The 115,343-nt window shown below is 72.1% G+C and carries 98 protein-coding genes (2 of these 98 cut by a window edge); 58 read left to right on the top strand and 40 right to left on the bottom strand.

What is annotated here, in order from left to right:
* On the top strand, positions 1–267 hold the final stretch of the coding sequence (locus tag LV79_RS17860; RefSeq protein ID WP_253838159.1) for a PP2C family protein-serine/threonine phosphatase. It extends 1,053 nt beyond the left edge of the window; 267 of the gene's 1,320 nt are visible here — the last part of the coding sequence; its start codon lies off the left edge, out of view; it ends in the stop codon at positions 265–267.
* A 76-nt stretch (positions 268–343) separates the two neighbouring features.
* On the opposite strand, the gene LV79_RS17855 is transcribed toward LV79_RS17860, so the two are convergent.
* On the bottom strand, positions 344–952 hold the full coding sequence (locus LV79_RS17855) for a C39 family peptidase (RefSeq protein ID WP_253838560.1): 609 nt from the start codon (positions 950–952) through the stop codon (positions 344–346).
* A 138-nt stretch (positions 953–1,090) separates the two neighbouring features.
* Between LV79_RS17855 and LV79_RS34525 the strand changes: the two genes are divergently transcribed.
* Positions 1,091–2,071, top strand: a complete 981-nt coding sequence (locus LV79_RS34525) for an ArsR/SmtB family transcription factor (RefSeq protein ID WP_253838157.1) — start codon at positions 1,091–1,093, stop codon at positions 2,069–2,071.
* A gap of 430 nt (positions 2,072–2,501) precedes the next feature.
* Here the strand turns inward: LV79_RS34525 and LV79_RS17845 are convergent, their stop codons facing one another.
* Positions 2,502–4,481: a methyl-accepting chemotaxis protein gene (locus LV79_RS17845; RefSeq protein ID WP_253838155.1), complete on the bottom strand. Its 1,980-nt coding sequence runs from the start codon at positions 4,479–4,481 to the stop codon at positions 2,502–2,504.
* 145 nt (positions 4,482–4,626) lie between these two features.
* Positions 4,627–5,472 carry an oxygenase MpaB family protein gene (locus LV79_RS17840; protein WP_253838153.1) on the bottom strand — a complete coding sequence of 282 codons (846 nt, stop codon included), beginning with the start codon at positions 5,470–5,472 and terminating at the stop codon, positions 4,627–4,629.
* A 144-nt stretch (positions 5,473–5,616) separates the two neighbouring features.
* Between LV79_RS17840 and LV79_RS17835 the strand changes: the two genes are divergently transcribed.
* Entirely contained in the window at positions 5,617–5,763 is a 147-nt protein-coding gene (locus tag LV79_RS17835; protein WP_253838151.1) for a hypothetical protein, read from the top strand.
* 12 nt (positions 5,764–5,775) lie between these two features.
* On the opposite strand, the gene LV79_RS17830 is transcribed toward LV79_RS17835, so the two are convergent.
* Positions 5,776–6,285, bottom strand: a complete 510-nt coding sequence (locus LV79_RS17830) for a hypothetical protein (RefSeq protein ID WP_253838149.1) — start codon at positions 6,283–6,285, stop codon at positions 5,776–5,778.
* Positions 6,286–6,352: 67 nt separating this feature from the next.
* Positions 6,353–7,231 carry a glycosyltransferase family protein gene (locus tag LV79_RS17825; protein ID WP_253838147.1) on the bottom strand — a complete coding sequence of 293 codons (879 nt, stop codon included), beginning with the start codon at positions 7,229–7,231 and terminating at the stop codon, positions 6,353–6,355.
* Between the two features lie 335 nt (positions 7,232–7,566).
* Here LV79_RS17825 and LV79_RS17820 point away from each other — a divergent pair, with 335 nt between their 5' ends.
* From LV79_RS17820 to LV79_RS17810, 3 genes are read left to right on the top strand one after another with little or no spacing between them, the layout of a single operon-like run.
* Complete coding sequence (locus LV79_RS17820; RefSeq protein WP_253838145.1) at positions 7,567–8,652, top strand: glycosyltransferase; 1,086 nt, start codon at positions 7,567–7,569, stop codon at positions 8,650–8,652.
* On the top strand, positions 8,649–9,653 hold the full coding sequence (locus tag LV79_RS17815; RefSeq protein ID WP_253838143.1) for a glycosyl transferase: 1,005 nt from the start codon (positions 8,649–8,651) through the stop codon (positions 9,651–9,653). Before LV79_RS17820 ends, LV79_RS17815 begins: the two co-directional genes overlap by 4 nt.
* Positions 9,650–10,483 (top strand): glycosyltransferase family 2 protein, encoded by an 834-nt coding sequence (locus LV79_RS17810; RefSeq protein ID WP_253838141.1) that lies wholly within the window; start codon positions 9,650–9,652, stop codon positions 10,481–10,483. Before LV79_RS17815 ends, LV79_RS17810 begins: the two co-directional genes overlap by 4 nt.
* A 108-nt stretch (positions 10,484–10,591) precedes the next feature.
* Here LV79_RS17810 and LV79_RS17805 read toward each other — a convergent pair whose 3' ends face one another.
* From LV79_RS17805 to LV79_RS17785, 5 genes are all read right to left on the bottom strand, one after another.
* Complete coding sequence (locus LV79_RS17805) at positions 10,592–11,176, bottom strand: hypothetical protein (RefSeq protein ID WP_253838139.1); 585 nt, start codon at positions 11,174–11,176, stop codon at positions 10,592–10,594.
* Positions 11,177–11,283: 107 nt separating this feature from the next.
* Positions 11,284–12,342 (bottom strand): fatty acid desaturase family protein, encoded by a 1,059-nt coding sequence (locus LV79_RS17800; RefSeq protein ID WP_253838137.1) that lies wholly within the window; start codon positions 12,340–12,342, stop codon positions 11,284–11,286.
* A 112-nt stretch (positions 12,343–12,454) separates the two neighbouring features.
* Positions 12,455–13,234 carry a GAF and ANTAR domain-containing protein gene (locus LV79_RS17795; RefSeq protein WP_253838135.1) on the bottom strand — a complete coding sequence of 260 codons (780 nt, stop codon included), beginning with the start codon at positions 13,232–13,234 and terminating at the stop codon, positions 12,455–12,457.
* A 10-nt stretch (positions 13,235–13,244) separates the two neighbouring features.
* Positions 13,245–14,009 (bottom strand): GAF and ANTAR domain-containing protein, encoded by a 765-nt coding sequence (locus LV79_RS17790; RefSeq protein WP_253838134.1) that lies wholly within the window; start codon positions 14,007–14,009, stop codon positions 13,245–13,247.
* Between the two features lie 25 nt (positions 14,010–14,034).
* Positions 14,035–14,760 carry a GAF and ANTAR domain-containing protein gene (locus LV79_RS17785; protein WP_253838133.1) on the bottom strand — a complete coding sequence of 242 codons (726 nt, stop codon included), beginning with the start codon at positions 14,758–14,760 and terminating at the stop codon, positions 14,035–14,037.
* 373 nt (positions 14,761–15,133) lie between these two features.
* Between LV79_RS17785 and LV79_RS17780 the strand changes: the two genes are divergently transcribed.
* Positions 15,134–15,538 carry an STAS domain-containing protein gene (locus tag LV79_RS17780; RefSeq protein WP_253838132.1) on the top strand — a complete coding sequence of 135 codons (405 nt, stop codon included), beginning with the start codon at positions 15,134–15,136 and terminating at the stop codon, positions 15,536–15,538.
* A gap of 500 nt (positions 15,539–16,038) precedes the next feature.
* On the opposite strand, the gene LV79_RS17775 is transcribed toward LV79_RS17780, so the two are convergent.
* From LV79_RS17775 to LV79_RS17740, 8 genes are all read right to left on the bottom strand, one after another.
* The gene (locus LV79_RS17775; protein WP_253838130.1) at positions 16,039–16,629 is read right to left on the bottom strand and encodes a DUF5994 family protein; all 591 of its coding nucleotides are present in this window, start codon (positions 16,627–16,629) and stop codon (positions 16,039–16,041) included.
* 47 nt (positions 16,630–16,676) lie between these two features.
* A complete protein-coding gene (locus LV79_RS17770; RefSeq protein WP_308208944.1) occupies positions 16,677–17,354 on the bottom strand; it encodes an Asp23/Gls24 family envelope stress response protein in 678 nt (225 codons plus the stop codon).
* Positions 17,351–17,884, bottom strand: a complete 534-nt coding sequence (locus tag LV79_RS17765) for a DUF6286 domain-containing protein (RefSeq protein WP_253838122.1) — start codon at positions 17,882–17,884, stop codon at positions 17,351–17,353. The genes LV79_RS17770 and LV79_RS17765 overlap by 4 nt, the downstream gene beginning before the upstream one ends.
* A complete protein-coding gene (locus tag LV79_RS17760; protein WP_253838120.1) occupies positions 17,881–18,279 on the bottom strand; it encodes an Asp23/Gls24 family envelope stress response protein in 399 nt (132 codons plus the stop codon). The genes LV79_RS17765 and LV79_RS17760 overlap by 4 nt, the downstream gene beginning before the upstream one ends.
* A complete protein-coding gene (locus LV79_RS17755) occupies positions 18,276–18,452 on the bottom strand; it encodes a hypothetical protein (protein ID WP_253838116.1) in 177 nt (58 codons plus the stop codon). Before LV79_RS17755 ends, LV79_RS17760 begins: the two co-directional genes overlap by 4 nt.
* Complete coding sequence (locus LV79_RS17750) at positions 18,449–18,844, bottom strand: hypothetical protein (protein WP_253838114.1); 396 nt, start codon at positions 18,842–18,844, stop codon at positions 18,449–18,451. The genes LV79_RS17755 and LV79_RS17750 overlap by 4 nt, the downstream gene beginning before the upstream one ends.
* Entirely contained in the window at positions 18,841–19,329 is a 489-nt protein-coding gene (locus LV79_RS17745; protein WP_253838107.1) for an Asp23/Gls24 family envelope stress response protein, read from the bottom strand. Before LV79_RS17745 ends, LV79_RS17750 begins: the two co-directional genes overlap by 4 nt.
* Before the next feature lie 236 nt (positions 19,330–19,565).
* Positions 19,566–20,018: a DUF4383 domain-containing protein gene (locus LV79_RS17740; RefSeq protein WP_253838105.1), complete on the bottom strand. Its 453-nt coding sequence runs from the start codon at positions 20,016–20,018 to the stop codon at positions 19,566–19,568.
* A gap of 327 nt (positions 20,019–20,345) precedes the next feature.
* On the opposite strand from LV79_RS17740, the gene LV79_RS17735 reads away from it, so the two are divergent.
* The 6 genes from LV79_RS17735 (at position 20,346) to LV79_RS17710 (ending at position 27,148) form a co-directional block, all read left to right on the top strand.
* Entirely contained in the window at positions 20,346–20,840 is a 495-nt protein-coding gene (locus LV79_RS17735) for a metallophosphoesterase family protein (RefSeq protein ID WP_253838103.1), read from the top strand.
* A 111-nt stretch (positions 20,841–20,951) separates the two neighbouring features.
* Entirely contained in the window at positions 20,952–23,189 is a 2,238-nt protein-coding gene (locus LV79_RS17730) for a catalase (RefSeq protein WP_285469963.1), read from the top strand.
* 160 nt (positions 23,190–23,349) lie between these two features.
* Positions 23,350–23,778, top strand: a complete 429-nt coding sequence (locus LV79_RS17725) for a hypothetical protein (protein ID WP_253838101.1) — start codon at positions 23,350–23,352, stop codon at positions 23,776–23,778.
* Between the two features lie 27 nt (positions 23,779–23,805).
* Entirely contained in the window at positions 23,806–24,822 is a 1,017-nt protein-coding gene (locus LV79_RS17720) for an NAD-dependent epimerase/dehydratase family protein (RefSeq protein ID WP_285469964.1), read from the top strand.
* A 12-nt stretch (positions 24,823–24,834) separates the two neighbouring features.
* Positions 24,835–26,019 (top strand): alcohol dehydrogenase catalytic domain-containing protein, encoded by a 1,185-nt coding sequence (locus LV79_RS17715; protein ID WP_253838098.1) that lies wholly within the window; start codon positions 24,835–24,837, stop codon positions 26,017–26,019.
* Between the two features lie 79 nt (positions 26,020–26,098).
* Positions 26,099–27,148, top strand: a complete 1,050-nt coding sequence (locus tag LV79_RS17710; protein WP_253838096.1) for an NAD-dependent epimerase/dehydratase family protein — start codon at positions 26,099–26,101, stop codon at positions 27,146–27,148.
* A 7-nt stretch (positions 27,149–27,155) separates the two neighbouring features.
* On the opposite strand, the gene LV79_RS17705 is transcribed toward LV79_RS17710, so the two are convergent.
* Entirely contained in the window at positions 27,156–28,511 is a 1,356-nt protein-coding gene (locus LV79_RS17705; protein WP_253838095.1) for a hypothetical protein, read from the bottom strand.
* 96 nt (positions 28,512–28,607) lie between these two features.
* Here LV79_RS17705 and LV79_RS17700 point away from each other — a divergent pair, with 96 nt between their 5' ends.
* Genes LV79_RS17700 through LV79_RS17680 form a run of 5 tightly spaced genes read left to right on the top strand, consistent with a single transcriptional unit; the run spans position 28,608 to position 32,322 of the window.
* Positions 28,608–29,264: a glycosyltransferase family 2 protein gene (locus LV79_RS17700; protein ID WP_253838093.1), complete on the top strand. Its 657-nt coding sequence runs from the start codon at positions 28,608–28,610 to the stop codon at positions 29,262–29,264.
* Positions 29,261–29,932, top strand: coding sequence for a TIGR04282 family arsenosugar biosynthesis glycosyltransferase (locus LV79_RS17695; RefSeq protein ID WP_253838091.1), 672 nt, complete (start codon positions 29,261–29,263; stop codon positions 29,930–29,932). The genes LV79_RS17700 and LV79_RS17695 overlap by 4 nt, the downstream gene beginning before the upstream one ends.
* Positions 29,929–30,582, top strand: a complete 654-nt coding sequence (locus LV79_RS17690) for a class I SAM-dependent methyltransferase (protein WP_253838089.1) — start codon at positions 29,929–29,931, stop codon at positions 30,580–30,582. Before LV79_RS17695 ends, LV79_RS17690 begins: the two co-directional genes overlap by 4 nt.
* On the top strand, positions 30,572–31,864 hold the full coding sequence (locus tag LV79_RS17685) for a molybdopterin-dependent oxidoreductase (RefSeq protein WP_253838087.1): 1,293 nt from the start codon (positions 30,572–30,574) through the stop codon (positions 31,862–31,864). Before LV79_RS17690 ends, LV79_RS17685 begins: the two co-directional genes overlap by 11 nt.
* Positions 31,861–32,322 (top strand): hypothetical protein, encoded by a 462-nt coding sequence (locus LV79_RS17680; RefSeq protein ID WP_253838085.1) that lies wholly within the window; start codon positions 31,861–31,863, stop codon positions 32,320–32,322. The genes LV79_RS17685 and LV79_RS17680 overlap by 4 nt, the downstream gene beginning before the upstream one ends.
* 22 nt (positions 32,323–32,344) lie before the next feature.
* Here the strand turns inward: LV79_RS17680 and LV79_RS17675 are convergent, their stop codons facing one another.
* Positions 32,345–32,800 (bottom strand): nitroreductase family deazaflavin-dependent oxidoreductase, encoded by a 456-nt coding sequence (locus tag LV79_RS17675; protein ID WP_253838084.1) that lies wholly within the window; start codon positions 32,798–32,800, stop codon positions 32,345–32,347.
* A 238-nt stretch (positions 32,801–33,038) separates the two neighbouring features.
* On the opposite strand from LV79_RS17675, the gene LV79_RS17670 reads away from it, so the two are divergent.
* The 3 genes from LV79_RS17670 (at position 33,039) to LV79_RS17660 (ending at position 36,663) form a co-directional block, all read left to right on the top strand.
* Positions 33,039–33,992 carry a glutathione S-transferase family protein gene (locus LV79_RS17670; RefSeq protein ID WP_253838556.1) on the top strand — a complete coding sequence of 318 codons (954 nt, stop codon included), beginning with the start codon at positions 33,039–33,041 and terminating at the stop codon, positions 33,990–33,992.
* Between the two features lie 965 nt (positions 33,993–34,957).
* Entirely contained in the window at positions 34,958–35,935 is a 978-nt protein-coding gene (locus tag LV79_RS17665; protein ID WP_253838082.1) for an SGNH/GDSL hydrolase family protein, read from the top strand.
* A gap of 128 nt (positions 35,936–36,063) precedes the next feature.
* Positions 36,064–36,663 (top strand): sigma-70 family RNA polymerase sigma factor, encoded by a 600-nt coding sequence (locus LV79_RS17660; protein ID WP_253838080.1) that lies wholly within the window; start codon positions 36,064–36,066, stop codon positions 36,661–36,663.
* An 83-nt stretch (positions 36,664–36,746) separates the two neighbouring features.
* Here LV79_RS17660 and LV79_RS17655 read toward each other — a convergent pair whose 3' ends face one another.
* Complete coding sequence (locus LV79_RS17655; RefSeq protein ID WP_253838078.1) at positions 36,747–37,337, bottom strand: TetR/AcrR family transcriptional regulator; 591 nt, start codon at positions 37,335–37,337, stop codon at positions 36,747–36,749.
* Between the two features lie 69 nt (positions 37,338–37,406).
* Here LV79_RS17655 and LV79_RS17650 point away from each other — a divergent pair, with 69 nt between their 5' ends.
* The 4 genes from LV79_RS17650 (at position 37,407) to LV79_RS17630 (ending at position 41,469) form a co-directional block, all read left to right on the top strand.
* Complete coding sequence (locus tag LV79_RS17650) at positions 37,407–37,982, top strand: DUF2867 domain-containing protein (RefSeq protein ID WP_253838076.1); 576 nt, start codon at positions 37,407–37,409, stop codon at positions 37,980–37,982.
* A gap of 685 nt (positions 37,983–38,667) precedes the next feature.
* Positions 38,668–39,624, top strand: coding sequence for a TIGR03885 family FMN-dependent LLM class oxidoreductase (locus tag LV79_RS17640; protein WP_253838074.1), 957 nt, complete (start codon positions 38,668–38,670; stop codon positions 39,622–39,624).
* Positions 39,615–41,258 carry an alpha-amylase family protein gene (locus LV79_RS34885; protein ID WP_253838073.1) on the top strand — a complete coding sequence of 548 codons (1,644 nt, stop codon included), beginning with the start codon at positions 39,615–39,617 and terminating at the stop codon, positions 41,256–41,258. The genes LV79_RS17640 and LV79_RS34885 overlap by 10 nt, the downstream gene beginning before the upstream one ends.
* Before the next feature lie 67 nt (positions 41,259–41,325).
* Positions 41,326–41,469 carry a hypothetical protein gene (locus LV79_RS17630; RefSeq protein WP_253838072.1) on the top strand — a complete coding sequence of 48 codons (144 nt, stop codon included), beginning with the start codon at positions 41,326–41,328 and terminating at the stop codon, positions 41,467–41,469.
* A 105-nt stretch (positions 41,470–41,574) separates the two neighbouring features.
* On the opposite strand, the gene LV79_RS17625 is transcribed toward LV79_RS17630, so the two are convergent.
* Together LV79_RS17625 and LV79_RS17620 are read right to left on the bottom strand one after the other, a co-directional pair.
* Positions 41,575–42,861 (bottom strand): GAF domain-containing protein, encoded by a 1,287-nt coding sequence (locus LV79_RS17625; protein ID WP_253838070.1) that lies wholly within the window; start codon positions 42,859–42,861, stop codon positions 41,575–41,577.
* 178 nt (positions 42,862–43,039) lie between these two features.
* Positions 43,040–43,450: an ATP-binding protein gene (locus LV79_RS17620; protein WP_253838068.1), complete on the bottom strand. Its 411-nt coding sequence runs from the start codon at positions 43,448–43,450 to the stop codon at positions 43,040–43,042.
* Between the two features lie 122 nt (positions 43,451–43,572).
* Between LV79_RS17620 and LV79_RS17615 the strand changes: the two genes are divergently transcribed.
* Both LV79_RS17615 and LV79_RS17610 read left to right on the top strand, forming a co-directional pair.
* Entirely contained in the window at positions 43,573–44,787 is a 1,215-nt protein-coding gene (locus LV79_RS17615) for a PP2C family protein-serine/threonine phosphatase (RefSeq protein WP_308208943.1), read from the top strand.
* A gap of 68 nt (positions 44,788–44,855) precedes the next feature.
* Positions 44,856–46,517 (top strand): AMP-binding protein, encoded by a 1,662-nt coding sequence (locus LV79_RS17610; RefSeq protein WP_253838066.1) that lies wholly within the window; start codon positions 44,856–44,858, stop codon positions 46,515–46,517.
* Here the strand turns inward: LV79_RS17610 and LV79_RS17605 are convergent.
* The 9 genes from LV79_RS17605 to LV79_RS17565 all read right to left on the bottom strand — a co-directional run bounded on the left by LV79_RS17605 (position 46,479) and on the right by LV79_RS17565 (position 67,815).
* Entirely contained in the window at positions 46,479–47,024 is a 546-nt protein-coding gene (locus LV79_RS17605) for an NADPH-dependent FMN reductase (RefSeq protein ID WP_253838064.1), read from the bottom strand. The two genes, LV79_RS17610 and LV79_RS17605, sit on opposite strands and share 39 nt — an antisense overlap.
* 3 nt (positions 47,025–47,027) lie before the next feature.
* Positions 47,028–48,572, bottom strand: a complete 1,545-nt coding sequence (locus LV79_RS17600; protein WP_253838063.1) for an MFS transporter — start codon at positions 48,570–48,572, stop codon at positions 47,028–47,030.
* Positions 48,573–48,767: 195 nt separating this feature from the next.
* Positions 48,768–53,828, bottom strand: coding sequence for an SDR family oxidoreductase (locus tag LV79_RS17595; RefSeq protein ID WP_253838061.1), 5,061 nt, complete (start codon positions 53,826–53,828; stop codon positions 48,768–48,770).
* Positions 53,825–55,081 (bottom strand): acyltransferase domain-containing protein, encoded by a 1,257-nt coding sequence (locus LV79_RS17590; RefSeq protein ID WP_253838059.1) that lies wholly within the window; start codon positions 55,079–55,081, stop codon positions 53,825–53,827. Before LV79_RS17590 ends, LV79_RS17595 begins: the two co-directional genes overlap by 4 nt.
* A 1-nt stretch (position 55,082) precedes the next feature.
* Positions 55,083–55,835, bottom strand: coding sequence for a thioesterase II family protein (locus LV79_RS17585; protein WP_253838057.1), 753 nt, complete (start codon positions 55,833–55,835; stop codon positions 55,083–55,085).
* On the bottom strand, positions 55,832–57,019 hold the full coding sequence (locus LV79_RS17580) for a cytochrome P450 (protein WP_253838055.1): 1,188 nt from the start codon (positions 57,017–57,019) through the stop codon (positions 55,832–55,834). The genes LV79_RS17585 and LV79_RS17580 overlap by 4 nt, the downstream gene beginning before the upstream one ends.
* Positions 57,016–58,758 (bottom strand): thioester reductase domain-containing protein, encoded by a 1,743-nt coding sequence (locus LV79_RS17575; RefSeq protein WP_253838053.1) that lies wholly within the window; start codon positions 58,756–58,758, stop codon positions 57,016–57,018. The genes LV79_RS17580 and LV79_RS17575 overlap by 4 nt, the downstream gene beginning before the upstream one ends.
* Positions 58,755–66,860 (bottom strand): non-ribosomal peptide synthetase, encoded by an 8,106-nt coding sequence (locus tag LV79_RS17570; protein ID WP_253838051.1) that lies wholly within the window; start codon positions 66,858–66,860, stop codon positions 58,755–58,757. The genes LV79_RS17575 and LV79_RS17570 overlap by 4 nt, the downstream gene beginning before the upstream one ends.
* Before the next feature lie 247 nt (positions 66,861–67,107).
* Positions 67,108–67,815 (bottom strand): alpha/beta hydrolase, encoded by a 708-nt coding sequence (locus LV79_RS17565; protein ID WP_253838046.1) that lies wholly within the window; start codon positions 67,813–67,815, stop codon positions 67,108–67,110.
* A 290-nt stretch (positions 67,816–68,105) separates the two neighbouring features.
* Here LV79_RS17565 and LV79_RS17560 point away from each other — a divergent pair, with 290 nt between their 5' ends.
* A complete protein-coding gene (locus LV79_RS17560; protein ID WP_253838044.1) occupies positions 68,106–69,431 on the top strand; it encodes a cytochrome P450 in 1,326 nt (441 codons plus the stop codon).
* A 65-nt stretch (positions 69,432–69,496) separates the two neighbouring features.
* Here the strand turns inward: LV79_RS17560 and LV79_RS17555 are convergent, their stop codons facing one another.
* Positions 69,497–69,847 carry an STAS domain-containing protein gene (locus LV79_RS17555; RefSeq protein WP_253838043.1) on the bottom strand — a complete coding sequence of 117 codons (351 nt, stop codon included), beginning with the start codon at positions 69,845–69,847 and terminating at the stop codon, positions 69,497–69,499.
* Positions 69,848–70,178: 331 nt separating this feature from the next.
* On the opposite strand from LV79_RS17555, the gene LV79_RS17550 reads away from it, so the two are divergent.
* Positions 70,179–70,901 (top strand): alpha/beta fold hydrolase, encoded by a 723-nt coding sequence (locus LV79_RS17550; protein ID WP_308208942.1) that lies wholly within the window; start codon positions 70,179–70,181, stop codon positions 70,899–70,901.
* Positions 70,902–71,316: 415 nt separating this feature from the next.
* A complete protein-coding gene (locus tag LV79_RS17545) occupies positions 71,317–72,072 on the top strand; it encodes a class I SAM-dependent methyltransferase (RefSeq protein WP_253838042.1) in 756 nt (251 codons plus the stop codon).
* A 281-nt stretch (positions 72,073–72,353) separates the two neighbouring features.
* Here the strand turns inward: LV79_RS17545 and LV79_RS17540 are convergent, their stop codons facing one another.
* Complete coding sequence (locus LV79_RS17540) at positions 72,354–73,460, bottom strand: YihY/virulence factor BrkB family protein (protein WP_253838041.1); 1,107 nt, start codon at positions 73,458–73,460, stop codon at positions 72,354–72,356.
* Between the two features lie 189 nt (positions 73,461–73,649).
* Between LV79_RS17540 and LV79_RS17535 the strand changes: the two genes are divergently transcribed.
* Positions 73,650–74,621 carry an aldo/keto reductase gene (locus LV79_RS17535; RefSeq protein WP_253838039.1) on the top strand — a complete coding sequence of 324 codons (972 nt, stop codon included), beginning with the start codon at positions 73,650–73,652 and terminating at the stop codon, positions 74,619–74,621.
* On the top strand, positions 74,618–75,484 hold the full coding sequence (locus tag LV79_RS17530; protein ID WP_253838037.1) for an aldo/keto reductase: 867 nt from the start codon (positions 74,618–74,620) through the stop codon (positions 75,482–75,484). Before LV79_RS17535 ends, LV79_RS17530 begins: the two co-directional genes overlap by 4 nt.
* Before the next feature lie 61 nt (positions 75,485–75,545).
* On the opposite strand, the gene LV79_RS17525 is transcribed toward LV79_RS17530, so the two are convergent.
* The gene (locus tag LV79_RS17525; RefSeq protein WP_253838035.1) at positions 75,546–75,986 is read right to left on the bottom strand and encodes an Hsp20/alpha crystallin family protein; all 441 of its coding nucleotides are present in this window, start codon (positions 75,984–75,986) and stop codon (positions 75,546–75,548) included.
* Between the two features lie 154 nt (positions 75,987–76,140).
* Between LV79_RS17525 and LV79_RS17520 the strand changes: the two genes are divergently transcribed.
* The 3 genes from LV79_RS17520 (at position 76,141) to LV79_RS17510 (ending at position 78,412) form a co-directional block, all read left to right on the top strand.
* A complete protein-coding gene (locus LV79_RS17520; protein WP_253838034.1) occupies positions 76,141–76,770 on the top strand; it encodes an HSP18 transcriptional regulator in 630 nt (209 codons plus the stop codon).
* A 90-nt stretch (positions 76,771–76,860) separates the two neighbouring features.
* Positions 76,861–77,460: a hypothetical protein gene (locus tag LV79_RS17515; protein ID WP_253838033.1), complete on the top strand. Its 600-nt coding sequence runs from the start codon at positions 76,861–76,863 to the stop codon at positions 77,458–77,460.
* 34 nt (positions 77,461–77,494) lie between these two features.
* Entirely contained in the window at positions 77,495–78,412 is a 918-nt protein-coding gene (locus LV79_RS17510; RefSeq protein ID WP_253838032.1) for a carbon-nitrogen hydrolase family protein, read from the top strand.
* On the opposite strand, the gene LV79_RS17505 is transcribed toward LV79_RS17510, so the two are convergent.
* Complete coding sequence (locus tag LV79_RS17505) at positions 78,387–79,352, bottom strand: nitrilase family protein (RefSeq protein WP_253838031.1); 966 nt, start codon at positions 79,350–79,352, stop codon at positions 78,387–78,389. The genes LV79_RS17510 and LV79_RS17505 overlap by 26 nt on opposite strands.
* Before the next feature lie 206 nt (positions 79,353–79,558).
* On the opposite strand from LV79_RS17505, the gene LV79_RS17500 reads away from it, so the two are divergent.
* The 5 genes from LV79_RS17500 (at position 79,559) to ppk2 (ending at position 84,828) form a co-directional block, all read left to right on the top strand.
* Positions 79,559–81,655 carry a caspase family protein gene (locus tag LV79_RS17500; protein WP_253838030.1) on the top strand — a complete coding sequence of 699 codons (2,097 nt, stop codon included), beginning with the start codon at positions 79,559–79,561 and terminating at the stop codon, positions 81,653–81,655.
* Positions 81,656–81,752: 97 nt separating this feature from the next.
* Positions 81,753–82,157, top strand: coding sequence for a VOC family protein (locus LV79_RS17495; RefSeq protein ID WP_253838029.1), 405 nt, complete (start codon positions 81,753–81,755; stop codon positions 82,155–82,157).
* 270 nt (positions 82,158–82,427) lie between these two features.
* Positions 82,428–83,534 (top strand): inorganic phosphate transporter, encoded by a 1,107-nt coding sequence (locus tag LV79_RS17490; protein WP_253838027.1) that lies wholly within the window; start codon positions 82,428–82,430, stop codon positions 83,532–83,534.
* A gap of 13 nt (positions 83,535–83,547) precedes the next feature.
* Positions 83,548–83,772: a hypothetical protein gene (locus tag LV79_RS17485; protein ID WP_253838025.1), complete on the top strand. Its 225-nt coding sequence runs from the start codon at positions 83,548–83,550 to the stop codon at positions 83,770–83,772.
* Between the two features lie 60 nt (positions 83,773–83,832).
* Positions 83,833–84,828: a polyphosphate kinase 2 gene (gene ppk2, locus LV79_RS17480; protein ID WP_253838023.1), complete on the top strand. Its 996-nt coding sequence runs from the start codon at positions 83,833–83,835 to the stop codon at positions 84,826–84,828.
* Positions 84,829–85,145: 317 nt separating this feature from the next.
* Here the strand turns inward: ppk2 and LV79_RS17475 are convergent, their stop codons facing one another.
* On the bottom strand, positions 85,146–86,018 hold the full coding sequence (locus LV79_RS17475; RefSeq protein ID WP_253838020.1) for a DUF4082 domain-containing protein: 873 nt from the start codon (positions 86,016–86,018) through the stop codon (positions 85,146–85,148).
* A gap of 366 nt (positions 86,019–86,384) precedes the next feature.
* On the bottom strand, positions 86,385–87,080 hold the full coding sequence (locus LV79_RS17470; RefSeq protein ID WP_253838018.1) for a terpene synthase family protein: 696 nt from the start codon (positions 87,078–87,080) through the stop codon (positions 86,385–86,387).
* Between the two features lie 296 nt (positions 87,081–87,376).
* On the opposite strand from LV79_RS17470, the gene LV79_RS17465 reads away from it, so the two are divergent.
* The 15 genes from LV79_RS17465 to LV79_RS17395 all read left to right on the top strand — a co-directional run bounded on the left by LV79_RS17465 (position 87,377) and on the right by LV79_RS17395 (position 110,887).
* A complete protein-coding gene (locus LV79_RS17465; protein ID WP_253838016.1) occupies positions 87,377–87,682 on the top strand; it encodes a DUF6355 family natural product biosynthesis protein in 306 nt (101 codons plus the stop codon).
* Between the two features lie 465 nt (positions 87,683–88,147).
* Positions 88,148–88,465: a helix-turn-helix domain-containing protein gene (locus tag LV79_RS17460; RefSeq protein WP_253838013.1), complete on the top strand. Its 318-nt coding sequence runs from the start codon at positions 88,148–88,150 to the stop codon at positions 88,463–88,465.
* Between the two features lie 631 nt (positions 88,466–89,096).
* Complete coding sequence (locus LV79_RS17455; RefSeq protein ID WP_253838551.1) at positions 89,097–89,867, top strand: 2,3-dihydro-2,3-dihydroxybenzoate dehydrogenase; 771 nt, start codon at positions 89,097–89,099, stop codon at positions 89,865–89,867.
* A gap of 133 nt (positions 89,868–90,000) precedes the next feature.
* The gene (locus LV79_RS17450) at positions 90,001–91,194 is read left to right on the top strand and encodes an isochorismate synthase (protein ID WP_253838011.1); all 1,194 of its coding nucleotides are present in this window, start codon (positions 90,001–90,003) and stop codon (positions 91,192–91,194) included.
* Positions 91,194–92,828: a (2,3-dihydroxybenzoyl)adenylate synthase gene (locus tag LV79_RS17445; protein ID WP_253838009.1), complete on the top strand. Its 1,635-nt coding sequence runs from the start codon at positions 91,194–91,196 to the stop codon at positions 92,826–92,828. Before LV79_RS17450 ends, LV79_RS17445 begins: the two co-directional genes overlap by 1 nt.
* A complete protein-coding gene (locus LV79_RS17440; RefSeq protein ID WP_253838006.1) occupies positions 92,825–93,499 on the top strand; it encodes an isochorismatase family protein in 675 nt (224 codons plus the stop codon). The genes LV79_RS17445 and LV79_RS17440 overlap by 4 nt, the downstream gene beginning before the upstream one ends.
* On the top strand, positions 93,496–93,750 hold the full coding sequence (locus tag LV79_RS17435) for a phosphopantetheine-binding protein (RefSeq protein WP_253838004.1): 255 nt from the start codon (positions 93,496–93,498) through the stop codon (positions 93,748–93,750). Before LV79_RS17440 ends, LV79_RS17435 begins: the two co-directional genes overlap by 4 nt.
* Positions 93,747–94,604, top strand: coding sequence for a siderophore-interacting protein (locus LV79_RS17430; RefSeq protein WP_253838002.1), 858 nt, complete (start codon positions 93,747–93,749; stop codon positions 94,602–94,604). Before LV79_RS17435 ends, LV79_RS17430 begins: the two co-directional genes overlap by 4 nt.
* A 54-nt stretch (positions 94,605–94,658) precedes the next feature.
* Complete coding sequence (locus LV79_RS17425; RefSeq protein ID WP_253838001.1) at positions 94,659–95,654, top strand: ABC transporter substrate-binding protein; 996 nt, start codon at positions 94,659–94,661, stop codon at positions 95,652–95,654.
* Between the two features lie 65 nt (positions 95,655–95,719).
* On the top strand, positions 95,720–96,664 hold the full coding sequence (locus tag LV79_RS17420) for a FecCD family ABC transporter permease (protein ID WP_253838549.1): 945 nt from the start codon (positions 95,720–95,722) through the stop codon (positions 96,662–96,664).
* Positions 96,661–97,674, top strand: coding sequence for a FecCD family ABC transporter permease (locus LV79_RS17415; protein WP_253838000.1), 1,014 nt, complete (start codon positions 96,661–96,663; stop codon positions 97,672–97,674). The genes LV79_RS17420 and LV79_RS17415 overlap by 4 nt, the downstream gene beginning before the upstream one ends.
* Positions 97,671–97,871, top strand: a complete 201-nt coding sequence (locus LV79_RS17410) for a hypothetical protein (RefSeq protein WP_301321381.1) — start codon at positions 97,671–97,673, stop codon at positions 97,869–97,871. Before LV79_RS17415 ends, LV79_RS17410 begins: the two co-directional genes overlap by 4 nt.
* Entirely contained in the window at positions 97,868–108,094 is a 10,227-nt protein-coding gene (locus LV79_RS17405) for a non-ribosomal peptide synthetase (protein ID WP_253837999.1), read from the top strand. The genes LV79_RS17410 and LV79_RS17405 overlap by 4 nt, the downstream gene beginning before the upstream one ends.
* Positions 108,091–109,506 (top strand): DHA2 family efflux MFS transporter permease subunit, encoded by a 1,416-nt coding sequence (locus tag LV79_RS17400; RefSeq protein ID WP_253837998.1) that lies wholly within the window; start codon positions 108,091–108,093, stop codon positions 109,504–109,506. Before LV79_RS17405 ends, LV79_RS17400 begins: the two co-directional genes overlap by 4 nt.
* 112 nt (positions 109,507–109,618) lie before the next feature.
* Entirely contained in the window at positions 109,619–110,887 is a 1,269-nt protein-coding gene (locus tag LV79_RS17395) for a 3-deoxy-7-phosphoheptulonate synthase (RefSeq protein ID WP_253837997.1), read from the top strand.
* A 589-nt stretch (positions 110,888–111,476) separates the two neighbouring features.
* On the opposite strand, the gene LV79_RS17390 is transcribed toward LV79_RS17395, so the two are convergent.
* Positions 111,477–112,538: a glycosyltransferase family protein gene (locus LV79_RS17390; RefSeq protein ID WP_253837996.1), complete on the bottom strand. Its 1,062-nt coding sequence runs from the start codon at positions 112,536–112,538 to the stop codon at positions 111,477–111,479.
* A 25-nt stretch (positions 112,539–112,563) separates the two neighbouring features.
* Positions 112,564–112,956, bottom strand: a complete 393-nt coding sequence (locus LV79_RS17385; protein ID WP_253837994.1) for an SDR family NAD(P)-dependent oxidoreductase — start codon at positions 112,954–112,956, stop codon at positions 112,564–112,566.
* A 957-nt stretch (positions 112,957–113,913) separates the two neighbouring features.
* Between LV79_RS17385 and LV79_RS17380 the strand changes: the two genes are divergently transcribed.
* The 3 genes in view from LV79_RS17380 to LV79_RS17370 are tightly spaced (at most 27 nt apart) and all read left to right on the top strand, a layout consistent with a single transcriptional unit that may run on beyond the window.
* A complete protein-coding gene (locus tag LV79_RS17380) occupies positions 113,914–114,249 on the top strand; it encodes a hypothetical protein (RefSeq protein WP_253837992.1) in 336 nt (111 codons plus the stop codon).
* Between the two features lie 25 nt (positions 114,250–114,274).
* The gene (locus LV79_RS17375) at positions 114,275–114,769 is read left to right on the top strand and encodes a YncE family protein (RefSeq protein WP_253837990.1); all 495 of its coding nucleotides are present in this window, start codon (positions 114,275–114,277) and stop codon (positions 114,767–114,769) included.
* A 27-nt stretch (positions 114,770–114,796) separates the two neighbouring features.
* A protein-coding gene (locus tag LV79_RS17370; RefSeq protein WP_253837984.1) for a YncE family protein crosses the window boundary here: on the top strand, positions 114,797–115,343 show its 5' portion. It continues 92 nt past the right edge of the window; 547 of the gene's 639 nt are visible here — the first part of the coding sequence; it begins with the start codon at positions 114,797–114,799; the stop codon falls past the right edge of the window.

Raw genomic sequence — 115,343 nt, 5'->3', positions numbered from 1 at the left:
TTCCACCTCGACCCCGGCGACACCCTGCTGCTCTACACCGACGGCGCCACCGAAGCCCGCGCCGACCACCCCGGCGCCCCCATGCTCGGCGACACCGGCCTCACCCAGGCCCTCGCCGACTGCCACGACCTCACCGCCGCGGCCACCGTCGACCACCTCAACCGCCGCCTCTCCCAGCACACCCAGGGCTGGGCCAGCGACGACACCGCGCTGCTCGCCCTTCGCGTCCCGCCCGGGCCCGACGCGAACCCACGCCTTCTCGCATAAAGCGCTCGGCGGCCGCCGCACCACGGCAGAACCCCGTGTGACCGGTGGCGCTTCCGGTCACACGGGGGTCAGTGGGTCAGGCGCTGTAGCCGCGGCCCGCGATCCAGTGGGCCAGGCTCCGGGTCTCCATCCGGTACTGGACGCCCTGGGCCGGGTCGTAGATCACCGAGATGTTCCCGCCCTGCTCGTAGCCCACGACGGTCAGGTAGTGGCCGCCGCTGTAGGAGTGGCTGCCGCCGTTGGTGTCGGTGGCGGTGCCCACCACGTTGGCCACGATCGGGAAGGCGTTGTTGATGTTGAGCCGGACGTCGGCCACCAGCAGGTCGATCTGCCACTGCGCGGCGTAGCTGCCGCCGATCCACTTCGACTCGTACCAGCCGCCCACGTAGTTGCGCAGCACCGTGGTGACCAGGCCGATGTGGTCGGTCCCGTTGACCGTGGTGCCCAGGCTGTAGGCGAGCGAGTCCTGGGTGGGGACGTTGATCAGCCGGACCGAGAGCGCGACCCGGGTGGCGGCCGGGCCGCAGTAGTAGCCGTTGATCTGCTTCTGGCCGCTGTAGTTGAGGTACTTGCTGGAGCACACGCCGTCCGGGCACGCGGCGACGGCCTTGGCCGAGGCGGTCGGCAGGGCGCTGAGCGACACGCCCAGGGCCATGGCCACCACCAAGGCCACCTTCATGATCACCGATCTCAAGGGTTCCTCCTGCTTGCGGGAATCTGCTGGGCCTCAGCCTGGCCGCGCCGCCACCCACGCCGCGACGCGCTGAAGCTGCCGCTTAAACCCCCTGGTGGATCGGTTCAGCACGGGGAAAGATCGCTTGCCGTGCACCGGCTCATCCTCAGCTCCGCCGACGTCGCCAGGGTCCGCCTGCTCCCGTCCCCGACACCGGTCTCGGAGACGCTGTTCAGCCTCAACGCCCTGCGCGGCGGCGCGGACGGGGCGCACCTGGAGCCGTGGCGCGACCGGGTCCGCGCGGGGCTGGGCCCGTGGTCGCGGATGCTCGCGGCGATCTCCCCGCGCGGCCCGCACTTCTTGGACCTGGTGGCGCTCATGGGCGCCGGTGTCGACGACGACGCCCTGCTCGCCGCACCCCGGGCGCGCGTGCGGGTCGAACTCGACTGGCTCGCCCGCTGGTCGGGTCGCATGCCGTCGGTACTGCGCGGCCTGGACAAGGACCTCGCCGTCCGCCGGGACCTGCTGGCCTCCCTGCGCGCCTACCACGACTTGGCCATCCGCCCAGAGTGGGCCGCGGTCGAACACTCCTGCGCCCTCGACCGCGCCACCCGCACCCGCGACCTCGCCGACGACGGCGTCGGGCGACTGCTGACCGGCCTGCACCCGCTGATCCGCTGGGACGGCACGGCCCTCGAGGTCGACAGCCCCTTCGAGGCCGAGACCGCCCTGGACGGCCGGGGCCTCGACATCGTCCCGTCCTACTTCCAGCGCTCTCCCACCCTGCTCAAGCACAACGACCGCATGCTGCTGACCTACCCCGCCGCCCGCACCGAACGCCCCCAACCGCCCGCCGGACTGGCGAAGCTGCTGGGCCGCACCCGGGCCACCGTCCTCGCCGCCATCGCCGAGGGCATCGCCACCACCACAGCCCTCGCCCACCACGTCGGCACCTCCGCCTCGGCCGTCAGCCAGCACACCGCGATCCTGCGCGGAGCGGGCCTGATCACCACCGGCCGCCACCGCGGCACCGCCTGCCACACCCTGACCCCCACGGCCACCACCCTGCTCACCCGGGCGACCGCGCGGCGCCCTGATCGTGCCCCGCGCGAGACCGGGCAGGCGCGGTGAATGGACACCGCCGGTCCGGACCTGGAGAGCCGCTGAACCGCGACACCGCGAACCGACCAGGTGGACCGGCGATTGCTCCCGGCACCAGGGAAGTGACAAGGTCGCCCACCGAACGAGGCGTGCCAGAGGCCCGGGCGTGCCAGAACGTGGACCGGGTTCGAGCGGGGACCCGGTCGCCGCAGGACGTCGCCCGCCACCCGCACTGGCGAAGCGAGCCAGCGCCGCCGCCATCAGCAGGCACACCGCGATCCGGCGCGAGGCTGGTTTGATCACCACCGGCCGCCACCGCGGCGCTGCCTGCCCACACCCTGACCCCGCGGCCACCACACTGCTCAGCCGGACGACCGCGCGGTCGAGCACGGAGTCGTCGTCAGGGCGAGCGTGCGGCGGCAACGGTTCCCGCACAAGCGGAGCGCCCGGCGGCCGCTGGTCAGCCGGGCAGCCGGAAGCTCTTGCTGACCTGTTCCAGCCGCTCGACCGCGCCCGCGAGGTCGTCGGCGAGGCCGAGGCTGGCCTGGACGTTGGTCTCCGTGCGGGCGGCCACGTCCGTGACGTGCCCGATGCTCTCGCGCACCGAGTGCGAGGCCGCCGACTGCTCCTCGACCGCCGCGACGATGGTGGTCTGCAGCTGGGCCATGTCCCGGATGGACGAGCCGATCCGCTCGATCACCTGGACCGTGCCGTCCACATCGGACTGGATGGCGGCGATGCGCTCGGTGACGCTCACCGTCGCGGTCGTCGTCGACTCGGCGAGGCTCTTGACCTCGGTGGCGACGACCGCGAAACCGCGTCCGGCCTCGCCCGCCCTGGACGCCTCGATGGTCGCGTTGAGCGCGAGCAGGTGGGTCTGGGCGGCGATCCTGGTGATCACGTCGACCACCCCCGCGATGGCCGCCGACGACCCGGCGAGGCTGTGCAGCTGCGCGGTCATGGTGGCCGTCGCCTGCTCGGCGTCGGCGGCGAGCGTCGAGCCGCGCGAGATGGACGAGGCGATCTCCGCGACGCTGTCGCTGAACTCGGTCGCGCCGATGCTGGCCGCGGCCGACTCGGTGTGGGTCACCGTCGCGCTGTCGCGCAGTTCGTCGGCCTGGTCCCGCAGCGCCTCGGCCGACCCGGTCAGGGCGTCGGCGGTGTCCACCACGGCCCGGACCGAGGCGGTCAGGCCGCGCTGCATCTCCACGAGCGCGGTGCCCAGTTCGTCGTCGGCACCGGCGGGCTCCACCGGGGCGGTCAGGTCACCGGCGGCGATCCGCCGGAGGTGGTCGGCGGTGCGGCGCAGGGTGGCCACCATCTCGCCGAAGGCCCCCGCCAGCTCGCCCAGCTCGTCGCGCCCGGACGGCGGCAGGGTGACGTCGAGGCGACCGCGGGCGATGTCGAGCGCGGCGGTGCGCAGCACGGGCATCCGGCTGGTCAGGCGGCGGGTGGTGAACCAGACGGCCGCGAGCAGGACCAGGGCGATGACGAGCGCGAAGCCGATCAGCTTGGTCCGCAGCGCGCCGACCGGGGCCAGGACGTCGCTCATCGGGGTGACCGTGACCAGCGTCCAGCCCGTCCCCTCGACCGGCGCCCAGCTCAGCACCGCGTCGTCCGCTGCCTGGGCCAGCGGGTTCTTGCCGTCCAGGGTGCCGCTGCCGCCGTTGGCCGCCAGGCGCGTGAGGGTGGCGGCGGTGTCGCGCGCGGGCTCGGACGCGGCCTGCTGCAGGGTCTTGGACCCGACGACCGAGGCGTCGGGGGCGGCGAGCAGGGTGCCCGCGCGGGAGAGCAGGATCGCGTAGCCGTGCTCGGACACCTTCGCGGCGCTCACCTGCTTGGAGAGCTGGTCGAGGGTGACGTCGACGCCCGCGACCCCGACGGTGCGGCCGTCCCGGACCATCGGCGCGGTCACCGAGGTCATCAGCGCCTTGAGGTTCTCGTCGTAGTAGGGCTCGACGACGCTCTCCGCGCCGGTGGTCTTCGGCTCGGTGTACCAGGCGTAGGTGATGGCCTCGGCGTTCGCGGCGTCGTCTAGGTCCTGCCGCACGGGCGTGCCACTCCCGTCCTTGACCCAGAGGTACTGGTAGACGCTGGACAGCGGGTAGCGCGGGTCGCCGGGGGCGTCGAAGCACAGGTACATGTCGTAGATCTCGGGCGTGGCGGCCAGCGCCCCGCGGACCACCTCGTCGAGCAGCGGGCGGTTTTCCGTCGGCAGGGCGGCGCCCGTGGCGACGATGGCGCGCTCGGCGGTGCGGGCGGCGGCGATCTGGGTCTCGACCTGCTCGGCGAGGCTCGCGGCGACGTCGCTGCCGTGCCGCCGCTGCGCGTCCTCTTCCAGCCCCGTCGCGCTGACCACGACGAAGACCGACAGGACGGCCAAGCCGACGACCAGGACCGGAACGAGCACGGCCAGCAGACGGCCCCGGAAACTCGACATGCGGATGATCCCCCTGGAGACAGGTACTGGCGGCGGCTCCACCGTTGCCCTCGTATCGGCGGGGGCGTACCGGCCCTGAGCTCCTTCACCCTGTCGGGTCGCACGGTCGCTCTGCGTGGACCGAGGCCTGGTCACACGCGAGTCGTCATCGGGCCATGGCCCAGCGGATCGAGCGGACCAGGCAGTGGCCGGAGATCCGCACCAGGGGGCCGCCGAGGTGGGGAAGACGCAGGTGTGAGCGGGCCCAGGGCGGGAGGGTGGCGACCGCGTTCGCGGCCAGGGCGGCGTAGGGGAGGCGAGCGGGCCAGGGGATCGGCGGGGTGAGGAGCAGGAACCGGGCGGCGGCGCCTGCCTGCGGGGTGGGGCGCAGTTCGGGGCGGAAGGCCTCGAGGGTGCCTGCCAGTTCGGCCTGGTCTCGGGGCGGGTCGGTGACGCCGAGGGCGGCGGCGATCCGGGCGGTGTCGGCGACGTAGCCGTCGTAGCCCGCCTCGTCGAGCGGGTGGGCGCCGAACTGCTTGTGGGCCCGCAGGAAGCTGTCCACCTCGGCGACGTGCACCCAGGTCAGCAGGTGTGGATCGGCTGCGTGGTAGGCCTCGCCGCGGTCGGTCGTCCCGCGCACCCGCTCGTGGATGCCGCGGACGTGGTCCACGGCGGACTGGGCGTCGTCGGCCGTGCCGAAGGTGGTCGTGGCCAGGAAGGTGCTGGTGCGCTGGAGCCGCCCCCACGGATCGCCGCGGTACCCGGAGTGCGCCGCGACGGCGGCCATCGCCAGCGGGTGCAACGACTGCAGCAGCAGCGCCCGCAACCCGCCGACGAACATCGACGCGTCGCCGTGCACCACCCTGATCGGCCGATCCGGGCCGAACCACCGCGGGCCGGGGGAGTCGTGGATCCGCGCGCGCACCGCCGGGCCGTCGGGACCGGCGACCCGCGCGAACAACTGCTCGCCCGCGAACCGCCGCAGCCGATGCGGGCTCAATACCGATTCCATGACGCCACCTCCACCACCAGGCTAGGCGTGGTGGACGGTCTTGGCCCTGTGACTTGGGACGACGGGCACCCGCCGCTCCCGAACCGCCGTTACGGTGACCTATGTCAAGTTTGTCAAGGGTGTCAATGTTGGTATAAGTCGCACATGTCTTTCACCGGTGTCGCAAACCCCCGCCGTACCCGTCTCATCGACCTCCACCCCGAACCCGCCGTCGAGCAGGCAGGTGAGACCGTTGAGTCCGTGTCGCCGTCCGCCCCCGCCGAGGAGTTGGACGCCACCATCCAGTCATGACCAAGCGCGGCTTCAGGGCGCGCGGTCGATATCCAGTCCATTGAGGACGGTCGCGCTCTTCGTGGCGTCCAGAAGCCGCAATCCCATGAAGTAATCACCAGCGGTAAAACCCGGTAGCGCCCAGATGCCCTCATAGGGGATCCAGGTCGCCCGGTAGTCAACCAAGCTGTAGACGTTGCTCCACAGGCAGTCGCGCGGGTCGGGATTCCACAACGCCCGCGCGAACGCCGGGTTTCGCACGACCCTGCCCACCCGCCCGATCGCCCGCACGTGCCGCTGGCCGGTCAGCAGGACCACGTCACCCGGTTCGAGCACGTCCACGCGCTTGTCGTGCTTGGCCGTCGTGCCCCAGAACCTGGCCGCACCGCCGGGATGAGCCGACGCCAACTCCTCGCGCTGGTCCGGCATGAGCGTCTCACGGTACGGCGATTCGCCGAACCGCACGAGGACGTCCAGCGTGTCAGCCCAGTGCCTGCGCGTCTCTGGTTTCCCGTACGAGGGTTGGATCATGACCCTTGTCATGGTCGGCCACAGTACTGGCGTGCGGCAGGGCTCCGCGGTCCCGCCGTCGTCAGTGGCGCCAGAGGCCTCACGTCTGGTTCACCGCGGCCTGGTAGAGGCGTGCGTGGTGGTCGGCGATCTCCTGGCGTTGGCGGGCCCGGACATCGGGATCGGCGCGCCAGGACGGGCGTTCCCGGTAGGCCGTGCTCACCGCGTGCGCTAGCGATGCACTGTCCAATCCAGACTCGTCGTGGTCGTAGACCAGGCACGGGCCTTGGTCCGCGTAGTAGCCGCACGAGGGGGCGATCACGGTGGTGCCCAGGTCGTGGCAGGCCTCCAACCAGCCCGAGTGGGTGCCGAACCGGTAGGGCAGGACCGAGGCGTCCAGGTCGGTGAGGTAGTCCCACAGTTCGTCGTCGGAGAACGGTCGGTGCACCCGGACGTCGAGGTCGGCGAGTCGGGCGGCCACCGCTCGTCCGGCCGCGTCGTCGTGCGCGTCGATGCGCAGCCGGGCACCAGGAAGCCGCGCCACCGCATCGGCCACCGCGTGGGCGACCGGGACCGGGTCGCTGTTGGCCCGCTTGCTCTTGGCGTGCAACCCGATCACGAACCCCTCGTGCTCCGGGCGCGCCGCTCGCGCGCGGATCGGGTCGACGACGTGCGGGTGCGGCACGACGACCGCCACCCTGCCCCACCGGCGAGCGATCTCCGCGGCCGCGCCCCCGGTCAACGTCACGACCTCGGCCGCCGCCGGGACCAGGATGTCCAGTGCCGCGGTGTGCTGGGCCGGGTCGGCGTGGTGCGGGTTGCGCAGGTCGTGCACCGTGACGACCAAGGGGCGGCGCACCGCTCGCAGTGCGCGCACCAACGCCCGCAGCTGCTCCTGCGTGCGGTCGTCGAACCCGAAGTGCACGTGGAAGACGTCGAAATCCTCGCGGTTCCGGTGGATCCAACCGGGGTCCAACATGGGCGGAGGCCACCACTGCCCGGCAGGAGCGCCCAGGACCGGTACGTCCGGCAACCGCCGCACGCGTGCGTCTCCGGCCGGAGGTGACAGGTGTCGGACGTAGACGTGTTGCCCGGGAACGGATGCGACGCGCAACGGGCGGGCGTTGGGCACAGTCGCGAGTGCCCGCCGGGGAGCGCGGCAAACCCGCTCCGCCGTAACGATCGCGCACGGGCAGCGGGCATATCTCACGGGTTGACCACTGGTAGGGCGGGTATCCGGGTGGTGGCCTCCGTCTCAAGTGGGCAGAGCCCACCCGCGACCGGGACATCTCGCTCCAGCCCCTGGGGGACCTCATGGCCACACCCACGCTCCCGCGCGCCTGCCGGGCGGCCCCGTTGCGGATCGCGCTCATCGCCTCGGCCAGGTACCCGATCCGCCAGCCCTTCCCCGGCGGGCTCGAGGCGCACACCTGGCAGCTCACCCGCCACCTGCGCTCGCGCGGCCACGCCGTGGAGGTGTTCGGCGGCCCGGGTTCGGATCCCGCCCTCGGGGTCCGAATCCTCGACACCCACCCGGCGCTCTCCGGGCACGCGCGTGCGGACACCAGCATGCCCGCCGGTCACTTCATGGCCGAGCACCACGCCTACCTCGGGTTGATGCTCGAACTGGCCCGCGACCCCGGCTACGACGTCGTCCACAACAACTCCCTGCACTACCTGCCCGTCGCCATGGCGCCGAACCTGCGCGCGCCGGTGGTGACCACCCTCCACACCCCACCGACCCCGTGGTTGGAGTCGGCCATCTCCCTCGGGTCGACGAGCCACTTCGCCGCGGTGAGCGCGCACACCGCGAGCCGGTGGCGTCCGCGCGTCCCCGTGGCCACCGTGATCCACAACGGGGTCGACCTGGACCTGTGGTCAGCGGGCCCGGGCGGGGGAGTGCCGGTCTGGTCCGGTCGGGTCGTGCCGGAGAAGGGCCCCGTGGACGCCATCCGAGCCGCGCGCCGCGCGGGTACCGGGCTCCGATTGGCCGGACCGCTGCCCGACATCCGCTACTTCCGCGAGCGGGTGGAGCCGTTGCTCGGTGGGGGCGTCGAGTACGTCGGTCACCTCGATCACGCCGAGTTGGCCGCGCTGGTCGGGTCCGCGGCGGTCGCGGTCATCTCACCGTGCTGGGACGAGCCCTACGGGCTGGTCGTGGCCGAGGCGCTCGCCTGCGGGACACCGGTCGCGGGTTACGCCCGCGGCGCGCTGCCGGAGTTGCTCGACGAGCACTCGGGGGTGCTGGCCGATGCGGGAGACGTCGACGGACTCGCCGCCGCCATCACCGAGGCGGCCACCCTGGACCGCGGTCGCGTGCGGGCCCACGCCGAACGCACGTGCTCGCTCACCACGATGGTCGACGGCTACGAACGCCTCTACCGGGAGCTCGCGTCGTGATCGCCTACTACGTCCACCACCACGGCTCCGGCCACGTGCACCGCGCTCGCGCCATCGCCGCGCGGCTGCGCACACCCGTGATCGGCCTGTCCAGCGCCCCACGTCCGGCGGACTGGCCGGGCCGCTGGATCCGCCTCGTCGACGACGCGGGTGCCGACGCGGTTGCCGACGACGTCACCGCGCGGGGGACCTTGCACTGGGTTCCCCGCCACCACCCGGGTCTGTCCGAGCGGATGAACGCGATCAGCGAGGTGCTCGCGGCCACGGGCGCGCGGGTGCTCGTCAGTGACGTGTCCGTCGAGGTCGCGTTGCTCGCCCGGCTGCACGGCGTCCCCGTGGTGGTCATGGCGCAGCCGGGAGACCGCACCGACCGGCCGCACCGCCTCGCCTACGACCTCGCGGCCAGGTTGCTCGCGCCGTGGCCCGCGCGCCCCCAACCGGGGTGGCCGCCGGAGTGGCTGGCCAAGACCGTGCACCTGGGCGCCCTGTCGCGCTTCGACGACCGGGTCCCGGTCCCGGCGAGCAGGACCGGACGGGTAGTGGCGATGTGGGGCTCCGGCGGGCTCGACACCACCACCGCCGACCTGCGGGCCGCGGCCGCCGCCACCCCGGACTGGGCGTGGACCGTGATCGGGCCGGAGCCCGCGGGCGCCAAGGGCGGCCTGCGGTGGGCCGGGTGGCTCGCAGACCCGTGGGAGGCGCTGTGCGGCGCGGAGGTGGTGGTCACCCACGGCGGGCAGAACGCCGTGGCCGAGGTCGCGGCGGCCAGGCGGCCTGCCGTGGTGGTCGCCCAAGCACGTCCTTTCGGCGAACAGCGGGCCACGGCGGCCGCACTGCTCCGAGCCCGCTTGGCGGTGGTGTCCGCGCGGTGGCCCGAACCGTCCCGCTGGCCCGGCCTGCTCCGCAGGGCCCGCCTCCGAACCGGCGCGGACTGGGCGCGGTGGTCACCGGGGGACGGCGCCGCTCGGGCCGCCGCCGAGCTCGACGCGTTGGCCCGATGAACCCGCCGCGCACCGCCGTGGTCACCATCACCCATCGCCGCGACGACCACCTGCACGGGCAGCGGCTTGGCCTCGTCGCGTGCCCGCCCGATCTGCACGTCGTCGTCGGCATGGATGACACACCCGAACTGCGGGACGTCACCGGCGCGGCACCCGTGCTGACCGAGGGGCTCTCCGGCCACGGCGGTGGGCTGCCGCTGGCCCGCGCTCGCAACCTGGGTGCCGCCAGAGCCCTGGACGCGGGCGCCGATCTGCTCGTGTTCCTCGACGTGGACTGCGTCCCGGGGCCGCGACTGATTGCCAGTTACGCCGACGCGGCAGCGCGGGTCCGGTCACCCGCACTGCTCTGCGGACCGGTCGCCTACCTCCCACCGCCACCCGCGGGTGGCTACGCGCTCGACCGCCTCGACGCCCCGGTGCACCCCGCGCGCCCAGCGCCCCAGCCGGGCGAACTCCTTGCCGAGAACCGGTTCGAGCTGTTCTGGTCGCTGTCGTTCGCGGTGACGGCGGCGACGTGGACGAGCTTGGACGGGTTCTGCGAGGACTACGCCGGGTACGGCGCGGAGGACACCGACTTCGCCCTGACCAGCCGCGCGGCGGGTGCGGGCCTGTACTGGGTCGGGGGTGCCGAGGCCTACCACCAGTACCACCCGCCGACCCGCCTGGATCCCGCTCGCGCACCCGAGATCGTCCGCAACGCCACCACGTTCCGCCGCAGGCACGGCCACTGGCCCATGCGGGACTGGCTCCGGGACCTCGCCCGTGGGGGAGTGGTGGAGTTCGACCCGGGCCGCGACCTCCTGCGCCTCGTGGCCGCGAAACCGTTCTAACGCAGGGAAGACAAACGCCCGCTCCCCAGGAATCGAGGGGAACGGGCGTTCTCGCGCTATAGCGACAATCCCGGATCGACTGTCCACTATAGCCTCAATGCGGGGCTGTCACCCCAGTCGGCGGGCGAGGCGGAGGGGGTCGTTCTTCGTGGCGCGGGTGATCAGGCGCAGGCCCCGGGGCGGTCGTTGCTGCTCGCCCTGCTGGGCGCCGAGGATGACGAGGACGCCGGTCAGCAGCGGGATCGCCCACTGCAGCACGCGCAGTTGGCGTTGCGCGGTGGCGACCTCGGTGGTGGTGTCCGGGCTCGGCTCGGTGGCGCCCTCGACGGGGACGGGGCCCGCCGCCGCGATCTTCGTGCCCAGCACGCCGCTGTAGGCGGTCGCGGCCAGTGCCGCCCCGGTGATGGCGGTCTTGGCGATCGTGTTCGCCATCGCCCCTGGCTGGTCGCGGACGCGTTTCCGTTGGGCGATCAGCAGACCGGTGCCTCCGATGAGGTGGGCGGCGATCGCGGCCGTGGACACCGGCGACCACTTGCCCCAGCCCGCCGAGGCGACCGAGGAGCGCTCGGTGGGCTTGTCGACGTCCGCCGCGGCGCCGTTCACCCCGACCGCCCCCATGAGGGCGCCGCCGAACCAGGCGCTGAGCCCCACGTCGTGCATCGAGCGGATGACGGTGTTCCTGTTGTTGCCCATGTGTTCCCGACTTCTGAGAGGGTCGATCCCAAGCGGTACCCGGATGCCGGGCCCGGTGACGGGGTACCCGGGGGGCCACCACGCAAACGGTGGCGAAGGTCCCAGGGCTACTTGCCCGCGTCTTGCGCGCGCAGTGGCGCGCCCACCTCGTGCAGGTGGCGGAGGACGTGGCGGTAGGTGCTCACCAGGCCGCACTCGGCGTACTCGATCCCGCGCTGCTCGCAGAACCGGCGCACCAGCGGGCGCGCGCGTCGCAGGTTGGCGCGCGGCATGCTGGGGAACAGGTGGTGTTCGATCTGGTGGTTCAACCCGCCGAGGGCGTGGTCCACCCAGACCCCGCCGCCGGTGTTGCGGCTGCTGAGGACCTGCTTGCGCAGGAAGTCCGGCGCGGTCCCGTCGGTGTAGGTGGGCATCCCCTTGTGCCCTGGCGCGAACGAACATCCCATGTAGACACCGAACAGGCCCTGGTGCACGGCGACGAACGCGATCGCCACCGGCGGGGACAGCACGAGGAACACCGCCACCAGGTACCCCACGATGTGCGCCGCCAGCAGCACCGCCTCCAGCCGCCTGGCCTTCATGTCCCCGCGCCAGACCGCCTGGACGCTGGTCCAGTGCAGGCTCAGCCCCTCCAGCAGCAACAACGGGAAGAACAGGGCCGCCTGGTGCTTGGCCGTCCAGCGCACGAACCCGGCGCGGTCGCGGGCCTGGCCGCGGGTGAAGGCGAGGATCGGGATGTCGAGGTCCGGGTCCTCGTCCTCGTGGTTGGGGTTGGCGTGGTGGCGGGTGTGCTTGCCCATCCACCAGCCGTAGCTGATCCCGACGAGACCGCCGAAGACCCGGCCGACGCGGTCGTTGGCCCTTCCGGAGCGCAGGATCTGCCGGTGCCCGGCGTCGTGGCCGAGGAAGGCGAGTTGGGTGGACATGACCGCGAAGAACACCGCGGTGCCCAGTTGCCACCACGAGTCGCCCAAGAGGACGAAACCCACGCACCCGGCCGCGAAGACCAACAGGGTCACACTGATCGTCACCGCGTAGTAGCCGTGGCGGCGGTCGAGCAAGCCCGCCTCCCGGATCACGCCGGTGAGGGCGGCGAAGTCACTGCGTGGCGCCTGCCGGGTGGCTGTGGTCGCGCGCGGTGGCGCGATGGGCGGCGGTGCTGTCATGTCGAGCCTTCCCGAGTCCGGCGCTGCCGGGGTCTCGGGCAACTGGGGTGTCCGCTCAGTGGTTCCCGCTGGGGCAGTTGCGCAAACGGGCACCACGAACCCGTGGGCGGGCTCACGCCTGAGGCATGGACCTGCGGGGACCGGGGATGAGGATCGCGTCGAGGTCCGCGGTGCCCGCGACCACCGCGCCCGCCACGGCAGCCAGGCGCTGGCTGTGGGAACGGGCGTAGCCGCGCAGCGCGGCGAACGACTCGTCCATGCTCAAGGCGCCGCGCTGGGCGAGGATGCCCTTGGCCTGCTCGATGACGACGCGGCTGTCGAGCGCGGTGCGCAGTTGGGTGGAGAGCCGGTCGCCGAGCTCGATGGCGCGGTGCTGCAGGATCGCGATGGTGGTGACATCGGCCAGTGCCTGCCCCAGTCCGAGGCGCTCGTCGTCGAGCGCGCCCGGCTCGGTGCCCAGCAGGCTCAGCACACCGATCGTCTCCCCGCGCAGCCGCATCGGTATCGCGTGCGCGCAGCGGAACCCGCATTCCTGGGCTCCCGCGGTGTACCGGGGCCAGCGCCACCCGTCGGTGTCCAGGTCGGCACAGGTCACCGCCACGCCGCTGCGGACGCAGTCGATGCACGGGCCGTCGTCGACCTGGACGGCGAACTGCTCGAGCAGGTCCGCCTGCCTGGAGGTGCTGGACAGCACCTCCAGGCCACCGCCCGGCGCGCGGAGGATGACCCCGGCCGCCGCCACCGACAGCAGGTCGACGGCCCCGGTGGTGAGCAGGTCGAGGAACTCGGCGATGTCGAACTCGTCCACCAGCGAGTCGGCGAGCGCGACGAAGGTCCGCGACACCCGCTGCTCCCGCGTGGGTGCGTCTGCCCTGGGGGAATGGTCCGGCATGGGGTGCCTCCTACTTGGCGTCGCGGTTGGTGCCCGACGTGGCCGACGCGGCGTCGCGCAACACCGCGGGCGACAGGGCGCCGGTGGCGATCTCAGCCGCGACCTCGGACAGCCTGCGCCGGTGCGCGTGTGAGTACTCGCGCAGGGCGGTGTAGGACTCGTGCATGCCCAGGCCGGTCACCTCCGCGACCACGCCCTTCGCCTGCTCGACGACCGTGCGGTGGTGCAGTGCCGCCTGCAGCTGCTCGTACACGATCGCGTCGTGCCGGATCGCCCGCTGCTGCAGGATCCCGATCGTCGCGACGTCGGCGAGGGCCTGCCCCAGGGCGACGCTGGCGTCGTCGATGGGCCCCGGCGCGGCGCTGAGCAGCGTGAGCGCCCCGATGACGTCGTCGCGCAGCCGCATCGGCACCGCGCACACCGCCCGGAACCCCGCCGCGACCGCGACCGGACCGAAGGCGGGCCAGCGCGCGGCCTCCTCGGCCAAGTCCCAACTCGCCACCACGACCCCGCCGCGCACGCAGTCCAGGCACGGGCCTTGCCTGGTCTGGGCGGCGAACACCTCGACCAAGTGCGCGTGCTCCGAGGACCCCGCCGCCGGGCGCCACCCGCCGCGCTGGTCGGACAGGATCACCCCGGCGGCGTCCACCGCGAGCAGGTCCACCGCCCGCTCGGTGAGCAGTCCGAGGAAGTCCAGCACGTCGAAGTCCGCGACCAGGGTGTCGGCCAGTGCCACGAAGGTGCTCGCGAGCTGCTGATCCCGGGCTGTGCTCATCCAGTCGACCTTTCGTTGACACCCATTATCGCCTGTCCCCGTCGTCGGTGAACCGCAACGCGCGGGCCACGACCTGGCGCGCCACCTCCGCCAGCGGCAGGCCGCTGGTGAACGCGTGCGCCCGCAACCGCAGCAGGGCCACCTCGGTGCTCGCCCCCAGCTGCGCCTGCACCATCCCCGCGGCCTGGTGGATCTCCACGTGCGGGTCCGCCAGCCAGCTCAGATCCGCCACGTCGTGGCCGTCGAGGTCGGCCACCACCTCCTGGGTCGCGAGGCCGGCCAGCACCAGCGCGTTGGCCATCTCCACCCGGCTCAGCGGGCCGACCGAGTCGCGGTGCAGGTCCAGTGAGCCCAACCGCACCACCCCGACCTGCAGCGGGAAGGAGAACACCGCGGCAACGCCCAGCTCGCACGCCGCCGGGGTGAACCCGGGCCACCGCGCCGCCTCGGCCGCCAGGTCCGCGACCAGCACCGGTCCGCCGGAGGCGAAGGCGTCCAGGCAGGGGCCCTCGTTGACGGTCAGCTGCAGGTCCTCCAAGCCCGCGCTGACCGGGTCCGTCGCGTAGACCAGACCGCGCCCCAGGGCCGTACCGACGTCGTCGGGCAAGTGGCTCAACACGGTCGCCCCCGCCCCTGAGATCGACAGCTCCGCCACGCACAACTCGCACACCAGGCCGACCACGGACGCGTCCCGGTCCACCCGGCCCGCGCTCACCAGGGCCCGCAACCGCCGGACCCGGTCTTCCACCATTGAGTCCTCCGCTCGAGCTCCACGTCACCCTACGGGGTGCGCCCCGCTCGCTGCGCGTCACCCGGCTGGGGTCGCACGCGAGCAGACGCGCCTGCGCGCGCCCGCCCCCCGCCCCCGAGAACCAGCCGTGCGCGATCGCCAAGATCGGGTTAGTCTGGGGTCTCCTTCGTCGGCATGTGCCCAGATCCCGCGCTGACGACGATCTCTTCACACCCCCGCGCGCCCGGAGGCGGCGGGAGGTCAGGAGTTGATCGTGGAGTCGAACCTCATCCCCTTTGCGCCGGGCGACCAACCCGGGATCCGTCGGCCCCGCGCCCCGCGCCGCGGTGGACCGAAACCCGGTCCGCCAGAAGCGTCTTTCCGCGGTAGCCCGTTGCTGCGCCTCGCGATCACCTGGAGCGGCCCGGAGTTGCGGGTCCAGGTCACCGGCGACCTGGACATGGTCACCGCGCCGACCCTGGCCGAGGCGCTGAGCCGCGCCCGCATCGACGTGCGGGCCATGCCGGGTGCGATCGGGATCGTGCTGGACCTGCGCACCGTGTCGTTCCTCGGCGCGGCGGGCATGCGCGTCATGGTCCACGCCCACCACACCTTCACCGCCGCCGGGTTCGGACTGCGGCTGATCGCCGACCAGCCCGCGGTGACCAGACCCCTGGCGCTCACCGGCTTGGACGAGATCCTCGGCTTGAGCCGCGTGCCATCCCCAGAGACCGCGGGCGCCCCGAGCTCGCACGTGGTCGCGTCGCGTCGGGGCGAACCCGGTGGTGCGACCAGGTGAAACCGTCGGCCGAGGAGACCGGCGAGCGCCCCCGTCAAATGTCCACAGTGGATGGAACAGTGGGGGTCCGGGGTGACCGCCGCCGAGGTCCACGTCATCGCGACGGCACTGGCGACCGCGAGTGGCCGCCCGAGTCCATGTGCTGACGCCGTCCTGGTAGGACTGTTCGGCACGGCGGGATGAGGGCTCGCCGCCTCGTGCGACGAGCACCGGGGCGGCCCCGTGCCGCCACGCCGCCAGTCGTGATCCGTCCACCACCGCGAGGTGGGCGATCGCCGGGTTGGGACTCGCCGCGTGCCCACGGCGGGCATGGGCGAGGACATCCTGCTGCCAACCGCCTGGGTTCTGCTCGGGGCTTGGGCTACATCGGATCTGGTCTGGCGAGCACCGGTGGACTCCTTCGCGCTACCTGACCCCAAGCGCGGTGGGACCGTGTTCTGGACTCTGTGACGTCGAAGCGCCCGCGGCCCGGGGCGTGGTACAGGCCATGAGCTGGCCCGTCAGCGCAGGTCGGACCGGCCGCCCTCGGACTCCCACCGCTCGTCGTCACCGGTCTTGTGCGCTCTGGTCGGCGTGCGCGAACGGTGCACCGGAGATGACGCCTCTGTCGGTGCACCGGGCGAGGCGTCCCCGACACCCCTGTCGGGGACGGAGACGTTGTTCCACTCCAGGATGTCCGCGACCGAGGCGGTCGAATCGACGTCGGTGGCCGCGCGCAGCGCCGCCCGCGCGGCACCGCCCGGAGTCGCGGGCGGGATCACCAGCAACCGGGTCCCGGTGCCATCGGGTCCGATCAGGGTGACCGACTGGGGGTGCGTGGCGTGGACGCCCTCCATCCGCACCGCCGCGTCGCCCACGACGATCTCGGGATCGCTCCGGTCCCAGGCGTTGAGGTTGTAGGTGACCCGCAGCACCGCCATCCCCGACGCGGCCATGTCGGCGATCAGCGGGGGGAACTCGGTGGAAGGGTCGGTCGACCGCGGCCACCAACCCCCGTCGACCGGGCCCGGCGCGCCCTCGGAGGGCTTCAGCGCCCACCGGCACCCGGTATCCGTCGTCGGGTCGGTGGGATTGGATCGGTTCGGTGCCACCCCGGCTGTCCTGCCGGTGGGGTGCCACGAGTTCTGAGATCGCACGGTCACCCTTCCCCTGGAGTTGTCCGCGAACGGCGTCCGTCCCGATGCGCCACCTCGTCGTCGCAACGTCCTGGAGGCTCGGCCCGCCCGTGCGGGGGCGCGTCGGGGTCTGGCGTGGCGGTTCGTGTGCCCGCCGTGTCGGTGAAGTGGAACTCGACGGTGGTGGGAAGCGTGTCGAGGTCGAGTGCCTGCCGCAGTCGGGGGACACCCCGCGTGGCCAAGGCGTGTCGGATCGCGTGCGGCTCGGCGTCGTGCTCGGTGCTGATCACCAGTGCCAGAGCCGGGTTGTCGCGCGTTCCGGCCAGGGTCCCGCGCGCCGCCAGCACACCGGGGTAGGTCTCGGTCTCCGCGAGCAGCGGGGTGGTCGCGGCGCTCGCTGCCAGTTCGGTGCGCCCTCCGTCGGTGTCGAACCGCCACGGGTGGGTCTTCGGCTTGCGGATCACCTGGGCGACGAGCCACCGGACGGCGAGCAGGCCGAGGACGATCGCGCAGGCCGCCGTGGCGTACCAGACCCACATCGGCGGTGGGGTGTAACCCACGACCAGGTGGTTGTCCGGTTCGAGCACCTCGAGCACACCGAACCGGGTGGCCAGGGCGAACCCGCCACCGGCGAGCAACACCACACCGGTGGTCGCCAGCAGGACCCGGTTGAGCCTCGACGGTCGCTCGTGGTCGCTCATCGCGTCCTCCCCGATCGGACCCGGACCCGGACACCTGGGCGGGTGGCCGGTCCGACCCGGTCGAGTCGGTGCTCGACGGCCGCGATCACGGCATCGGCCAGCCCGTCGGTGCTCGCGCGGTGGGTGGTCACGGTCGCGGTGACCGCGCGGTCGGTGAGCACCAGCCGAGCGGCGGCCACACCATCCACCGACGCCGCCGCCGTCCGGAGGGTGTCGCGCAGGCTCCGGCGGGTCGCGCCGGAACCCACCGCGCGCTCGGTCTCCGGGTCGTCGTCGCGCAACGGCAGGACCACGGGGGCGCCCGGCAGCAGCGCGCACAGCAGCAGGCACACGCCTGTCAGAACGCACACGGCGGCAGCGAGGACGACGGTGGGATCGGACCACCGCGCGTCGAACACGGCGCGTGGGTCCACCCACGGTGGCTGCCCGAGGACCTGCCGCACGGCCACTGTGGTGACCAGCGCGCAGGCGGCGAGGACGACCAAGGCCACGAGGACGGCGGGGGCGCTGCGGCGGGGGAACCGCTTCACCGGACCCTCCCCACCGCACGCGCCGCCGAGTGCAGGGCGGTGACGGTGACCTCGACCCTCGACACGGTCAGGCCTGTCAGGACGCGGATCCTGCGCGCCAGGTGCCCGCGCACGTCCTCGGCCGCTCGGCGCACCGACATCGGGTAGGTGATCGACAACCGGACGACGAGCGCGACCGACGAGCCGGTGACGGTCGCGTCGACCTGGACGGCGCGCTCCGAACCGACGGTGACGCCGAGCAGGCGGTGCGCCGACCCGCCGACGCCGTGGACCTCGGCGGCCAGGCGCGCGGCGATCCGCGCCACCACGCCATCGGAGATGGTGAGCCGTCCGCGCTCACCGGGCTCCACCGGCGTCGTCCACGGGGCACCCGCGGTGGTGGTCAGGGTGCTCACCGCCGACCGCGGCCCGCCAGCGCGGAGACGTCGAGCGTGCCGTCGAGCACCATGCCGACGACGAGCCCGGCCGCGCCGAGGAGCAGGACGAGGATGAAGGCGCCGAACCCGCCGAAGGCGGCGGCGAACCCGAGTGCGACGCCGACGAGCACGCCGGTGGTGGTGGGGTTCACGCTGTCGTCCTCGCCGCGGTCCCCGGCGCGCCCGCGCCAGGCAGGGGTCGCTCTGGGGGGCGTGGTGCCGCGGCGAGCCAGACGGTGGTGCGGGGGAGTGCCACGTCACCGATCCACACCCACGGCGGGGGCCTGTCCGGTCCGACAACCAGCAGGACGGCCGCGCGAACGGCGCTGTCGACCTCGTCGACGGTGGCCGGGTACCGCGCGACCACCCCGACGGCGATCTCCTCGGGCCGGACCCGGACCCCCTCGATCCTGCGCCCCGGCAGGTAGGTGGCGATCTCGCCGTACCGCCCGCTGTGCGGACCCGCCACCTGCGGCAGGACGCTCACCGCCGCGGCGATGGCAGCCGCGTCCAGGTCGGTGCTCAACGCCCGCTCGGGGGTCACTGGACGCGGCCGACAGTGGTCGTGCCGCCGCCCTCGTCCTCGTCCGGGATGTGCACGTCGGTGACAGAGACGTTGACCTCCACGACCTCCAGGCCGGTCATCTGCTCGACCGCGCCGATGACGTTGCGGCGCACCGACCTGGCCAGGTCCTCGATGGACACCCCGTACTCGACGAGGATGTTCAGGTCGACGGCGGCCTGCCGCTCGCCGACCTCGACCGAGACGCCCTGCCCCGCCGAGGCGGTCGCGCCGGGGATGCGCTCGCGCAGCGCGCTCAGCGCCCGGGCCGCGCCGCCGCCGAGCGCGTACACCCCGGCGACCTCGCGGGTGGCCAGACCGGCGATCTTCTGGACGACGGCGTCGGCGACGGTGGTCGTCCCCCGGTCCGGCGCCTGCCTGCTCTTGCGCTGGGAGACGACCTCGGCGTTCGAGTTCTGGGTGGTGGGCTTCGCCGCGGAGGTCGCGGTGGTGGCGGGGTTCGTCAAGGAGTGCTCCTCGGTCTTGCGTTGGGGTGGTGCCGCTGGAAGGCGCACCGGAAGCCCCGTGGTGACACGGGTGGGCCGCGCCCGATGGGGCGGCGGGGAGGTCTGGGTGCGCTGCGGACGAGAACAGCCGCACTCGTCGGAACCGGCGTCGCCTGGGTCCGGGGCGGCTGCTGTGGTCACCGGGTGCCCAGTCCCCTCGCACCCAAACCCGATCGCGTGACCACGATCGGGTTTGGTCAGCGGGAGGTGGTCGAGCGGCGGTGCGCGGTGAGCGCCACGCCGAGGCCGATCATGCCGATGGCGAGGCCGAGGTGCAGCCAGTTGTCGGCGGTGTTGACCGGGACGAAGTTGGCCGCGCTGTCGTGGTCGATGACGATCCCGTAGAGCCAGAGCACCAGGTAGACGACCCCGCCGCCGATGAGGTAGGTCCGGGCGCTGCCCACGGCGCGGGCCAGCGCGAGCCCCGCGACGCCGAACGCGAGGTGGACCAGGTTGTGCAGCACGGAGACGTTGAAGATCCCGAGCAGGGCCGCCTCGGAGTGGTGGCCCGCGAATGTGAGCTGGTCGTAGTGGGTGGTGACGCCGGGGACGAAGCCCAGGACGCCGACGAGCAGGAACACCGCGCCCACGGCGGCCGCGGCCAGTTGGACCGGCTGCCGGGTGGTCTTGGTGGTGTGCGAGGCGGTCATGGTGTGGCTCCTCGTGTCGTGGTGGACGGTGGTGAGCGCCTGTGGAACGGGGGCGCTTTCGCTGAGGTGCGAGAACGAGCACCGGGGGCCGGGGTGCTCGAGCGGTGTCGTCGTCCACTACCCGGCCCGGATACCACCGTGCGGCGGGAACAAACAGTTGGTCTGGACCTTGATGTCGATCACCGCCGCCCTCGGCCGGGTAGGTTTGCGCCAGGGCGGCCTTGGTTAGCCACCACCTGTGCTCAAGCCTGCTTCCCCGGTGTCGACCCGCCTGCGGGAGACCACACCGATCGTCCACACCGCCGTGGCCGCGGGCGGGGGAGCGCGGTGACCAGGGTCGTCGTCCTGTCCGACACCCACGCGCCGCGCCGGTGGAAGACCTGCCCGGCGGAGGTGGCAGCGCACCTGCGGACCGCCGACGTGATCCTGCACGCCGGTGACGTGTGCACCGCCGCTGTGCTCGACGAACTCGCCGACTACGCCCCCGTCCACGCGGTACTCGGCAACAACGACGAGCCGGACGTCGCCGCGTGGGGCGCCGCGGAGACACTGCGGCTCACCGTGGACGGTGTCGCCATCGCGATGCTCCACGACTCCGGACCCGCCGCGGGCCGCTGTGCCCGGATGTCGCGCCGGTTCCCCGACGCCGACCTCGTGGTGTTCGGCCACTCCCACATCCCGATGGACATGACCGCTGTGGGCACCCGCGTGTTCAACCCCGGTTCGCCGACCGACCGCCGCCGCCAGCCCCACGGCACGCTCGGCCTGCTCGACCTGCGCGACGGCGTGGTGGTCGGCGCCCGGATCGTGCCCGTCACCTGACGGCCGCCGCACAACCAGGAACAACCCGAACGGCGCTCACGTTGCGCCGTCGACGTCTAGTCCTGGCCGAGGTGGGTAGCCCGGCCGGGAAGCCATTCCTAGGAGGACCCAGTGGATTCCACCAAGCCCACCCGTGTTGTGCGAGAAGCCCTGGAGAGGGCGGTGGGCAAGGTCGCCGACAGCGCTCCCGCGATACCCGGCGCGCCCGCCGGTGCTCCGCCCGCGCTGGACGAACCGACCGAGCCCAGGGAGCCGTTGCCGCCCAAACCCGACCAGGGCGCACCCGAGACCCGCACGGCGACGGGTGCCGAGACCGGTGCGCCGGGTCGTGAGCAGCAGGGCGCGTTCCTGACCACCTCCACCGGTACCCGGCTGCGCGACACCGACCACTCGCTGAAGGCGGGCGCGCGCGGACCGACCCTGCTGCAGGACCACCACCTGCGCGAGAAGATCACGCACTTCGACCACGAGCGCATCCCCGAACGGGTGGTGCACGCCCGGGGCGCCGGTGTGCACGGGGTGTTCGTGGGCTACGGCAACGCCGAGCAGGTGTGCAAGTCGGCGTTCCTGCGCGAGGGTGAGTCGACCCCGGTGTTCGTGCGGTTCTCCACCGTCGTCGGGTCGCGGGGGTCGGCGGACACGGTGCGCGACACCCGCGGGTTCGCCACGAAGTTCTACACCAGCGAGGGCAACTTCGACCTGGTGGGCAACAACATCCCGGTGTTCTTCATCCAGGACGGGATCAAGTTCCCCGACATCATCCACGCCGCCAAACCGCACCCCGATCGGGAGATCCCGCAGGCGCAGAGCGCGCACGACACGTTCTGGGACTTCGTGTCCCTGCACACCGAGGCCACCCACCACGTCCTGTGGAGCATGTCCGACCGGGCGGTTCCCCGCTCGTACCGGACCATGGAGGGCTTCGGCGTCCACACCTTCCGGTTGGTCAACGCCGAGGGCGCGACCTCGCTGGTGAAGTTCCACTGGAAGCCCAGGCTCGGGGTGCACTCGCTGGCCTGGGAGGAGGCGCAGCTGCTCAGCGGGTTCGACCCGGACTTCCACCGGCGGGACCTGTTCGACGCGATCGAGTCGGGCGCCTTCCCGCAGTGGGAGCTGGGCATCCAGGTGTTCCCGGACACCCCGGAGCAGACCTTCGAGGGCATCGATCTGCTCGACCCGACCAAGATCGTGCCGGAGGAGCTCGCCCCGGTTCAGCCGGTCGGCGTGCTGACGCTGAACCGCAACACCACCAACTACTTCGCCGAGACCGAGCAGGTCGCCTTCCACGTCGGGCACCTGGTTCCGGGCATCGACGTCACCGACGACCCGCTGCTGCACGCCCGGCTGTTCTCCTACATCGACACGCAGCTCAGCCGCCTGGGCGGGCCGAACTTCAACCAGATCCCGGTCAACCGCCCGCACGCCCCGGTCAACGACATGCTGCGCGACGGCGCGCACCAGCACGCCGTCCACAGCGGCATCGCGCCCTACAAGCCCAACAGTCTCGACGGCGGCTGCCCCTTCCACGCGGGTGCCGACATGGGTGCCTATGTCGAGGTCGCGGCCCCGGTCGCTGCCGCGGTCAAGGAACGCAAGTCCCCCGCGTCGTTCGACGACCACTTCAGCCAGCCGCGTCTGTTCTACCGCAGCCTGGAGCCGGTCGAGCGCGAGCACATCATCCGGGCGTTCACCTTCGAACTGGGCAAGTGCTACGAGCAGGCCATCAAGGAACGCCAGCTCCAGGTACTGGCCAATGTGGACACCGAGCTGTGCGCCGCGGTCGCCGAGGGTCTCGGGCTGCCCGCGCCGGAACCGACGCGGGCGCTGCCCGAGGTGACGCCGAGCGCCGCGCTGTCGCAGCTGGGGAAGCGGTGGCCCACCGACGGCCGGGTGATCGGCATCGTCGTCGACGCCATGGACCCCGCCGGTCTCGACGGTGTGCCCGCGCTCCAGCAGGCGATCACCGAGGCGGGCATGACCCCGCTGGTCATCGCCGCGCGCGGTGGGACGCTGCCGTCCGAGGTGACCGCGCAGCGGACCTTCCTCACCGCCCGCTCCGTCGAGTACGACGCCCTGCTGCTCGCCGCTGCCCCGCCCCCGGCTCCGGACGCGGTCGTCAGGCGCGCGGCCGTCGACCCGCGGGTCGTGGTCATGCTCCAGGAGGCCTACCGGCACGCCAAGGCCATCGGCGCCTGGGGCACCGCCGCCACGGCGCTGACCGAGGCGGGCATCGGCCTCGACGAGCTCGGCGTGGTGGTCGGCACGGACCCGGCGGAGGTGTTCACCCAGGTGCGGGACCTGCTCGCCAACCACCGCGTGTGGGAGAGGTTCCCGGTGCCGACGACCTAGACCGGACCACGTGTCGCCGGGGACGCGCCACGCGGGACTGGATGCCTTACGGGGCGCCAGGTCCGCCGGTCGCGTCCCCGGCGCCTCGATCGCCCTTGACGACGACCAGGCGCCGAGGCCCAACGCGCAAGGCCCAACCGGATCAGGACGGAGCACGCCCATGAGTTCGGGACGCGACCACGGCTTCGCCAGTTGGCGCACCACCGACCAGGTTCACCGCTTCGCCTTCGACGCTCGCTTCCGCTTGCCGCTGCGCGCGGTCGCAGTGGTGCCGGAGACGGCGTGGGTCCGGGTCGCCGACGGCGAGTTCCGGGCCCGGTTCGGGCCTTGGGTCGTGGTGACCCCGGTGTCCAACATCTCCGGGACCCTGGTCACCGGCCCGTTCTCGCCGTGGCGGGCCATCGGTGCCCGGCTGTCCCTTTCGGACAGAGGGCTGACCCTGGGTACCACCCCCGCCGCGGGGCTGTGCGTCCGCTTCCACGAACCCGTGCCCGGACTGGAGCCCACCGGTCTGCTGCGCCACCCCGAAGTGACCGTGACCGTCGCCGAACCGGGCGCGCTGGCAGGCGTTCTCGGCCACCACGCTTAGCGGACGCTCACGGGGGTATGCCCGGGTATGCGCATCGTGATTGTCGGGGCAAGCGGCAATGTGGGGACCGCCGTCTTGCGAGCCGTTCGAGCCGCGGGGCACACGGCGGTCGGTGTCTCCCGGCGGGCTCCCCGGTGGGCGGACCCCTACGACGGTGTGCGCTGGGAGTCGATCGATGTGTCCGCTGCCGGTTCGACCGCGCGGCTGCGCGACGCCTTCCAAGGAGCGGACGCGGTCGTCCACGCGGCGTGGGCGATCCAGCCCAGCCACGACCAAGACCACCTGCGGGCGGTGAACGTCGACGGGAGCCGAGCTGTGTTCCAAGCGGTCGCCCAAGCCGGGGTTCCCCATCTGGTCTACCTCTCGTCAGTCGGCACGTACGCGCCGCGCGAGTCGTTGACTCCGGTCGACGAGTCCTACGCCCGGACCGGCGTCCCGACTTCTTCCTACAGCAGGCACAAGGCAGAGGTGGAGACGTCACTCGACGTCTTCGAGGCCGACCACCCGGATGTCGCGGTCACCAGGTTGCGGCCCGGCCTGATCCTGCAACGCGACGCGGCGAGCGAGGTCCGCCGCTACTTCCTCGGCGCCCTGGTCCCACGTCCACTATGGACGCTCGCGAGCAAGGGGAAGCTGCCCGTGCTGCCGCTACCCCGGGGTCTCGTGCTCCAGTTCGTGCACTCGGCGGACGTGGCGAGCGCGGTGGTGGCCGCGGCGGAACAGGGCTACCGGGGTGCGCTGAACCTGGCCGCTGAGCCGGTGGTGGACGCCCAAGACCTCACGGCCGTCCTCGGTGGCCGAGCCGTCGAGTTGCCCGTACCGGTGGTCCGGGCAGCGGTCGCGGCCGGATGGCACACCCGACTGCTGCCCACCTCGCCCGGCTGGCTCGACCTCGCGCTGTCCGTGCCGGTGTTGCGCACGGACCTGGCGAGGTCCGCGCTCGGTTGGGAGCCGACCACCACCGCCCACGACGCCCTGCGCGACCTCGTGGCCGGTTTCGCCGACCGCGCGGGCGTGCCGTCAAGCCCAGTTCTGCACCCCTGACAAGGAGATCGAGTGAGAGCCCTCACCTGGCACGGCAAACGCGACGTCCGCGTGGACACGCATCCCGATCCGATCATCAAGGACCCGACCGACACCATCATCAAGGTGACCTCGACCGGGCTGTGCGGATCAGACCTGCACCTCTACGAGGTCCTCGGCCCCTTCCTCACCGAGGGCGACATCCTCGGCCACGAACCGATGGGCATCGTCGAGGAGATCGGGAGTGCGGTGACCGACCTCGCGGTCGGCGACCGCGTGGTCATCCCGTTCAACGTCTCCTGCGGCGACTGCTTCATGTGCGGGCAAGGCCTGCACTCCCAGTGCGAGACGACCCAGGTGCGGGAGCAGGGCATGGGCGCCGCGCTGTTCGGCTACACCAAGCTCTACGGCGGTGTGCCCGGCGGCCAAGCCGAGTACCTGCGGGTACCCTTCGCCGACAAGCTGCCGATCAAGGTCCCCAAGGGTCCGGCCGACGACCGCTTCCTGTTCCTCTCCGACGTGCTGCCCACCGCGTGGCAGGGCGTCGAGTACGCCGCGGTCCCGCCCGGCGGCACCCTGGCGGTCATCGGCCTCGGCCCGATCGGGGACATGTGCGCCCGGATCGCCCAGCACCGCGGGGTCGAGCGCGTCATCGGCATCGACCTGGTCGACGAACGGCTGGCCAGAGCCGCGGCTCGGGGCGTGCACACCCTGGACCTGCGTGACCACCACGGCGATCTGGCCGACGCGGTCCGGGAGGTCACCAACGGGCGCGGTGCCGACTCCGTCATCGACGCGGTCGGCATGGAGGCGCACGGCGCTCCCGTCGCGTCCCTGGCCCAGCGCGCCGTCGGCCTGCTCCCGGACAGCGCGGCGGAGAAGATCATGCGCCGGGCCGGGGTCGACCGCCTCGAGGCGCTGCGCCTCGCCATCGACATCGTCCGCCGCGGCGGCACCATCTCGCTGGTCGGCGTGTACGGCGGGATGGCCGACCCGCTGCCCATGCTGACCCTGTTCGACAAGCAGATCCAGGTGCGCATGGGCCAGGCCAACGTCCACCGCTGGGTGCCGGACCTGCTCCCGCTGCTCACCGACGACGACCCGCTGGGTGTCGACACCTTCGCCACGCACAAGATCGCCCTCGCCGACGCCCCCGAGGCCTACGGGATGTTCCAGCGCAAGGAGAACGGCGCCATCAAGGTCGTCTTCACCCCCTGACGGAACGCGACCCATCAATCCACAATGGACCGATACGGCACGCGCGGCGCGGACGCCGGGTGCGCACTAGGGTCGGATGATGCGGGTTCTTATCACCGGCGGTGCCGGGTTCATCGGATCACACGTCGCCGAGGTCGTCCGGGACGCGGGCCACTCCGCCGTCCTGCTCGACTCCTTGTTGCCGCAGGCGCACCCCAGCGGGGAAGCTCCCGCGGGGCGGGATGGTGTCGAGTTCGTGCGCGGTGATGTCCGTGACCCGGACGTCCTCGGTCGCGTTCTGCGCGGCGTCGACGTGGTGTGCCACCAAGCGGCGATGGTGGGGCACGGGGTCGACCCGTCCGACGCCCCGGACTACGCCGGGATCAACGACCTGGGGACGGCGGTCGTCCTGGCCGCCATGTACGAACACGGCATCACGCGGCTGGTGCTGGCCAGTTCGATGGTCGTCTACGGGGAAGGGCGCTACCACTGCGGGGCGCACGGCACCGTCACCCCCGGGCAGCGCCGCGTCGAGGACCTCGACGCCGGGCGGTTCGAGCCCGGGTGCCCGCGGTGCGGCGAGGCGCTGGAGCCAGGGCTGGTGCCGGAGGACGCCCCGCTGGACCCGCGCAGCACCTACGCGGCGACGAAACTGGCCCAAGAGCACCTGAGTTCGGCCTGGGCGCGGCAGACCGGTGCGACGGTGTGGGCGCTGCGCTACCACAACGTCTACGGACCGCGGATGCCGAAGGACACGCCCTACGCCGGGGTGGCCTCGATCTTCCGGTCCGCCCTGGAACGCGGCGAGGCGCCCCGGGTCATGGAGGACGGCGAGCAGCGGCGCGACTTCGTCCACGTCACCGACGTCGCGCGGGCGAACTTGGCCGCCCTCACCACTCCCGGCACCGCCGGGACGTGCCGACCGGTCAACATCTGCTCCGGTACCCCGCACACCGTCGGTGAGATGGCGGCCGCGTTGGCCGGGGCCATGGGCGGACCTACCCCCGAGGTCGTCGGTGGGGCCCGTCCCGGCGACGTGCGGCACGTGGTGGCCGATCCGGCGCGGGCCCGCGCCGAACTCGGGTTCGCGGCGGGAGTGTCGTTCGAGGACGGCATGGTGGAGTTCGCCAAGGCCCCTCTGCGCGGGTAGCGAGCGGCTACCAGACGGTGAGCAGGAGGTGGTTGACCAGCAGGGCGAGCACCGCCTGCGCTGCCAACCACCCCCGCCAGTGCGCTCGCGGCAGCCACGCGCACGCGACCACCAGCCAGGTGCCGAACGGCAGCCAGATCCGTTCCACCTCCGCCTTGCTCAAGCCGGAGATGTCCGCGACGAGCACCGCCGTGAGCGCCGCCGCGACCAGCGCCACCGGTGCGTATCCCCACCGGCGCGGCGAACCCGCGACGCGGCGCAGCCCCGCGATGACAGCGGGGCCCAACGCGAGGACCAGCGCGGCGAGGTTGGCCCAGATGAAGTACGAGTAGGGCCGCGACTGGGCGATGCTGCCCGCGTACAGGACCTTGGTGAGTTCGTAGCCGGTGATCCACCAGAAGCCCGCCGCGGTGAAGACCGCGACCACGGCGGCGACGCCCAACACCGCGAACAGCGCCGCGCGCCACGACCTGGTCACCGCGATCACCGCGAGCACCAGGACGGCGCCCAGCGTGAGGCCGTAAGACAGGTACAGGCAGAATCCCAAAAGGACACCCGAGCTGGTAGCGGCCAAAGCGGACACCCGGCCGCCGCGTGTGCTCGCCACCGCGATCCCCGCGACACCCCACGCCAGCACCGCCGCGAACACCCCGTCCGCCGACACGCCCACCCACACCGCGCCGGGGAACAGCACCGAGAACGGCAGCACGGTGCGCGCCAAGTCCTCGCCCGCGAGCGCGCGCACGGCCACCGCCACGGCCAAGCACGCCGAGGACCCGACCACCACGCAGAACGCCGACGCCGCCGGACCACCTCCCAGACCGATCCGGTCGAGCCAGACGAAAAGCAGGAAGATCCCCGGTGGGTGGGCGCCGACGTGGGTGGTCCAGGCGCCTGGCTGGTCGGTGAGGATGTGGGAGGTGAAATCCCGCAGCATCGCGGGGATGTCGGTCACCAGGGGCACGTCGTGCAGGTACTCATCGCGGCTGGTGAGCCGGGTGGCGAACCCCTTGCCGTAACCGTCGGACAGGGCGAGGGCGAGCGTCCAGGCGAACGAGGCCGCCCACCCGACGAGGAGCAGGCGTCGCCAGCCCATCCGCCCGGCCAATGCCGGTCCCCACGCCACTACGCCGACAGCGAGGAGAACCGCGAAAACCGTTCCCGGACCGAGGTGCGGCAGCCATTCGGCCAAAAGCGGCGGGAATGGCAAGAAAATGTCGACCCCGGCGCGTTTGAGCGCTCGTCCGACCAGTGCTGCGGCGAGGACCACCCCTGCCACCGCCATGACCGCGAGCAGGTCGAAGACCACGTCGCGGGTGGGGGAGGTTCGCTTGTTGGGAGTGGGGGAGCCGGGAGAGGGCACCGACGCGAGTCTAGGGCCGACGCGACTTTTCCGCAGATCGCCGGAAATCCCCTTCGACGGGGCAATCCGAGTTGGATGGCACCACGAATCAGCTCTGTGACCGAAACAGTCGAGGTGGTCCTGCCGTGCCTCAACGAGGCTGAGGCGTTGCCCGCTGTGCTCCACGCACTGCCCGAGGGGTACTCCGCTCTGGTCGTCGACAACGGCTCCACCGACGGCACGGCCGAGATCGCCCGCGGTCTCGGCGCCCGGGTCGTCGTCGAGCCGCGGCGCGGGTACGGCGCCGCTGTCCACTCAGGACTGGCCAACGCTCGCGCCGACCTGGTCGCCGTACTCGACGCCGACGGCTCCATCCACCCGTCGGAACTGCTCGCCCTGGTGCGGCTGGTGCACGACGGCGCCGACCTGGCCGTCGGGCGGCGGGTCGCCACCGCGCGGTCCGTGCAGCCGTGGCACGCCCGGGCGGGCAACGCCGTGCTGTCGGCGATGCTGCGCCGCCGCGGTGTCCCGGTGCACGACATCGCCTCGGTCCGGGTCGGCCGCCGGGAACCCCTGCTGGCACTGGGGGTCGCGGACCGCGCTTTCGGGTACCCGGTGGAACTGCTGGTGCGCGCCGCCGCGGCGGGGTGGCGGATCGAGGAGGTCGACGTGGCCTACCTCCCCCGCGCGGGCGGCAAGTCCAAAGTGTCCGGTTCGGTGCTCGGCACCGCCCGGGCGGTACGCGACCTCGGAACGGCGGTACTACGCGCATGACCACCCCCAAGACGGCCTTGCTCGTGCTGGCCAAGTCCCCCAGGCCGGGCATGGTCAAGACCCGGCTCTGTCCACCCGCGACACCCGAGCAGGCGGCCAGGATCGCCGCCGCCGCCCTGCTGGACACCCTGTCCGCCCTGCGCGCGGTCCCCGATGCCCAGCCAGTCGTCGTGCTCTCCGGTGACCTCGACGACGCCGTCGACCGCGACGAACTGCGCCGCGCCGTGCGCGACTTCCCAGTCATCGCCCAGCGCGGCGACACCCTGGGCGAGCGCATCAGCGCCGCCCACCGCGACGTGGCCGAGCTGCTGCCGGGCGCGGCCAGCATCCAGGTCGGCATGGACACCCCGCAGATCAGCGCCGAGCTGATCGCCGACTGCCGCCGGGCGCTGCGCGAACCGGGCACCGACGCCCTGCTCGGCGCGGCCGCCGACGGGGGCTGGTGGGTGCTGGGCCTGCGCGACCCGACCTCGGCGTCGGCGATCACCGACGTCCCCACCTCGCGCGCCGACACCGGCGACCGGACGGCCGACGCGTTGCGCGCCCGCGGTCTGCGGGTCGTCGGCGCCCCGCTGTTGACCGATGTGGACACCATGGACGACGCGCGGCTCGTCGCCGCCACCGTCCCCGGGAGCCGCTTCCACGCCGCCGTCGAGGACCTGACGTGACCGCCCTCGCCCGGGTGTCCGACGAGTTCGCCACCGCGCTCACCGGGCAGGCGACGGCACTGGAGCTCTCCGACGGGGGCTGCTGCACGCTCGAGCCCGATCGCTGGCGCGACCCGGCCGCGGGCGGCGACCACTGGCTGCTCGACCGGTGCCACGGACCGACCCTGGACCTGGGCTGCGGGCCGGGCAGGCTGGTCCAGGCGCTGCGCCTGCGCGGACTGCCCGCGCTCGGGGTCGACAAGTCCGACCACGCCATCGCCCAGTGCGACGACCGCGGCGTACCCGCGCGCCGGGCCGACATCTTCACCAGCCTGCCCGACGAGGGCGAGTGGGACCACGTGCTGCTCGCCGACGGCAACATCGGCATCGGCGGCGACCCGGTCACGCTGCTGCGCCGGGCCGCCACCCTGGTCCGGACCGGCGGCAGCGTGCTGGTGGAGACCGCGCCGCGGCGGCGGGGGCTCTGGAGAGGCTCGGCTCGACCGCGTGGTGGGGATCGCGGCGGTGTCCTGGGCCAGTGGTTCGCCTGGGCCGAGGTCGGCGTGGACGCCATCGTGACCGTCGCGGTCCAGGCCGGGTTGCGGGTGGCCGAGCAGGGAGCGCTCTCCGGCCGCGGCTTCGCCCGGTTGGGAGTGGTTCGTGGCGGTTGACTCGCGGTTGACCCGGTGGCTGCGCGCGCATCGACCGGGTGGCCCGTTCCGCCCCGAAGCGTGGCGCAGTCCGTTGCGTGGTCCGTGGCTGACCTCGGTCCTCGGCCTCGTCCTGCTGGTCGCGTTGCCGGTCGTGGTCGTGACGGGGCTGTTGTCCTACATCGCCTATGGGCCGCAGTTCGGGCAGGCCATTCCGGGCGATATCGGGTGGCTGAGCCTGCCCTGGTTCGAGTGGCCGAGTCGGCCGTCCTGGCTCTACCAGCTCACCCAGGGGCTGCACGTCGGGTTGGGCCTCGTGCTCGTGCCGGTGGTGCTGGCCAAGCTGTGGTCGGTGCTGCCCAGGTTGTTCGCCTGGCCGCCGGTCCGGTCGGCGACCCACCTGCTGGAGCGGGTCTCGGTGCTGCTGCTGGTCGGGTCGGTGCTGTTCGAGATCGTCACCGGACTGCTCAACATCCAGTACGACTACGCCTTCGGCTTCAGCTTCTACACCGCCCACTACTGGGGCGCGTGGGTGTTCATCGCCGCGTTCGCCACCCACATCGTCATCAAGGCGCCCGCGATGGTGCGCGCGCTGCGGTCCCGGTCGGTGCGCGCCGAACTGCGGACCACGCGGGCCGACACCCGCCCCGAGCCCGTGGAGAGCGGCCTCGTGGCGACCGCGCCCACCCCGGCCACGATCAGCAGGCGCGGCGCCCTCGGCGTGGTCGCGGGCGGCTCACTGCTCGTCGGCGCGCTCACCGTGGGCCAGACCGTCGAGTGGCTGCGGCCCCTGGCCCTGCTCGTGCCGCGCGGGCTCGTCCCCGGCGACGGCCCGAACGGCTTCCCGGTCAACCGGACCGCCACCGCCGCGGGGATCACCGCGGCCGACACCGGTCCGGAGTGGACCCTGGTGCTGCTCGGCGGCCGCGACCCGGTCACCCTCGACCGCGCCCGCCTCGCCGCACTGCCCCAGCACACCGCGACCCTGCCGATCGCCTGCGTCGAGGGCTGGTCCACCACGCAGGACTGGACCGGTGTCCGCCTCGCCGACCTGGCCCGCCTCACCGGCGTCGACATCCCGGCATCGGCGCACGTGCGCTCCCTCGAACGCGGCGGCCCGTTCGGCCAGGCCACCCTGCAGGGCAACCAGGTCACCAACCCCGACGCGCTGCTCGCCCTCCGCGTCAACGGCGCTGACCTGTCCCCGGACCACGGCTACCCGGCGCGCGTGATCGTCCCCGCGCTCCCTGGCGTGCACAACACCAAGTGGGTCCACTCGATCGAGTTCCGGCGGACACCGTGACCCGGCACCCCGACTCGACCCAACACCCCGAGCCGCACGCGCACGGCCCCTGGCACGCCGGCGTGCTCTTGGCGGGCTTCGCCGTGACCACCTACGCGGTCCTGCACGTCCTGGACGACCCCAGCCTGCCCGGCATGCTCACCTGGTTCCTCGCCGCCGCCGTGGCCCACGACCTCGTCCTGTTCCCCGCCTACGCGGCCGCCGACCGCGCGATCACCCGGGTCGACACCCGAATCCCCCTGGTCAACCACATCCGGATACCCCTACTGGCCTCCGGGTTGCTGTTACTGATGTTCCTCCCCGGCATCCTCCGCCGGGGCGCCGACACCTTCCACACCGCCACCGGCCTCACCCAGGACGCGTTCCTCCACCGCTGGCTCCTCCTCACCGCCCTCTTCCTCACCACCAGCGCCGCCCTCTACGCGGCCCGAGTGCTCCTCGCCCGCCGATCCTCGTGACCACGCACGTGACCCACTGCCGTCAGTGGGAGTCGTCCACGGGGGTCAGGATGACGACGGGGATCTTGCGGGTCGTCTTCTTGGCGTAGGTGTTGTAGAGGGGGAAGATGGCGGCCATCTGGGGCCAGAGCGTCTCGCGCTCGGCGGGGGTGGCGACGCGGGCATGGGCGGTGAAGCGCTGGGTGCCCACCTGGACGCCGACGCTGGGGTCGGCGGTGAGGTTGAGCAGCCAGGCCGGGTCCTTGTCGGCGCCGCCCTTGGAGGCCACCACGACGTAGTCGTCACCGGAGGTGCCGTAGATGAGGCAGTTGCGGCGGGCGGTGCCGGTCCGGCGGCCGGTGGTGGCGAGGACGAGGGTGTGGACACCCTGGCTCAGGTGGCCCTTGGTGCCGCCCGAGGTGATGTAGGTGCGGGTGTGCTTGGCGACCCAGTCCCACTGCGAGTCGACGGCGTGGTCCAGGTCCTCGGCGGTGGCCATCCCGGCTGTCCCTTCGGTGGGGTTCGAGCGCTGGAGCACTACGCGCCGATCCGCGAAGATACGCGTTTCCCCGCCGCGCGCCACCGGCGGATCACCATCCGGACCTCGCCTCGCCCGCCGCGGGGACCTGCCTGCCGAACCGGTCCCGCGTAGGCTCTGCGGCGTGACGAACCCCGAGCACAGCCAGGGCGGCAAGTACTCCGTCGAGGGCGAGGCGTTCACCCGCGACTCGAAATACATCACCACCCGGGTCACGCGGGACGGCGCGGACGGCTTCCCGGTCGAGCCGGGCCGCTACCGCCTGGTCGCCGCGCGGGCCTGCCCCTGGGCCAACCGCGCCATCATCGTCCGGCGGCTGTTGGGGCTGGAGGACGTGTTGTCCCTCGGCCTGCCCGGCCCCACGCACGACCCGCGCTCGTGGACCTTCGACCTCGACCCGGGCGGCCGCGACCCGGTGCTGGGCATCGAGCGCCTGCAGGAGGCGTACTTCAAGCGCGACCCCGAGTACCCGCGCGGCATCACCGTCCCCGCGATCGTCGACACGACCACCGGCGCGGTGGCCACCAACGACTTCGCGCAGATCACCCAGGACCTGTCGACCCAGTGGCGTGAGTACCACCGCCAGGGAGCGCCGGACCTGTGGCCCGAGGCGCACCGCGCGGAGATGGACGAGGTCAACCAGCGGGTGTTCACCGACGTGAACAACGGCGTCTACGAGTGCGGCTTCGCGGGCACCCAGGAGGCCTACGACGCCGCGTACGACCGGCTGTGGGCGGCCATCGACTGGCTGGAGGAGCGGCTGACGACCCGCCGCTACCTGGTCGGCGACACGATCACCGAGTCCGACATCCGGCTGTTCACCACCCTGGTCCGCTGGGACCCGGTGTACCACGGCCACTTCAAGTGCAACCGCTCCCGCCTGACCGAGCTGCCCGCGATCTGGGCGTACGCCAGAGACCTGTTCCAGACCCCCGGCTTCGGCGACACCGTCGACTTCGCGCAGATCAAGGAGCACTACTACTTCGTGCACAAGGACATCAACCCGACCGGCATCATCCCCAAGGGCCCGGACCTGTCCACCTGGCTGACCCCCCACGGCCGCGACACCCTCGGCGGTAGGCCCTTCGGTGACGGCACCCCACCCGGCCCGCCCCGCGAGCCCGTGGACCCCGCGCACACCCCACTGTCCTAACAGGACTCTTCCCGCGAATCGACGGCGGCTGCCTCGAATTGTCCACTGTGCATACCGGGTGGTTGCCACGCTGGTCAGGTGCGGTGAGAGGCCGGGCCGTCGTCGCGGGTGAGTCGGGTGGCCCTTCGGGTGAGTCGCCACTCGTCCCGGCGAGTTCGACGGCCTCGTGCAAGGCGAGCTAGATGTCCACAAAGGACCGATCGACACCGTGCGCGAGATCTTCTCATGGCCTGCTCCTGCTGCGTCGCCGGTACGACCACGAGCGCCCTGTCGTCGAGGTCCTTGTCCTGGGATGGCGGAACGCCGAGAAGGTGCTGGGGCCCGTGTGCGGGACGGTTCCCGTGAGCCGCGGTGCGACCGCCGAGCTCTGCGGCTTCCCGGGATCGCGCGCCCACAAGGACGTGTCCGACGAGGACTGCCTGGTGTCAACGCCATCGCTACGCCCCGCAACGTAAACGCAACGCTTCTGACTGTCTTCACCCTCTGGTGCCACCCAAAAGGGTGTCGCGGCTCGCGATCCTCGTCACGACGGACTAGAAAGGTCTATGTCGGAGGAGCTAGGCGGGACGGTGTAGATCCGATATGACGCCGGATCGCCGGTGCGGGTCGCTCTCTCGGCGGGTCACGGGTCTGGATGGCGACCCGTGACCGGTGGGGACTCTGCGGTGCGAGGCCGAGTGCCGCAGAGTCCCCGATACCGGGCCCGCCAGTCGATCACTGGTGGAACACGGGCTGCGGTTCCCATGAGGATCTTCCGCGGCCTGCGTGAGCACGATTCGGCGTGAGGTGGCGGACACGCATACGGGTAACCCGACCCTGGGGTCGGTCGCTCAGCGCGTCGCTACTGCGCGGTATTCGCCGATAAGTGTGGACAACGGCGCTGAACGCCTGGGGTGTATCGGGTCAGGTACCACTCGACGACGCAGATTCAAAGGAAATGACAGTCCACGGCGAATGGAGTGGCGATGAGAGGTCTTCGTTTCGGGGCGGTGCTGGCGGCGGTCGCGGTGATGGGAGCCTGGGCGCCTGCTGCGCAAGCACAGCAAGCGGAACCGTTGCGTTGGGTGGCGTTGGGTGACGCCTACACCGCAGGTGGCATCGACGCGGCGGGTACCGAGCTTCTGATCGGTGGTGCGCGTGATGGGTGTGGTCGGACGTCGGGGTCGTATCCGGAGGTGTTGCGGACACGCCTTTCCGGCCGCTACGAGTTGACCAACGTCAGTTGCGCGGGGGCGTCGGTCGCGAACGTCACCTACCTGCCGCGGTTCCCGCCCGGTCACCTCATCCCGTTCTTCGAGGTGTTTGACCCCGTCTTCCCGTTCCCGCCCGTGCCGCGTCAACTCGACGCCGTCACCGCCGACACGGACCTGGTGACGGTGGGGGTCGGCGGGAACACCCTCGGCTTCGTCGAGTTGGTGTTCGCCTGCCTGCAGTTGGGCGAGTGGGCCGACCCGGCCACCGACCACCCCTGCACGGACTACTTCAGCTTCGGCTGGGACGGCATCCCCACCATCACCGACCGGCTGTCGTTGCCGGCGGCCGAGTACGACGGCATGCTCGCCATGATCCGCGCGGCCGCTCCCCGCGCCACCATCCTGGCCGTGGGCTACCCGACGATCTTCCCCACCGACCCCACCACCTGCGACCACGGCTTCACCCCGGCGGGCCTGCGCCACTTCGGCACCGTGAGCTATCCCGACCTCGCCTGGCTACGCACCCAGGTCGTCGAGCAGATGAACCAGGTCATCGCCGACAGCGCGGCCCGACAAGGCATCCGGTTCATCGACCTCTACCCGACCAGTGCCGACCACGACGTCTGCCAATCCGACAACGGCAACTGGGTCGAGGGCGTCGTGGACCATGCGGGCCGCTGGGCCATGGTCCGCCCCGACACCAACGGCCACAACAACACCGCCAACGCCATCGAAGCGGCTCTGCCGTAGGCCCCGGCGGTCCGTGACGACTGCTGCAAGGAAGACCGGCGCCTGTCAATCGTCACGATCGCTGCTGGTGCGACCCAGCGCACGAGGCATCTGCAGATCCATTGCGCAAATGAGAAGGAGTTGCGGGGATGGGGAGGTTATCGCAGGACACTGCTGAGTCTGCATGTCTCGTCGATTGGCTGCACCAAACGGCCGCTGGTGACGTTACCGCTTTCAATCACCTCTACCGAGCGACCGCACCTCGCGTAGGTGCCGTAGTCGGCGCGGTTCTGAAAGACGCCACGCACGCCGAGGATGTCGTTCAAGAGGTCTTCCTTGAAATTTGGCGGGACGCGGGCCGTTTCGATCCTCGAAGAGGGCGTGCGCTGTCCTGGATCGTCGCGATCGCTCGTCACCGCGCGGTGGATCGGATTCGTCGTGCTCAAGCCGGGTTGCAGAGAGAGTGTCAATATGAGAGCTTGTGTCTCCGCGACCGGAGTTCTGCATCAGACGATCCCGTAATTGACTACGTCACCAGTCGAGCGGACCAGCGTGTATTGCTGCGAGCGTTAGGTGAAATTACCTGGATCCAGCGCGAATCGATTGTCTTGGCCTATTTCACTACCATGTCCTATAGCGAGGTTGCCTCTTTCTTGTCCACTCCGATCGGCACAGTGAAAACTCGCATTCGCGATGGTCTGGCTCGTCTGCAAGTTATCATCCGTAACGACGTGGGTGAACGAGGGTGAGATGAGCCGAGTGCGAACGTCGATGGCAGCGCTGAGGAGGGACAGCGGCTAGCGGCCCGACGCCTCCTGGCCACCCGACTGGGTTACCGGTCCACGGGGGCTGTGATGCCCGCCGAACGCAGCAAGGCTGCGAGCGTCGAGTACGTGCGGTCGAGGTCTACGGCCCCGGGCGCGACGCGCCACTGCTGGTGGATGCCGATCACGGTGCCCAACAGCACGGTGCCCAACTCCTCGGCGCTGACGCCGTCGGGCAGTGGGAGCCGGGCGACCCACGCGCGGGTCTGGGCGCGGAGCGCGTCGTGCAGGCTGGCGTACACCTCGCGCAGAGCTGATCCCGGGTCGTCCGCCTCGACCATGAGCTTGGCGAACAGGCCGGTCGACGGGGCCCGGGTGAACGCGATGAGGGTGTCGAGGACCTGGTCGACCGTGCCGGGGTCGAGGGCGCCCGCCGCGGCGGTGAGCCGGACGACGAGGTCGTCCACCACGGCCGCGAGCAGGCCTTCCTTGCTGCCGAAGTGCCACGGGATGGAGCCCCGGCTGACACCGGAGCGGGTGGCGATGTCCTCGAAGGTGGTCCGCCGGTAGCCGCGCTCGGCGAACAGGGCGGTGGCGGCCTCGACCAGCAGCCTGCGGCTCTCCTGGGTCATCTCGGCGCGGCGCGTGGCTCGTGTCACAAGCGGCCAGTCTACCTGTTGACTGCTAGCTAGCATCTTCTATGTTGGTCAACATAGAAAGTGGGGGCGATGACGCGACTCGACACAGCCGACCACGCGGCGCTGCCGTGGCGGATCCACGAGATGACCGCTGATTTCCGGGTCGAGGACGTCTGGGCGTTCCGCACGCCCGGAGCCGGTCCCGACGACTTCCAGCCGATGCTGGCGGCGTTGCGCTCCCTGGGCGACGACCAGCCGTTCTTGGCGCGGATGCTGTTCAAGGCGCGATGGAGACTCGGTGAGCTGTTCGGCTGGGACCGGGAGGTCCACAGCGTCGGTGGCCGGGTCACCTCGCTGAGGGACCGGTTGCCCGGCGATCTGCGGGAGGCGCCGCGCGGGCCGGACAGCGCGTCGATGCCACTGAAAGCGGTCTACGAACTCGACTGCGAGTGCGCGCGTGAGCTCGCGAACAAGACCGTGCACACGGTGATGCACCTGGGCTGGGCCCGGCGGCCGGATGGCGAGTACGAGTTGCGGATGGCGGTGCTGGTCAAGCCCAACGGGTGGTGGGGTCGCGCCTACATGGCCGCCATCGCCCCGTTCCGATACCTGGTGGTCTACCCGGCGATGACCCGGCAGTGGGAGCGAGCATGGCTGAGCCGGTGACAGCCGATCGGACCTCGCCCGCCCGAGGCCTCTTGGTCGCCAGTGGGATCTTGGTGGTGCTCGGCATCGGGCACGCCGCACTGGTGCCGGTTGTGGCGTGGCCCAGCGTCAGCGGGTGGGTGCGGGACGGACTGTGGTCGGTGGTGCCCTTCTTGGACGGGGCGGAGCCGTCGGCGGAGACGGCGACGTTCTGGTCCGGGCCGGGCGGGTTCTCGGCACCGCTGGTGTTGCTGGGCGGGCTGATCTGGCACTTGGGGCGCCTCGGGGTACGGGTACCCGCAGTGATCGGGTGGGTGTTGATCGGGTGGGGCCTGGTCGCCGGAGTCCTATTGGGACCATCTCCGTTCTTCCTCATCGCGGTGGCCGGGCTCCTGGTGGTGACGACAGGTCGACGACCCGGTGCCAACCAACCACGGAACAAGATGTCGCGCGGCTCAAGCAGGTGGAGGTCGACGCGGTCCAGACGGGTGGCGTGCTCGAGGCTTGAGCCGACACAGGATCGGGACGTCGGAGGCGACGACGTGGTGGTCGCTTCCACGGGCTGTTAGATGGACGGGACGCGTTGATCTGGTTCACGAGCGCGGGCTCTAGGACGGTGCCCTGCACGCGTTCCCGGTGGACGTCGTGGTCGGATGGCGCTGTAGTCCCTGGTGTCGGATTTGCCCGGGGTGGGTAGGTACCGTGCATGGCGGTCTACGGATTACACGCGTCCCACGAGCAGATACACCCGGCGCGGCTGCTGGACGCTGTGCGGCGGGCGGAGGAGGCTGGGTTCGGCGCGGCGATGTCCTCCGACCACTTCGCGCCGTGGACCTCGGCGCAGGGGGAGTCGGGTTTCGCCTGGTCCTGGTTGGGTGCGGCGCTGCAGGCGACGTCGCTCGGGTTCGGGGTGGTGACGGCCCCCGGTCAGCGCTACCACCCGGCGATCACCGCTCAGGCCATGGCCACGCTCAGTGCCATGTACCCGGGCAGGCTGTGGGCGGCGCTGGGCACCGGTGAGGCGTCCAACGAGCACATCACCGGTGACGTGTGGCCGCGCAAGGACGTGCGGACGGCGCGGCTGCGCGAGTGCGTCGACATCATCCGGGCGTTGTTCGCCGGTGAGGAGGTCTCGCACGACGGGCTGGTGAAGGTCGACCGCGCCCGCCTGTGGACCCTGCCGGACACGTCCCCGAAGCTCTTCGGCGCGGCGGTCAGCGTCGAGACGGCGCGGTGGTGCGCGGAGTGGGCGGACGGCCTGATCACCATCAACGCGCCCGTCGAGCACCTGCGGTCCATGGTGGACGCTTACCGCGACGCGGGCGGGCGTGGTCAGCTCGCGCTGCAGGTGCACCTGAGCTGGGCGCCATCGGAGGACGAGGCGTTGGCGGTCGCGCACGAGCAGTGGCGCGGCAACGTGTTCCCGCCGCCGGTCTGCTGGGACCTCCTCCCGGCCCACTTCGACGAGATCTCCCGGTTCGTGACCCCCGAGCAGGTGCGCGCCTCGGTCAACGTCTCCGCGGACCTCGGGCAGCACACCGCCTGGCTGCGCGAGTACGCCGACCTCGGGTTCGACCTGATCCAGCTGCACCACGTCGGCACCGAGCAGGACGCGTTCATCGACGCGTTCGGCGCGAGGGTGCTGGGGGAACTGTGCGACTGACCAAGACATCGGACCTGTGGTGGAAGAACGCGGTCGTCTACTGCCTGGACGTGGAGACCTTCCAGGACGGCGACGGCGACGGGTGCGGCGACTTCCTCGGCCTGACGCAACGGATGGACCACTTCGAGCGCCTCGGCGTGACCTGCCTCTGGCTCATGCCGTTCCTGCCGTCCCCCGACCGTGACGACGGCTACGACATCACCGACTACTACTCGGTCGACCCGCGCCTGGGCACCCTCGGCGACTTCGTGGAGTTCGTGCGCACGGCACGGGACCGGGGCATGCGGGTCATCGCCGACCTGGTCGTCAACCACACCTCCGACCAACACCCGTGGTTCCAATCGGCGCGGGAGAGCCGCGACTCGCCCTACCGCGACTGGTACGTGTGGCGCGACGAGCCACCGGAGGACGGGCCGAAGGGCGTTGTCTTCCCGGACAAGGAAACCAGCCTCTGGGAGTACGACGAGAAGACCGAGCAGTACTACCTGCACCGGTTCTACAAGCACCAGCCCGACCTCGACGTCGCCCACCCGGCGGTCCGCGACGAGATGGCGCGGATCATGGGGTTCTGGCTGGAACTGGGCCTGTCCGGCTTCCGGGTGGACGCGGTGCCGTTCCTCCTCGAGACCGAGGGCAGCCCCGACGCCGCCACCCTGCCCGACCCGCACGACTACCTGGTGGACCTGCGCGCGTTCATCTCCCGACGCGCCAGTGACGCGGTGCTGCTGGGCGAGGTGAACCTGCCGTACGAGGACACCATGGAGTTCTTCGGCGCGGGTGTCGGCGACCAGCTGACGATGTGCTTCGACTTCGTCGGCATGCAGAAGATATACCTGAGCCTGGCGCGCGGCTCGGCGACCCCGCTGGTCCAGGCTCTGGACGAGCGCCCGGAGCCGCCCCGCGACGCGCATTGGGCGACGTTCGTGCGCAACCACGACGAGTTGACCCTGGACAAGCTCACCGACGCCGAACGAGCCGAGGTGTTCGCGGCATTCGGCCCGTCACCGGACATGCAGCTCTACGACCGTGGGCTCCGCCGTCGCCTGCCCCCGATGCTCGACGGCGACCAACGGCGGATCAAGATGGTCTACAGCCTGCTGTTCTCCCTACCCGGCACGCCAGTCCTGTTCTACGGCGAGGAAATCGGGATGGGCGAGAACCTCGCCGTGGAGGGCCGCTCCGCTGTCCGCACCCCGATGCAGTGGGAACCCGGTGTCGGCGCGGGCTTCTCCACCGGCGACCCGTCGACCTTCCCCGCCCCACCGCCCGCGGGCACGTACGGCCCTTCCGAGGTCAATGTCGCCGACCAGCGCCACGATCCTGACTCGCTGCTGTCCTGGATCCGCCTCCTGATCGAGCGCTACCGCGAGTACCCCGAACTGGCCTGGGGCGACCACACCGCGCTGCCGACCGACGACGATGGGCTCTTCGCTCACACCTGCACCGCTGACGGCACCTCGATCACCGCCATCCACAACCTCACCGACCACGAAGCCACTACGACCCTTGCCCTTCCGGATGGCCCGCACCACGACCTCCTCACCCAAGCCCCTATCCCTTTCCGCGACGGCACACTCACCGTCGCTCCCTACGGCTCACTCTGGATTCGGCACCCCGCGGTGGAGCGCGAATGACGCATTTGGTTGGGGTAGGACGCAGCCGGGTATGTCCTGAGGGGAAGCGATACGAGGGAGAATGCCGATGGCAGGCCTGTTGAACCGCATCAAGTCGTTCCTGCGCAGCCCGCGTGGCCGGCAGTTGTCGACGAAGGCGCGTGACCTCGCCAGGGACCCGCGCAACCGCGAGCGGGCGCGTCAAGCCGCGCGGAAGTTCCGCAGGCGCTGATCGCGCGAGACCGAAGCTCGAAGCCCCGGGTGACGACCAACTCACCCGGGGCTTTCGCTTGTCCAGCAGCGGTACAGCAGCGGTACAGCAGCGGGATTCGAGCGGTCAGGCGGGTCGGCGGTTGATGTAGGCGCCCAGGCCGCCGAGTTCCTCGCTGGCGATGAACGCCGACCGGACGTGGACGATCACTTCCTCCACGTGCGCCGGGCACCCCCACGCCGCGTCGCCCCAGGAGTCGGCGACCTTGAGCTCAGCGGGTGCGGTGCACCCGTCCGTGCCGCCGAGTTGGCAGGTCTCGGGGTGGGGGACGGTGGCTTGCTCGGCCGCGGCGGCGTGCATCCGGGCGGCGAGTTCGGCGGCGGCGGTAGCGCGCTGCTCGGCCTCGGCCCGTAGTTCCCGCTCGGTGTGGATCGCCGCGGCCAGTTCTTCGCGAGCCGCCTCGGCGCGGGCCTCGGCGTCCCGGCGGGCGTGCTCGCTGTGGTGCCGCTCGATGGCCAAGGCAGCGGTACCGGCGAAGACCCGGGCGAGGGCGAGGTCGAAGTCCTGCGGGACGCGCGGAACCCGGTGGTACATGGCGAAAGTGCCCAGCAGGCTCCCGTCGCGGGCCAGGATCGGTGTCGACCAGCACGCGGCCAGTCCGGCGCGGTCGGCCAGGTCCCGGAAGTCGGCCCAGAACGGGTCGGTGCCGATGTCGGTGACGATCACCGACTCCCGGCGGTGGGCGGCCGTGCCGCACGACCCGACGCCCTCCCCGGTGGCGATCCCGTCGATGGCCTCGTTGTAGAAGTCGGGGAGGCTGGGCGCGGCCCCGTGCCGCAGGTGCAGGCCGTCGGGGTCGGCGAGCAGGACGGAGACGAGCACCTCCTGCGGCGTCAGGTCCTCGATGCAGCGGGCCATCCCGTCGAGGACCTCGCGCAACGGCGCCTGCCGGGCGATCTGCTCGAGCAGCGCGCGGTGCTCGGTCATCAGCTGCTGGGCGTGCTTGACCTGGGTGATCTCCACGCCGATCACCTGGATCCCGACCACGGTGCCCTCGGCGTCGCGGCGCGGCTCGTAGGTGAAGTCGAAGAACGCCTCGCGCTCGTGCGGCCCGGCGTCGAGCACGACCCGGACATCGCGCCCGGTGTAGGACTCACCCGAGCGGTAGGCCTGGTCGAGCAGCGCGATGAAGCCCTGACCACCCAGCTCGGGCACCAGCTCGACGAGCGGGACACCGGTCCGCGCCCGCTGCTCGCCGATGGCGGCCAGGAACGCCGGGTTCGCGGTCTCCACCACGTGCTCCGGTCCCACCAACGAGGCGAACAGGGCGATCGACTGCCCGAACAGGGCCCGCATGTCCTCCTCGGGCGCCTGTTCGACGGCGCGGGGGTGCTGGCCTGGTGACGCCGTCATGGTGTGGTCCGTTCCTCGTCTGCTGGCTGCCACCGTAGTACCGAGGACCCCATCGGGTGCGTGACGGCGGCGGCGCGTCTGGACAGACCTGCTCATGCCGGGCGCTGTACCCCGTCCACCTGCGGACAAACCACTATCGGCAGCACGTCACGCGCGGAATTCCCGGTGCCGGGTCGATCTACGCGGGGATGGCGAAGTGCGCCTCGACGGTGGTGCCGGGGGAGTCCTGGGTTCCGTGGTCGATGCGCAGGCGGGTGGTCAGCGCGCGCAGGATGGTGAGCCCTCGGCCCCGGATGCCGACGGCCTCGGCCTCGGGTGCGACGGGTTCGCGCCACTGGCCGTGATCGGCGACGACCACGAGGACGTCGGCGCCGACGATCTCGGCGCTGACGATGACCAGCCCGGGAGGGGCGGCGGGGTAGGCGTGTTCGACGCTGTTGGTGACCGCCTCGCTGACCGCGAGGAGGATCTCCTCAGCGGCCTCGCCTGCGATGCGTCGGGAGGCGAGCCAGGTGCGTATCGCGGATCGGATCTCGGCGACGGCCTTGGCACACGCGGTGGACTCGATCCGTAACGACACGGTGCTCATCGTGCCTGGGGTACCCGGCTCGGCGCTCGGCACACCCGAACGGCTCGAATCGTGACCTCAAACCCCGCGTCGACCGTGTTCGTCCGCTGGGACGGGGTGCGGGGGGTCGTAAGCTGCCTGCCGTGCTGGAAAGGTCGGAGCCCGTGGACCGGGTGAGCGTGCTCGAAGCCGTCACCGACGTGGCTCTGCGCCACCTCAAGCTCGACGAGTTCCTGCGCGCGGTCCTGGACCGGATCCAGCGGCTCTTCGAGGTCGACACCGCGTCCGTCCTGCTCCACGACTCCGCCGCGGACGTGCTGACCGTCGCGGCCTCGGTCGGCATGGACGAGGCGGGCCACGGCGTGACCGTGCCGGTGGGTGCCGGGTTCACCGGTCGGGTCGCCGCCACCCGCGCACCGGTGGTCCTGGACCGGGTCGACCACACCACCGTCGTCAGCCCGTTGCTGTGGCGGCGCGGTCTGCACGCTCTGCTCGGTGTCCCCATGCTCGCGGGCGGTGAGCTCGTCGGTGTCCTGCACATCGGATCAGTGACACCCAGGCGCTTCACCGCCGAGGACACCCAGCTGCTCAACCTGGTCGCCGATCGGGTCGCGCTCACCATCCAGGCCGACGTCAACAGCGCCGAACGCGCCGCCGCCACCGCACTGCAGCGCAGTCTGCTGCCCGCCCGCTTCCCGGCCGTCGACGGCTTCAGCTTCGCCGCCCGCTACATCCCCGGCACGTCCATGACCGTCGGCGGCGACTGGTACGACGTGTTCACCCTCCCCGGCGACCGCCTCGGCCTGGTCATCGGCGACGTCGCGGGCCACGGTCTGGCCGCCGCCGTCGTCATGGGCCGCCTGCGCAGCGCCCTGCGCGCCTACGCCCTCATCTACACCAGCCCGGCGAAGGTCCTCACCAACCTCCACGCCAAGGTCTCCCACTTCGAACACCGCAGCATGGCCACCGCCGCCTACGGCGTCATCGACCTGACCACCCGCCAACTCACCCTCTCCGTCGCCGGGCACCTACCGCCCGTCTTGGCCCTCCCCGGCCACCCCGCCACCCTCCTCACCGCCCCCGCCGACATCCCCATCGGCCTCGGCATCACCCCCAAACGCCCCCGCCGCGACACGGTGATCGACCTACCCCCGGGCGCCGTCCTGGCCTTCTACACCGATGGCCTCATCGAACGCCCCGGCCACGCCCTCGACCCGTACCTCGACCAACTCCTGTCCACCATCACCCAAGCCGACCCCAACACCATCTGCACCCACGTCACCGAATCCCTCCTGGGCGACACCCCACCCCGCGACGACGTGGCCCTCCTCGTCCTCCGCCTGACGCCCGACGCCTGACCGACTCGAAGCGATCTCACCCCGGATCGGACCTTTTGGTGGTCGTGGGTGCGGCGTTCACTGGGGTGATGGGTGACGCGGGGGTCTCGCAGTGGCGGGTAGTGGGTGCCGAGTTGGTGCGAGCGGAGACCATCGGGGATCTGCTGCGGGGAGCTGTCGAGGCCGCGCCCGAGGTGTGCGCGTTGGTTGAGGGGGTCGCTGATCCGGCGGCGAGGCGGCGGTGGACCTACGGGGAGCTGTCGGGGGAGGTGCGGCGAGTCGCGTGGGGGTTGTTGGGTCGGTTCGAGGTGGGGGAGCGGGTCGCGGTCTGGGCGAACAACATTCCTGAGTGGACGATCCTGCAGTTGGCCGCGGCGGTCGCCGGGATGCCCTTGGTGACGGTCGATCCGGCGCTCCGGCGCGACGAGGTGCGCCACGTCTTACGGACGTCGGGAGCGGTGGGCGTCTTCCTCGTTCGGCGGTATCGGGACAACCCGATGGCCGAGACCGTGGACCAGTTGCGCGGCGACCTTCCCGCGCTCAGGGAGGTCGTGTACTTCGACCAGTGGCGGGACTTCGCTGGTACACCGACGCCGTTGCCCGAGGTGCGGCCTGGTGACACCGCGCAGATCCAGTTCACCTCGGGGACAACCGGTGTGCCCAAAGGGGTCGTGCTGCACCACAGCGGTCTGGTCAACAGCGCCCGCCTGTCCTACACGCGGACACTTCGGCTGCGGCGGGCGGATCCGGTGCTCAACGCGATGCCCTTGTTCCACACCGCGGGGTCGGTTCTCGCCACGTTGTCGGCCATCGCCGCCGGGAGCACCCATGTCCTGATGCCGTACTTCGACCCGGGCCTGTTCCTGCGCCTGGTCGAGCAGGAGCGCTCGGTGTTGGTAGCCGGTGTGCCCACCATGCTGCGGGCGCTCCTCGACCACCCCGCGCTCCCCGGCACCGACCTGTCCTCGTTGCGGTGCGCGTTGTCCGGGGGCGCGGTGGTGCCCCCGGAGTTGGTCGCCCGGGTCGAGGAGGCGTTCGGCGTGCCGCTGGCGGTGATCTACGCCCAGACCGAGGCCTCGCCCGCGATCACGATGACCGACCCGTTCACCGACTCCGCCGCCGACCGGGCGGGCACGATCGGTCGACCGGTCGCGGGGGTCGAGGTGGCGGTGGTGTCGGGTGGGCGGGTGGTGCCGGTCGGTGAACCGGGCGAGCTGTGCACCCGCGGCCACCACGTGATGACCGGGTACCTCGACCAGCCGGAGCAGACCGCGCTGGCCGTCGACGCGGACGGGTGGCTGCACACCGGGGACCTCGCCGCGATGGACGGGCGCGGGTACTGCCGGATCGCGGGCAGGCTCAAGGAGATGATCATCCGCGGTGGGGAGAACCTGTTCCCCCGCGAGATCGAGGACGTGCTGGCGCGCCACCCCGGGGTGGCCGAGGTGGTCGTCTTCGGGGTGCCCGACGAGCACTGGGGCGAGCAACCCGCCGCTGTCGTGCGTGCGCGCCCCGGGACCACGCTCACCGAGGACGAGCTGGTCGCCTACGGGCGCGCGCACCTGGCGCGGCAGAAGGTCCCGCGGCTGTGGCGGTTCGTCGACCACATCCCCACGACCGGCTCGGGGAAGGTGTCGCGGTCCCGGTTGCGGGACCTGGTGCTCGCCGAGGCACCGGTCCCGCCCGACCAGAACAGCTCAGACCAGAACAGCTCACACAGCGGCGGTGGCCGCGGTGAGCAGGCCCAGTGACGCGGTGAGCCCGGCCCGCACGTCCGGGTCGGTCACCAGGCCGTCCTCGATCATCGACGGCTGCACCGGCAGGTGCGCGCACGCGTCCTCGACGATCGCCGCGCCCGTGTAGCGCAGGACCAGGCGCAGGGACGCGTGCGCGTTCGCCGCCTTGGTGGAGTTGCTCGACACGTTGATCCACGCCGTCGGCTTGTCGCCGATCTCGATGCCGCCGACCGTCCAGTCCAGCAGGTTCTTGAACGAGCCCGGCAGCGCTCCGGCGTACTCCGGGGTGCACAGCAGCAGCGCCGCCGCCTGCTCGATCCGGGTCCGCATCTCGACGACCGACGCGGGCAACGGGTCGTGGTCGTCGTCGGGGTTGAAGTGCGGTAGGTCGGCCATCCCGGTGTACGTGACCGCGCGGAAACCGGCCGGGACCAGGGTCGCCGCGGTGCGCAACAACGCCGAATTGCTCGACCGGTCCCGAAGGCTGCCGGAGATCAGCAGGATGTCGGAAATGTCGCTCATTTCTCACTCCGTCCCGGCGGTGGCCGATTCGTGCAGATCACTGCCCCGGATGAACGTATAGGCGATGGCGGCCCCCACGGCGCAGATGACCGCGCACACCACCATGACAGACCCGAACGAGTCGACGAACAACGCCCGCGCCCCCTCGGCGCCCGCGCCGAGATCACCACCCGCGCCCGCCGCCACCGCGCGCCCGACCTCGCGGTCGGTCGCCGCCGACCCGGTCGCCAAGCCGGACCCGGCGACCGCGCCGATCACCTTCGCCTGGAACAGCGCGCCGAACGCCGCGACCCCGACCGCGACCCCGACCTGCTGGAACGTCTCACCGATCCCGGTGGCCATGCCCGCCTTCTCCGGCGCGACCACACCGACCGACACCACCGACCGCGGCGGGTTGAACATGCCCATCCCGACGCCCATCACCACCATGCTCGGCAGCAGCGACAACCACGAGTCACCCGGGTCGACCAGCGCGATCAGGCCCATGCCGACCGCGATGAGCAGGATCGAGGTGCCGATCAGCACGCCGGGGGCGATTTTGGTGACCACCCCGCCAGTCACCGCGGCGACCACGAACAGCACCAGCGTCAGCGGCAGCAGGCGCAGACCGGCTTCCAGCGCCGTGTAGCCGAGCACGTTCTGCAGGTAGGACACCTCGAGGAAGATCGCGGCCAGGCTGGTCGCGTTCGACAGCAACGTCGCCAGCGACAACCCGAGGAAGGTGCGGTTGCCGAACAGGCCGAGGTCGAGCATCGCCGCGTCCCCGCGGCGGCGCTCCACCACCGCGAACACCACCAGCAGCACCACCCCGGCCGCGAACATGCCCAGCACCGCGGCGCTGGTCCAGCCCAGCGCCTCACCGCGCAGGAACCCGAGCACCAGCAGCACCAGCGCGGCGCTGAACACCACGAGTCCCGGCCAGTCGACCCCGGGCGCGCCACCGGGCCGCTGCTCGCGCAGCTTGAGCAGCGTCAGCACCAGCAGCGCCGCGCCGACCGGCAGGTTCACCAGGAAGATCCACCGCCAGTCGGCCTCGGCGAGCAGGCCGCCCAGCGCGGGCCCGAACGCCAGCGCCAGCCCGGCGACCGCGCCGAACAGGCCGAACGCCTTGCCGCGCTCGGCGCCGGTGAACTCCTGCGCGATCAGCGCGGGCCCGACGGCGAACAGCACGGCCGCGCCGACGCCCTGCACGCCGCGGGCGACGTTGAGCAGCACCATCCCCTGCGACAGGCCCGCGGCGAGCGAGGCGAGGGTGAACACGACCAGGCCGGTGGCGAACACCCGCCTGCGGCCGAGCCGGTCAGCCAGCGAGCCGCTGGTGAGCAGGAACGCGGCGAGCGCCAGGGTGTAGGCGTCGATCACCCACTGCTGGGCGGCGAGGTCCGCGCGCAGGTCGACCCGGATGTCGGGCAGCGCCACGTTGACCACGGTGACGTCGAGCATCAGCATGAACGTCGCCACGCAGGCGACGCCGAGCGTCCACCACCGCGCGGTCGACACCGCCGGGACCTCCGCCGAGTCCGCCGGGGGTGGGGCCTGGGCCGACATGTGGTTCTCCTTCTGCTGGCGGTGGTACCGGGCACCGCGGCCCGGGCACGGTGCTGTCTCGGCTGTCTCGGCTGTCTCGGCTGTCTCGGCTGTCTCGGCGCGCGGTCCCGCACCTGTCGCCGCGCGTGTCCCGCTGCGCGGTGCCGCACCTGTCTCGCTGTGTGGTCCCGCGCGCGTCTTGGTCCGCCCGGGTGCTCACCGCGGCGCCGCCGCGCCGGTCCGGCCATTCACGGCAGGCATTTCGTGTTCCTCCCGGGAAACGGACGAAATTCCCCGCACCTTCGCCAGGACCGCGCCATCGGGTGTTGTGGCGACGCATTCGTCGGAACCCGTGAGCGTGTTCGTACGGTACCGCAGCGTGATTTCCCCGGAGCACCGGATGTCCCAGTCGACGTCGTTTCCCGGGGCGTGGATGTCGATGGCGGCAATGGCGGTCGGCACCATCACCGCGATCGCGCGCGAATCGCCGCCGCGCAGGACCGAGGTGCGCAGCAGGGCGTCGAGTGCCGCGCTGGGCACGGTGAACCGGTCGAGCGGGGTGCCGCGCACCGGCATCGCGAACCGGGCCGAGCCGCCACCGCCGTGCAGGCGGGCGTCGGTGAGGCCACCGAAGATCCCGCGCAGCCGGACCGAACCGCCGAGTTGGTAGACGTCGGGGACCGGCGTCCCCGGCGGCCCGCTGTGCACAACAGGCGGTGCCGCGGTGTGCTCGGCGGCCAAGTGCGCGGTCAGTCGCGCGTGTTCGCGGGCGGGCACCGGGCCCGATGGCGCGCTGGACACGCGCACCAGCACCCGGTCGTCCTCGCGGCTCGCGGTGACCAGCAGGTGACGGGGCCAGTTCGACTCGGGCGCGCGGATGAAGCTCGACAACACGATGTCGGTGAACCGCACCGCGACCAGTCCGCCGCCGAGCGCCGCCGCGGCCTCGGCGGCGATCTGCACGATGACGGTGGCGGGCACGGTTGGCCGCCCGTCCACGGTGTGGTCGAGCAGCCACGGGTGCTCGACCAGTTCGATGGAGCACCGCCAGGTTGTTCCCACTTCGTCCTGTTTTCCCGGTGCGGTGAGGAAAACCGGTGGTCTCACGGCGCCGTGCTCGCGCAGGCCGGGGGCGTTTCGGTGCAGCGTCGCCCATTCGGCGGTGCCCAGCCAGGTGGTGGCGAGCGCGCCTGCCGGGTCACCGCGTCCAGCTAGCTCGGCGCGGAAGAACTCCACGCCTTGGCCGTCGGACAGTTGGGTGAAGTCGGCGAGCCCCGAGGTGAACGGGGTCGTGGTGGCGTAACCGGACGCCATGCCCGACTCGACCCACAGCCCGGACACGATGGCGAGTTCGTCGCGGCCCGCCGCGCGGCCCGTGGCGGCGGCCAGCACGAGGTACTCGTTGCCCGCCTGGTAGTCGGCCTCGCCGCGCATCCCGATGAACGAGCCGACCGAACTCAGCGCGCACCACAGCGCGGGCGGCCGGGTGGCCAGGGCGGCGCGCAGGTTGCGGTCGCCGCGGACCTTCACGTCCCGCACGAGCCGGTAGTCGGCGAGGTCCTTGCGGGCCAGCGCGGTGCTGCGCACCAGGCCCGCGCCGTGCACGACGACGTCGACCCCGCCGTCGGTGCCGGTGATCTCGTCGACGAGCGCGGCGACCTGGGCAGCGTCACGCACGTCGCAGCGGCGGTAGTGCACGCGGTCGGCGCCGAGGCGCTCGCGCAGTCCCCGGATCGTCGCGGCCCGTTCGACGTCGCGCACCGCGTCGGTGTGGCGGCGGTTGAGGGCGGCCAGGTTCTCGCCGGGGAACCGGCTCATCAGGTCGCGCAGCGCGACCGCCTTGTCCGGTGGTCGCTGGGGTGTGCCCGGGTCGGGTTCCGGTGCGGTGCCGACCAACCAGACCGACCGGGGTGTCGTGCCCGCGAGCAGTTCCCCCACCAACCGCGCGGTGATACCCCTGGCGCCTCCGGTGGCCAGCACGACCGGGTCGGCGACCACATCCAGCGGCGCGCCGGTGGGAGGCGCCTGCACCGGGCGGGGGACGAGTTCCCAGCGCTGCCCCGCGCGCAGGTAGGTGACCGGGAGGTGGCGGTGGTTGCCGCTCTCGGCGGCCAGGGCGGCGAGACCGGTCGGCAGGTCCGCGGCGTCGGTGATCACCGCGAACACCAGGCAGCCGGGCAGTTCCGACTCGACGCTGCGCAGCAGGCCCGTGGTCAGGCCGGTGTCGGCGCGGGGGACCTCGCCGTCGAAGCCGTCGAGCAGCAGCGCGCCGACGCTGCCGCCCGCCGCGAGCGGCTCGACCAGTGCCCGGATGACGGCGAAGGTGAGGTCGTTGGCGGTCAGGGCGTCCTCGAACGACCCGCCCGAGGTGAGCACGGTCCGCACGTGCCGTGCCCCGCCCACCAGCGCGGAGACGGTGGTCGGGTCGGTGTCCAGACCGAGCACGACCGTGGCCCGCCGGTGGAAGGCGTCGGGTTTGTCCGTGACCACGACGCAGTCCAGTGGGATGGCGGGCATCGGGGGCCGGTGTGCTCGCGCGGGTGTCGGCCGCAGATCGAGGGCGTGGCGGGTGAGGACGTCGCGGAGCCCGGGTTCCCGCTTCGCCGCTGTTACCGCCACTGGGGGCGTGCGGGTGTCCTCCTGCGCGGCGAGAGCTGTTCGGCCGGTGGCGGAGTGCAGTACCCGCAACAGTTCCACGGCGCCTTCCGCGCCGTGGTGCACGCGGTCGCGGTTGGCGTCCAGCGCTGGTGCCGGTTCCCCGCCGACCTCGACCACGGCCAGCCGGGGCAGTCCGTGCTCGTCGGCGACAGCGCCCCGGGTCAGGACGACACCGACGGCGGCCTCCGCGGGTTCGCGGCCGTCGCGCGGGGTGACCTGCTCCGCGGCGGCCGCGACACCGACGACGAACGCCAGGTCGATCTCGCCGTCGCGCACCGAGCGGGCAGCGGTGACCAGCGCCGAGGTGAAGGAGTCCAGTCCGGCGTCGAGCGCCATGTTCGGGCCGTGCAGGTCGAGCCGCTGCGCGATCCGCGCCGGGATGATGTTGGGCATCAGCCCGGGGTAGGAGTCCTCGGTCGCGGCGGGCACCGCGGCCAGCGCCGGGCCCGCCACCAGGTCGGTGAACCCGTCGATGCCGCCGCGGGCGGCCAGGTCGGCGAGGTAGGCGCGGGTGTCGTGGTGCACGGCGGCCGTCGTCGGCCCGCTGTGCCCGACGAAGACCCCGGTCCGCTCGGCCAGGCCGGTGCCCGCGAACCAGTCCCCGGCGAGGTCGTCGGCGCACCGCACGGCGATCACCTGGCTGCGGTCCATCGCGGCGATGGCCGAGGGCGTCAGCCGCATCTGCACCGGGGTCGGCAGCGGGTAGTCGTCGGGGAACCGGGTCGGCCAGTCGGCGGGTCCACCGCGCAGCCACGCGCCGATCCGGTCGCGGTCCGGGGCCCCTGGCAGGTGCGCGGACCACCCGGCGACCACGACGTCGTCGAGCGCGTCGGGTGCCTGCGCCTCCGGGGCGGCCGGGATGGTGTCGGTGAGCAGCAGGTGCCCGTTGGTGCCGCCGAAGCCCATGGCCGAGATCGCCACGGTCCGCGCGCGGTCACCGGCGGGCCAGGCGCGGTCGCTGGTCGGCACGGTGATCGGCGCGGCCGGGTCGACACCGGCGGGCAGGCCCGTGAAGTGCCGTTGCGCCGGGATCCTGCTGTGGCGCAAGGCGAGCAGGGCGTGCACGGCCGAGACCGCGCCCGCGGCCCACCCGGTGTGCCCGACCACGGACTTGTTCGACGACACCGTCCAGCCCCCGGATCCGCCGAGTTCGCTGAGCACGGCCAGTTCGGCGCGGTCGCCCGCGGGGGTGCCGGTGGCGTGCGCGATGACCCAGTCGATGCCGGTGGGGTCCACGTCCGCCGCGGCCCAGGCGCGGCGCAGCGCGATCCGCTGCCCGGCCGGGTTCGGCGCGTAGATCGCCTTGCCCTTGCCGTCGGAGGACCCGCCGAACCCCGCGACGTGCCCGAGCACGGTGTCGCCGTCGGCGCGGGCCCTGGCGAGGGTCTTGAGGGCGAGCACCGCGGCGCCGTCGGTGAACAGGACACCGTCGGCGCGGGCGTCGAGCGGCCGGACCGCGCCGGAGCGGGAGAGGCCGCGCAGTTTGGCGAACAGCACCAGGTTCTGCACGCCGACGGCGAACGCGCCGCCGCACACCGCGATGTCGGTCTCGCCCGCGCGCAGGGCACGCGCGCCGATGTCGATGCTGTAGAGCGACGACGAGCACGCGGTGTCGACGACGACGATCTCGGAGTCCGCGGGGAGGTCCGCGGCGGCGCGGCGCGCGATGCGGTAGGGCAGCAGGTGTTCGGGGGAGTCGGCGGCGAGCGGGTAGAGCTCGCGCAGGCGCCGGTCGGTGTCCGGGTCGAGCCGCTCGCCGAGCAGGTCGCGCACCCGGCGCACGACCATGCTCTGCTCGAGGTGGTGGCTGCCGTCCGCGGTGAGGCCGACGGCGAACAGGTGCCGGTCGGCGGGCGTCGTGGTCACGGTCGCCACGGCCTGGGCGATGCTCCGGCGCAGCCAGCCCTCGGTGAAGTCGACGCCCGGTGCGGTGCCGGGATCCGGCGCCATGAACCCGGACACGCGGGAGTAGGTCCGGTCGGCCGCGGTGGGGTCACTGGAGTAGACGTGGTCGAGGTCGATTCGGTCGCCCGGTTCGCCGAACACGGTCCGCTCGCTGTGCAGCAGGTCCCAGAACCGCTCCGGTGAGTCGGCGCCCGGCAGGACCAGGCCCATGCCGACCACGACGACCGCCGCCGGGTCGGCCCGCTCCGCCGTGCGCACGACCGCCGGTCTGTCCACTGTGGTCTTCGGTGCCGAGGTGGCGTCGATGCTCAGGCATTGGCCGCGCAGGAGTTCGGCGTCGGCGAGGAACGCGACTGCCGCGGCGACCGCGGCACCGACCTCGCGGTCGCGTGGGCCGACCACGGTCACCGCGTTCACCATGACCTCGGCACCGAGCCGCTCCACCGCCGCGCGAACGGCAGCCGGACCACCGTGCGCGGGCCAGTCCTCTGTGGAGTCGACCCGGGTGTCCGCGACCACCACCGACAAGCCGCCCGCGCGCACGACACGCATCACCTGGCCCATCGGGTAGGTGCTCTCGTCGGCGACGTGCACCGCCGCGGCGCCGTCCGGGACGACACCACCTGGCTCCACAGTGGACACCGACCTGCCTGTCGCGGCGAGTGCGGCCGCGAGCGCGTCGGACCCGATCACGACCACGGCGCGCGCGGTCATCGGGCGGCGCCCTGGGCGGCGAGGGTCACCGCGACCATGTCCGCGAGCTCGGCCAGCGTGGCGTGGGCCAGGAACCGGCCGTCGTTGACCGAGGGGGGCAGCCCGAACTCGCTGCCGACCCGGCCCAGCATCTCGGCCCGCTTGAGCGAGTCGACGCCGAGCTCGGCTTCCAGGTCGGCCTCCGGGTCCACGGCCTCCAACGGGTACTGCAGCGCGGTCGCGTAGAGCACCCGCAGCCGCTCGGTCACCGCACCCACATCCTGGCGGGCGATCGGCGCCGGTTCGGCCACGACCACCGGCACGGCCGCGGCTTCCGGTGCGGTGCCGCCGTCGACCACCGTGCCACCGTCGACTGCGGTCGCGTCGAGGACACTGACCCCGGGAACGGTGGCGGTGACCAGCTTGCCCAGCCCGCCGCGTCCGCACTCGACCACCGCGGCCAGCCCGTCGGCGTGCAGGTGGCGCACCGCGGCGAGGAAGTCGACCGGTGTCGTCAGGTGCCGCACGAGCAGGGCACCGAGGTCGTCGGTGTCCACGACGTACCTGCCCAGCACCGGCGAGTACACCCGCGCCCGCAGCGGCCGCTGCCGCACAGCCGCGGCGTGCCCGGCGAACCGCTCGGCCGCCACCGCCAGCCCGGGGGAGTGGTAGGCGTAGGGCGCGGGAAGCCGCACGGTCGTCGCACCCAGCGCGGCCGCGACGGCCCGCACCGACTCCAGTGCCGTGTCCGGGCCCGCGACGACGGTGCGCGTCGGCGCGTTGCGCACGGCCACCACGGCCCTGTGGTCACCCACGGCTCCCACCACGTGCGCGGCCCGCTCCGCCGACAGCTCCACTGACAGCATCCCGCCCGGTACGGTCACCGACTCGGCCAACGCGGACGACCGGTGGCACACCAGGCGCAGCGCGTCGGCCACGTCGAAGGCCCCCGCCGCGGTCACCGCGGCCAACTCGCCCAGGCTGTGCCCCACGAGCACGTCGGGCACGGCCGCGCGGGCCGCCCGCCGGTACTCGCCGAGCGCGGCGACGAACACGACCAGCTGCGACGTGAACGGGTCAGCACCCGCCAGCTCCGCGCTCGTCGGGCCGGTCGGGTCGAGCAGGTGCCCGCGCACCGGCGCCGCGCCGAACTCGGCCGCGACCGCGTCGGCAGCGTCGAACAGGTCCGCCAGATCGGCCGCGCCGGGCTCGGCGGCGAACATCCCCGGTCGGAAGGCCCCCTGGCCCGCGAGTAAGAACGCCGTCTTGGACACGTCAGGTACCCCTCGTGGTGAGTCGCGGATCGCGGGTCGTCGCACGCAGCGCTTCCCGGATGTCGTCGGTGATCTGCCCGGCCAGCACCCCGGCCCGCTCGGTGAGGTAGAAGTGGCCGCCGGGGTGCACGTGCACCCCGACCAACCGGTGCGCTGCGGCGCCGAGGGCGGCCAGCCTGGCCTGGCTGACGGCGGGGTCGTCGCGGCCGCCGAAGACCGACACCGGCACGTGCAACCAGTCGGTGTCGACGAGCGGGTCGAACCCGGCCATGGCGGCGAGGTCGGCGCGCAGGGCGGGGAGCACCATCCGCCGCCACAGCGGGTCGCCGAGCCCCTCGCTCGGGGTCCCGCCGAGTCCCGCGACCAGGTCGACGACCTCGTCGTCGGTCATCGCCTCGGCCACGGCGCGACCCCGGCCCGGGCGCGCCGTCCACCCGGACAGGCCGAGCCACACCGGCGCGGGCCCGGCACCGGCGCGCAGCAGCCCGGCCATCCTGGCCGCGACGGCGGCGCCCATGCTGTGCCCGAACAGCGCCAGCGGCCGGTCGAGCCCATCGAGCGCCCGGTCGAGCAGCGACAGCGCCATGTCGTCGACGCGCGGCGCCAGGGGCAGCCCGTGCGCCAGGCCGCGACCGGGGGCGTCGAGCGCGCGCACCTCCCACTCGACGGGCAGGTGCCGTTCCCAGCCGCGGTAGGCCAGCCTGGACCCGCCCGCGTGGTGGAGCAGGACGAGCCGGACCGGTGGGTGGGTCACCACTCGACCGGCAGTTCGCGCACGCCGTAGAGCACCATGTCGTGGCGGAACGGCAGCTCGTCGATGGCGGTGGGCACCCGCAGGCCGGGGATCCGGTCGAACAGGCCGGTGAACACCGTGGTCAGCTCGACGCGGGCCAGGGTGAGCCCGATGCACTTGTGGAACCCGTGGCCGAAGCCGATGTGCCGGTTCACCGCGGCGCGGTGGATGTCGAACACGTCGGGGTCGGCGAAGACCGCCGCGTCGCGGTTGGCGGCGTTGAGCATCACCAGCACCCCGTCGCCCGCCTTGATCAGCTGTCCGCCGACGACCACGTCCGCGGTGGCGGCCCTGGGCAGCCCGGCGTGGTTGATCGACAGGTAGCGCATCATCTCCTCGACCGCGGCGGGCATCAGCGACGGGTCGGCGCGCAGTTCGGCGAGCTGGTCGGGGTGCTCGAGCAGGGTCAGCACACCCAGGCCGATCATCTGCGCCATGGTGTCGTAGCCGGAGAGCAGCAGCAGCGCCGCCAGCCCCACCAGCTCCTCGTGGGTCAGCTGCTCGTCGCGCTCCTGGCGGATCAACCTGCCGAACAGGTCGTCCTTGGGGGCCTGCTTCTTCGCCGTGACCAGACCGTCGAAGTAGGCCATCAGCTCCGCGGCCGCCCGGGTGGTCTGCTCAGGGGTCGAGGCCCGGTCCAAGATGGTGTCGGTGAGGCCGACGAAGATCTCCTGGTCCGCGGTGGGCACGTCGAGCAGCTCGCAGATCATCGTGGCCGCCATCGGGTAGGCCAGGTCGGCGACCAGCTCGGCGCGGGTGCCGCGGGCGAGCAACCCGTCGACGAGCTCGTCGAGCACCTCGCGCATCCTGGGCCGCAGCGCCTCCATCCGGCCCACCAGGAACTCCCGGGTCACCAGGCGGCGCAGCCGGGGCTGGTCCGGCGGGTCGAGCTGCAGGAAGAACCCCGGCGGCGGGGGCACGTCCCCGGCCATGTAGCTGGGGAAGCCGGGGGTGCGCGGGTCGGAGCTGAACGTGGGGTCGGTCAGCACCGCGGTGCAGTCCTCGTGCCGGGTCACCAGCCACGCGGGCCCGCGCGGCGTGGCGACCCGGACGACGGGCTGGTCGCGGCTCAGCGACCGGTACTGCGGCGGCGGGTCGAGCGGGTGGCTGCGGGCCATCGGGAACTCGGGCACCACGGCGGTCATCGGTCACTCCCGTTCTGGGGCAGGGGGCGCGGCGGGGCGGGCAGGTAGCCGATCGCCTCGAAGTAGCGCAGGTACAGGTCCATCAGGTCGCGGTCGACCCGGCGGGGGGCGATCCCGGTCCCGGCCAGCGCGGCGGTGAGCCGGGTGGTGTCGAACTCCGGGCGGCTGCCCGCCAGGCCGATCTCCTCGGCGGGCCGGTCGGCGTCGAGCAGCGGGAGGTAGGGGGCGAGTTCGTTGTCCGCGCCGCCCTCCACCGCCGCCACGAGTTCCTCGCGCCACCGCCGGTACGGCAGCGTCCGCAGCGGGTGGCCCAGCGCGATGAGGTGGTCGACTATCTCGTCCATGTCGACGGTGCGCGCCCCCGGCAGGTGGTAGGTCGCCGGTGCCGCTCCGGAGAGCGCGATGTGGGCGATCGCCTTGGCGCAGTAGTCGACCGGGACCAGTTCCAGCCGGAAGTCGTAGCGCATCGCGGCGCCGAGCTGCACCCAGCCGCGGATCAGGTGGTTGATGAAGGTGTCGGTCGCGCACGCCCCGGTGTCCTGCGCGCCGGTCAACGCGCCCGGCCGGTACACCGACGCGGGCACGCCCCGGTCGCGGGCGGCGTGCACGAGGGTGTCGGCCACCCACTTGGTCTGGCGGTAGCCGCCGACCACGCCCTCGGGGTCGGGCAGCGGGTCCTCGGTCCAGGTGACCGCGCCGTCGACACCGGGGAACGCGCCGGTCGAGCACACGTAGTGCACCGGCTTGATCCGGCTCCGGCACGCCAGCCGCAGCACCTCGACCGTGCCGAGCACGTTGACCGGTTTCGCCTGCTGGTAGGGGATCGTCCACCGCGAGTCGGCGGCGTTGTGCACGATCAGCTCCGCGTCGGTGGCCACCGCGTGGTAGGTCGCGCGGTCCAGCCCCAGGTACGGCCTGCCGATGTCACCGGCCACCCCGCGCAGCCGGGAGTCGTCACCGGGGTGCCAGATGCCGTAGTGCTCCAGGTTCGCCCGCACCCGCACCACGACGTCCTCGGCGTCGCTGCCGCGGGCCAGCACCAGCAGGTCGGCGTCGCCGCGGTCGAGCAGTTCCCGCACCAGGTACGCGCCGGTGTAGCCGGTGGCGCCGGTGACCAGGACCGTCCGAAAAGGACCGGATGTGGCGGGGACGGCGTCCGGGTCGGGCCGCACGTCCTCGGGCAGCACCGCCTCCCGGCGCAACTCGTCCGGCTGGACGCCGCGGGGACCGCCGCTGGTCAGCGCGGGGTCACCGGTGGCCCCGACCATCCCGGCGAGCCGTTCGACCGTGGGGTCCTCCAGGAAGCGGCGCAGGTCCACCCGCACGTCGAACGCCTCCCGCACCGCCGCGGCCATGCGCATGACCGACAGCGAGTTGCCGCCCAGGGCGAAGAACTCGGTGCGCACCCCCACCCGGCTCACCCCGAGCACGTCCGCCCAGACCCGGGCGACCCGGGACTCGACGGTGGTCCTCGGCGCCAGGTAGTCGTCAGCCGCTGGTTCCTCCGGTCGCAGCGGGGGCAGGCTCGCGCGGTCGACCTTGCCGTTGGGCAGTGTGGGCAACCGCGGCAGCACCACGAAGTGGGTGGGCACCATCGCGTCCGGCAGCGAGGCCCGGGCGAACCCGCGCAGGTCACCGCGCAGCGTCGTCTCCCACGACGTGGCCAGTGGATCGTTGCCTAGGGCCGCGTCGGTGCTACCGGCTCTTTCGATGTCAAGGGGGGTGTCGGTGCCGCTCACGCGTGCGCCTCCTCGTGTCGAGCGGCGGTGGACTCGGCGTCGGTGAAGTGGGCGTTGACCGTGTGCAGCGACCCGTCCGGTGGCACGACCAGGCGCACCGTGCGACCGGTCAGGGCCGCGGCGTCCACCAGGTCCTCCGGGTGCGGGGCGGCCGAGTCGTCGACCGCCCAGAGCTCCCGTTCCAGGTCCCACACCGTCGCCTCGTCCGGTAGCTCCGCCAGCAGTCGCACCGCGGCCGCGTGGCGCACCAGTCGCCGGTTCGGGACACCGGTGACCACCAGCGCGCCCGGATCGGCGGCCAGGGTCGCGGCGAGGTCCTCGACATCGGCCCACGCCACCACCCCCGTGGGCGCCGCGGTCCGCGCTGGTCCGATGTGGAGGGTCGCGTCGAAGCGGAACGCGGTCAGCTCGTTGTCCGCCCGGCCGCGCTTGAGTTCCGCGCTGACCGCGCCGACCTCCGCGCTGCCCTCGGCGAACCGGTGGAAGAACCCGGGTGAGAGGCACAGCTCTGGTTCGTCGCGCACTTGCCGCGCCGTGGCCGCCCGCACCTCCCGCACCGGTTGCAGCACCGGTGCCCGGTGCAGCGCCACCGCGGTGTGGAACTCCGGCAGAGTCCGCACGCTGCGCACGTCACCGATGTGGATGACCCCGCCGGGCCGCACCACGCGGGCGGCCTCGGTGAGGACCCGCGTCAGGTAGGCGGGCCCGGGGAAGTACTGCGCCACCGAGTTGACCACGACCGCGTCCAGGCTGTCGGTGGGCAACCCCTCGAGGTACTCGGGCCCGCCGCGCACCAGCCGCACGTGCTCGGGCAGCGGCCGGTCACCCAGGCAGGCCGCCGCTGCGGCGAGCGCGGCGGGGGAGATGTCGACCCCGTGGTACTCGCTGGTGCGCTCGGCGAGACCGCGCAGCACCAGGCCGACCCCGACGCCGATGTCGGCGACCGCGGCCGGGGCGTGCGCGGCGATCCGCTCGACGGTGTGCCCGAGCCACTCGCGCATCTGCGCCGCCGGGATCGGCTCGCCGGTGAGGCTGCTGGTCCACCCGGCGAACTCGTCGCCGTCGGGCCGGTAGGTCTCCTGCCACACCTCGGCCCAGCGGCGCACGTGGGCCTGCTCGGCACCCGGGTCGCCGCTGACCACGGTCGGGGTGAGGTAGGCGACCAGCTCCGTGCCCGCCGCGCCCGCGACCGCCACCACCGCGACCGACTCGACGTCCGGGTGCCGCGACAGCACGCTCTCCACCTCGTCGGGCTCCACCCGGTGACCGTGGATCTTGACCTGCCGGTCGACGCGGCCGAGGAACTCCAGCACCCCGGTCGGGCCGCGGCGCACCCGGTCGCCGGTGCGGTAGAACCGGCCGCCCGCGAGCGGCACGAACCGCGCCCCGGTCAGCTCCGGGCGGTCCAGGTACCCCGCCGCCACCCCGTCGCCGCCGATCAGCAGCTCACCGGCGACCCCGACCGGCACGTCCCGGTCGTGCGCGTCGACCACCCGCACCGCGGTGTTGGCGATGGGCGTGCCGATCGGCACGGCGCCGTCGTGGGCCGGGTCGAGCTCGTGCACCGTGGACCAGATCGTCGTCTCGGTCGGTCCGTACATGTTGAGCACCCGGACCCCGGGCAGCTCGTCGAGCAGCTTGCGCGCCAGCCCGGCCGGGAACGCCTCGCCGCCGACCAGCAGCGCCCGCGCCGATCTCAGCGCCGCCAGCGCCGACGGCTCGGCGGCCACCGCCGAGAGCAGCGACGGCGTCCCCTGCAGCAGGGTCACCCCGTGGCGCAGGCACAGCTCCCGCACCGAGTGCGGGGCGCGGGCCACCTCGTCCTCGTGGTCGCGGCGCAGGTGGTCAACCCAGGTGAGGCTGTGCAGTGCCGCGTCGGTCGGCACGCCGAAGTCGATCAGGCAGGCGATCTCGTCGACCCCGGCCGCGGCCAGCTCGCGCAGCAGCGGCGCGCACGTGCGCGGTGAGCCGAAGAGCCCGGAGGTCTCGAAGTAGCGGTCGATCGCCTGCTCGATCACCGCGTCCACATAGGACTCGGCGTCCTGGTCGGGGAAGTCCTGTCCGGTGCTGGCGAACATGGTGCGCCACAGCTCGGTGGAGCTGCGCAGGTACGCGCGGAACGGCTCACGGGCCAGGGCGCGGGCCCGCGCCGGGTCGTCGGACATGAAGGTGTGCACCATCAGCGTCACCTCGCCGGGGCCATCGTGCCCGGCCTCGGCGCGCGCGGCCCGGTACGCGGCGATCTTGTCCGCCAGCGCCTCCGGCCGTTGCCCGAGCAGGTGCGTCAACAGGTTCGCGCCGCTGGCACCGGCTTTCTCGAAGGTGCTCACCGTGCCGACCGAGGTCAGCCAGATCGGCGGTTCCGCCTGTACCGGGCGCGGGAACACCCGCACCGGCACCTGTTCGCCGCTGCCGCCCGTGCGGGTCACCGGGTCACCGCGCCACAGCGCGCGGAACTGCTCGATGTGCTCGGTCATCACCCGCTTGCGGTCGGCGAAGTTGTCGGGGGCGAGCACGAAGTCGTTGGAGTTCCAGCCGGACGCGAATGCCAGCCCCACCCGGCCGCCGGACAGGTTGTCCACCAGCGACCACTCCTCGGCCAGCCGCACCGGGTCGTGCAGCGGCGCCACGGCGCTGCCGCTGCGCAACCCGATCCGCTCGGTCACCGCGGCCAGCGCGGCGGCCATCACCGAGGGGTTCGGGTACAGCCCGCCGAACTCGTGCCCGTGCCGCTCCGGGGTCCAGATCGCCCGGAACCCGTGCGCGTCGGCGAACCGCGCCGCGTCCAGCACCAGCCGGTAGCCCTCGCGGGCACCGTCGGCCCCCGCCGCGGCGGCGAAGAAGAACAGGCTGAACCCCAGCGCCCGCTCGGACCCGCCGACCCGGTCGGCCCGCACGAGGTTGTGCGCGGCGCCGTCATCGGCGACGACGACGTGCGCGCCCGTGGTCAAGGGCCACAGCAGTTCCAGCACCGAGATGTCGAACGAGGCGCTGGTGACCGCCAGCACCACGTCCTCGGTGCTGCACCCGACCCGCTCGTCCATCCCGGCGAAGAAGTTGACCACGTTGCGGTGGGCCACCCTGGCGCCCTTGGGCGCGCCGGTCGAGCCAGAGGTGTACATGACGTACACCAGGTCGTCGCCACCCGTGGGCACCCCGGGCGCGGTGCCGGGCAGTCCGGCGACCGCGGCCGCCTCGGCGTCGAGGTCGACGACCGGGCAGCTCAGCGGCTCGGCCAGCTCCGCCGGGGTGCCCGCCGCGGTGAGCAGGCAGGTGATGCCCGCGTCCGCGGCGATCCCCCGCAGCCGGGGCAGCGGGAAGGTCGGGTCCAGCGGCACGTACGCCGCGCCCGCTTTGAGCACGCCCAGCAGCGCGGCGAGCAGCCGGGTACCGCGGTGCACGCTGACCCCGACCAAGTCGCCCGGCCGCACCCCGGCGCCCAGCAGCCGGTGCGCGACCCGGTTGGCGTCGGCGTCGAGTTCGGCGTAGGTCACCCCGTCCCAGCGGTGCGTCGCCGCGCGGGCGTGCGGTGTGCGCGCCACCTGGGCCTCGAACAGGGCGTGCAGCGTGGTGTTCGCGTCGTAGGCGGTCACCGGGCCGTCCCAGCTCGCCAGCAGCCGGTGCTCGTCGGTGTCGAGCAGGTCGGTCGCCGACACCGGCGCGTCGGGGTCGGCGGCGATGGCTTCCAGCGCCCGCCGGTGGTAGCCCGCCAGCCGCTCGCACAGCTGCTCCGGCAGGGCGTTGACGTCGCAGTCGAGCCAACCCCGCAGGGCGCCCCCACCCGGCTCGATGAGGAAGTCGACCGCCACCGGGTAGTTCGTGTCCGCGACACCGGTGCTCATGCCGATGGCCGAGCTCCCGTCGCGGTAGCGGCCGCGGTGGAAGTCCATGAAGTTCACGTAGCTGGCCAGGCCCGCCAGCGGTGCGGCGTCGCCGAGGTCGCGTTGGATCTGCCCGAACGGGTACCGGCGGTGCGGCGCGCACGCGCTCTCCCACGACAACACCCGGCGGGCCAGGTCGACCGGGCTCGCCCCGGCGAGGTCCAACGGCAGCGGCAGGGTGTTGAGGAAGACACCGATCACCCCGTCGCCGCCCGCTTCCTCCAGCCGGGAGTTGCCGACCAACCCGGTCAGCACCTCGTCCTGCCCGGACGCGGTGGCCAGTGCCATCGCGTGCGCGGCGACCAGCACCGACTTCAGCGGCAGTCCGCGCGCCTGGGCCACCGCGCGCACCCGCCGCACCAGCTCGGCGGGCAGGTCCATGTCGAACCGGCGGATCCGCGACGCGGTGAACCCGCGGTCGGTGTCCACACCGAACAGCACCGTCGGGGTCGCCTCGCGCAGCGCCGCCGACCAGAACGCCCGGGCCGCCGGGTCGGCGAGCGCCACCTGCTCGGCCGCCACGAAGTCCCGGTAGGTCGAGCGGGGCGCCTCAGCGGGCCGGACGCCGTGGTAGCGGTCGAGGACCTCTTCGAGCATCACCACGTCCGACCAGCCGTCGAGCACCACGTGGTGCTCGACCACGGTCAGTTGGAACCCCGCCGCGCCGCACGGGTGCGCCACGAACCTCAGCAGCGGCGCCGCGGCCAGGTCGAACACGGTGTGCTTGGCCAGATCCACGAACTCGTCGACCGCCCGGGCCCGGGCCTCGTCGTCGAGGTCCCCGAGGTCCGCGCCGAGCTCGACCGGGACCGCGACCTCGGAGTGCACCAGTTGCAGCGGTTCGGAGAACCGCGCCAGGTCGACGGAGATCCGCAGTTGCGGGTGCCGTGCCACGGTCTGCTCGCACGCGGCGCGCAACGCGTCCATGTCGAGCGCGGCGGACACGGCCAGGCTGGTGACCACCCGGTAGACTGAGGAGTTCTCCTGGTAGGAGGTGTGGTAGAGCATGGCTGCCTGCATCGACGTCAACGGGTAGGCGTCGTCGAGCCCATCGGGCAGGAGATCGAGATCCGCGGGGTCGAGCAGGCTGAACGGCTCGCTGGCGGTGCTCTCGTGGGCGACCGTCCGCAACAGCGGCGCCAGCTCGCGGATCGTCGGGGAGGCGAACAACTGCGCCACGGTGAAGGTGCGGCCGTGGTCGCGTTCGAGGGCCACGCGGACCCGGATGGCCAGCATCGAGTCGCCGCCGAGGCCGAAGAACGAGTCCGTGACGCCGAAACCGTCGGAGCCCAGCACTCCCGCCCACACCTCGAGCAGCAGACTCTCGTCTGAAGTAGACGGTTCAACGGCCGAGGTCGACGCGGGTGCGTCCACTTCGGGCAGGGCAGCACGGTCGAGTTTCCCGTTGGACAGCAACGGGAGCGCGTCGAGCGGGACCAAGGCGGCGGGCACCATGTATACGGGCAAGCGCTCGCCCAGGTGCCCGCGCAGGACGTCGTGGTCGAGGATGCCGTCGACAACCACGTACCCGACGAGCCTGTGCGCCCCCTCCGCGCCCGCGGCCACGACGACGGCTTGGCGCACCGAAGGGTGCTCGAGCAGCGCGGCCTCCACCTCGCCCGGTTCGATCCGGTGGCCGCGCACCTTGACCTGGTGGTCGTTGCGGCCCAGGAACTCCACGACACCATCGGCGCGCCACCGGGCGAGGTCACCGGTGCGGTACAGCGTTCCGCGGGTCGGATCCGGGACGAACCGCTGCGCGGTCAACTCCGGTCGGTTCAGGTACCCGGCGGCCACTTGGACACCGCCGAGGTAGAGCTCACCCACGACACCGATGGGTACCTGGGCGCCGTCGCCGTCGAGGATGTGGACGGTCGTGTTGGCCACCGGCCTGCCGATCGGCACCGACTTGGTGTCACGGCCGGGCAGGCACTCCCACGCGGTGACGTCGATCGCTGCTTCCGTTGGCCCGTAGAGGTTGTGCAGCCGGACCCCGCCGGGTAACCGCTCGAAGAACGCCGCCACGGTGGCGGGGCGTAAAGCCTCGCCGCTGCAGAACACGTGCCGCAGGCCGCTGAGGTCCGCGTCGCCGCTGTCGACCAGGAACAGGTCGAGCATGGACGGGACGAAGTGCAGCAGCGTGACCCCGTGCCGCGCCACGGCGGCGGCCACCAACCGCGGATCGCGCTGCGCGCCGGGCTCCAGCAGCACCAGCCGGGCACCGGTGACCAACGGCAGGAAGAACTCCCACACCGACACGTCGAACCCGACGCTGGTCTTCTGCAGCACCCGGTCCGCGGCGTCGACACCGTAGTCGTCGCGCATCCAGGCGAGCCGGTTCACGATCCCGCGGTGCGGCACCACGACAGCCTTGGGCCTGCCGGTCGACCCGGAGGTGTGGATGACGTACGCGGTGTCTTCCGGGCCGATCGCGACCTCGGGTGTGCCGGTGTCGGGCAGGGTCGGCAGCACCTCGTCGACGGCGATGGTCTCCGCTGCCTCCAGCGCGGGCAGCCCCGACTGCGTCAGCACCAAAGCGACTTGGGCGTCGGAGATCTGGAACGCCAACCGCGCGGGCGGCGACTCCGGGTCCAGCGGCAGGTACGCCGCGCCCGCGAGCATGACGCCCACCAGTGACACCACCAGGTCCGTGGACCGCCGCGCGTGCACACCGACCACGTCACCTGGTCGTACACCCCGCTCGACCAGGTGCGCCGCGAGGCGACCGGCCTGGTCGAGCAGTTCGGCGTAGGTCAGCTCCCGGGTCCCCGCCACCACCGCGACGGCGTCCGGAGTCCTCGCCACCTGCGCCGTGATCAGATCGGGCAACGTGCCGGACAGGTCGAGGTCGCGGGCGGTGTCGTTGAAGCTGGTCTCGATCGCGACCCGCTCCGCCGCGCCGAGCAACGACAGCGATCCCAGCGGTGTGTCCGGGGTGGCGGCGACGAACCTGGCGAGGAACTCGCCGAAGCGCACGCGGTGTGCCTCGACCTCACCCGCGCCGAGCGCCCCCGCCGCGGTGCCCATCCCCAACCCGAGCGGACCGTCCGAGGCGCCACCGTAGAAGTCCACCGACAGCTCGCGCACCGGGCCGGACGACAGCTGGCGCACGTGCGCGGCGCAGTCGCCGAACCGCAGCTGCCCGTCGAACGCGATCACGTTGGCCACCACCGCGGGCAACCGGGCGGGACCACCGCCCGCACGCGTCAACCGGTGCAGCTCCTCACCCCGGAAGCGCTGGTGCCGCAACGCGTCGGCGATCGTGTCGGCCACCTGCGCGACCAACTCGGCCACCGACCCGGTCGGTGACACCGACAGCCGCAGCGGCACCTCGTTGGACAACATCGCGGGCGTGGTCAGCGCGAGCCGGGTCGTGCGGGCCCGCACCGGGAAACCGATCACCACATCGCCGCGGTCTGTCACCCCGCGCAGGTACGCGGCGAGCGCGGCGACCACCAGGGCCGACCAGTGCGTCGCGTGCGCGGCCGCCGCCAGGTGCACCTCCCGCATCGCGGTCGGCGCGTCGGCCAGCGTGCGCAGGATCTCCGAGGCCGGCTCGGCCCCACCGGACAAGTCCGGCTGATCCGGGGCGGCCGCCATCCGGTCCAGCCAGTACGACCGGTCGGTGTCGTGGTCAGCGGAGGCGGTGTACTCGCGTTCCTCTTCGGCCAACTCTGCCAACGCGCCGAACGGACTCGGGGGTGGCTCGGTGCCCGCGGCCAACGCCGAGTACACCCGCGACAACCTGCGCCAGTACAGGACCTGCCCGTACCCGTCGAGCAGGAAGTGGTGGTAGCGCAGGTAGAACAGGTGCCGCTCGTCCTCCAGCCGGATCAGGGCGACCCGCACCAAGCGGTCCACACCGAGCCGCAGCGGGCGCGCCAGGTCCTGGGCCATCCACGCCCGAGCGAGGGCGGGTCCGTCCGCCACCGCCGCCGGTCCGCTGAAGTCGACGACCTCCAACGCGGCGGCCCGCGCCGGGTCCACCGTGGCACGGAGGACGCCGGAACCGCTGTCCGGCACCGGATCCGGCCGCAGCATCAACGCCTGGCACTCGGCGCCGACCTGCCGCACCGCCCGCTCGAAGAGGTCGCGGTGCAGCGGTCCGGCCAGGTCCAGGTAGCCCGCGCAGGTGAACTGCGGGTTCCCCGGGTCGACCTCGTGCGCGGTCCAGACCTCCGTCTGAGCGGTCAGCAGGCGCGGTTCATCGGTCAACGTCATCCGCTGGAGTCCCCCTCGATCACACCGGAAAAATGGCCGTGGCGAACCCGTGCAAAATCGATGGTTGACGAACCAGAAAGTGGTTCCGTGGTTTTTCCCGAGCCCCCTCGGCCCTTCGAACGATACTCGGTCCGGGTCGTTCCGCGTCCGCCGTTTGGGTATTTTCCGACCCCTCGGGCAACTGTTTGGGTGATTTGTCGCGTCTGTTCGTGTCCCAACCTGCCGGTCTGGTCGGGATTCCGGTCACCTAGAGCGACGAAATCGCCACCAGGGCCGCCGCGACCGCTCCCGGGCACGCGTGCGGCGCGTCGTGCGGACCGTCGATTTCCGAATACCGCCATTCTGCGCGTTTCCGGGCATTCGCGGCGAACCCCTCGGTCAGGCCGAGACCGGTGCTGCCGGTGCAGAAGACGTAGTGCCTGCGGGCCGTGACCCCGGCCGTGGCCACCGGGTCGAAGAGCGTGCCCGTCGGGTGCGGTGTCATGCGGGCGGCCACCTCGTCGGCGTGCGGGCTGTCCGGGCCCAAGAGGTCCTCCGGGGCGAACAGCCAGGGGATCCGGTCCGGCGTGCCCGCCTCCGCCATGGCCGCCTCCGCCGCCTGCACGAATCCCTGCCCCAGCACGTCCGCGCAGCTCTGACCGTCATGGGGGACCAGGGCGTCCAGGTAGACGAGGTCGCTGACCCGGCCGGGGCGGTGGTGGGCGGCGCCGGTGATGGGGATGCCGCCGTAGGAGTGGCCCACCAGCACCACGTCGTGGAGGTCGTGGTGGTCGAGGACGTGGACCACGTCCTCGACGTGGGTCCGCATGGTGATACCGGCGGGCGGCTCGTGGGCGCGCTCACCCAGGCCCGCCAGGGTGGGGGCGAAGACCCGCGCCGTGCCCAGGAGCGGGATCACAGCCTGCCAACACCACGCGCCACCCCAACCGCCGTGCACCAGGACAATGGGTCTCATGGTGTGACACTTTCCGGCGATCGGTGTCGGTGTCAACGGCCCGACCGCTCGCGAGCGCCAGAGCGGAAATCTCAGAGCGGACATTTCACCGGCGAACGCGGGAAGCGAAAGCCGCCTCGCGGCGAAGGTGGGCGCCGCGGTGCCCGCGGGATTCCGCCGCGCCTCGGGTATCGGCGTCCATCAGGGTCGAGGGTGGTTTCGTTCGGGTGAACCAGGGTCTGTGGATCTTGGCTTGCGCGGTGCTCCGGATAGAGGGTGGGGGAGCGCATCCGGCCGAGAGGGGAACGGTTATGGGCGAGCGGGCAGCGGTTCGGGCGCCGGGGGCCTGGCCGGTTCTGGGGCACGCCCCGGCGTTGATGCGGCGGCCGTTGGCGTTCCTGTCGTCGCTGCCTGACCGGGGGCCGTTGGTGGAGGTCCGGTTGGGGCCGTTGCCCGCCTACGTCGTGACCACGCCGGAGTTGGCCAGGCAGGTGCTGGTGACCGGGTCGCAGGACTTCGAGCGGGGGCGGTTCTCCCGCAAGCTGACCAGGACGCTGGGGTCCGGGCTGGCGACCTCCACCGGCCAGGAACACCGCACCCAGCGCCGGATGCTGCAACCGGCGTTCAGCCGGACCGCTGTGGCCGCTTGTGCGGAGCCGATGCGCGCGGCGGCCGAGTCGGTGCTGTCGGGCTGGACCGCCGGGCAGGTCATCGACGTCAACCAGGCCATGGACGCCTACTCCTCGGATGTGGTGGCGCGCAGCCTGTTCGGCTCCGATGTCGCTGCCCCGGCGGCGGCCGAGTTCCGCCAGTCCCTGCCCGGTTTGTTGCGGGACATGGTCAACCGCACGATCCTGCCCGAGTGGTGGGCGGGTTTGCCGACGCCCGGCAACCGCCGGGCCGCGCAGGCCCTGGCCCGGGTCGACGCCGCCGCATACGCCGCGATCACCGCCTACCGGGCCGCCGACCGGGACGAGGGCGATCTGCTCTCCCTGCTCATCGCCGCCCGCGACGAGGACGGGAGCGGTCTCGGCGACACCCAGATCCGGGACCAGATGATCACCTTCACCCTGGCCGGGGTCGAGACCACCAGCGCCGCCCTGGCCTGGTTCTTCCACGAACTCGCCCACCACCCCGACATCGAACGCCGCGTCCTCGCCGAGATCGACACCGTCCTCGGCACCCGCGAACCGACCTTGGACGACCTGCCCGCCCTCACCGAGACCACCCACGCCCTGCTGGAGAGCACCCGCCTCTACGCGTCCTGGATCCAGATGCGCCGCGCCATCCGCCCCGTGGTGCTCGACGGCGTCGAACTCCCCGCGGGCACCGAGGTCATCTACAGCCCCTACCTGCTGCACCACGACCCGCGCTGGTTCCCCAACCCCGAGGCCTTCGACCCCGACCGCTGGAACCCCGACCGCGCGAGCGTCATCCCCAACGGCGCCTACCTGGCCTTCAGCGCGGGCATCCACAAGTGCATCGGCGAGAGCTTCGCCTTCCTGGAAACCACCATGCTCGCCACCATGACCTGCCAACGCTGGCGCCTACGCCCAGTACCAGGCGTCCCGGTCCGCCCAGTCGCCACCGGCGTGGTCCACCCCAAGGGCCTTGTCATGACCCTGACCCCGCGGTAACCCGTTGTTGCCACCGTGATCCGGCCCTGCCGTGACTGGCGGTCATCGGAGTCCTGGGTACGCGGTCAGCCTTGGACGGATCCCGTCGCGTCACGGTCCTCGGCCAGGGTGAGCACGTGCTCCAGGCTGCTGACGGCGATGGCGCGCCGCACCACGCTGCCCTGCGGGGTGATCACGAGTAAGCGGCTGCCGGTGGCCTGCGCCCGTTGGGTGGCCTTGACCAGGACGGCGAGCCCTGCCGAGGCCAGGAAGGTCACGTCGGTGAGGTCGACGACCACCACCGGGGGAGCGGGTTCCTGGGCGGTCCGGAGGGCGTCGGTCAGGGTCGGTGCGGTGCCCATGTCGATCTCACCCCGCGCGTGCAGGACGGTGTGGTCGTGGGTCCGCTCGATGGACACCGTGAACAGGGTGGACATGCCGGTGCCTCCAGTCCGCGCAGTGGGGGCAGTTGGCTCCCCAACCGCCCGGATAGGTGACCCGAGCCTATCCATTCATGTTTCATGACGCATGATTGACCGGCCACCTCCGCACGCGAGCCATCTCACGTCGAGCCGGGCCGTGCCGCAGCCGGGCGAGGTTGGCACGCCCCGTCGAACGGGTGTCCAGGGGTGTGGCAGCGATGTTCGAAGGGTTCTCCGAGTCGACGGTCGACGTGGGTGCGGCGCGCGTGTTCCTGCGTCACGGTGGGAGCGGGCCACCGGTGCTGTCGTTGCACGGCCATCCCCGGACGTCCGCGACGTGGCGCCGGTGCTGGTCGAGAAGGGACACACGGTGGTGTGTCCTGACCTGCGCGGCTATGGCAGGTCGCGGGGACCCGCGCCGACCGCGGATCACTCGGCGCACGCCAAGCGCGCGGTGGCGGACGACATGGTGTCGGTGATGCGTGCTCTCGGCCATGACCGGTTCGCCGTCGCGGGGCATGACCGGGGGAGTGCTGTCGCGCTGCGTCTGGCCCTTGACCACCCCGACACCGTCACCCGGGTCGCGTTCCTCGACGGTCTACCGATCAGCGAGCACCTGTCCCGGATCACGGCGCGGTTCGCGACCCAGTGGTGGCACTGGTTCTTCTTCGCCCAGCCTGAGATCCCGGAACGGGTCATCACCGCCGACCCGGACCGCTGGTACCACGGCGACCCCGAGTCGATGGGCGTCGAGAACCACGCCGAGTGGCGAGCCGCCACCCGCGACCCCGCCGTGGTCCGGGCCATGCTGGAGGACTACCGAGCGGGCCTGACCATCGACCGTGCCCACGAGGAGGCCGACCGCGAAGCGGGACGGCGCCTGCGGTGCCCGGTGCTGGTCCTGTGGTCCACTCGCGACGACCTCGAGGACCTCTACGGCGACCCCCGAGCCATCTGGCGTGACTGGGCGGACGACGTGCACGGGCACGGCGTCGACTCCGGCCACCGCATGGCCGAGGAAGCCCCCACCGAACTCGCCACCGCCCTGACCGCGTTCTTCCGCGCCTGACCACCAGGTTCAACACGCCGTTCACCCGACCCGGGCACAAGGACGGGCGCGGCGCTGATCCTCGGGTGCGGGCGGCGCTCACCGAGGCCGCCAGGTCGCTGCCACGACCACCCCAGGTCGACCTGCCGTCACTGGGCGAGCTAGAACCGGACACCGTGATGCTGCCCAGGGACGCCTTCTTCGCCCGCACCGAGGACATACCCCGCCCGCGAAGCCATGGGTAGACCTCGCCTGCGGCTCCAACTCGCGGCTACGAGCCTTCGCCGATGCCCAGGCGGGAGAAAGCGCTTACCGCGAGTTCGTGAACGCCTTTGTTGCCGATCGGCCGGGGACCACCTGGTGGACGTGCGCACGGAGTGAACTCCGGTTCCCGCCCTGACCAGCGTTCCGTACGCCGTCCTGGAATACTGCACTGGTGCGCTCGTTCGACGAAATGGTCCAAGAAGCCGCGGCGGTGCCGGTGTCCGGATCGGACTACTCCTGGCTGGAGGGACGAGCCTGCGAGGAGCGCCCACCGTGGGGATACGCCCGCATGGTGGGGGAGCGGGCATCGCGAGTCCGTCGCGTGTTGGACGCCCAGACCGGTGACGGGCAGATCCTGGCCGAGGCCTTAAGGATCCGACCCGAGGTGGTGGCGGCGACCGACAACCGGCCGGACCTGCTCGACTCCGCCCGCCGTGCGCTGGCACCGTGGAGGGCTGCGGTCGTCGCGGCGGAAGACGGGGTGCTGCCGTTCCGAGACGGGGCGTTCGACTTGGTGGTGAGCAGGCATCCCCGGATCGGATCCACGAACTGGTCGGAGGTCGCTCGGGTGCTGGCACCGGGTGGCGCGTACCTGGGGCAGCACGTCGGGTCCGGCTCAGGTCGGGAGTTGGTCGAGGCCATGCTCGGCGCCCAAGAAGTCGAGGACGGCCTGGCCGAGCGGGAGGCCGACGCGGCGCGAGCAGCGGGGCTGCGGGTGCGAGACCTGCGGAAAGCAGGCCTGCGGGCGGAGTTCGGCGACATCGGCGCGGTGGTCTACCTGCTGCGCAAGATCGTCTGGTTCGTCCCCGACTTCGCCGTCGACCCCTACCGCGAACGCTTGGCCTTGCTGGACAAGCACATCCGCGCCGAGGGCTCGTTCAGCACCCTCGCGCACCGCTTCCTCATCGACGCGCACCTCCCTCGCTGATAGGGGTATCGCCAAGCTCGCGAGGAACCGTTCTGCCGCCCTTCTTGGTGCTCCGCCTGTGAACCGCGGCACCAAGGCGGCTCGACCACGCACTCACCGGGCGACCTGCTCACGCCCGGTCGCGTTCACGGCAGCCACTTCGGCCGGACCATCGGCCGCAACCGGGTTCGTCGATGGGGTGGTCCACTGTGTCCACCCGGTTGTCCGGCACGGGTGTCGCGCATGGATCGGCGGGCGATTGCCACCCGGCTTCGGCGCAGTCAGCCAGAATGGTTACGCCATCAAGGTCGATGGCGGCGTACCAGGAGAACCACGGCGGTGAGGGTGGCCAGCGCGGTGAGACCCACGAACGGTCGTGGCAGCGTCTTCTTGTCGGTGGCCGGAGCCTGAGGCGACCGTTCGGCATCGGCCGCGAGAGCTCGGTCGGGTTCGACTGCCGACTCGGCTTCGGCGCGTTGGTCGTCGTCGAGTGCGCGGGTGTCGCGGGGCGGGAGGAACGGCTCTTGCTCCGCGGGCATCCCCTGCCTGACCTGCTTCGCGCGGGCGAGTTCCGCGTCGAGTTCGGCGCCGAGCAGGACCGCGATGTTGGAGATCCACAGCCAGACCAGGAAGCCGATGACGCCGCCAAGAGACCCGTACGTCTTGTTGTAGGAGCTGAAGTTGGCCACATAGAGCCCGAACGCGGCCGACGCCACCACCCACAACAGGACAGCGAGCAGACCGCCGGGGCTCAGCCAGCGGAACCGGGGTTGGTGGACGTTGGGCGCGGCCCAGTACAGGATCGCGAACGCCAGGCCGATCAGCAGGGCGATCACCGGCCACTTCGCGATCTCCCAGATCCGCACCCCGGTGTCCCCGATGCCCAGCAGCGCCCCTGCCCGGTCGGCGATGGCACCGGTTGCGACGATCCCGAACGCGCACACCGCCAGCAGCACGACCATGGCCGCGGTCAACCCCACCCGCAGCGGGATGGTCTTCCACACCGGCCTGCCCTCGGGCATCTCGTAGATCGAGTTCGACGCCCGCATGAACGCCCCGATGTAGCCGCTGGCCGTCCACAACGCCCCCGCGATGCCGACCACGGCCAACACCCCGGCTGCGCTGTTGCTCTTCTGCAGCCCGGTGATCGCGTCCACGATGATGTCCGAGGCCTCACCGGGCGCCAGCAGCCGGACGTTGTCGATCAACGTGCTCGTCGCGGACGGGCCGAGCAGCGCCAGCAGCGAGGTCAGCACGATGATCGCCGGGAACAGCGACAGCACCGCGTAGTAGGTCAGGGCAGCGGCCCAGTCCAGCAGGTTGTCCCGCTGGAACTCCTTGACCGTGTTGCCCAGAACAGCCCGCCACGACCTCTTCGGCAGATCCGTCGGCCCCTCGGGAACTGGCATCGCACCCCTCCGCGTAGTCCCGCGAGGTCTTCCCCGCCCCAACCCCGCGAAACCCGATCCCGCACGTCAAGCTGGGTCTCCCGCGCTCGCACCGGCCCGGGCACGCGGATGGCACCCCCGTTTCCGGAAGGTGTATCTCGCCGCCTTCTGGGACATGCTTGCGGGGTCACGACCACGAACGGAGCGAACGTGAAGCACGCCAAGCTGGGTGACCTGGTGGTGGGCCGGATCGGTCTCGGCGCGATGGGGATGTCCCACGGCTACACCGGGGCGGGCAGCGACGACGCCGAGTCCACCCGCACCCTCCACCGCGCGCTGGAGTTGGGCGTCACGCTCATCGACACCGCCGAGGTCTACGGGCCCTACACCAACGAGGAACTCGTCGGCCGGGCGCTGAAGGGCCGCCGCGACGACGTCGTGCTGGCCACCAAGTTCGGCCTGATCTCGCACACCGGTCGCGACGTCCCGGACGGCAGCCCGGCCGGCATCCGGACCGCCGTCGAGGGCTCGCTGCGACGTCTGGACACCGACCACATCGACCTCTACTACCAACACCGGGTCGATCCGAACACCCCGATCGAGGACACCGTCGGCGCGGTGGCCGAGCTGGTGGCCGAGGGCAAGGTCCGCCACATCGGACTGTCCGAGGCCGGGGTGAACACGATCCGGCGGGCGCACGCCGTGCACCCGATCACGGCGGTGCAGTCGGAGTACTCGCTGTGGACCCGCGACCCCGAGGACGGGGTTCTGGCGTTGCTGCGCGAACTGGGCATCGGCTTCGTGCCCTACTCGCCGCTGGGCCGGGGCTTCCTCACCGGCACGATCCGATCGCTCGAACAGCTCGACGCGGGCGACTTCCGGGCCACCAACCCGCGCTTCACCGGCGAGAACTTCTCCCGCAACCTGGCTCTCGCCGACGAGGTCAAGGGCATCGCGGCCGACATCGGCGCGACCCCCGCCCAGGTCGCCCTCGCGTGGCTGCTGACCAAGGGGGACAACATCGCGCCCATCCCCGGCACCAAGCGCGTCGCCCGCGTCGAGGAGAACGTCGCGGCCGACGGCGTCGACCTCACCGCCGAGCAGGTCGCCACGCTGGAGGGCCTGGCCCCGGCGTCCGGTGAGCACCACAACGAGCAGCAGATGCGGATGCTCGACCGATGACGGGGAAGGGAACCGCCGTGCACAACGTCACCCTGAACAACGGCGTCGAAATGCCGATCCTGGGGTTCGGCGTCTACCAGGTCCCGCCGGAGGAGACGGAGAAGGTCGTCACCGACGCGCTCGCCGCGGGCTTCCGGTCGATCGACACGGCCGCCGCATATGGCAACGAGGAAGCGGTGGGGCGTGCGATCAGGGGCATCCCGCGCGACGAGCTGTTCATCACCACGAAGCTGTGGGTCCAGGACAACCCCGCCGAGGAGAACACCCGGCGCGCCTTCGACACCTCGCTGCGCAAACTGGGCCTCGACCACGTCGACCTGTACCTGATCCACCAGCCCTACCGCGACGTCCACGGCCAGTGGCGTGCCATGCAGGACATCCACCGCCAGGGCCTGGCCAGGGCGATCGGCGTGTCCAACTTCCACCCCGACCGTCTCGTCGATCTGATCGAGCACTACGACATCGTCCCGGCCGTGAACCAGATCGAGACCCACCCCTTCTACCAGCGCACCGCCGACCAGGACCTCATGCGCGACCGCGGCGTCCAGATCGAGTCCTGGGGCCCGTTCGCCGAGGGCAAGAACGACCTGTTCACCCACCCGGTCCTCAGCGAGATCGGCGACGCACACGACAAATCGGTGGCCCAGGTCGTCCTACGCTGGCTGATCCAGCGCGACGTCGTCGTCATCCCCAAGTCCGTCCGCGCCGATCGGATGGCCGAGAACCTCGACGTCTTCGACTTCGCGCTCACCGACGACCAGATGGCCCGCATCGCCGCCCTGGACACCGGCGCCTCGCAGTTCTTCGACCACCGCGACCCCGGTATGACCGTCCAACTGGGCAACCACCGCCTGACCGACTGACCTACCGGCTCGGCTTGGTCGCCGGAGGGGTCGGGAGCAAGCCCGACCCCTCCGGCCCGGGTCAGGCGTTGATGACCTTCTGGTCGTCGCCCGCGGCGGCGATGGCGATCTTGCGCGGCTTGGCGCGCTCGGCGACCGGGATGCGCAGGGTCAGCACACCGCGGTCGTAGGCGGCGCTGATGCGATCGGTGTCCAGGGTGTCGCCGAGGAACAGCTGCCTGCTGAACACGCCGCTGGGGCGTTCGGCCACCTGGAACTCGACGCCGTCGGCGCTGTCCTGGGGCCTGCGCTCGGCCCGCACGGTCAGCACGTTGCGCTCGACGTCGAGGTCGATCGCGTCCGGGTCCACGCCGGGCAGGTCGAAGCTGACCACGAACTCGTCACCGGCGCGGTAGGCGTCCATCGGCATCGAGCTCGGTCGGGACCACGTCCCCTGCGCGCCCGCGAAGACCTGCTGGGCGATGCGGTCGAACTCCCGGAACGGGTCGGTGCGCATCAACATCGTTCCACCTCCTGGTTGTCGTGTCGTCAACGCGCACCACAGTTCTAACACGTCGTCAGATGGATGACAAGTGTGGTGTCGCATTAGCGATGACGATCTGTGTGTCGTCTGGCTTGAGCTACGATGTCGTCCCCACGATGACGGATGAGGTCCGATGGGCGACGACCGAGACGACGCGCGATCCCACCTGAGTACCGGACCCGCGGGCCAGGACGACGCGATCGGCGATCTCGCGCTGGTGCACGCGGTCGCCGAGCAGGGAACAGGCGAGGCCGAGGACGTGCTGGCCGCGCTCACGCTGCTGCGCCACATCCGCGACGAACTGGCCGGGTGGGAACCCAGGCTCATCGAGGCCGCGCGGGACGCCGGGGTCAGCTGGGCCCGGATCGCGCCCGCGCTCGGTGTCGCCAGCAGGCAGGCCGCCGAGCGCCGCTACCTGAGGGTCCGGCCGGACGGCACGACGACGAGCACCGGTGAGCAGCGGGTCCGCGCCGAACGCGACCGCCGCGCGGGGGACAAGGCGGTGGTGCGCTGGGCGCGTGACAACGCTGTCCTGCTCCGCAGGCTCGCCGCCGCGGTCAGCGTCGTCGACGACCTCGACCACGACGGCCAACGCAGCGTCGACGACGTCACCACCGCACTCGGCGGCGCCGACACCGCCGACCTGCTCAGCCCGCTCACCGACGCGGGCCCGCACCTGCGTGACGCCCACCCCGACCTGGCCGACCGCATCACAGCCGTCGCCGACCAACTCGACCGCGCCCGACATGACGCGGGTTCCTGACTGACGTCACCCGGGCGGTGCGGCGCGATGTTTGCCCGCTCCTGGCGCGGGCACCCGGGCCACCCAGGGAACTCGGGAGAGGAGCCACCAATGACCCGTGCGAGCGATCGGGTGATCGGCACCGTCGTGGTGCTGGACCCGGCTGACACAGCCACCCACGGCGCCCTGCCCGGCACGTGGCGCGAGTTCGCCCGAACCCGCGACGTCCGGTGGATCGGGCAGGACGAGGACGCGCCTGCCCGGGTGGAGCACGAGCTGGCCGGTGTGGACGGCGCCGTGGCCCTGGTGGCGGCGGGCACAGCCGCGGACACCGCGCTGGCCGTGGCGCAACGCCGCCCGGAGAACCTCGTGTTGGTCCTGCTGGTCGACCCGGGCGCCGCGGGCACCGTCCCCGGAGCCCCGGCGCTGGCGGCCAACGAGGAGTGGATGCACCGCATGACCCGGCGACGCGCCGACCTCGCGGCGGAGGACATCGACGTCCGGCTGGTCGCGGTGAGCACGGGCGGCTCCGAAGACCGCGTCACCGCCCCACTTCCCTTGGGACACCCCGACGTGGTGGTGGCGGTCGAGTCCGCCCTCTCGCACCCCACGCGCGAGTCGGCCGACCCCGAGGACTTCGCCGAGTCGGTGGGCATCGACCCCACCCCCGATCAGGTTGACGAATACCGCGCACGAACCGAACACCCGTGACAATGGGTCAGACTTGGACCGAGAGGAGCGGGTCGTGCGCGTTGCGGTGGTCCAAGCGGCGGCGCCGCTGTTCGAGTTGTCGAGCGGGCTTGACCTGTTCGAGGTCCTCCTGCGCCGGGCAAGGGAGTCCGGAGCGGAGCTAGTCGTCTTCCCAGAGGCGTTCCTCGGCGGCTACCCCAAAGGCGCGTCATTCGGCGCGACCGTCGGCGACCGCACACCTGAGGGCCGCTCGTTGTTCGCGCGCTACCGGAAATCAGCCATCGAGGTACCAGGCGAGACGTTCGACCGCGTGCGTGCCGAGGTAGCCGCCGCGGGATGCCTAGTCGTGGTGGGCGTGGTCGAGCGATCGGGCCACACCCTCTACTGCTCATCGCTGCTGTTCGACCACACGGGCGCCCTACTCGGCCACCACCGCAAGCTCATGCCCACCGGCGTCGAGCGCCTGATCTGGGGCCAAGGCGACGGCTCCGACATCGCAGTCATCCCCACCGACATTGGCCGCATCGGCATGGCGATCTGCTGGGAGAGCTACATGCCGCTCTACCGCGCGGCCCTCTACCAGCAGGGCGTCGAGTTCTACTGCGCGCCGACCGTCGATGCCCGTGACGTCTGGACGGCGACCATGCGGCACATCGCCGTCGAGGGCCGCTGTTTTGTGTTGTCGGCCAACCAGTACGCCACTCGCGGCGACTACCCCGCCGACTACCCGGTCCCGCCGGACCAACCGATGATCAACGGCGGCAGCTGCGTCGTCGACCCCTTCGGCGAACTCCTCGCGGGCCCCGTGTTCGGCCACCCCGACCTGCTGATCACCGACGTCGACCCCGGTCTCCTCGACGGCGCCTACCTCGACCTGGATGTCTCCGGTCACTACTCCCGCCCCGACCTCCTGCGCCTCGACCGCACCTCCACGCCACCCCGCGCCGTCACCAGTCGACGGGGTCCGGGCTGAACCGAGCCGTCCTCGGGTCGCGCTCGGTCCCCAACCGCTCCACCAGCGGTCCGTACAGCTCAGGTCGGCGCGCTGCCAGCCACCGGCGGCCGGTCGACAAGGGGACCAGGTTCAAGTCGAGGTCGGCCAGGACGAGTTCGTCGCCCGCGGCCCAGGTCTCGGCCACGACGCGGCCGTACGGGTCGATGACCATCGCGTTGCCGGTGCGGACCTCGTCGTCGTCCCGGCCGACGCCGTTGGCGAACACCACGAACAGCCCGTTGTCGTGCGCGCGGGAGGGCAGCCACCGCATCAGCCACTCCCGGCCGTTGGCGCCGCGGAAGGCGTCCTCGACGGCCCGGGGGTCGTTGTGGCGGTTCTCCCACACCGACAGCGGGATGGGCTTCATGCCGTGCGGGCTGCGCGAGTGCGTGCCCCCGGTCTGGTGCGGAGCGAGCAGCACGGTCGCCCCGGCCAGCGCGCAGGCCCGCACGTTCTCCACCAGGTTGTTGTCGTAGCAGATCAGGACCGCCATCCGCGCCCACGGCGTGTCGAACACGGTGTAGCCGGACCCGCTGGAGATGGCCTCGTGCTCGAACGCGTGCAGCTTGCGGTGCACGTGGACCACACCGTCGGGCAGGCACACGGCGTAGGAGTTGAACAGCCGCTCGCCCGCGCTCTCCAGGAAACCCGCGCCGACCCCGATCCCCAGTTCACCGGCAAGATCCCGTAGCGCGGCCACCAGGGGACCGTCCGACGGCTCCGCCAGGTCCCACAGCTCCTGCCGCGTACGTCGGCGCAGGTGCCAGTAGCCCACCAGGCACATCTCCGGGCACACCACCACACGCGCACCCGCGTCAGCCGCCGCACCCGCGAACCGACGAACCTGCCCCAGGTTGTACGCCTTGTCGCCGTCCCGGTGCTCGAACTGCACCGCACCCACCCTCACCACATCGGCCATGGCAGCAGCCAACCGCACCCCATCACCGTTGTCGACTGTCCTGATAGGACTACGCCCCGAGGACGACAGGCTGTCGCGGGGGAGACCTGGCCGTTGACGGCGGTACCTCCCTCCGCGGGGGCTCGACACGGCTCGATACCCTCAGGCCGTCCGGCGTACGGTTGACCCTCGGTCGAGCCCGTCGCCCGAGTTCGGAGGAGTGGCTCGTGGTCGGTAGCCGCAAGGCGCTGCTGATAGCGACAGACGTGCACGCCGACGCCTTGTTCCGGGGTCTGCGCGGCACCGCGGGGGACGCCGAGGCGTTGGCCGGGGTGCTCCAGGACGAGACCATCGGCGGCTACGCGGTGCGGACCTCCCACAACGAGCAGGCCCACGACGTGGCGCTCGCGATCAACGACCTGTTCGCGGACGCGCGTCGTGGCGACGTCGTGCTGCTCTACATCTCCGGTCACGGCGTCAAGGACGACGCCGGGCAACTGCACCTGGCGATGACCAACTCCCGCTACGACCGGCTCGAGGCGACCGCGGTGTCCGCCCGGTTCATCCGGGACCAGATGACCCGCAGCCGCGCCACGCACATCGTGGTCTGGCTCGACTGCTGCTATGCCGGGGCGTTCCCACCGGGCGCGCTGCACCGCGCGGTCGCCCAGGACGTGGACGTGGTGCACCGGCTGAGCGGGCGTGGTCGCGTGGTCATGACGGCGTCCTCGGCCATGGAATACGCCTACGAGACCACCGACCACCCGGACCTGGTCAGCACAGGCGGGTACGACAACAGCCGCGGGGTGTTCACCCAGGCGCTGGTCCGGGGCCTGCGCAGCGGTGACGCGGACCTCGACGGCGACGGTGTGGTCGACTCCGACGAGCTGTACCGGTACGTCTTCGACGAGGTGGAGGCGAGCCCGTTCCAGCAGACCCCGCGGCTGGACAGCCAGCTCCAGGGCAAGCTGGTCATCGCCACGAGCGCGCGCGGCCCGCGGGTCCCGGACGGTCTCCCCGCCGGGGTCGCGCAGGCGCTGGACAGCCCGTTGCCCGAGGTGCGGTTGGCCGCTCTCCGGCACACGGTCGTCCAGTTCGAGTCCGGTTCTCCCGTGGGACAGGACCAGGTGCGCGCGCTGCTCGACGGCCTGCTCGTCGACGACGACGCGACGGTCGCCGAAGCCGCCGCCACCGAGGTGCGCCGCTTGTTCGCCCCGCCGCCGGTCGAGGAGCCCGCCGCGCCGCAGTCCTTGGACGAGCCGGTCCACGAAGACGTCCAGTCCGCCGTCGACCCGCCGCGGAAGGGTCGGCGGCGGTTCGCGATACCGGTGGCGGCCGCTGTTCTCGCCCTCTCGCTCGTCACCGCCGTCGTGATCATCCTCAACCGCGAGAACGCGGCGGGAGGCCAATCCGCTGATCGCGGCACCACCGCCCCCGCATCGCCGTCCACCAGCACCACGACCACGGACAACCGGATACCCAAGGCCACCGACCTGGTCTTCACCGCCGCGGTGGAGCCGATCACCGGCTATCGGATCGGTGACAGCCGGATCGACGGCGGGGTCCAGAACATCTCGATCCGCGAGATCACGACCGGCGAGATGGCCAGCAGGTCGGCGGCGTGGGTGGCGGTCTACCCCAAGGGCGGCTACGACGCGACCGAGGGCAAGACCGGCGAGGCCGTCACCGTCGCGGGGAAGTCGGGGTACTACTCACCCGCGCTGACCGATGAGGGGACCGAGCAGATCCCGGGCGGCGCGTTGCACAAACCCGCTGTCATCGTCGAGTACGCCCCGGATTCCTGGTACGTCGTGCAGACCGACGACCAGATTCCCGTTGCCCGCGACACAGTCCTGAAGGTGGGCGCGGCTGTCCGCCTCGGCATCACCAGACCCATGCGGTTCCCGACTCGCTTCGGCTACCTGCCCCCGACCCTGCACCCCTGCGGCGGCGCGGACGGCCTCGACCCGGCCCGGGTCAACCAAGAACCCTGGCAAGCAGCGATCGACCTGTGCGACGACCGCTACGGCAAGCGGGACCAAGTCTTCTTCGAGGACGGCCCCGCCGTCAACATCAGCTTCTACCAGGACCGCACGAACCAAGAGCCCAATTGGACCACCCAGGTCAACGGCCACCGCGCCCACGTCGAGGACACCTCAGCCGCCCTCGACTGCACCGACTACATCCTGACCATCGACGTCAAACCCACCCACAAGGACCGGTACGGGAAGGCCGAACTCCAGAAGATCCTGGAGAACCTGACCATCCAAAGCCTGAAGACCAAACCAACCTGGTTCGACGCCCCAACCGCGCTCCGCCCTTGAGAGCCTCGCCCGTGTTGGGTCGAACGGGTGAGCATGAGACGGCGCATCGCGGGTATAGCGAGGGGTGTGGGTCCGACTGGATGAGGGGTGAGGGGCAGTGCTGCTGGACGGGATCAACCACATCGCGCTGGTTTCCAGGGATATCGAACGGCTGCGTGACTTCTACCGGGAGGTCTTCGAGGCGGAGGTCGGCCCGACCGAGCCGCACGGCGTCAAGGACGGCGAGACGATGACGATGATCCGCATCGGGCCGCACACCGAACTCAACGTGGTCACCATCGAGGGCAACCCCGAGCCCGACCGGCAAACCCCGATGTGGGGCCGCGGCAGGCTCGACCACTTCGGGCTCCAAGCGGCCTCCGCCGAGAGCTTCGAGATCATCCGCCGGCGCTTGGTCGACCGCGGCGCCAGTGACGGCACCGTCAACGACTTCGGCGCCGTCCTCAGCGTGTTCTTCCGCGACCCCGATGGCCTGGAAGGCGAAGTGCTCATCGGGAAGTAGAGGGCGGTCAGACCGATCCCCTGATCCGGCGTTGGCGACGATGCGCCAAGTCGTGGAGTCCTGAGTCGACGGCGTCCCAGGGCAGCGAGGGATGAGTCCGCTGACGGGGCAATTGCCGCGCCGCAGGGATGGAGCGGTCGATGCGCCGTCCCGTGTGGATTGGTCGCGGTGACTGCGGGCGCCCGGGCAGTGTTCATCGCGGGTTCTCCCGTGGTTGGTGTGGCCGGGTACTCGGCGGAGGCCAGTGGGTCGACGTGGAGGGTGTTTGGGATGGACGTGTCACTGATCGTCGTGGTGGTGGTGATCACCGCGTTGGCGTTCGACTTCACCAACGGGTTCCACGACACGGCGAACGCGATGGCGACGTCGATCGCGACCGGGGCGCTGAAGCCCAAGGAGGCGGTCGGAATCGCGGCGGTGCTGAACCTGGTGGGGGCGTTCCTGTCGATCGAGGTGGCCAAGACGATCAGCAGCGGGATCGTGGACGAGACCAGGATCGGGCCCGCGGTGATCTTCGGTGGGCTGGTCGGGGCGATCGTGTGGAACCTGCTGACCTGGCTGGTCGGGCTCCCGTCGAGTTCCTCGCACGCCCTGTTCGGCGGGCTGATCGGCGCGGTGTGGGTGGCGTCCGGGTCGGACGCGGTCCGGTTCACCACCGTGCTGGAGAAGGTCGTGGTCCCGGCCGTCGCGTCGCCGTTGATCGCGGGCCTGGTGGCCATGATCGCGACGTTCCTGGCCTACCGGATCACCCACCGGACCGGCGAGGACACCCGCCGCCGCGGGTTCCGGGTCGGTCAGGTGGTGACCGCGTCACTGGTGGCGCTGGCGCACGGGACCAACGACGCGCAGAAGACGATGGGGGTGATCACGCTGACCCTGATCACCGCGGGATCGCTGCCCGCCGCCGCGGGTCCGCCGCTGTGGGTGATCATCTCCGCCGGGTCGGCGATCGCGCTGGGCACCTACCTCGGCGGCTGGCGGATCATCCGCACCATGGGCCGGGGCATCACCGACATCGGGCCACCGCAGGGTTTCGCGGCCGAGGCGAGCGCCGCCGCGGTGATCCTGACCTCGTCGCACGTGGGCTTCGCGCTGTCCACCACGCACGTGGTCTCCGGCGGCGTGATCGGCTCCGGCGTGGGCAGGCGCCTGGCCGAGGTCCGGTGGTCCACCGCGGGACGGATGGTGGTGGCCTGGGCGCTGACGTTGCCCGCCGCGGCCCTGGTCGGCGCTGGTGCGGGCTGGGTCGCAGGCACGGGCGCCGCAGGCACCGTCATCGTGGCGATCGCGGCGGCGGCCATCTGCGGCGGCATCTACTGGCTCTCACGCCGCAACCCGATCAGCGCCCACAACGTCAACGACGCCGCGACCGTGTGACCCAGGAGCCGACATGCACATCAACTGGAACGGACTCGGCGAGGTCCTAGTCGTCGCCCTCACCGCAGGTGTCGGCCTGGTAGTGCTGGCCGCGCTCGGCATCAACGCCTTCGACTACCGAACACGAGCACTCGACCGCGGCACGTCGACCGTCGTCGCCACCGCCACGTCCGCACTGTGCGCGGTGGCCTGCGTCGCCTTGATCGGCTACGGCATCTACCTGACCGTCAACAAGTGATGTTGTCGGGAAGATGAGGAATGTCTGGTTGTGATCGCGGTGTGCGGGTATGTGGGACGCATGAGCGACAACGATCTCCGCACCGCGGCCGAGATGTTCCCCGAGTTGTCCGGTGAGGTCGACGTCCGGTTCCTCGATGGCGAGGAGCCGGTGTTGCTGCGCGCCGACGGGGCCGAGGTGGACACGTGGCGGGAGAACTACCCGTTCACCGAGCGCCTCGGGCGGCAGGAGTACGGGCCCGCCAAGAGGTTGCTGCACATCGAGATGCTCAAGCTGCAGCACTGGGTCCAGGACACCGGGCAGCGGGTGGTGATCGTGTTCGAGGGTCGCGACGCGGCGGGCAAGGGCGGGACGATCCGGCGGTTCACCGAGAACCTGGATCCGCGCGGGGCGCGTGTGGTGGCGCTGGGGACGCCCACTGAACGCGAGCGCGGCCAGTGGTACTTCCAGCGCTACGTCGCCCACCTGCCGACGGCGGGGGAGATGGTGCTGTTCGACCGGTCTTGGTACAACCGCGCGGGCGTGGAACGGGTGATGGGGTACTGCGACTACGAGCAGTACGAGCGATTCCTGGTGCAGGCACCGGTGTTCGAGCGGATGTTGGTCGAGGACGGGACCATCCTGGTCAAGCTGTGGTTCTCGGTGTCGCGCGCCGAGCAGCGCACCCGCTTCATCATCCGGCAGGTCGACCCGGTCCGGCGGTGGAAGCTCAGCGAGAACGACCTGGCCTCGCTGGACCGCTGGGACGACTACACCCAGGCGAAGGTCGCGATGTTCCGGGCGACCGACACCTCCGACGCTCCCTGGACGGTCGTCAAGAGCAACGACAAGCGCCGAGCCCGCCTGGAAGCGATGCGCAGCGTGCTGGCCCGCGTCGACTACGCCGACCGCGATCTTGACATCGTCGGAGAACCGGATGGGCGCGTCGTCGGTGCCGCGAACACGTTGCTGGAGGAAGGCGAGGACGACACATCACTGAGCCCGACGCCGATCGCCCCAGACCTCACCGACGCACCAGGGCTGCACCCACCGAGGAACTCCACGGCCACGATGTAGCGCTTTGCGGCTCGTGGCGAGCCCGAGGTACTTGTGGCGCTCACCTCTTTAGTCCTTTGAGGACAACGGATCGGTTGTGAAAAAGACCTTCCGCGTCCCCTGCACCTGCTGTCGTTGGGCCACATCATCGTCACCGGCAACCGAACCGCATCGGCCTGCACCGCCGTCTCCGTCATCCTCGTCGGCTGCCTCTGACCCAGCCGCGGGTGCCCGGCGAACATCACTTCCGCCGGGCACCCGCGACCGCGTTGTCGCTTATGTGGGCGCGGGTGACGTCTCCTGGCAGTACGGCGATCCGCACTGCCAGGAGCCGCTGGTCAAGGGGTGGGTTCGAAGGTGGGGGAGATCAGGTAGTTGCTGTCGAGGTAGACCTGGGTCGGCGGGTCGGTGAAGCCCGACATGCTGTAGCCGAAGACTCCCGCGCCGCCGAGGTCGTCGTGGATCGCGGTGATGGGGCCCTGGGTGATCCGCTCGGTGAAGTAGTTCTCCGCGACCGGGTAGTACGGGCCGCTGAAGTGGTAGGAGACCGTGTACGGCCGGTATGGCGCCAGTCGCACGCCGGGGGAGAACGTCACCTGGCCGGTGGTCAGGTCCATGTCCGCGTAGGCCAACCGTTCGTTGTCGTCCCACAGGTAGCCTCTGGCCCAGGTGACCTCCGGGCCGAGTCGGGCAGTGAACCCGGTCAGCGTGCCAGGGCGGTCGACGAAGAAGCGGAAGCCCAGGTCGGGGCTGTAGGGCTCCTGCACGTCGAAGACCGGGCTGCCTTCCTTGGGCGGACTGGTGAACGTGCAGGGGCAGGTGACCGGGCCGGGCGGGGTCGTCGGACCGACGCGGACGTGGTAAGTGCGCGGGTCGCCCCACTGGTCCAACCACGCCGCCCGGGTGACGACCTTGAGCGGACCCACCTCGGTCGGCGTGTGCGTGAGGCTCCACTGGCCGCCGTGGTCGAAATGGGCCCAGGTGGCGCCACCGTCGAGGGAGACGTCGGATCGGGTGGTTCTGGTGCCCTCGCTCTCGAAGGAGCCGCCCACGATGGTGATCGGCTGACCGACCGGGACCACGGTCTCGCGGCTGGGGCTGGTGATCCACAGGAACGGGGCCGGGTTGGCGGCGGCGGCCGACGCCGGGACGAATGGGAGAAGGGCTGCGGTCACCGCGACCGCGGCGAGTGTGCGCAACCTGCGGGACATCATGTCCTCCAGATGGGTCTCATGGCTCGAAGACTGGGAACCCGGTAGTTGGTCCCCTGGAAGGTCTCTCGGCTGGCTGCTTCGCCGCAACGGCGGTCAACGCGGCGGGCAGGACGAGTGCTACCAGCGCCTACACGTTCCTGCGGAGCACTCGCCCTCCAGCTACCCACAGTCGAAACCGTTGGGCGACAAGCTATCGGAGCACATGCCAGGCCGAACGCGCCCAGACGGGTGACATCCCGTCCGGGCCCGCGGGCCGATGGTCACGGCTCGACCGATTTCCGCTGGCTCGTCACCCGCCGTAGACGGAAGAGGTGGTCTCCGCAGAACCGATCGTCCAGATCGACACGGTTCGGGCAGGGACGATCACCTGTCGTCGTAGTGACCGGGTTTCGAGGTCGACCCGGTCATACCGCACTTTTCCGGGATCAAGGCATGGATCTCGCGCATGATCCGCAGTTGCGGGCTGTGGAACGCCGCTGGTGCCACGGTGATGCCCGCGGCGCGTTCACCCAGCGACACCGGCAACGCGGTGCCGGCGATGCCCCGGCGGACCTGGAGGTACTGCTCGACGTCACCTGGTGTGCCGCGCAGCCGGTTGATCGCCTCGTGGGCGTGTGCGGCGAAGTAGTACTCCCACTCGTGGGCCACCCGCGTCGACCACCCCGCAGCCGCGCTGTCGGTGCTGCGGCGCCACAGGTCGGCGAACGCGGACGAGCACGGGTCGTGGCCTGCCTGGGCGCCGTGGACGATGTCGATCAGGCGCTGGCACACTCGCGCCACCTGGTCGGGCGCACGTCCCAGCGGGCCGTCGAACTGGTCGTCGAAGACGAAGAAGAACGCCATCGCGTCGGTGCACAGGTCCAACCCCGGACCGGTGGCGTCGGGGAAACCGTAGGCGGCCAGCAAGGGCATGTCCCACGACGAATACCACCGCACCGACCGCTCACCGCCCACCAACCCGTGCTCGCGCACCCAGTCGAGGTTGCGTAAGCGGGCGGCATCCCAGTGCGGGTTGACCCGCAGCGGAAAGGGCAGGTCGAACACGGTGTCTTGTGGCATCGAGGTCCCCTCACGGTGAACCCGAAGAGTAGGTCCCACCACCTCGCGGTCCAGCCGCGCGTGCGGTGATCTACCTGGTCGCCGCCCCGACGGGCACGATCGCCCCACCCTGATGACAGGACGAGGGTTTCCGCGCGATGGCGGCATTTCGAGTTCGTCTAGTTCGATGGGACCTACGGGGCTACTGTCTAGGGCCTGCGAGCCGCTGATCGCCGGCCGCTCGTGAGATCCACGCTGGGGGGGCGTTTCGCTGTGGGATCAGGCTCTCCGGTATCTGGGGACCAAGGGAGGAAACAGTGAGATCCAGCAAGAACTTCCGCGTCGCCGCGGCGACTATGAGCACGGTCGCCGCTCTCGCTCTAGCAACCGTGGTCGCCCCTGCGGCGACAGCGGAACCGGTGGGGTCGCTCGCGTGCGGGTGGGACCCGGACGCGCCGAAGAACCAGGCCTGGTACAACCACTGCGCGACCTCAGGCAGCGTGGTGATCCGCATCGAGAAGCACGGCAAGCCGGGGACCAACCGCTGCATCCCCCCTGGCCGGTGGTACCTCGGCCCACTCAACATCATCAAGTACGCCTGGTACACCGGAAAGACCTGCTAGACCACCGGCCTCGGACTCGCCTGGAGCGAGTCCGAGGCCCTGCAACGCACTCCGCACTCGAACAATGCGCGTCAGCAGGCAGGCGGGTGTGCGGGTCAGCCCGGCATTGGTATTCGCCACAGGCCCGTCCAGTGCGTCCTCCGGTACGTGCCGCCACGAAGTAGTCCGGGCAGGCCGTTTCTGCAGCCGGTCGTGTGGGGCTAGGTTGCGGGGATGACTGCTGGTTCCTCGTCCGAGTCGGTGATGCCCGTGGCCGACTATGTGAAATCGTTGTCGCGCAAGCGGATGGCTGCGGACGCGGGGTTTCGTGATCGCGATGACCGGGTGTTGCGGGTGGAGCCGACCTACAGCCGAACTGGGCGGTTCCGGGCGGGGCGGTGGAGGCCGGGAGTCACCTAGGAGTGAGCCGGTCGGGAGTTGGTGGAGGAGTTGGGGCTGCCGATTGATCGGGTGGGGCGGTAGCTGGTGGTCGACCACGTCCACGCTCACGATGCCCTGCAGGGCGACCACCTCGGCACCCTGGTCCGTCGACCGCGCCGCGCCCGCGGCCCGACCCTGCGGGATCTGGGTCACCTGTGCGGCTACTCCGACTCCACGCTCTCGCGCCTCGAGACCGGCCGCCTCGGCCGCGTTGCTGGGCTTGGTCGGCGCGATCGTCGGCGGGCAGGCGCTGGCCCGCTCACGCCGCGGAGCGCGTTCGTCGGCGTAGCGCAGGGTGAGCGGGCAGGGGCAGCGGCGTTGCCCGGGTGGCTGCTCGCTGCCGCCAGGATCGTGATCAGGTAGTAGCGCAGCACGCCGAATGATGAGAACCAGACCACCGACTGCGGACCGGCCGTGATCAGGAGTACGGAGAAGATGACGGCGAGGGTGATTTCGGCGTGGTGGGGCACCGGTAGCGAGGATGTACGGCCGCCCGCGTTGAGCACCTCGACAACGGGGAGCGCGGTGCGCCAGCAGTGCCTCGGGCATCTACGATGGGGTGCTGTTCCCGTGCACACAAACGGCACCGAGCCACTCGTGATCTCCGCGGTCGCCCCGGCGCCTGCCCGAGTCGCAAGCCGGCCCGCAGGGCGCGGGGTGTAGACGACTGTTCGGCGGAAAAACCACCCTTCGGCGTGTCCTGATACGGGTGGGAATTCACCTTGGATCTTTTGTCTATAGAGGACTGTTGTATTGTCATCGAGTCGTCCTATTGTGCACAATGCGAAAGCTGTTCGGATTTCGTCGTGCTTGCGGGTTTACCTCGATCGTCGGGCGTTTCGACAAACGAGAATCGGTCGGCCTTGTGGGTGATGATGTGCAACCGGCAAAAACGTGGATGACAGTTCCGGTGCGGCTATCGCGGGATCGGGGTGTGAATAGCTAGCTTGGGAGAGCTTCGCTAATACGTCGGAGGGAGATGCCGGTGGTCGGGGTGACCGGGTTGTCCGGCCGGATCGCGTTGGTCACCGGTGCGGCGCGCGGGATCGGTGCCGCCATCGCGGAAGCACTGGTCCACGAAGGCGTATCCGTTGCCGGGGTTGACATCGATGTCGACGGGCTCAAGGCGGTCGCGGACCGCACCGGTGGGTCGGTGGTGCCGTTCCCGGTCGACGTCACCGACCAGGAGTCGTTCGCGCGAGTGGTGGAAGAGGTCGAGAGAGACCTCGGGCCCCTCGACATCGGCGTGTCCGCGGCGGGAGTGCTGCTCCCGGCTTCCGTCGGTTCGACCAGGACCGGGGACTGGGTGCGGACATTCGAGGTCAATTCGACCGGGGTGTTCTTCGTGCTGCGGGAAATTTCCCACCGCATGGTGCCGCGCGGGCGTGGTGTACTGATCACCATCGGCTCGAACGCGGCAGGTGTGCCGCGCACAGGAATGGCCGCCTACGCGGCGTCCAAGGCGGCGGCCACGATGCTCACCCGGTGCCTCGGTCTCGAACTCGCCGGATCGGGTGTTCGCTGCAACATTGTTTCGCCTGGCTCGACCGACACCGAGATGCAGCGCGCGCTCTGGACCGAGGGCAACGGACCGGAGCGGGTCATCGCGGGCGACCCGGCGCAGTTCCGCGTCGGTATCCCGCTCAAGCGCATCGCCGCCCCCGCCGATGTGGCTGACGCCGTGGTTTTCCTGGTCTCCGACCGCGCACGGCATATCACGATGCAGAACCTCTACGTGGACGGTGGCGCCACCCTGTGCGCTTGATCGCCTGACCGGGCCGCGGCGCGATCGGCCGTCCGGTTGTCAGCTGGACAAGACGAGCGAATGGGCGCGACGCGGAGCGCTCCTCGGATGTGCTCGGCGTGGCTCGATCCGCTCGCATGAAGGGAACTTCGGCGTGTCTCCTGCTGTCCTGGTGCGTCCCCGTCCCGTCCACCAGGGGGCGGATCTTCTGGCCGCTTACCTGCCCGGGTCGTTCTACTACTCCTCGGCGCACGGCTCGCTGCTCGCCGATGGCGTGCACGCCTCCGTCGAAGCTGATGGTGGTGATCACGCCCGAGCCGCGGCCGCGGCGCTGGCATCAGCGGTCCGGGCAGGTTTCGACGACCCCGTGGTGGTGGGCGCCATCGGCTTCCGCCCGGATGATCCGGCCAGCCTGGTCGTGCCCGCCCTCGTCCGCCGGGCCCGCGCACCTGCTGGCGACGGTCCCACCGCAACGGCGGCGGTACCCGCTTGGACGGTCACCCCCCGACCGGAACCGGCGCGCTACACCGACGCCGTGCGCCGCGCGCTGGAGCTGATCGACGGTGGCGAGTTGGACAAAGTCGTGCTGGGGCGGTGCCTCGACCTGCTCGCCGACACCCCGGTCGCGGTGCCCGCGCTGCTCGCCCGGCTGGTGCGCGCCGACCCCGCGGCGCACGCCTTCGCCGTCGACGTCAGCGCGCCCGGCGATCCCGCGCTGCGGACGCTGGTCGGGGCCAGCCCAGAGCTGCTGGTGTCACGGCGCGGCACCGAGGTGGTCGCCAACCCGCTGGCCGGGTCGGCGCCAAGGGTGTCCGAAGAAGCGGAGAACCGCAGGCGCCGGGCCGCCCTGCTGGCCTCGACCAAGGACCGGGCCGAGCACGCGCACGTCGCGGCCCAGGTCGCGCGGGTGCTCGGCCGGTTCTGCCGCGAGCTGGACGTGCCCGCCGAACCCGCCGTGATCGGCACGCCGACCATGTGGCACCTCTCGACCCGGATCACCGGCCGGATCGCCGATCCAGCCGACCCCGGCACCTCGGCGCTGGCGCTGGCACAGGCGCTGCACCCGACGCCCGCGGTGTGCGGGGTGCCCGTCGACCGCGCGCGCGACGCGATCGCCGCCCTGGAGCCGCTCGACCGCGGCTACTTCACCGGGCTGGTCGGTTGGACCGACCTGCACGGCGACGGCGAGTGGGTGGTCACCATCCGCTGCGCGGAGGTCTGCGACGCGACGGTGCGCTTGTTCGCGGGCGCCGGGATCGTCGCTGGCTCGAACCCCGACGCGGAGCTGGCCGAGACCGGCGCGAAGTTCCGCACCCTGCTGCGGGCACTCGGCACGCGGGAGCGGTGATGACCCTCGACCACAGCCCGTGGCCCCAGGACGTCGCCGCCCGCTACCGCGCCGCGGGCCACTGGCGCGGGCAGACCTTCGGCGCACTGCTCACCGAGCTGGCCGAGGCGCACGCGCCCCGCACGGCCGTGGTGGGGGAGCGGCACGGTGTCACCAGCCGCTGGGACTACGCCGAACTCGACCGACGCGCCCACCGGATCGCGGCAGGCCTGGCCGAGGCCGGGATCCGCGCGGGCCAGCGGGTGGTCGTGCAGGTGCCGAACGTGCCCGAGTTCGTCCCGGTGCTGTTCGGGCTGTGGCGCGTCGGCGCCTGGCCGGTGTTCGCTCTGCCCGCCCACCGGTACACCGAGCTGCGCCACTTCGCCGAGCAGAGCGAGGCCGCCGCGATCCTCACCGTTGACGCGCACGAGCGGTACGACCACGCGGCCCTCGCGCACGCCGTGGCGGCCGAGGTGCCCTCGGTGCGCCAGGTGCACGTGGTCGGGTCGACCGAGTTCGACGAGCTGTCCGCGACCACACCGCGCGAGCTGCCCGAACCCGACCCATCGGGCGTGGCGTTCCTGCAGCTCTCCGGCGGCAGCACCGGGCTGCCGAAGCTGATCCCGCGCACCCATGACGACTACCTCTACAGCGCCCGCGAGAGCGCCCGCATCTGCGCGCTGCGCCCGGACAGCGTGTACCTGGCCGCCCTGCCCGCCGCGCACAACTTCCCGTTGAGCTCGCCCGGTGTCCTGGGTGCGCTGCACGTGGGGGCCAAGGTCGTGCTCTGCCCGCGCCCGGACGCCGACACCGCGTTCCGGCTCATCGACCGCGAGGGCGTGACGATCACCGGGGTCGTGCCGCCGCTGGCCGCCTCGTGGGTGCAGGCGGCCGCCCGCACCGAGCACGACCTGTCCACCCTGGAGGTCCTGCTCGTCGGCGGGGCCAAGTGCGGCCGCGAGCTGGCCGAACGGATCGGGCCTGCGCTGGGTGTGCGGTTGCAGCAGGTGTTCGGCATGGCCGAGGGACTGGTCTGCTACACCCGCCTCGACGACCCGGACGACCTCGTGCTGGGCACCCAGGGACGCCCGATCTCCCCGGACGACGAGGTGCGCGTGGTCGACCCGGAGAACCCGTCGGCGGGCTCCGACGACCTCGTGCCGCCGGGGGAGACCGGGGCGCTGCTGACCCGCGGCCCGTACACGATCCGCGGCTACTACCGCGCGCCCGAGCACAACTCCCGAGCGTTCACCCCGGACGGCTTCTACCGCACCGGGGACCTGGTGCGGCGCGGCCCGACCGGGCACCTGGAGGTCGTCGGCCGGGCCAAGGAGCAGATCAACCGGGGCGGGGAGAAGGTCGCCGCGGAAGAGGTCGAGGACCACCTCATGGCCCACCCCGACGTGCTCGACGCCGCGGTGGTCGCGGTGCCCGACGAGTACCTCGGCGAGCGGACCTGCGCCTTCGTCGTGCCCGTGGCGGGTGCGGCTCCCACCGGGCCCGGTCTGCGCCGGTTCATCCGCGCGCGCGGCGTCGCCGCGTTCAAGGTTCCCGACCTCGTGCAGGTCGTCGCGGAGTTCCCGGTGACCGGTGTCGGCAAGACCAGCAAACGTGACCTGCGGGCGGCCCTGGCCGCCCTCGTGAGGAAGGCGTGACCGTGTCCCTGCCCAAGATCGCCACCTACCGGCTGCCCACGGCGGCCGAACTGCCCGCGGGTCGGGTCGACTGGCGGCCCGACCCGACCCGGGCGGCGCTGTTGGTGCACGACGCGCAGCGCTACTTCCTCGCTCCTTTCGCGGGCGCGCCCATCCCGCGGGTCGTCGCCAACATCGCGGCCCTGCTCGACACGGCGCGGGACGCGGGGATCCCGGTGTTCTACACCGCCCAGCCGGGCCGCCAGAGCACCGAGGACCGCGGCCTGCTCACCGAGTTCTGGGGCGCGGGCATCGGCGCGGTCATCGACGACGACCCGCGCGCCGCGGACGTCGTCGCCGAACTCGCCCCGAGGGCAGGCGACACGGTGCTGGACAAGTGGCGCTACAGCGCGTTCCAGCGCACCCGGCTGACCGAGTTGCTCGCCGCCGCCCGCCGCGACCAACTGCTGATCACCGGGGTCTACGCCCACATCGGCTGCCAGGCCACCGCCGTGGAGGCGTTCATGTCCGACCTGCGGCCGATCCTGGTCTGCGACGCCGTCGCCGACTTCTCCCGCGAGCACCACGACCGGGCCTGCGCCTACGTCGCGCAGTGCTGCGGCGCCGTGATCACCACCGCCGACGCGCTGGCCGCGCTGGCCGCGCCGGTCTCGGCGGGGGCCCGCCGGTGAACGCCCCCGCGCCGGGCCACGCCCTGACCGCGGACCGCCTGCGGGCCGACATCGCCGAGGTCCTCGGCTGCGCACCGGAGGAGGTGACCCCGGACGCCGACCTGCTCGACCTGGGCCTGGACTCCATGCGCACCATGGCCCTGGTCGAGCGCTGGCGGGCGGCGGGTGCGCCCGCGGTGGAGTTCGCCGACCTCGCCGAGGAGCCTCGACTGGACCACTGGACCCGACTCGTCACCGGGGCGGACTCGTGACCCGGGTCGACCACCGGCACCGCCACCGCGAGCGGATCGCCGAGGTCCGCGCGGGCACCACGGCGGAGAAGGTCGGCTACCCGATTCGCGTGCGCGCCGCGACGGTGGTGCGCACGGCCATGGTCGGGTCCGGCCTGCTGCGGGTCACCCTCGGCGGCGTCGGGACCGCCGGGTTCGAAGCGCACGCGCCCGACGAGCACGTCAAGGTGCTGTTCCCGGACCCGGACGGCACGCTGCGGCTGCCGGAGCCCAACGGCGACGTGCTGCGGTGGCCCAAGCCGTCGCTGACCTCCCGCGAGTACACGGTGCGCCGCTACGACCCGGCCACCGGCGAGCTCGACCTCGACATCGCCCTGCACGAGGGCGGGCTGGGCAGCGATTGGGCGCGCGCGGTCGAACCCGGCGCGGTGGTGCACGTGGCGGGCCCGCCCGGTGGGTTGATCGTCCCGCACCGCTACGACCGCTACCTGCTCGCGGGCGACCTGACCGCGCTGCCCGCCATCGCCCGCTGGCTCGAGGAACTGCCCCGCACCGCGCGCGGCTGGGCGTTCATCGAGGTCGCGGACACGAGCGAGCACATCGACCTGCGCAACCCCGGGGGTGTGGAGGTGCGCTGGCTGCACCGCGACGGCGCCGAGCCTGGCGGCCCCGGCCCGCTCGACCGCGCCGTGCGGGAGGTCCGCGTCCCCGACGGCGAGCGGGTCTACGTCTGGATCGCGGGCGAGGCGGGCTCGATCAAGCCGCTGCGCCGCTGGGTCCGCGACGAGCTGGGCCTGGACAGGACCGCCCACGACATCACCGGCTACTGGAAGCGAGGCGTCGCCGATTTCGACGACGAGCACGACCACGAGTGATCCGCACGACCAACCGCCTGTCCACTCAAGATCAACCTGTTGAGGGAATCACCCATGCCCGTGCCCAGACTCGCCCGCGCCGTCGGTGCGCTCGTGCTCGCCGCGGGCCTGACCGCCGGGTGTGGCTCCGGCTCCGACGAACCCTCCGCACCCACGGGCGCCACCCGGGTCTTCACCGCCGACAACGGCGACATCACCATCCCGGCCGCGCCGAAGCGGGTCATCGCCACCGGGTACGCCGTCCCGGCCCTGCTGGAGGCGGGCGCACCGCTCGTCGGCATCTCCACCTGGCGGCGGGGGCTGCCGATGATGACCCCGCAGACCCGCGCCGCGTACGACACACTGGCCAAGGTGGCGGGTGAGTCCGCCGCGGAGACCAACTACGAGGCGATCGCCCAGGCCGAGCCCGACCTGATCGTGATCGGCGTGCCCAAGCCGGTGCTGGCCGACATCGAACTCGAACGGCTGCGGGCGATCGCGCCCGTCGTCGCGCTGGGACCCTCGCTGCCATCGGGGTGGCGGGAACTCTCGCGCAGGCAGGCCGACGCGGCGGGCGCGCTGGCCACCTTCGACACCGTGCGCGACGCCTACCGGAACAAGACCAGGGGGATAGCCGCCAAGTACGCCGGGGTCCTGCCCCGGCTGAGGTGCGCGCACCTGGGCGCTTACGGCGAGATCGCCAACGGCAACTTCCAACGCGAGTTCAACGGCTCCTGGGGCACCAACGTCGCCCAGGACCTGGGCGCTGACTACTACGGCCAGGTCAAGGTGAAGGGCGGCGGCTCCAAGGAGGTCAGCGAGTACCCCTCGATCGAGGAGTTGCCCTCCGCTTTCGGCGAGGCCGAGGTGATCACCTACACGATCGCCGCCGACGGCTCCACGCCCGGGGGTGTGCGGTACGTGCTCGACTCGCCACTGTGGAAGGGGCTGTCCGCGGTCAAGGCGGGCAGGGTCTACCCGCTGCGCTACACCGAGGCCACGACGTACGGCTCGGCGATGGCCACCGCCGACGCGGTCGACAAAGCGCTCGAACCGCTGCTGAACTCGTGACCACCGTCCACACCGCGCCCGCGCGCAGCCGGTCGGGCGCGCGCACGGCGTGGTTCGTCGTAGCGATCGGGGCGCTGGCCGCGGTGGCGGTGGCCAGCGTCGGCGTCGGCGCACACGCCATCGCCCCCGCGGACGTGCTGCGGGCGTTGTTCACCCCGACGGGCACCAGCGACGACATCGTTGTGCGGCACATCCGCGCGCCGCGGGCGCTGCTCGCCGTCGGTGTGGGCGCCGCCCTGGGGGTGGCGGGCGTGCTGGTTCAGGTGATCTCGCGAAACGCGCTGGCCGAGCCGGGGGTCCTCGGGGTCACCACCGGCGCCGGGTTCGCCATCACCGTCGGGTCCGCGGCGGGGTTCACCGCCCCCGCCGCCGGGGAGCTCGCGCTGGCGGTGGTCGGGGCGGTGCTGGCGACGGCGGTCGTCTACGCGGTGGGCCGGGGCTCGCCGCTGCGGCTGGTGCTCACCGGGGTCGCGCTGAGCTCAGTGCTGTCCGGGGTGTCGCTGGGGATGCGGCTGCTGCTGCCCGACGTCTTCGACGAGTACCGGTTCTGGTCGGTGGGTTCGCTGGCCGGGCGCGAGCAGGCGCCGCTGCTGGTGCCGCTGCTGGTCATCGGCGCCGCGCTGGTGGGGTCCGTGCTGCTGAGCAGGCAGCTCAACGCCGTGGCGCTGGGCGAGACCATGGCGCGCAGCCTCGGATCGAACGTGGCCGGGGTCCGGCTTGGCGCGCTGGTGCTGATCACCGTGCTGGCCGGGTCGGCGACCGCGATCGCCGGGCCGATCCTGTTCGTGGGGTTGATCGTGCCGCACCTGGCCCGGCGTGTGGCGGGCGGCTCGGTGCCGTGGCTGGTCGCCCACGCCGCGGTGCTCGGCCCGATCCTGCTGCTGACCTCCGACGTCGGGTCGCGGGTGCTGCTGCCGACCGGTGAGGTGCCGGTGGCTGTCGTGACCGCGTTCCTCGGCGGGCCGGTGCTGATCTGGGCCGTCCGCCGCTACGGGGCGGCGCCGTTGTGAGCGCCGTCGTCCTGCGCCGCGGTCGCTTCTCGGTCCGCGTCGAGCGCCGCACCCTGGTCTTCGCCGCCGTCGCGGGGCTCGTCGTCGTCGGTCTTGCGCTGCTCGGCCTGTGCTACGGCGCGGTGTGGGCGAGCCCGGCCAAGGTTTTCGCCGCGCTGAGCGGCGACTCCGGCGTGGTGATCCGCCAGTGGCGCCTGCCCAGGGTGCTCGCCGGTGCGCTCTTCGGCGCCGCCCTCGGCGCGGCGGGCGCGATCTTCCAGGGCATCACCGGCAACCCGCTGGGCAGTCCGGAGGTCATCGGCCTCGACGCGGGCGCCTACACCGGGGCGCTGGTCGCGCTCACCGTGCTCAACGGGACTTCGACGCAGCTCGTCACAGGGTCCGTGCTGGGTGGCCTGGGGGCCGCGACCGCGGTCTACCTGCTCTCGCGCTCCGGCGGGCTGTCCGGGCTGCGGCTGGTGGTGATCGGCATCTCGGTCAACGCCATGCTGACCGCGGTCAACTCCTGGATCGTGCTGCGCGCCGAGCTGGAGATCGCCATCGCCGCCGTCGGCTGGAGCGCGGGTTCGCTCAACGGGCTCGGGTGGGACGACGTGCGCATCCCCTTCGCCGTCCTCGGCGTCCTGCTGGTGGTGCTGGCGTCGCGCTCGCGGGCTGCGCGGCAGGCGGGTCTCGGCCGGGAGGTCGCGGTCACCACGGGGGTAGGGCTGGAGCGGCTGCGGTTGCAGCTGGTGCTCATCGGCGTGGGCTGCACCGCCACTGTCACCGCGGTGGCCGGGCCGATCGCGTTCATCGCGCTGTCCGCCCCGCAGATCGGCAGGCGGTTGGCGGGCGCGCCCGGGGTGCCGATGCTGCCTGCCGCGTTGACCGGCGCGGTGCTGCTGCTGGTCACCGACCTGCTCGCCCAGGTGCTGCTCGCCCCGGTTCCGCTGCCCGCGGGTGTGGTCAGCACCGCCGTCGGCGGCTCCTACCTGATCTGGTTGCTCGCCAGGAAGGTCGGGAGCAGGTGACCGCCCGCTTGACCGTGGCGCGGCCTCACCCGCGCCACGGTGACCGGGCGGTCCGCACCCGGTTGTCCCCGGAGGTGCCCGACGGCGCCTTCACCCGCGTCGTCGGCCCGAACGCCTGCGGCGAGTCGATGTCGCTCGGCGCGTTCGCGCGGCCGCTTCCCGCACCCCGACACCCGACCTCCAGGAGAACGCGTTGAGCACAGCCCACGCCCGCGCCGGTGCCCAGTTCGAGTCCGACGCGCCGGGCGCTCCCGAGACGACCTGGGAGTTGACCCGTGCCCAGCGCGGTATCTGGGACGCGCAGCGCTTGGAGCCGGACTCGCCGTACTACGTGGTCGGCGACGTGCTGGAGATCAGCGGCGGCGAACCGGTGGAGGTCGAGGCGTTGCGCGCGGCGATCCGCGCGACCACCGAGGAGGCGGACAGCCTGCGGTTGCGCGTGTTCACCACCCCGGATGGGCCGCGCCAAGTGCTGTCCGCCGAGCCCGTGCCGCTCCCCGAGGTGGTCGACCTGCGGAGCGCTCCGGACCCGGTGGCCGCCGCGCACGCGCTGGTCGACCGCGAACGCCGCCGGGTCGCCGAGGCGTGCCGGGAGATGGTGGACCGCCCGCTGTTCTCCCACACGGTGCTGCGCCTGACCGAACGGGAAGTGTGGTTCACGCAGTTGGGCCACCACTTGGTGTTCGACGGCTACACCGCGGCCATGCTGGCCCGCCGCACCGCCGCCCACTACTCGGCCCTGGTGCGCACGAGCCTGCCCGCCCCCTCACCGTTCGGCCGGTTCGCCGACGTGGTCGCCGCCGACCGCGCCTACCTCGCAGGCGAGCGGGCCGAACAAGACCGGGCATATTGGCGCGCGCGGTTCACGCCGCTGCCCGACCTCGACGACGAGACCGGGGGAACCGGGCTCCCCGAACGCACGGTCACCGCTCGTGCCGTGGTGCCCGCGAGCGACCTCGAGCGGCTGCGTGAGGTCGCCGGGAGCGTGGGCGCGACGTGGGGCGAGGCGCTCATCGCCTGCTACGCCGCGTTCCTGCACAGGGTGCTCGGCCGCGACGACGTGGTGTTCGCGCTGCCGTTGATGTGCCGGTTCGGTCCGGCGTTGCGCACCCCGGCCATGGCGGTGAACGTGCTGCCCCTGCGGGTCGCGGTGTCCGGCGGCGACGGGTTGTCCGAGTTGACCGAGCGGGTGGCCGCGGCGATGCGGGAGATGCGCGCGCACCAGCGCTACCGCGGCGAGGACCTGCCCCGCGACCTGGCCGTGCCAGGCGCGGGTGCACTGCTGCACGGGCGGGGGATCAACCTCAAGGCGTTCGACCTCGCGATCGACTTCGCCGGGTCGACCGGGACCATGCGCAACGTCGCTGGTGGGCCGCCGGAGGACATGGGGCTGAGCGTGCTACCCACCGCTGACGGCGGTCTGCTGCTGGGCTTCGAGGTCGACGCCCGCACCCACGACCAGCAGGGCGTCGACCGCAGGCTCGACTCGTTGCGCGCGCTCATCCACGGCCTCACCGGGCCGGACGCGCCCGCGATCGGCCGGGTCGACCTGGTCGGGCCCGATGCCCGCGCGGCCCTGCTCGACGCTTGGCGCACCGAGGCCGCCCCGGGTGTGCCGCGCGACGTGCCCGGCCTGCTGGCCGGACTGCTGACTGACCACTGCGGGCAGACGGTGCTGGTGTGCGGGGCGCGGCGCCTGACCGTCGAGGAGTTGGTGTCCGGGGTGCGCAGGCTGGCGCGCGCCCTTCGGGCGCGCGGTGTCGGCGCGGACGACGTGGTCGCGCTACCGATGACCCGTTCGGCCGACCTGGTCGTCGCCCTGCTGGCGGTGCTCGAGTCGGGTGCCGCCTTCCTCCCGCTCGACGTCGCGCACCCGCCGCCGCGGCTGCGCGCGACAATCGTCGAGGCGGGCGCGGTGCTCGCGCTCGCCGAGGCGGCCACCGTCGACGCGGTGCCGCCGGAGGTGCCGCGGCTGGTGCTCGACGCACCGGAGATCCGCGCGGAACTGGCCGGGCTCAACGATCTCCCACTGTCCACCGAGGAACTATCGGCGCCGCGACACCCCGATCACCTCGCCTACGTCATCTTCACCTCCGGCTCCACCGGAACCCCCAAGGGTGTGCTGGGGCGCGTCGGTGGCCTGGCCTCGCTCGTGCACCACCACCGGGCCACCACGGTGGCCGAGGCCGTCGGTGCGGCGGGGCGGCGGTTGCGCGCCGCGCACACCTACTCGTTCGCCTTCGACTCCGCGCTCGATCAACTGATGTGGTTGTTGTGCGGGCACGAACTGCACGTCTACGACGCCGAGACGGCGCGCGACGCGACCGCGCTGCTCGCCGCGCTGGCGCGCGACGGCATCGACGTGGTCGACACCACGCCGTCGATGGCCGCTCCACTGGTGGACGCGGGCCTGCTCGACGGCCCCGGTCGACCGTCGCTGCTCATCCTCGGCGGCGAGGCCGCGCCGCCCGCGCTGTGGCGGCGGGTCGCCGGGTCCGGGGTCGCCGCGCGCAACCTCTACGGCCCGACCGAGGCCACTGTGGACAGTGTGGGGGCCCGGGTCGACGACGGGGAGCCGGTGATCGGGTTCCCGGTCCCCGGGACTCGCGTCTACCTGCTGGACAACGCGTTGCGCGTGGTGCCGCCGGGCAGTGCCGGGGAGCTGTACCTGGCTGGCCCGCACTTGGCGCGCGGCTACCTCGACCGACCCGGGGCCACCGCCGAGCGGTTCCTGGCCGACCCGTTCGGAGCCCCCGGCGACCGGATGTACCGCACCGGGGACCTGGCCCGCTGGGTCCCCGGCCGGGGGCTGGCGTACCTCGGCCGCCGCGACGGGCAGGTCAAGGTCCGGGGGCACCGCGTCGAACTCGGCGAGGTCGAGGCCGCGCTGGGTGCGCTGCCGGGGGTGGGCGCCGCGGCTGCCGCCGTGCGCACCGACACCGGCACGCCGCGCCTCGTGGGCTACGTCGTCCCCGCCGCGCGGACCACCCCCGACCCGGGGGACGAGCTCAGCCCGGACGAGATCCGCGCGGCGTTGGCGCGGCGGGTGCCGGACCACCTGGTGCCCACGGCCGTGGTCGTGCTGGACGAATTGCCCTTGACCACCAACGGCAAGCTCGACCGCGCCGCCCTGCCCGCCCCCCGTGCCACCGGCGGCGGCCGCGCCCCGGTCACGGAACGGGAGCGGCTGCTCTGCGCCGCCGTCGCCGGGGTGGTCGGGCTGGAGCGGGTCAGCCCGGACGACGACTTCTTCGCCGTCGGCGGCGACAGCATCACCGCGATCAGCGTCAGCAGCCGGTTGCGCGCGCACGGCCTGGACCTGCGTCCCCGCGACCTGCTCGGCCGCGGCAGCTTCGCCGCCCTGGCCGCCGCCGGGCGCGAGCTCGACCAGGTGCGGGTGGCCGAGGTCGACGAGCCGACCGGGCCGGTGCCCGCGCCGCCCATCGTGCGCGCCCTGCTCGACCCGCACCCCGACCACGCGTCGATCGCGGGATACGCCCAGTGGACATCGGTGCGCGTCGACGGCCTCCTGACCCCGCGGGCCCTCACCCGCGGTGTCCGCGCGCTGGTCGACCACCACGACGCCCTGCGCCTGCGGGTCTCGCCATCCGGTGAGCTGGTCGTGGCCCCGCCGGGGACCGAGGGGCACCCGGTCGTCGAGTCCGCGGGGGACGACCCGGCGGCCGTGGCGGGTGAACTGGCCACCGCGCTGGACCCGGCCGCGGGCGAGCCGGTGCGGGTGGCGCTGCTGCGCACACCGCCGGGCGCCCCGGACGAGGTGGTGATCGTGATCCACCACCTCGCCGTCGACGGCGTGTCCTGGCGGGTGCTGCTCCCGGACCTGCGCGCGGCCTGCGCGGGCGAGCCCCTCCCGCCCGTCGGCACCTCGTGGCGCGCGCACGCGCTGCGGCTCGCCGAGCAGGGCGCCACAGGCGCCCGCCGGGCGGAGGTCGACCACTGGCGCGCCGCTCGCGACGACTTCCGCCTCGGTGCCCGCCCGCTGGACCAGTCCCTCGACACCACGGCCACCGCCCACCGCGTCACCACCGTCGCCTCGCCCGAGGCGAGCGCCGCCGTCCTCACCGGACTGACCACCGCCTACCGCGCGGGTTCCGACGAGGTGCTGCTGGCCGCGCTCGTCCTCGCGCTGCGGCTGTGGAGCGGCGACGAGCGCGACGCGGTGACCGTCACCGTGGAGGGTCACGGCCGCGACCAGGCGGGGCTCGACCTCGCGCGCACGGTTGGCTGGTTCACCGCCGAACACCCGTTGTGTCTGCCCGCAGACGCCGTGCGCTCCTCGGCGGACCTGGCGGACGCGCTCGCCGGCGGTGCGGTCGCGGGGCGGTTGGTGCGCGCGGTCAAGGAGGCCAAGCGCGCGGTCCCCGACAACGGCGTCGGCTACGGCGTGCTGCGCCACCTCGACCCCGTGACCAGGGCGGAGTTCGCCGCGACCCCGCCGCCGGACGTGGTGCTCAACTACCTCGGCCGGTTCGCCCCGGTGACCGGGGGTGGGTGGCGGTTGCCCGACGACGACCCGTTCGCCGTGATCGAGCCTCCGGCCAAGGCGCTGGAGCAGGTGCTCGCGCTCAACTGCTTCGTCCGGGAGGGTGTCCGGCCGCGCATCGCCGTGGAGTGGACCGCGGCCGGGCTGGTCCTCACCCCGCACGTGCTCGCCGGGGTGTGCGCCGCCTGGGAGCGGGCGCTCGGCGCCCTCGCCGCGCACGCCGAGCGCCTCGGCCCCGAAGGCGGCGGACTCACCCCGTCCGACCTGCCGCTTGTCGACCTCGACCAGGACGCCGTCGACGAGTTGGAGCGGGGCGGCCGGGTGCTCGACGTCCTGCCCGCCACGCCGCTGCAGGTCGGCCTGGCCTTCCACACCCAGGTGCGTGGCGAGCAGGACACCGACGTCTACGTCGTGCAGGCGGTTACCCTGTTGCGCGGTGCCCTCGACCCCGACCGGATGCGCTCGGCGACCGCTGAGCTGCTGCGCAGGCACCCCGCGCTGCGCGTCCACCTGCACACCACCGCGGGCGGAGAGGTCGTGCAGGTCGTCCCCGCCGAGGTCACCCTCGACTGGCGGCGGATCGATCTGTCCGGACACGCACCTGCCGAGCGCGCTCGACTCTTGGCCGAGCACTGCCGCGTGGACCTGGAGCGGCCCTTCGACCCCGCGGTGGCGCCGCTGGTGCGCTTCCTGCTGTGCGCGCTCGGCCCCGAGGAGCACCGCCTGGTCATCACCAACCACCACGCGCTGCTCGACGGCTGGTCGATGCCGCTGGTGGGGCGCACCCTGCTGGCGACCTACGCCGAGTTCGGCGGCGGGCCCGCGGCGCCGACGAGTCCGTCTCCGAGCGAGTACCACCGCCTGATGGCCGGTCGCGACCACGCCGCCGGTCTGGTGGCCTGGCAGGCGGCGCTGGCCGGTATCGACGCGGGCACGCGGCTGGCCCCGGCCACCGCGGTGTCCACCGTGGCCCGTCCGGGGCGGGTGACCGTCGAACTGGGCGTGGAGTTCAGCGAGCGGGTGCGGGCCTTCGCCCGCGAGCACGGCGTCACCACCACCACGCTGTTCCAGACCGCGTGGGGAGTGCTGCTCGGCAGGCTCACCGGGCGCGACGACGTGCTGTTCGGCTGCCCGGTCTCCGGCAGGCCCGCCGAACTCGACGGGGTCGAACGCGTCATCGGCCAGCTCGGCAACACCATCGCGGTACGCGTGCGCGCCGGAGCGGCCGAGACCGCCGCGGCCGTCCTCGCGCGGGTGCAGTCCGAGAGCATCGCCATGGCTGAGCACCACCACGTCGGGCTGCCGCAGGTGCAGCGCGCGGCCGGAGTGGGCGAGCTGTTCGACACCATGCTGGTGATGGAGAACTTCCCCCTCTCCAGCAGGCACCGCACGGCGCTCGCCCCCGGCCTCGACCTGGTGGGCGTCGACATCACCGACGCGACGCACTACCCGCTGACCGTGATCGTGATCCCCGGGGACGACATCGTCGTCGGTCTCGGCTACCAGCCGCGGGTCTTCGACGAGGACACCGCGCGGCGCTACGGCCGTTGGCTGCGCACCCTGCTCGACGAGATCATCACCGACCCGGACCGCCCTGTCGCCCGGTTGCGCGTCCTCGACGCCGCCGAGCACCGCGCGATGCTGGAGCTGGGGGAGGGGCCGGAGCCGAGCAGGCAGGTGGGCGGTTGCCTGGCGGAGTTCGGCCGGTGGGTGCGCCAGAGGCCCGATGCCGAGGCCGTCGTGTGCCGTGACCGCGTCCTGTCCTACGCCGAACTCGACCGCCGCGCCAACCGCCTAGCCCACGCCCTGCGCGCGCGGGGCGTGCGCCCGCAGGACCCGGTGGCGGTGCTGCTCGACCGGGACGTGGAGATGGTGGTGGCGCTGTTCGGCGTGTTCAAGGCGGGCGCGGTGCACGTGCCGATGGATCCGACCTACCCGGTCGAGCGCCTGCGGTTCATGGTCGAGGACATCGCCCCCACCGCGGTGATCGCCACCCCCGGCTCGCGGGCCATCCCGGTCGCCGCCCCGGTGGTCGACCCAACCGCCCTCTTCGGACCGTCCACTTGGGACGCCGACCCGGTCGAGGCCCGCCGCGACATCACCGACGACTCGATCGCCTACGTCATCTACACCTCCGGTACCACGGGCAGGCCCAAGGGTGTCGCCATCCCGCACCGCGGCCTGCCCAGCCTCGTCACCCTGCAGGAGGACATCGTCGGGATCGGCGAGCGCGAGCGCTACCTGCACTTCGCCTCGACCAGCTTCGACGTCGCGTTCTGGCAGTTCATGCTGCCGCTGCTCTCCGGCGGCACCTCGGTCATCGCGCCCGAGGAAGCGCGGGTGCCCGGCGACGAGTTGCTCGACTACATCGTCGAGCACCGGGTGACCGGGGTGAACCTGCTGCCGTCGTTCGTCGCGGCGATGCCCGGCGGCGGTGCCGTCGACCGCGAGGTGTTCGTCATGATCGGCGCCGAGCGGCTCGACCCCGAGCTGGCCCACCGCTGGGGTGACCGCCGCGCGCTGTTCAACGCCTACGGCCCCACCGAGGTCACCATCAACTCCGTCACGTGGCGCTACCGGCCCGACGACCCGGGGCCGCTGCCGATCGGCAGGCCCGACCCGCAGGTGCGCGCCTACGTCCTCGACGCCGGACTGCTGCCGGTGGGCATCGGGGTGGCGGGCGAGCTGTACCTGGCCGGACCCAAACTCGCCCGGGGCTACGTCAACCGCGCCGGGCTGACCGCCGAGCGGTTCGTCGCCGACCCCTTCGGGCCCGCGGGCGAGCGCATGTACCGCACCGGCGACCTGGTGCGCTGGCGCCCGGACGGGCAACTGGTGTTCCTGGGGCGGACCGACCACCAGGTGAAGGTGCGCGGGTTCCGCATCGAACTCGCCGAGATCGAGAACGTGCTCAGCAAGCACGCCGAGGTGCGCGCCTGCGCGGTGGTCGTTCGGGCGGGGAGGCTGGTCGGCTACGTCCTGCCCGCCGACGGCACCCGCCCCGACCCGGCGTCGCTGCGCGCGCACCTCGGCGCCGACCTGCCCGACCACATGGTGCCCGCGGCCTTCGTCGTCGTCGACCACCTGCCCCTGGGACCCACCGGCAAACTCGACCGCGACGCCCTGCCCGACCCCGCCCCGCACACCTCGGCCGAGGACCGGGAACCGGCCACCCAGGCCGAGGCCACCCTGCTGGCGGTGGTGCGCGAGGTGCTCGGCGACGTGCGCCTCGACGACTCCTTCCTCGACGTCGGCGGCGACAGCATCGTCTCCCTGCGGCTGGTGTCGCGGGCACGCCGCGCCGGGCTCGTGCTCACCGCCCGCGACGTGTTCGACGGCGGCACGATCGCGGGCATCGCCGCCCGCTGCGGCGCTCCGGAGTCCACACAGGACAGCCCGGCGGTCGGCGACGCCCCGCTCACCCCGATCATGCGCGACCTGCTGCGGCGCGGACCCGCGGACTCGTTCTGCCAGTGGGTGCAGGTGTGCGTGCCACCCGGCGACACCGCGGGGTGGTGCCGGGTCCTCGATGCCGTCCTCGCCCGGCACGACGCGCTGCGCGCCCGCCTGGCCGATACCCCGGACGGGCCGGTGCTGCGCATCCCCGAGGTGGGTTCCGTGACCGGGTCGGACGTCCTCACCTCGGTGGCCGCCGCCGGTGATCCGGGTGCGCTCGCCCAAGAGCACGTCGACCGGGTCCGCGCCGCGATGGACCCGCGCACCGGGCCGCTGCTGCGCGCGGTGTGGCTCGACGCGGGACCGACCCGCCTGGGCAGGCTCGTCCTCATCGCCCACCACCTCGTGGTCGACGCCGTGTCGTGGCGCGTCCTGCTCGACGACATCGCGCAGGCCCACGCGGGCGCCGCCCTCCCCCGCCACGGCATGTCCCTGCTGGGCTGGGCGCGGGCACTGCGCGACGCCGCGCCCGCGCGACAGGACGAACGCCCGCACTGGCACCGCGTCGCCGCCGCCCCGCCCGCCCCGCTGCCCGCCATCGACCCGGCCCGCGACACCGCCGCGACCGCCCGCCACCACCACATCCGCGTCGACCCGACCACCACCCGCGCGGCGATCAGCACCCTGCCCGCCGCGTACCGCACCACCCCGGACACCGTGCTGCTCACCGCTCTCGCCCGCGCGGTCGCCGCCTGGCGCGGCACCGCGCCCGACCTGCTCGTCGCGCTCGAGGGCCACGGCCGCCCCGCGCACCTGCCGGACTTCTCCGGACCGGTGGACCTGTCCCAGGCGGTGGGCTGGTTCACCGCCGTGCACCCGGCCCGGATCACCCCGCCCGCCTGCACCGCATCCGCCCTGCGCGCTGTTCGCGAACACCTGCGCGCCGCCGGTGACGGCCTCGGCCACGGGATCCTGGGTGGCGATGTGGCGCGCCCGCCCGAGGTCGGCTGGAACTACCTCGGGCGCTTCCCCGCCGCGCCCAGGGAGGAGATCGCCTGGCAGTCCCCGCCGGAGGCGGACCCACTCGGCTCCGGCGGCGAGGACTTGCCGTTGCCGCACCCGCTCATGGTGAACGCCCTGCTCCGCGACGACGGTCACGGCGAGTGCCTGGGTGTCCGCTTCACCTGGCCCGCCGCCTTGTTCACCCCCGGGGATATCGCCGAGCTCGGGCAGTGCTTCACCCACGAACTCGCCGAACTCACCGCCGACCTGCCCGGCGGCGACCTGCTCCCGCTGACGCCGCTGCAGGAGCTCATGCTCGACCAAGCGCGTGCGGGCGCGGACCCCTACGCCGTCCAGGCCGTCTTCACCCTCGACGGCGACCTCGACCTTGTTGCCCTGCGCGCCGCGGGCGCGGGCTTGCTGGCCCGCAACCCCAACCTGGGCGCGGTGTTCCCGCACGGCCACGCCGTCCAGGTCATCCCCACCCGGCCCGCGCCCCGCTTCGGCACCCGGGAGGTCGACGACGCCGACCGGGACCGCGTGCTGGCGGAGGACCTGGCCGAACCGTTCGACCTGGCCTCGGGGCCGCCCTTCCGGCTCACCGCGCTGCGCCGCGGACCTGGTCGCCACGACCTCGTGCTGACCAGCCACCACCTGCTGTCCGACGGTTGGTCGGCGCCGCGGATCCTGACCGAGCTGTTCGCCATCTACAGCGGGACCGAACTGCCCGAGCCCACCCCGTTCTCCCACCACACCCGATGGCTCGCCGCCCGTGACCACGCCGCGGACCTGCGCGCTTGGCGGCGCGAACTGGTCGACCTGCCCGAGGGCGACCACGTGCTGCGCGGCAGGCCCGCCCTGGTCGCCGCGGCCGATCCGGTCCTGTTCACCGTGCCTGCCCCGGTCGTCGCGGCCCTCTCCGCTGCGGGCGCGGAACGGGGGCTCACCCCCAACACCGTGCTGCAAGGCGGTTGGGCGGCGGTCCTCGCCGCGCGCTCGGGCCGTCGCGACGTCGTGTTCGGCACCATGGTGGCCTGCCGGACACCCGAGGTGGCTGGGGTGGAGGACATCATCGGGCTGCTGGCCAACACCGTCCCGGTCCGCGTCCGGCTCACCGCGACCCTCGCCGAGGCGCTGGCCGACGCGCAGTCGCGCCAGCACACCCTGGTGGAGCACCAGCACATCGGTGTCCCCGAACTCAGCGCGATCACCGGTCGTGAGCGGTTGTTCGACACCCTCCTCGTGTTCGAGAACTACCCGGTCGACCCCAGCAGGCTGCGCGAGCCCGCTCCCGGGCTGGTCGTCACCGGCACCCGGTTCCGCGAACGCACCCACCACCCGCTCACCCTCACCGTCGTCCCCACCGGCGCGGGTTGGGCGGGTGTGCTCTCGCCCCAGGCCGGGATCTTCGACCCCGGCGAGGTCGAAGCCGTCGCAGCCGACCTCGTGCGCGTGCTGCGCGCGCTACCGACCCTGCTCGACCAGGATGTCGACCGGTTGCTGGGGGAGCTCGCATGAGCACCGGCGCGGCGCGCCCCGCCGTCGACCTGGCCCTGTGGCGGACCGCGTTCGTCCTGGTGCTGGGCACCTTCATGGCGACCATCGACACCACCATCGTCTCGGTGGCCATGGACGTGCTGGTCGACCGGTTCGCCGTCGCGGTCACCGACATCCACTGGGTCAGCACCGCGTACCTGCTGGCTGTCGTCGCGGCGGTCCCGGCATCGGGCTGGCTGGCCGACCGGTTCGGGGGCAGGCGCGCCTGGACGGCCTCGATCGCGGTGTTCCTGCTGGCCTCCCTGCTCTGCGCCCTGGCCTGGTCGCTGCCCAGCCTCATCGCCTTCCGCGTGCTGCAGGGCGTGGCGGGCGGGCTGCTTCCGCCGCTGGGCCAAGCCCTGCTGGCCCGCGCCGCGGGACCGGACCGCATCGGCCGGGTGATCAGCGTGGTCGCCGTGGTCCCCCTGCTGTCCCCGGTCCTGGGCCCGCTCGCGGGCGGCGCCATCCTCGGCGCGACCTCGTGGCCCTGGCTTTTCTGCGTCAACATCCCCGTCGGTGCGGTCGCCCTGCTGCTCGGGCACCGATGTGTCCCCGCCGGGGCGCGGGCAGAGCGCGGCACGCCGTTCGACCTGCGCGGCGCCGCCCTGCTCTCGCCCGGACTGGCCGTGCTCGTCTACGGGCTGACCGGGTTGGGCCACACCGCGTCGGCTCCGCTCAGCGTGGCCGCGATCGCACTGGGCGCGGCGATGCTCGTGGCCTTCGTCGTGCACGGCCTGCGCACCCGGGGCGTGCCCCTGATCGACCCGCGCCTGTTCACCCGCCCGCCGTTCGGTGCGGCGGCGATGGCGCTGGTAACCCTGGGCGCCTCGGTGTTCGGCACCATGTTCCTGCTCCCGCTGTACCTGCAGCGAGCAGCCGGGCAGACGGCGTGGGAGACCGGTCTCCTGCTCGCACCCCAGGGCATCGGCGCCGCCGCCGGTTCCCTCTGGGTCAGCGGGGTCGTGCACCGCCTCGCGCCCCGCACACTCGTGCTGAGCGGCATCGTCCTGGTGGCCCTGGGCACGGTCGTGTTCACCCAACTGGCCCGTGACGTGCCCGACGCGCTCATCGCCGGGTCGCTGCTGGTTCGAGGGCTGGGCGCGGCGATGATCGGCGCTCCTGTCATGACCCTGGCCTACCGCGCCGTCGCACCCAGCGGGCTCCCGCGTGCGGCGGGGGCCCTGAGCCTGCTCAACACCCTCGGCGGCTCTGTGGGCACCGCGGTCATTGCCGTCGTCCTGCACGCCCGGTTCACCGTTCGCGGACCCGACGCCGCCGCGGCGTTCGCCGACACCTTCTGGTTGGTGCTCGCCTTGGCGGTCCTAGCCGCGGTGGCAGCCACCCGGCTACCGCGCCCACGACAACGAGACCAGGCCGGTCCGCCGCCTGCCTGACCGATTCGACCCGAGGAGGCCCGACGTGCGCACACCGAGAACTCGGCGGGCGGCGCGACCGACTCGACGGGGGGAACTGGCGGACCGCCCAGACCACGGAAGGAGCACGACGATGACCCATGACGACAGCGCGACCCTCGACGAGGTCCTGTGTTGCTGTGATCCACCGGAAGTCCCCGAGTCCACGGTGTGTCGCGACGCCGAGGTGACCGCGGTGCTGACCGAGGTCACCGCGCGCCCGGCCGCACAGCAGCCGCCTTGGCCGCACCCGTTCGAAGTCGACGCGGTGGAGGCCGAGTTGGCCGAACTGCCCGGATTGACCACCGAGGACGAGGTGGACGACTTGGCCCGCGCGATGGCCTCGGTAGCCCGCGGTGACGCGCTGGTGCTGCAGGGAGGGGACTGCGCCGAGCGGTTCCACGAAGCGGTGCCCGACCTGGTCCGGCGGAAGGTGGACTACCTGCAGGGTCTGGCCGCGATGATGCGTGCGGCCACCGGGCTGCCCAGCGTGGCCGTGGGCAGACTCGCCGGGCAGTACGGCAAGCCGCGCTCCTCGCCGTACGAGCCGGTGCCGACGGAGACCGGGTGCCGGATGGTCACCTACTGCGGCGACGCGGTCAACGCTCCAGAACTCGACCCGGCCCTCCGCGTGCCGGACCCGCGCAGGCTCCGCACGGCCTACGACTGCGCTCGAGCGGTGTTGCGGGAGGTTCGCCGGGCATCGAGGGGCAAGGCCTTCATGGAACGCGTCCACGTCGCCCACGAGCTGCTGCTGATGCCCTACGAGCGGCCACTGGTGCGTGCCGGCGTGCGCGGTCCCTTCAGCACCTCGACGCACTTCGGCTGGATCGGGGAACGAACCCGAGACCTGACGGGCGCACACGTGGCACTGGCCGCCGCGGTGCACAACCCCATCGGCGTCAAGATCGGTCCGGCTGCCGCGCCCGATGACGTCGTGGCGCTCACCCTGGCGCTCAACCCCGACGGCGTGCCCGGCAGGCTGTGTCTGATCACCCGCTACGGCGCCGCTGGTGTCGACCGGATGCTGCCCGAGGTGGCCAGGGCCGTGGCCAGACGCGGAGCACCCGCTGTATGGGTGTGCGACCCCATGCACGGCAACGGCATCAAGGTCGCTGGCGTGAAGACGCGTTCGGTCCAGGACGTGCTGACCGAGGTGTCCTCCTTCGTGCACGTCCTCACCCAACTCCGGCTGCGTCCCTCGGGTCTGCACCTGGAACTCACCCCGGACCCGGTGACCGAGTGCGTCTGGCCCCAGGCTGCCGAGCCGCTCTTCTCGGACTACCGGTCCACCTGCGACCCGAGGCTCAACCCGGAGCAGTCCGTGGCGGTGATCGCGCACTTCCTCGACCGGATCTGCTGATCGGCCTACCGGCGACACCGGACAAGGTACTCGCTGCCGACCGGTCGCAGGCGGCGGCCCTGGCGTCGGCAACGACCTGGTCGAGAGGCACCTCGGTGACGTGTGCGGCGATCACCCTGGCGGGAACCGCGAGCGCTGGGGTTTGGTGGAGGAGCTCGTCCGCGGTCCCGGAATCGGTCGACCGGGCCGCTCCTATGGTCGGTGGGGCGGGCGGACCGTGGGCGAGGCCGTCGGCGGCGTGTGCGGTGTCGTGACCATGGGTCTCGACGACGCCGGGGACATCGCGATCGGCAGGTGGTGCAAGCTGTTGTTGATCACGTCGAACTCGGCTGGCCAAGTCCAGCATCAGGCTCGGGTACGCGTGGTGCTCAGCGACCCACTCGTACGGGCGCGTGCTCGCCGCCGCCGCGGCGCTGACGCGCACGGGCACAGCGCCCAGTTCCCTGATGTTCAGGCCAGGATCCGAGCCAGGACCGGCGTACTCCTCGACATGGTGCCCTCGGCGACGCCAACGCCGTGCTCAACGCCCAAGTGCGCGCCTCGAGACCACCGGCGAACGGCTGCTCGATCGGGTGTCGTGCCGACGCGATCAGCGCGATGCGCAGCGGTTGCACCGTGACAGCACGTCTTCGTACAACGCGCGGTGAACCTTGGCCAGTTCCCGCCTTTCGCGGCTGCGCACACCGGGATCGGCTTGCCAGAGCGGCCTTTCCCGATAGCAGTACTCGACCGCGGCGGCGAGGGCCGCTTCGTCCAATCCGGATTCATCGTGCCGGTAGGTCAGGCATGGCCGTTGCTCGGGGTAGAACCCGCAGGTGGAGGTGGCCACCGTGGTGCCGAGGTCGTAGCAGGCCTCCAGCCACCCCGAGTGGGTACCGAACCGGTACGGCAGAACGGAAAGATCCAGCTCGGACAGGTACGCCCACAGCTCGTCGTCGGTGAAGCAGTCGTGCACGCGCAAGTCCAGCCGACCGTCGTCGTGGGCGGCCCGCAGGTAGCTCACCGTTTCCGGGCAGTGCCAGTAGCCGGACGGATCGATGACGTCGTTGTGCACATCCACCCGCAGCCGCGCCCCTGGTAGTTCCCGGATCGTCCTGGCAAGCACCTCGAGGACGGGCACGACGGCCATGTTCGGGCGCAGGCTCTTGGCGTGCAAGCCCACCAGAAAACCGTCGTCACCGCTGCGCGTGCGCACGGGTGGTGGGGTGACCAGTACGTGCGGGTGGGGCAGGACGGTCGCGGTGCGATCCCATGTGGATTCGATGACCCTCGCCGCTCCTGGCGTGAGGGTGATGACCGCGTCGGCCGCGGGCACCAGCACGTCGAGCTGCTCCTGGTGGGCGCGCGTATCGCGGTGATGCGGGTTGCGCAGGTCGTGCACGGTGTACACCAAGGGCTTCCCGTGCTCGCGCAGGGCAGTGACCAACTCGCGCAGCGCCTTCGGTTCCTGGGCGTCGAATCCGAAGTGGATGTGGAAGACGTCGAACTCGCCGTGGTGCTCGCGTACCCACCGCGGGTCCAGCATGACCGGCGGCCACCACTGCTGCGAACCACTCGGTGCCCGGCACGGCCGTGGGTCGTCGAGACGGACGACCGCGTCCGACCCCGACGGGTCACCGAGGTGGCGGACGTACACGTGCCTCGACGGCACGGACGCCACCCGGATGGTTCGCGTGTCAGTCCGCATCGGTGCCCGTCTCCGACATCTTTCGGTGTTGCGCGGCGAGAGCAGGGTCCGGCACCACATGTCCGGCGACGGCCTTTACGGTGTTCTTGACCGAACCCGCGACAACGCGGTCCTTGCCCGCGATCACCGCGTCGAACGCTTCGTGGGCGATTCCCGCCGCGCTGCCCTTCGGGCCCGTGCCGAGTCTGGTGTCGCCCGTGTGCGCCCGGTCGACGAACTCCGTGTCGTTCGGCCCCGGCATCGGCGCCGTCAGTGTCACGCCACTGCCCTTCGGTTCCTCGCGAAGCGCCTGGGCGAAAGTGGATACAAGCGCTTCTGAAGCGTTGTACCCGGAGATCGATGGACCCGGCGACGTGGCTGCGATCGATGCGGCGAACAACACCCGCCCCGCCTCCCGCGCCACCATTTCGGACAGCAGGCGGTAGGCCAGGTGACCGTCGAGCGGATGTTCAGGTCGACGATGCCGAGGTGGTTTTCTAGGTCTGTCCCGCCCACGAAAGCTCCGTTCACCCCGACCCCCGCGTTGAACGCGACGGCCGCCACCGGCCGTGCGGCTTCGGCGACCCATTCGGCGAACTCCTCGACGCCGTTGCCGCTGACCCGTCGACCCGTACCCCGTCGACGTCTTCCCCGGGCTCTCGAATGGGCTCCGCAGCGCTGCTGATCGCGTCGTCCTCCGCCGCCAGGACGAGGTCGAAAACGCTGTGTTCGAAGAGCTTGACCAATTCCGGACCGATGTCACTGGGCGCACCGGTCACCACGGAGAGCGGTTTCGAGGCATGCATCGGCATCGTCCCCCTCGTCAGCCATCGGACCGCGAACTCGTGATTGCCACAAATACCCCTCGGCTCGGAGCCGCAAACCACTACGTTCGGTTCTTGTCGTGGATCGCTGGCTGGAATTGTGTTGAGCGGTGGCGGTGGGTCGGCTGGCTGGCCATGCACCGAGGCGTTCAACTAGGTCGCTGCCAGCCCTGTTGCTCAGTCCGGTGGAAGGTTCCTGCAGGTCGCGGGTGTCGGGTTGAACTTCGCCGAGCACTACGGCGAAGGTGGCAAGGCGCTCACCGCGGGCACCAAGACCGCCATCGAGTCCGGCGCGGGCGCGCGATCGGTGGCGCCATCGGCGCTCCGGTCGGCGCGGCCATCGGCGGCGCGGCGGGTGGCTGGCTCGGCGGCAAGGGCGGCGAGTGGGTCACCGAGAAGTTCGAGGGGCAGATCGAGGAAGGGACGAGCAAGGCCCAGGACTGGCTGGGCGACAAGCTCGGGTTCAACTAGGGACCGCCGCCGGGGCGGCCGCCTGCGCGGTTGCCGCCCCGGCGGGCGGCAGAAGGGTGTCGGAGATGAAGAAGCTCGTGTGCGTGGCCATCGGGTTCGTGCTGGCCGCCGTGGTTGTCCTGGTCAAGGGCGCCGAGGTCGGCCCCGCACTGGTGGTGGCCGCGCTGTACGCGGTGCCCGTGCTGCTGGCGTGCGTGCTGCCCGGGTGGACCGCGTTGGGCGCCTCCCTCGGCGTCCCGGTGCTGATGCTGATCTTCGGCCCCACCGAGCGCCGGTCCGGCCAGGACGGGCTGCTCTACGCCTGGGGATGGCTGCTGTTCTGGATCACCGCGGCCGCCGCCGTTGCCGTGGCGTGGGCGTGGTTCAGCTCGCGGCGCGCCCGCGCGGGGTCCGGCAACTGATGACACGACGAACGGGGGAGGAATCATGGGACGGGGCAAGCGAACCGTTGCCGCGGTAGTGGCTGTGCCGGCGGCCTGGTCCGGGCTCGCGGCGCCCGCCGCACACGCCACCGGCACCGCACTGCCACTGACCGACTTCGGTGACCTGGTGGTCGACCAGGCGAACCGGCGGCTGTTCGTCACCGGCGGGTCGGCCAACAACACGGTTGTGGTCACCGATTTCAGCGGCCGCGTGGTCAAGACGCTGCCCGGCCAGTACGGGGCGACCGGCCTGGTGCTCAGCGCGGACGGCCGCAGCCTCTACGTGGCGCTGGCCTCGGGCGACGCCATCTCCGTGATCGGCACCGAGCGGCTGGTGGAGACCGCCCGGCACGCGACCGGGCCGCAGACCTGCCCGACCCACCTGACCCGCACCGGCACCGCGGTGTGGTTCGACTACGGCTGCGACGACGTCTGGAACGGACGGGTCGGCAAGCTCGACACCGCGACCACCCCGCCCGCGGTCGCACTCGACCAATAGGGCGGGGCCACCTTCCAGAAGGCCCCGGTGGTCACCGCGACCCCGGACGAGGACGGCCCGGTGGTGGTGGGCCAACTCGAGTTGAGCCTGTCCAACGTGCATGTCTTCTCCGTCGCCGCGGGCGCCTTGGTGCCTGGTGCGAGCGGCGGTGCGGTCGGCAGCAACCTCACCGACGTCTCCCTCACCCCGGACGGCGCGACCCTGTTCACCGCCGCGGGGTCGCGCACCCAGGTCGACGGGTTCGCCACCACCGACCTCTCCCGTCGAGGCGCCTACGCCACCGGCCCCTATCCCAACGCCGTCGCTGTCTCCCCAGACGGTCAGTACCTGGCCACCAGCACCCACACCACCGGGGACGACATCGCCCTGTACCGCCTCGGCGGCACCGTCCCGACCGAACAACCTACTCCCTACCCGGCACCGCGTCCCCGCGCGGCCTGGCCTGGTCACCCGACCGCCAGCGGCTGTTCGCCATCACCCACGAGGAGCCGAACGACACCCCGACCCTGCACACACTGCGCCCCTGACCTCGGCGCGCACCACCACAGAAGGCGAACAACGTCCGTCCCTCGCG

Origin of the sequence: Actinokineospora globicatena, from assembly GCF_024171945.1 — a bacterium.
In the GTDB taxonomy this organism is placed as follows: domain Bacteria; phylum Actinomycetota; class Actinomycetes; order Mycobacteriales; family Pseudonocardiaceae; genus Actinokineospora; species Actinokineospora globicatena.
This window is presented reverse-complemented; position numbering and strand designations above follow the sequence as displayed.

Bases quoted from the DNA above. Each gene is read 5' to 3' on its own strand.
- LV79_RS17630 (WP_253838072.1), top strand. From the start codon at position 41,326: ATGGCAGGCCTGTTGAACCGCATCAAGTCGTTCCTGCGCAGCCCGCGT.
- LV79_RS17530 (WP_253838037.1), top strand. From the start codon at position 74,618: ATGACGGGGAAGGGAACCGCCGTGCACAACGTCACCCTGAACAACGGC.
- LV79_RS17825 (WP_253838147.1), bottom strand. From the start codon at position 7,231: ATGTTGGACCCCGGTTGGATCCACCGGAACCGCGAGGATTTCGACGTC.
- LV79_RS17625 (WP_253838070.1), bottom strand. From the start codon at position 42,861: ATGACGGCGTCACCAGGCCAGCACCCCCGCGCCGTCGAACAGGCGCCC.
- LV79_RS17515 (WP_253838033.1), top strand. From the start codon at position 76,861: ATGACCCGTGCGAGCGATCGGGTGATCGGCACCGTCGTGGTGCTGGAC.
- LV79_RS17845 (WP_253838155.1), bottom strand. From the start codon at position 4,481: ATGTCGAGTTTCCGGGGCCGTCTGCTGGCCGTGCTCGTTCCGGTCCTG.
- LV79_RS17595 (WP_253838061.1), bottom strand. From the start codon at position 53,828: ATGACCGCGCGCGCCGTGGTCGTGATCGGGTCCGACGCGCTCGCGGCC.
- LV79_RS17710 (WP_253838096.1), top strand. From the start codon at position 26,099: ATGCGGGTTCTTATCACCGGCGGTGCCGGGTTCATCGGATCACACGTC.
- LV79_RS17800 (WP_253838137.1), bottom strand. From the start codon at position 12,342: ATGACAGCACCGCCGCCCATCGCGCCACCGCGCGCGACCACAGCCACC.
- LV79_RS17835 (WP_253838151.1), top strand. From the start codon at position 5,617: ATGTCTTTCACCGGTGTCGCAAACCCCCGCCGTACCCGTCTCATCGAC.
- LV79_RS17650 (WP_253838076.1), top strand. From the start codon at position 37,407: ATGACGCGACTCGACACAGCCGACCACGCGGCGCTGCCGTGGCGGATC.
- LV79_RS17525 (WP_253838035.1), bottom strand. From the start codon at position 75,986: ATGTTGATGCGCACCGACCCGTTCCGGGAGTTCGACCGCATCGCCCAG.
- LV79_RS17505 (WP_253838031.1), bottom strand. From the start codon at position 79,352: ATGGCCGATGTGGTGAGGGTGGGTGCGGTGCAGTTCGAGCACCGGGAC.
- LV79_RS17620 (WP_253838068.1), bottom strand. From the start codon at position 43,450: ATGAGCACCGTGTCGTTACGGATCGAGTCCACCGCGTGTGCCAAGGCC.
- LV79_RS17375 (WP_253837990.1), top strand. From the start codon at position 114,275: ATGGGACGGGGCAAGCGAACCGTTGCCGCGGTAGTGGCTGTGCCGGCG.
- LV79_RS17790 (WP_253838134.1), bottom strand. From the start codon at position 14,009: ATGAGCACAGCCCGGGATCAGCAGCTCGCGAGCACCTTCGTGGCACTG.
- LV79_RS17475 (WP_253838020.1), bottom strand. From the start codon at position 86,018: ATGTCCCGCAGGTTGCGCACACTCGCCGCGGTCGCGGTGACCGCAGCC.
- LV79_RS17445 (WP_253838009.1), top strand. From the start codon at position 91,194: ATGACCCTCGACCACAGCCCGTGGCCCCAGGACGTCGCCGCCCGCTAC.
- LV79_RS17565 (WP_253838046.1), bottom strand. From the start codon at position 67,815: ATGAGACCCATTGTCCTGGTGCACGGCGGTTGGGGTGGCGCGTGGTGT.
- LV79_RS17640 (WP_253838074.1), top strand. From the start codon at position 38,668: ATGGCGGTCTACGGATTACACGCGTCCCACGAGCAGATACACCCGGCG.
- LV79_RS17395 (WP_253837997.1), top strand. From the start codon at position 109,619: ATGACCCATGACGACAGCGCGACCCTCGACGAGGTCCTGTGTTGCTGT.
- LV79_RS17770 (WP_308208944.1), bottom strand. From the start codon at position 17,354: ATGAGCGACCACGAGCGACCGTCGAGGCTCAACCGGGTCCTGCTGGCG.
- LV79_RS17610 (WP_253838066.1), top strand. From the start codon at position 44,856: ATGGGTGACGCGGGGGTCTCGCAGTGGCGGGTAGTGGGTGCCGAGTTG.
- LV79_RS17470 (WP_253838018.1), bottom strand. From the start codon at position 87,080: ATGCCACAAGACACCGTGTTCGACCTGCCCTTTCCGCTGCGGGTCAAC.
- LV79_RS17540 (WP_253838041.1), bottom strand. From the start codon at position 73,460: ATGCCAGTTCCCGAGGGGCCGACGGATCTGCCGAAGAGGTCGTGGCGG.
- LV79_RS17820 (WP_253838145.1), top strand. From the start codon at position 7,567: ATGGCCACACCCACGCTCCCGCGCGCCTGCCGGGCGGCCCCGTTGCGG.
- LV79_RS17400 (WP_253837998.1), top strand. From the start codon at position 108,091: ATGAGCACCGGCGCGGCGCGCCCCGCCGTCGACCTGGCCCTGTGGCGG.
- LV79_RS17740 (WP_253838105.1), bottom strand. From the start codon at position 20,018: ATGACCGCCTCGCACACCACCAAGACCACCCGGCAGCCGGTCCAACTG.
- LV79_RS17675 (WP_253838084.1), bottom strand. From the start codon at position 32,800: ATGGCCACCGCCGAGGACCTGGACCACGCCGTCGACTCGCAGTGGGAC.
- LV79_RS17785 (WP_253838133.1), bottom strand. From the start codon at position 14,760: ATGGTGGAAGACCGGGTCCGGCGGTTGCGGGCCCTGGTGAGCGCGGGC.
- LV79_RS17605 (WP_253838064.1), bottom strand. From the start codon at position 47,024: ATGAGCGACATTTCCGACATCCTGCTGATCTCCGGCAGCCTTCGGGAC.
- LV79_RS17425 (WP_253838001.1), top strand. From the start codon at position 94,659: ATGCCCGTGCCCAGACTCGCCCGCGCCGTCGGTGCGCTCGTGCTCGCC.
- LV79_RS17805 (WP_253838139.1), bottom strand. From the start codon at position 11,176: ATGGGCAACAACAGGAACACCGTCATCCGCTCGATGCACGACGTGGGG.
- LV79_RS17660 (WP_253838080.1), top strand. From the start codon at position 36,064: ATGGGGAGGTTATCGCAGGACACTGCTGAGTCTGCATGTCTCGTCGAT.
- LV79_RS17695 (WP_253838091.1), top strand. From the start codon at position 29,261: ATGACCACCCCCAAGACGGCCTTGCTCGTGCTGGCCAAGTCCCCCAGG.
- LV79_RS17555 (WP_253838043.1), bottom strand. From the start codon at position 69,847: ATGTCCACCCTGTTCACGGTGTCCATCGAGCGGACCCACGACCACACC.
- LV79_RS17485 (WP_253838025.1), top strand. From the start codon at position 83,548: ATGCACATCAACTGGAACGGACTCGGCGAGGTCCTAGTCGTCGCCCTC.
- LV79_RS17560 (WP_253838044.1), top strand. From the start codon at position 68,106: ATGGGCGAGCGGGCAGCGGTTCGGGCGCCGGGGGCCTGGCCGGTTCTG.
- LV79_RS17720 (WP_285469964.1), top strand. From the start codon at position 23,806: ATGCGCATCGTGATTGTCGGGGCAAGCGGCAATGTGGGGACCGCCGTC.
- LV79_RS17600 (WP_253838063.1), bottom strand. From the start codon at position 48,572: ATGTCGGCCCAGGCCCCACCCCCGGCGGACTCGGCGGAGGTCCCGGCG.
- ppk2 (WP_253838023.1), top strand. From the start codon at position 83,833: ATGAGCGACAACGATCTCCGCACCGCGGCCGAGATGTTCCCCGAGTTG.
- LV79_RS17520 (WP_253838034.1), top strand. From the start codon at position 76,141: ATGGGCGACGACCGAGACGACGCGCGATCCCACCTGAGTACCGGACCC.
- LV79_RS17580 (WP_253838055.1), bottom strand. From the start codon at position 57,019: ATGACCGCCGTGGTGCCCGAGTTCCCGATGGCCCGCAGCCACCCGCTC.
- LV79_RS17795 (WP_253838135.1), bottom strand. From the start codon at position 13,234: ATGCCGGACCATTCCCCCAGGGCAGACGCACCCACGCGGGAGCAGCGG.
- LV79_RS17570 (WP_253838051.1), bottom strand. From the start codon at position 66,860: ATGACGTTGACCGATGAACCGCGCCTGCTGACCGCTCAGACGGAGGTC.
- LV79_RS17490 (WP_253838027.1), top strand. From the start codon at position 82,428: ATGGACGTGTCACTGATCGTCGTGGTGGTGGTGATCACCGCGTTGGCG.
- LV79_RS17725 (WP_253838101.1), top strand. From the start codon at position 23,350: ATGAGTTCGGGACGCGACCACGGCTTCGCCAGTTGGCGCACCACCGAC.
- LV79_RS17380 (WP_253837992.1), top strand. From the start codon at position 113,914: ATGAAGAAGCTCGTGTGCGTGGCCATCGGGTTCGTGCTGGCCGCCGTG.
- LV79_RS17665 (WP_253838082.1), top strand. From the start codon at position 34,958: ATGAGAGGTCTTCGTTTCGGGGCGGTGCTGGCGGCGGTCGCGGTGATG.
- LV79_RS17810 (WP_253838141.1), top strand. From the start codon at position 9,650: ATGAACCCGCCGCGCACCGCCGTGGTCACCATCACCCATCGCCGCGAC.
- LV79_RS17840 (WP_253838153.1), bottom strand. From the start codon at position 5,472: ATGGAATCGGTATTGAGCCCGCATCGGCTGCGGCGGTTCGCGGGCGAG.
- LV79_RS17830 (WP_253838149.1), bottom strand. From the start codon at position 6,285: ATGACAAGGGTCATGATCCAACCCTCGTACGGGAAACCAGAGACGCGC.